The 115,343-nt window shown below is 37.6% G+C and carries 103 protein-coding genes, 1 pseudogene, 1 riboswitch and 1 other annotated feature (1 of these 106 running past the window's edge); of the genes and pseudogenes, 25 read left to right on the top strand and 79 right to left on the bottom strand.

Features of this window, described 5'->3' with window-relative positions:
- Nucleotides 1-26 carry the 3' end of an SRPBCC family protein gene (locus ACI6MV_RS06705; RefSeq protein WP_407269480.1) on the top strand. 427 nt of this gene lie to the left of the window's left edge, so the window shows 26 of its 453 coding nt (coding positions 428-453); its start codon lies off the left edge, out of view; the stop codon is at nucleotides 24-26.
- 160 nt (nucleotides 27-186) lie between these two features.
- On the opposite strand, the gene ACI6MV_RS06700 is transcribed toward ACI6MV_RS06705, so the two are convergent.
- The 3 genes from ACI6MV_RS06700 to ACI6MV_RS06690 form a co-directional block, all read right to left on the bottom strand.
- Nucleotides 187-558: a VOC family protein gene (locus ACI6MV_RS06700; RefSeq protein ID WP_407269479.1), complete on the bottom strand. Its 372-nt coding sequence runs from the start codon at nucleotides 556-558 to the stop codon at nucleotides 187-189.
- A gap of 313 nt (nucleotides 559-871) precedes the next feature.
- The gene (locus ACI6MV_RS06695; RefSeq protein WP_407269478.1) at nucleotides 872-1,738 is read right to left on the bottom strand and encodes a permease; all 867 of its coding nucleotides are present in this window, start codon (nucleotides 1,736-1,738) and stop codon (nucleotides 872-874) included.
- Nucleotides 1,739-1,815: 77 nt separating this feature from the next.
- Complete coding sequence (locus tag ACI6MV_RS06690) at nucleotides 1,816-2,139, bottom strand: ArsR/SmtB family transcription factor (protein WP_407269477.1); 324 nt, start codon at nucleotides 2,137-2,139, stop codon at nucleotides 1,816-1,818.
- A 156-nt stretch (nucleotides 2,140-2,295) separates the two neighbouring features.
- Here ACI6MV_RS06690 and ACI6MV_RS06685 point away from each other — a divergent pair, with 156 nt between their 5' ends.
- Entirely contained in the window at nucleotides 2,296-2,475 is a 180-nt protein-coding gene (locus tag ACI6MV_RS06685; RefSeq protein WP_407269476.1) for a small acid-soluble spore protein H, read from the top strand.
- Nucleotides 2,476-2,580: 105 nt separating this feature from the next.
- On the top strand, nucleotides 2,581-2,877 hold the full coding sequence (locus ACI6MV_RS06680; protein WP_407269475.1) for a HesB/YadR/YfhF family protein: 297 nt from the start codon (nucleotides 2,581-2,583) through the stop codon (nucleotides 2,875-2,877).
- Nucleotides 2,878-2,922: 45 nt separating this feature from the next.
- Here the strand turns inward: ACI6MV_RS06680 and ACI6MV_RS06675 are convergent, their stop codons facing one another.
- The 16 genes from ACI6MV_RS06675 to ACI6MV_RS06600 all read right to left on the bottom strand — a co-directional run bounded on the left by ACI6MV_RS06675 (nucleotide 2,923) and on the right by ACI6MV_RS06600 (nucleotide 18,611).
- Nucleotides 2,923-4,041: a pilus assembly protein TadG-related protein gene (locus tag ACI6MV_RS06675; RefSeq protein WP_407269474.1), complete on the bottom strand. Its 1,119-nt coding sequence runs from the start codon at nucleotides 4,039-4,041 to the stop codon at nucleotides 2,923-2,925.
- 124 nt (nucleotides 4,042-4,165) lie between these two features.
- Nucleotides 4,166-5,089, bottom strand: coding sequence for a type II secretion system F family protein (locus ACI6MV_RS06670; protein WP_407269473.1), 924 nt, complete (start codon nucleotides 5,087-5,089; stop codon nucleotides 4,166-4,168).
- Between the two features lie 4 nt (nucleotides 5,090-5,093).
- Nucleotides 5,094-6,059, bottom strand: coding sequence for a type II secretion system F family protein (locus ACI6MV_RS06665; RefSeq protein ID WP_407269472.1), 966 nt, complete (start codon nucleotides 6,057-6,059; stop codon nucleotides 5,094-5,096).
- The gene (locus ACI6MV_RS06660) at nucleotides 6,059-7,495 is read right to left on the bottom strand and encodes a TadA family conjugal transfer-associated ATPase (protein ID WP_407269471.1); all 1,437 of its coding nucleotides are present in this window, start codon (nucleotides 7,493-7,495) and stop codon (nucleotides 6,059-6,061) included. Before ACI6MV_RS06660 ends, ACI6MV_RS06665 begins: the two co-directional genes overlap by 1 nt.
- 6 nt (nucleotides 7,496-7,501) lie before the next feature.
- The gene (locus ACI6MV_RS06655; protein WP_407269470.1) at nucleotides 7,502-8,323 is read right to left on the bottom strand and encodes a CpaE/TadZ family protein; all 822 of its coding nucleotides are present in this window, start codon (nucleotides 8,321-8,323) and stop codon (nucleotides 7,502-7,504) included.
- A gap of 35 nt (nucleotides 8,324-8,358) precedes the next feature.
- Entirely contained in the window at nucleotides 8,359-9,051 is a 693-nt protein-coding gene (cpaB, locus tag ACI6MV_RS06650) for a Flp pilus assembly protein CpaB (protein WP_407269469.1), read from the bottom strand.
- Nucleotides 9,052-9,213: 162 nt separating this feature from the next.
- Nucleotides 9,214-9,576 (bottom strand): TadE/TadG family type IV pilus assembly protein, encoded by a 363-nt coding sequence (locus tag ACI6MV_RS06645; RefSeq protein WP_407269468.1) that lies wholly within the window; start codon nucleotides 9,574-9,576, stop codon nucleotides 9,214-9,216.
- Nucleotides 9,573-10,088 carry an A24 family peptidase gene (locus ACI6MV_RS06640; RefSeq protein WP_407269467.1) on the bottom strand — a complete coding sequence of 172 codons (516 nt, stop codon included), beginning with the start codon at nucleotides 10,086-10,088 and terminating at the stop codon, nucleotides 9,573-9,575. The genes ACI6MV_RS06645 and ACI6MV_RS06640 overlap by 4 nt, the downstream gene beginning before the upstream one ends.
- Nucleotides 10,089-10,161: 73 nt before the next feature.
- On the bottom strand, nucleotides 10,162-10,347 hold the full coding sequence (locus ACI6MV_RS06635; RefSeq protein ID WP_407269466.1) for a Flp family type IVb pilin: 186 nt from the start codon (nucleotides 10,345-10,347) through the stop codon (nucleotides 10,162-10,164).
- Nucleotides 10,348-10,362: 15 nt separating this feature from the next.
- Nucleotides 10,363-10,707: a DUF192 domain-containing protein gene (locus ACI6MV_RS06630; RefSeq protein WP_407269465.1), complete on the bottom strand. Its 345-nt coding sequence runs from the start codon at nucleotides 10,705-10,707 to the stop codon at nucleotides 10,363-10,365.
- Nucleotides 10,708-10,851: 144 nt separating this feature from the next.
- Nucleotides 10,852-10,940: riboswitch (cyclic di-GMP riboswitch) on the bottom strand.
- A 322-nt stretch (nucleotides 10,941-11,262) separates the two neighbouring features.
- On the bottom strand, nucleotides 11,263-12,627 hold the full coding sequence (locus ACI6MV_RS06625) for a sodium/glutamate symporter family protein (RefSeq protein WP_407269464.1): 1,365 nt from the start codon (nucleotides 12,625-12,627) through the stop codon (nucleotides 11,263-11,265).
- Nucleotides 12,620-13,837: a lysophospholipid acyltransferase family protein gene (locus tag ACI6MV_RS06620; RefSeq protein ID WP_407269463.1), complete on the bottom strand. Its 1,218-nt coding sequence runs from the start codon at nucleotides 13,835-13,837 to the stop codon at nucleotides 12,620-12,622. The genes ACI6MV_RS06625 and ACI6MV_RS06620 overlap by 8 nt, the downstream gene beginning before the upstream one ends.
- 414 nt (nucleotides 13,838-14,251) lie before the next feature.
- A complete protein-coding gene (locus tag ACI6MV_RS06615) occupies nucleotides 14,252-15,421 on the bottom strand; it encodes an aminotransferase (RefSeq protein WP_407269462.1) in 1,170 nt (389 codons plus the stop codon).
- Nucleotides 15,418-15,915 carry an Lrp/AsnC family transcriptional regulator gene (locus tag ACI6MV_RS06610; protein WP_407269461.1) on the bottom strand — a complete coding sequence of 166 codons (498 nt, stop codon included), beginning with the start codon at nucleotides 15,913-15,915 and terminating at the stop codon, nucleotides 15,418-15,420. Before ACI6MV_RS06610 ends, ACI6MV_RS06615 begins: the two co-directional genes overlap by 4 nt.
- Before the next feature lie 262 nt (nucleotides 15,916-16,177).
- A complete protein-coding gene (locus tag ACI6MV_RS06605; protein ID WP_407269460.1) occupies nucleotides 16,178-17,812 on the bottom strand; it encodes a hypothetical protein in 1,635 nt (544 codons plus the stop codon).
- Nucleotides 17,805-18,611, bottom strand: coding sequence for an ABC transporter ATP-binding protein (locus ACI6MV_RS06600; RefSeq protein ID WP_407269459.1), 807 nt, complete (start codon nucleotides 18,609-18,611; stop codon nucleotides 17,805-17,807). The genes ACI6MV_RS06605 and ACI6MV_RS06600 overlap by 8 nt, the downstream gene beginning before the upstream one ends.
- A 210-nt stretch (nucleotides 18,612-18,821) precedes the next feature.
- Between ACI6MV_RS06600 and ACI6MV_RS06595 the strand changes: the two genes are divergently transcribed.
- The 3 genes from ACI6MV_RS06595 to ACI6MV_RS06585 all read left to right on the top strand — a co-directional run bounded on the left by ACI6MV_RS06595 (nucleotide 18,822) and on the right by ACI6MV_RS06585 (nucleotide 20,809).
- Nucleotides 18,822-19,553, top strand: coding sequence for a class I SAM-dependent methyltransferase (locus ACI6MV_RS06595; RefSeq protein WP_407269487.1), 732 nt, complete (start codon nucleotides 18,822-18,824; stop codon nucleotides 19,551-19,553).
- 12 nt (nucleotides 19,554-19,565) lie between these two features.
- Complete coding sequence (locus ACI6MV_RS06590) at nucleotides 19,566-20,393, top strand: DUF2268 domain-containing putative Zn-dependent protease (RefSeq protein ID WP_407269458.1); 828 nt, start codon at nucleotides 19,566-19,568, stop codon at nucleotides 20,391-20,393.
- A 167-nt stretch (nucleotides 20,394-20,560) separates the two neighbouring features.
- The gene (locus ACI6MV_RS06585; protein WP_407269457.1) at nucleotides 20,561-20,809 is read left to right on the top strand and encodes a hypothetical protein; all 249 of its coding nucleotides are present in this window, start codon (nucleotides 20,561-20,563) and stop codon (nucleotides 20,807-20,809) included.
- A gap of 91 nt (nucleotides 20,810-20,900) precedes the next feature.
- On the opposite strand, the gene uraH is transcribed toward ACI6MV_RS06585, so the two are convergent.
- From uraH to ACI6MV_RS06570, 3 genes are all read right to left on the bottom strand, one after another.
- Entirely contained in the window at nucleotides 20,901-21,254 is a 354-nt protein-coding gene (gene uraH / locus ACI6MV_RS06580) for a hydroxyisourate hydrolase (protein WP_407269456.1), read from the bottom strand.
- Nucleotides 21,255-21,773 (bottom strand): 2-oxo-4-hydroxy-4-carboxy-5-ureidoimidazoline decarboxylase, encoded by a 519-nt coding sequence (gene uraD / locus ACI6MV_RS06575; protein WP_407269455.1) that lies wholly within the window; start codon nucleotides 21,771-21,773, stop codon nucleotides 21,255-21,257.
- 132 nt (nucleotides 21,774-21,905) lie between these two features.
- Entirely contained in the window at nucleotides 21,906-23,522 is a 1,617-nt protein-coding gene (locus tag ACI6MV_RS06570; protein ID WP_407269454.1) for a PucR family transcriptional regulator, read from the bottom strand.
- Between the two features lie 167 nt (nucleotides 23,523-23,689).
- Between ACI6MV_RS06570 and allC the strand changes: the two genes are divergently transcribed.
- Nucleotides 23,690-24,937 (top strand): allantoate deiminase, encoded by a 1,248-nt coding sequence (allC, locus tag ACI6MV_RS06565; protein ID WP_407269453.1) that lies wholly within the window; start codon nucleotides 23,690-23,692, stop codon nucleotides 24,935-24,937.
- A 78-nt stretch (nucleotides 24,938-25,015) separates the two neighbouring features.
- Entirely contained in the window at nucleotides 25,016-26,251 is a 1,236-nt protein-coding gene (locus ACI6MV_RS06560; protein ID WP_407269452.1) for a pyridoxal-phosphate-dependent aminotransferase family protein, read from the top strand.
- Nucleotides 26,252-26,294: 43 nt separating this feature from the next.
- Here the strand turns inward: ACI6MV_RS06560 and ACI6MV_RS06555 are convergent, their stop codons facing one another.
- From ACI6MV_RS06555 to ACI6MV_RS06515, 9 genes and pseudogenes are all read right to left on the bottom strand, one after another.
- Nucleotides 26,295-27,152, bottom strand: a complete 858-nt coding sequence (locus ACI6MV_RS06555) for a fumarylacetoacetate hydrolase family protein (RefSeq protein ID WP_407269451.1) — start codon at nucleotides 27,150-27,152, stop codon at nucleotides 26,295-26,297.
- Between the two features lie 324 nt (nucleotides 27,153-27,476).
- Entirely contained in the window at nucleotides 27,477-28,805 is a 1,329-nt protein-coding gene (ltrA, locus tag ACI6MV_RS06550) for a group II intron reverse transcriptase/maturase (protein ID WP_407269450.1), read from the bottom strand.
- Nucleotides 28,806-29,550: 745 nt separating this feature from the next.
- Entirely contained in the window at nucleotides 29,551-30,723 is a 1,173-nt protein-coding gene (locus ACI6MV_RS06545) for an amidase (RefSeq protein ID WP_407269449.1), read from the bottom strand.
- 109 nt (nucleotides 30,724-30,832) lie between these two features.
- Nucleotides 30,833-31,348 (bottom strand): (2Fe-2S)-binding protein, encoded by a 516-nt coding sequence (locus tag ACI6MV_RS06540; RefSeq protein WP_407269448.1) that lies wholly within the window; start codon nucleotides 31,346-31,348, stop codon nucleotides 30,833-30,835.
- Nucleotides 31,327-33,606 carry a xanthine dehydrogenase subunit D gene (pucD, locus tag ACI6MV_RS06535; RefSeq protein WP_407269447.1) on the bottom strand — a complete coding sequence of 760 codons (2,280 nt, stop codon included), beginning with the start codon at nucleotides 33,604-33,606 and terminating at the stop codon, nucleotides 31,327-31,329. The genes ACI6MV_RS06540 and pucD overlap by 22 nt, the downstream gene beginning before the upstream one ends.
- Before the next feature lie 18 nt (nucleotides 33,607-33,624).
- Nucleotides 33,625-34,524 carry an FAD binding domain-containing protein gene (locus tag ACI6MV_RS06530; protein WP_407269446.1) on the bottom strand — a complete coding sequence of 300 codons (900 nt, stop codon included), beginning with the start codon at nucleotides 34,522-34,524 and terminating at the stop codon, nucleotides 33,625-33,627.
- The gene (locus ACI6MV_RS06525) at nucleotides 34,500-35,126 is read right to left on the bottom strand and encodes an NTP transferase domain-containing protein (protein ID WP_407269445.1); all 627 of its coding nucleotides are present in this window, start codon (nucleotides 35,124-35,126) and stop codon (nucleotides 34,500-34,502) included. The genes ACI6MV_RS06530 and ACI6MV_RS06525 overlap by 25 nt, the downstream gene beginning before the upstream one ends.
- Nucleotides 35,123-36,154, bottom strand: coding sequence for an XdhC family protein (locus ACI6MV_RS06520; RefSeq protein WP_407269444.1), 1,032 nt, complete (start codon nucleotides 36,152-36,154; stop codon nucleotides 35,123-35,125). The genes ACI6MV_RS06525 and ACI6MV_RS06520 overlap by 4 nt, the downstream gene beginning before the upstream one ends.
- Nucleotides 36,155-36,408: 254 nt before the next feature.
- Nucleotides 36,409-38,347, bottom strand: a pseudogene (locus ACI6MV_RS06515) (fructose-specific PTS transporter subunit EIIC).
- A 270-nt stretch (nucleotides 38,348-38,617) separates the two neighbouring features.
- Between ACI6MV_RS06515 and ACI6MV_RS06510 the strand changes: the two are divergent.
- Entirely contained in the window at nucleotides 38,618-39,739 is a 1,122-nt protein-coding gene (locus ACI6MV_RS06510) for a mechanosensitive ion channel family protein (RefSeq protein WP_407269443.1), read from the top strand.
- 93 nt (nucleotides 39,740-39,832) lie between these two features.
- Entirely contained in the window at nucleotides 39,833-41,116 is a 1,284-nt protein-coding gene (locus ACI6MV_RS06505; RefSeq protein WP_407269442.1) for an MFS transporter, read from the top strand.
- A 672-nt stretch (nucleotides 41,117-41,788) separates the two neighbouring features.
- On the opposite strand, the gene ACI6MV_RS06500 is transcribed toward ACI6MV_RS06505, so the two are convergent.
- Both ACI6MV_RS06500 and ACI6MV_RS06495 read right to left on the bottom strand, forming a co-directional pair.
- Nucleotides 41,789-42,589, bottom strand: a complete 801-nt coding sequence (locus ACI6MV_RS06500) for an AAC(3) family N-acetyltransferase (protein ID WP_407269441.1) — start codon at nucleotides 42,587-42,589, stop codon at nucleotides 41,789-41,791.
- A 72-nt stretch (nucleotides 42,590-42,661) separates the two neighbouring features.
- A complete protein-coding gene (locus tag ACI6MV_RS06495) occupies nucleotides 42,662-43,828 on the bottom strand; it encodes a TraB/GumN family protein (protein WP_407269440.1) in 1,167 nt (388 codons plus the stop codon).
- A gap of 903 nt (nucleotides 43,829-44,731) precedes the next feature.
- Here ACI6MV_RS06495 and ACI6MV_RS06490 point away from each other — a divergent pair.
- The 3 genes from ACI6MV_RS06490 (at nucleotide 44,732) to ACI6MV_RS06480 (ending at nucleotide 48,217) form a co-directional block, all read left to right on the top strand.
- Nucleotides 44,732-45,157, top strand: a complete 426-nt coding sequence (locus tag ACI6MV_RS06490; RefSeq protein WP_407269439.1) for a DUF5392 family protein — start codon at nucleotides 44,732-44,734, stop codon at nucleotides 45,155-45,157.
- A gap of 663 nt (nucleotides 45,158-45,820) precedes the next feature.
- Nucleotides 45,821-47,158, top strand: a complete 1,338-nt coding sequence (locus ACI6MV_RS06485; protein WP_407269438.1) for a cytochrome ubiquinol oxidase subunit I — start codon at nucleotides 45,821-45,823, stop codon at nucleotides 47,156-47,158.
- Nucleotides 47,159-47,176: 18 nt separating this feature from the next.
- Nucleotides 47,177-48,217 (top strand): cytochrome d ubiquinol oxidase subunit II, encoded by a 1,041-nt coding sequence (locus ACI6MV_RS06480; protein ID WP_407269437.1) that lies wholly within the window; start codon nucleotides 47,177-47,179, stop codon nucleotides 48,215-48,217.
- Between the two features lie 255 nt (nucleotides 48,218-48,472).
- Here ACI6MV_RS06480 and cuyB read toward each other — a convergent pair whose 3' ends face one another.
- Together cuyB and ACI6MV_RS06470 are read right to left on the bottom strand one after the other, a co-directional pair.
- Complete coding sequence (cuyB, locus tag ACI6MV_RS06475) at nucleotides 48,473-49,231, bottom strand: cysteate racemase (protein ID WP_407269436.1); 759 nt, start codon at nucleotides 49,229-49,231, stop codon at nucleotides 48,473-48,475.
- 24 nt (nucleotides 49,232-49,255) lie between these two features.
- Nucleotides 49,256-50,485 (bottom strand): carboxylate--amine ligase, encoded by a 1,230-nt coding sequence (locus tag ACI6MV_RS06470; RefSeq protein ID WP_407269435.1) that lies wholly within the window; start codon nucleotides 50,483-50,485, stop codon nucleotides 49,256-49,258.
- Nucleotides 50,486-50,958: 473 nt separating this feature from the next.
- Between ACI6MV_RS06470 and ACI6MV_RS06465 the strand changes: the two genes are divergently transcribed.
- Nucleotides 50,959-56,079, top strand: a complete 5,121-nt coding sequence (locus ACI6MV_RS06465) for an InlB B-repeat-containing protein (protein WP_407269434.1) — start codon at nucleotides 50,959-50,961, stop codon at nucleotides 56,077-56,079.
- A 316-nt stretch (nucleotides 56,080-56,395) separates the two neighbouring features.
- Nucleotides 56,396-57,139, top strand: a complete 744-nt coding sequence (gene srtB, locus ACI6MV_RS06460; protein WP_407269433.1) for a class B sortase — start codon at nucleotides 56,396-56,398, stop codon at nucleotides 57,137-57,139.
- A 233-nt stretch (nucleotides 57,140-57,372) separates the two neighbouring features.
- On the opposite strand, the gene ACI6MV_RS06455 is transcribed toward srtB, so the two are convergent.
- From ACI6MV_RS06455 to ACI6MV_RS06440, 4 genes are all read right to left on the bottom strand, one after another.
- On the bottom strand, nucleotides 57,373-58,149 hold the full coding sequence (locus tag ACI6MV_RS06455) for a 3-hydroxybutyrate dehydrogenase (protein WP_407269486.1): 777 nt from the start codon (nucleotides 58,147-58,149) through the stop codon (nucleotides 57,373-57,375).
- A gap of 16 nt (nucleotides 58,150-58,165) precedes the next feature.
- Nucleotides 58,166-58,822: a 3-oxoacid CoA-transferase subunit B gene (locus ACI6MV_RS06450; RefSeq protein WP_407269432.1), complete on the bottom strand. Its 657-nt coding sequence runs from the start codon at nucleotides 58,820-58,822 to the stop codon at nucleotides 58,166-58,168.
- A 1-nt stretch (nucleotide 58,823) separates the two neighbouring features.
- Entirely contained in the window at nucleotides 58,824-59,480 is a 657-nt protein-coding gene (gene atoD, locus ACI6MV_RS06445; RefSeq protein WP_407269431.1) for an acetate CoA-transferase subunit alpha, read from the bottom strand.
- 241 nt (nucleotides 59,481-59,721) lie between these two features.
- Nucleotides 59,722-60,933, bottom strand: a complete 1,212-nt coding sequence (locus ACI6MV_RS06440; protein WP_407269430.1) for an NAD-dependent epimerase/dehydratase family protein — start codon at nucleotides 60,931-60,933, stop codon at nucleotides 59,722-59,724.
- A 377-nt stretch (nucleotides 60,934-61,310) separates the two neighbouring features.
- Between ACI6MV_RS06440 and ACI6MV_RS06435 the strand changes: the two genes are divergently transcribed.
- On the top strand, nucleotides 61,311-62,108 hold the full coding sequence (locus ACI6MV_RS06435; protein ID WP_407269429.1) for a CAP domain-containing protein: 798 nt from the start codon (nucleotides 61,311-61,313) through the stop codon (nucleotides 62,106-62,108).
- A gap of 25 nt (nucleotides 62,109-62,133) precedes the next feature.
- Complete coding sequence (locus ACI6MV_RS06430) at nucleotides 62,134-62,262, top strand: DUF4023 domain-containing protein (RefSeq protein WP_407269428.1); 129 nt, start codon at nucleotides 62,134-62,136, stop codon at nucleotides 62,260-62,262.
- A 98-nt stretch (nucleotides 62,263-62,360) separates the two neighbouring features.
- Here the strand turns inward: ACI6MV_RS06430 and ACI6MV_RS06425 are convergent, their stop codons facing one another.
- The 5 genes from ACI6MV_RS06425 to ACI6MV_RS06405 all read right to left on the bottom strand — a co-directional run bounded on the left by ACI6MV_RS06425 (nucleotide 62,361) and on the right by ACI6MV_RS06405 (nucleotide 67,637).
- Complete coding sequence (locus ACI6MV_RS06425) at nucleotides 62,361-63,131, bottom strand: MerR family transcriptional regulator (RefSeq protein WP_407269427.1); 771 nt, start codon at nucleotides 63,129-63,131, stop codon at nucleotides 62,361-62,363.
- Between the two features lie 132 nt (nucleotides 63,132-63,263).
- Nucleotides 63,264-64,229 carry a UV DNA damage repair endonuclease UvsE gene (gene uvsE / locus ACI6MV_RS06420; protein ID WP_407269426.1) on the bottom strand — a complete coding sequence of 322 codons (966 nt, stop codon included), beginning with the start codon at nucleotides 64,227-64,229 and terminating at the stop codon, nucleotides 63,264-63,266.
- Nucleotides 64,230-64,389: 160 nt separating this feature from the next.
- Nucleotides 64,390-64,821, bottom strand: coding sequence for a GNAT family N-acetyltransferase (locus ACI6MV_RS06415; protein ID WP_407269425.1), 432 nt, complete (start codon nucleotides 64,819-64,821; stop codon nucleotides 64,390-64,392).
- A gap of 95 nt (nucleotides 64,822-64,916) precedes the next feature.
- The gene (locus tag ACI6MV_RS06410) at nucleotides 64,917-66,416 is read right to left on the bottom strand and encodes a malate:quinone oxidoreductase (protein ID WP_407269424.1); all 1,500 of its coding nucleotides are present in this window, start codon (nucleotides 66,414-66,416) and stop codon (nucleotides 64,917-64,919) included.
- Nucleotides 66,417-66,671: 255 nt separating this feature from the next.
- The gene (locus tag ACI6MV_RS06405; RefSeq protein ID WP_407269423.1) at nucleotides 66,672-67,637 is read right to left on the bottom strand and encodes a Gfo/Idh/MocA family protein; all 966 of its coding nucleotides are present in this window, start codon (nucleotides 67,635-67,637) and stop codon (nucleotides 66,672-66,674) included.
- Nucleotides 67,638-68,016: 379 nt separating this feature from the next.
- Here ACI6MV_RS06405 and ACI6MV_RS06400 point away from each other — a divergent pair, with 379 nt between their 5' ends.
- From ACI6MV_RS06400 to ACI6MV_RS06390, 3 genes are all read left to right on the top strand, one after another.
- Complete coding sequence (locus tag ACI6MV_RS06400) at nucleotides 68,017-68,511, top strand: hypothetical protein (protein WP_407269422.1); 495 nt, start codon at nucleotides 68,017-68,019, stop codon at nucleotides 68,509-68,511.
- 578 nt (nucleotides 68,512-69,089) lie between these two features.
- Entirely contained in the window at nucleotides 69,090-69,836 is a 747-nt protein-coding gene (locus ACI6MV_RS06395) for a spr1630 family ClpXP-sensitive toxin (protein ID WP_407269421.1), read from the top strand.
- A gap of 25 nt (nucleotides 69,837-69,861) precedes the next feature.
- Nucleotides 69,862-71,070, top strand: coding sequence for a spr1629 family repressor/antitoxin (locus tag ACI6MV_RS06390; RefSeq protein ID WP_407269420.1), 1,209 nt, complete (start codon nucleotides 69,862-69,864; stop codon nucleotides 71,068-71,070).
- A gap of 372 nt (nucleotides 71,071-71,442) precedes the next feature.
- Here ACI6MV_RS06390 and ACI6MV_RS06385 read toward each other — a convergent pair whose 3' ends face one another.
- The 7 genes from ACI6MV_RS06385 to rlmH form a co-directional block, all read right to left on the bottom strand.
- Nucleotides 71,443-72,237: a YdcF family protein gene (locus tag ACI6MV_RS06385; RefSeq protein ID WP_407269419.1), complete on the bottom strand. Its 795-nt coding sequence runs from the start codon at nucleotides 72,235-72,237 to the stop codon at nucleotides 71,443-71,445.
- 79 nt (nucleotides 72,238-72,316) lie between these two features.
- Nucleotides 72,317-73,072 carry a PIG-L deacetylase family protein gene (locus tag ACI6MV_RS06380; RefSeq protein ID WP_407269418.1) on the bottom strand — a complete coding sequence of 252 codons (756 nt, stop codon included), beginning with the start codon at nucleotides 73,070-73,072 and terminating at the stop codon, nucleotides 72,317-72,319.
- 1 nt (nucleotide 73,073) lies between these two features.
- Nucleotides 73,074-74,432 carry an MFS transporter gene (locus tag ACI6MV_RS06375; protein ID WP_407269417.1) on the bottom strand — a complete coding sequence of 453 codons (1,359 nt, stop codon included), beginning with the start codon at nucleotides 74,430-74,432 and terminating at the stop codon, nucleotides 73,074-73,076.
- A 365-nt stretch (nucleotides 74,433-74,797) separates the two neighbouring features.
- A complete protein-coding gene (locus ACI6MV_RS06370) occupies nucleotides 74,798-74,986 on the bottom strand; it encodes a hypothetical protein (protein ID WP_407269416.1) in 189 nt (62 codons plus the stop codon).
- Between the two features lie 107 nt (nucleotides 74,987-75,093).
- A complete protein-coding gene (locus ACI6MV_RS06365; RefSeq protein ID WP_407269485.1) occupies nucleotides 75,094-75,540 on the bottom strand; it encodes a DUF2188 domain-containing protein in 447 nt (148 codons plus the stop codon).
- 373 nt (nucleotides 75,541-75,913) lie between these two features.
- On the bottom strand, nucleotides 75,914-76,429 hold the full coding sequence (locus ACI6MV_RS06360; protein WP_407269415.1) for a GNAT family N-acetyltransferase: 516 nt from the start codon (nucleotides 76,427-76,429) through the stop codon (nucleotides 75,914-75,916).
- A 444-nt stretch (nucleotides 76,430-76,873) separates the two neighbouring features.
- Nucleotides 76,874-77,353 carry a 23S rRNA (pseudouridine(1915)-N(3))-methyltransferase RlmH gene (gene rlmH / locus ACI6MV_RS06355; RefSeq protein ID WP_407269414.1) on the bottom strand — a complete coding sequence of 160 codons (480 nt, stop codon included), beginning with the start codon at nucleotides 77,351-77,353 and terminating at the stop codon, nucleotides 76,874-76,876.
- 141 nt (nucleotides 77,354-77,494) lie between these two features.
- Here rlmH and ACI6MV_RS06350 point away from each other — a divergent pair, with 141 nt between their 5' ends.
- From ACI6MV_RS06350 to mgrA, 3 genes are all read left to right on the top strand, one after another.
- Nucleotides 77,495-77,854, top strand: coding sequence for a Lin0512 family protein (locus ACI6MV_RS06350; protein WP_407269413.1), 360 nt, complete (start codon nucleotides 77,495-77,497; stop codon nucleotides 77,852-77,854).
- A gap of 117 nt (nucleotides 77,855-77,971) precedes the next feature.
- The gene (locus ACI6MV_RS06345; RefSeq protein WP_407269412.1) at nucleotides 77,972-78,325 is read left to right on the top strand and encodes a DoxX family protein; all 354 of its coding nucleotides are present in this window, start codon (nucleotides 77,972-77,974) and stop codon (nucleotides 78,323-78,325) included.
- 251 nt (nucleotides 78,326-78,576) lie between these two features.
- Nucleotides 78,577-79,572 carry an L-glyceraldehyde 3-phosphate reductase gene (mgrA, locus tag ACI6MV_RS06340; protein ID WP_407269411.1) on the top strand — a complete coding sequence of 332 codons (996 nt, stop codon included), beginning with the start codon at nucleotides 78,577-78,579 and terminating at the stop codon, nucleotides 79,570-79,572.
- 49 nt (nucleotides 79,573-79,621) lie between these two features.
- Here the strand turns inward: mgrA and manA are convergent, their stop codons facing one another.
- From manA to ACI6MV_RS06275, 13 genes are all read right to left on the bottom strand, one after another.
- Entirely contained in the window at nucleotides 79,622-80,578 is a 957-nt protein-coding gene (gene manA / locus ACI6MV_RS06335) for a mannose-6-phosphate isomerase, class I (protein WP_407269410.1), read from the bottom strand.
- A gap of 349 nt (nucleotides 80,579-80,927) precedes the next feature.
- Nucleotides 80,928-82,148 (bottom strand): S1C family serine protease, encoded by a 1,221-nt coding sequence (locus ACI6MV_RS06330; RefSeq protein WP_407269409.1) that lies wholly within the window; start codon nucleotides 82,146-82,148, stop codon nucleotides 80,928-80,930.
- A gap of 59 nt (nucleotides 82,149-82,207) precedes the next feature.
- Nucleotides 82,208-83,005 (bottom strand): MBL fold metallo-hydrolase, encoded by a 798-nt coding sequence (locus ACI6MV_RS06325; protein WP_407269408.1) that lies wholly within the window; start codon nucleotides 83,003-83,005, stop codon nucleotides 82,208-82,210.
- Nucleotides 83,006-83,019: 14 nt separating this feature from the next.
- Nucleotides 83,020-83,907, bottom strand: coding sequence for a two-component system regulatory protein YycI (locus tag ACI6MV_RS06320; protein WP_407269407.1), 888 nt, complete (start codon nucleotides 83,905-83,907; stop codon nucleotides 83,020-83,022).
- The gene (locus ACI6MV_RS06315; protein WP_407269406.1) at nucleotides 83,888-85,237 is read right to left on the bottom strand and encodes a YycH family regulatory protein; all 1,350 of its coding nucleotides are present in this window, start codon (nucleotides 85,235-85,237) and stop codon (nucleotides 83,888-83,890) included. The genes ACI6MV_RS06320 and ACI6MV_RS06315 overlap by 20 nt, the downstream gene beginning before the upstream one ends.
- Entirely contained in the window at nucleotides 85,234-87,057 is a 1,824-nt protein-coding gene (gene walK, locus ACI6MV_RS06310; protein WP_407269405.1) for a cell wall metabolism sensor histidine kinase WalK, read from the bottom strand. Before walK ends, ACI6MV_RS06315 begins: the two co-directional genes overlap by 4 nt.
- Before the next feature lie 6 nt (nucleotides 87,058-87,063).
- Entirely contained in the window at nucleotides 87,064-87,768 is a 705-nt protein-coding gene (gene yycF / locus ACI6MV_RS06305; protein WP_407269404.1) for a response regulator YycF, read from the bottom strand.
- A 174-nt stretch (nucleotides 87,769-87,942) separates the two neighbouring features.
- Nucleotides 87,943-89,442: a peptidoglycan DD-metalloendopeptidase family protein gene (locus ACI6MV_RS06300; RefSeq protein ID WP_407269403.1), complete on the bottom strand. Its 1,500-nt coding sequence runs from the start codon at nucleotides 89,440-89,442 to the stop codon at nucleotides 87,943-87,945.
- Between the two features lie 346 nt (nucleotides 89,443-89,788).
- On the bottom strand, nucleotides 89,789-91,075 hold the full coding sequence (locus ACI6MV_RS06295; RefSeq protein ID WP_407269402.1) for an adenylosuccinate synthase: 1,287 nt from the start codon (nucleotides 91,073-91,075) through the stop codon (nucleotides 89,789-89,791).
- Between the two features lie 278 nt (nucleotides 91,076-91,353).
- Nucleotides 91,354-92,733 (bottom strand): replicative DNA helicase, encoded by a 1,380-nt coding sequence (dnaB, locus tag ACI6MV_RS06290; RefSeq protein ID WP_407269401.1) that lies wholly within the window; start codon nucleotides 92,731-92,733, stop codon nucleotides 91,354-91,356.
- A 76-nt stretch (nucleotides 92,734-92,809) separates the two neighbouring features.
- Complete coding sequence (gene rplI / locus ACI6MV_RS06285; protein WP_407269400.1) at nucleotides 92,810-93,256, bottom strand: 50S ribosomal protein L9; 447 nt, start codon at nucleotides 93,254-93,256, stop codon at nucleotides 92,810-92,812.
- A complete protein-coding gene (locus tag ACI6MV_RS06280; RefSeq protein WP_407269399.1) occupies nucleotides 93,253-95,223 on the bottom strand; it encodes a DHH family phosphoesterase in 1,971 nt (656 codons plus the stop codon). Before ACI6MV_RS06280 ends, rplI begins: the two co-directional genes overlap by 4 nt.
- Nucleotides 95,224-95,264: 41 nt before the next feature.
- Entirely contained in the window at nucleotides 95,265-96,194 is a 930-nt protein-coding gene (locus ACI6MV_RS06275; protein WP_407269398.1) for a YybS family protein, read from the bottom strand.
- 375 nt (nucleotides 96,195-96,569) lie between these two features.
- Here ACI6MV_RS06275 and ACI6MV_RS06270 point away from each other — a divergent pair, with 375 nt between their 5' ends.
- Entirely contained in the window at nucleotides 96,570-97,373 is an 804-nt protein-coding gene (locus ACI6MV_RS06270; RefSeq protein ID WP_407269397.1) for an HAD family hydrolase, read from the top strand.
- Nucleotides 97,374-97,870: 497 nt separating this feature from the next.
- On the opposite strand, the gene serA is transcribed toward ACI6MV_RS06270, so the two are convergent.
- The 8 genes from serA to ACI6MV_RS06230 all read right to left on the bottom strand — a co-directional run bounded on the left by serA (nucleotide 97,871) and on the right by ACI6MV_RS06230 (nucleotide 104,834).
- Nucleotides 97,871-99,460, bottom strand: coding sequence for a phosphoglycerate dehydrogenase (gene serA / locus ACI6MV_RS06265; protein ID WP_407269396.1), 1,590 nt, complete (start codon nucleotides 99,458-99,460; stop codon nucleotides 97,871-97,873).
- A 190-nt stretch (nucleotides 99,461-99,650) separates the two neighbouring features.
- Nucleotides 99,651-99,901, bottom strand: a binding site (T-box leader).
- Between the two features lie 240 nt (nucleotides 99,902-100,141).
- Nucleotides 100,142-100,372, bottom strand: coding sequence for a 30S ribosomal protein S18 (rpsR, locus tag ACI6MV_RS06260; protein ID WP_407269395.1), 231 nt, complete (start codon nucleotides 100,370-100,372; stop codon nucleotides 100,142-100,144).
- A 21-nt stretch (nucleotides 100,373-100,393) separates the two neighbouring features.
- Nucleotides 100,394-100,891, bottom strand: coding sequence for a single-stranded DNA-binding protein (ssb, locus tag ACI6MV_RS06255; protein ID WP_407269394.1), 498 nt, complete (start codon nucleotides 100,889-100,891; stop codon nucleotides 100,394-100,396).
- Between the two features lie 12 nt (nucleotides 100,892-100,903).
- Complete coding sequence (gene rpsF / locus ACI6MV_RS06250) at nucleotides 100,904-101,194, bottom strand: 30S ribosomal protein S6 (protein WP_407269393.1); 291 nt, start codon at nucleotides 101,192-101,194, stop codon at nucleotides 100,904-100,906.
- 189 nt (nucleotides 101,195-101,383) lie between these two features.
- Nucleotides 101,384-102,484 carry a redox-regulated ATPase YchF gene (gene ychF, locus ACI6MV_RS06245; protein WP_407269392.1) on the bottom strand — a complete coding sequence of 367 codons (1,101 nt, stop codon included), beginning with the start codon at nucleotides 102,482-102,484 and terminating at the stop codon, nucleotides 101,384-101,386.
- 202 nt (nucleotides 102,485-102,686) lie between these two features.
- Entirely contained in the window at nucleotides 102,687-102,881 is a 195-nt protein-coding gene (locus ACI6MV_RS06240; RefSeq protein WP_407269391.1) for a DUF951 domain-containing protein, read from the bottom strand.
- A 4-nt stretch (nucleotides 102,882-102,885) separates the two neighbouring features.
- The gene (locus ACI6MV_RS06235; protein WP_407269390.1) at nucleotides 102,886-103,776 is read right to left on the bottom strand and encodes a mechanosensitive ion channel family protein; all 891 of its coding nucleotides are present in this window, start codon (nucleotides 103,774-103,776) and stop codon (nucleotides 102,886-102,888) included.
- 32 nt (nucleotides 103,777-103,808) lie between these two features.
- On the bottom strand, nucleotides 103,809-104,834 hold the full coding sequence (locus ACI6MV_RS06230) for a YkvI family membrane protein (protein WP_407269389.1): 1,026 nt from the start codon (nucleotides 104,832-104,834) through the stop codon (nucleotides 103,809-103,811).
- Nucleotides 104,835-105,036: 202 nt separating this feature from the next.
- Between ACI6MV_RS06230 and yyaC the strand changes: the two genes are divergently transcribed.
- Nucleotides 105,037-105,618: a spore protease YyaC gene (gene yyaC, locus ACI6MV_RS06225; RefSeq protein WP_407269388.1), complete on the top strand. Its 582-nt coding sequence runs from the start codon at nucleotides 105,037-105,039 to the stop codon at nucleotides 105,616-105,618.
- 530 nt (nucleotides 105,619-106,148) lie between these two features.
- Here yyaC and ACI6MV_RS06220 read toward each other — a convergent pair.
- The 7 genes from ACI6MV_RS06220 to mnmE all read right to left on the bottom strand — a co-directional run bounded on the left by ACI6MV_RS06220 (nucleotide 106,149) and on the right by mnmE (nucleotide 114,839).
- Nucleotides 106,149-106,853 (bottom strand): DUF554 domain-containing protein, encoded by a 705-nt coding sequence (locus ACI6MV_RS06220; protein ID WP_407269387.1) that lies wholly within the window; start codon nucleotides 106,851-106,853, stop codon nucleotides 106,149-106,151.
- A 314-nt stretch (nucleotides 106,854-107,167) separates the two neighbouring features.
- Nucleotides 107,168-108,007 carry a ParB/RepB/Spo0J family partition protein gene (locus tag ACI6MV_RS06215; RefSeq protein WP_407269386.1) on the bottom strand — a complete coding sequence of 280 codons (840 nt, stop codon included), beginning with the start codon at nucleotides 108,005-108,007 and terminating at the stop codon, nucleotides 107,168-107,170.
- The gene (locus tag ACI6MV_RS06210; protein ID WP_407269385.1) at nucleotides 107,988-108,761 is read right to left on the bottom strand and encodes a ParA family protein; all 774 of its coding nucleotides are present in this window, start codon (nucleotides 108,759-108,761) and stop codon (nucleotides 107,988-107,990) included. The genes ACI6MV_RS06215 and ACI6MV_RS06210 overlap by 20 nt, the downstream gene beginning before the upstream one ends.
- Before the next feature lie 216 nt (nucleotides 108,762-108,977).
- Complete coding sequence (gene noc / locus ACI6MV_RS06205; RefSeq protein WP_407269384.1) at nucleotides 108,978-109,835, bottom strand: nucleoid occlusion protein; 858 nt, start codon at nucleotides 109,833-109,835, stop codon at nucleotides 108,978-108,980.
- A gap of 939 nt (nucleotides 109,836-110,774) precedes the next feature.
- Entirely contained in the window at nucleotides 110,775-111,491 is a 717-nt protein-coding gene (gene rsmG, locus ACI6MV_RS06200) for a 16S rRNA (guanine(527)-N(7))-methyltransferase RsmG (protein WP_407269383.1), read from the bottom strand.
- 37 nt (nucleotides 111,492-111,528) lie between these two features.
- Complete coding sequence (mnmG, locus tag ACI6MV_RS06195; RefSeq protein WP_407269382.1) at nucleotides 111,529-113,418, bottom strand: tRNA uridine-5-carboxymethylaminomethyl(34) synthesis enzyme MnmG; 1,890 nt, start codon at nucleotides 113,416-113,418, stop codon at nucleotides 111,529-111,531.
- Nucleotides 113,419-113,462: 44 nt separating this feature from the next.
- Complete coding sequence (gene mnmE / locus ACI6MV_RS06190; RefSeq protein WP_407269381.1) at nucleotides 113,463-114,839, bottom strand: tRNA uridine-5-carboxymethylaminomethyl(34) synthesis GTPase MnmE; 1,377 nt, start codon at nucleotides 114,837-114,839, stop codon at nucleotides 113,463-113,465.
- Between the last annotated feature and the right edge of the window lie 504 nt (nucleotides 114,840-115,343).

Raw genomic sequence — 115,343 nt, 5'->3', positions numbered from 1 at the left:
TTAACCAAGAAGCGATGATGTTATGAGCGCTTTGAATGGATAATACCGAAACGGGTTTTGTTCCAGAATGTTATTAAAAGGGAAACAGAAGTAAATCTCTTTGGAATTTATCAATTTGATCAGTTACTTAACAGGGAAAAGGCGCATTTTAGCGCCTTTTCCTGATCGACATAGTTATTTTTTCACTTAACGGTGTTGATCGATTAATACTGGATTACCGTCTGGATCTAACATTGTAATATGTGCTGGTCCTTGTGTAGATTCATCGGCTTCCTCTATTAATGTTACTCCCTTTTTCTTTAAACCTTTTTGCAGTTCTCGAATATCCGTAAAATCGTCTACGTCTTCAGCATTGTGATCCCAGCCTGGATTAAACGTCAAGACGTTTTTCTCAAACATTCCTTGAAATAGACCAATCACTGACTGCTCATTCTTCATGATTAGCCAATTTTGATTAATATCTCCACCTAAAGTTTTAAATCCCAAGTTTTCGTAAAATGCTTTTGAACGATGAATATCTTTTACATTTAAGCTTACAGAAAATGCTCCTAGTTTCAACGTGTATCTCCTCCTTCAAGTCGTCTTCACTATATTGTTAATCCTTCATCCATGCTTGAAAATACAAGTATCACAAACCGTCTTCCAGTTTTGCGATATGTCAATCTCTTATTATAGAATACCATTAGACATACGTATTGAAAAAGGTAGTATTAGCTATAAAAGCTAATACTACCTTTCGTCTATTTCTTCGCCGCTTCTTTTTCTCCCTCTTTACAGCAGTCATCCTTCACTTCTTCAATCTTGATTTGGCAGCAGCTGTCATGTTTCGATTGTTTTTTCTTTAATAAGTTGAACATGGACGTCACCTCCTTTAGATAAGATAAAAGATAAATCCTGAAATTGTAGACATGGCGATAACGGAGACAACAAACATGATCACTAATTCTTTCTTGAATATTGATTTAAGCAAGATTACTTCTGGTAAGCTCGCCCCAGCAGAACTAATCATCATCGCCATTACTGGTCCAAGTGCCATACCTTTTAAAATTAATACTTGCGAGATTGGAATCATGCTCGATAATCTTATATACAAAGGCACACCGACGATCGCAGCAATTGGAATCAGCCACCAATGATCCGCACCGAACACAGTTGAAATCCATTCTGTCGGAACTAACCCGTGTATAATAGCCCCGATCGCTGCGCCAATAATTAAATACGGATAAACACTTTTCATTAAATCGATCGTTTCTCTTATAGCAAGTTTAAAGTTAAATTTGTGATTCTTTTCTTCGTAACCAGTCATCATCACGTTTTTTACCGCTTTTTCAAACCCTAAAGCATGCAGTGTGAAGCCGATGATGATCGATAAGACTGTTGTCACTACAATATAAATCGCAGTTACTTTCCATCCAAAAATCACACCCATAATTGTAAGGATCGTGGGATCCAAAACAGGTGATGCGAATAAAAATATCATGACAATGTCGAATGGCATTTTCTTTTTTAACATGTTTACAATAATCGGTATTGTCGAACACGAGCAAAACGGCGTAATGAATGCAAATATTATTGCGGCACCAGCTGCCCATATTTTATTGCTACCAGAGATGTGTTTTTCAATCTTCCCATAAGGTATATAGCCTTGTAACAAACTAATTACAAATGAAATTAGAACAAATAGTACGGTTAACTCCAATGCAATCCATAAAAAGTTTATTATCGTTTCTAACACCATGATTAATCACTCCCATCTAATTAATCAATTTCTTTTGATGTATTAATCAAAAAAAGTTGATGTAACACTTAAAAAAATTACTTTGTAGGACGGAAAAGACAGCACAACTCAGGCGAAAGGATCGCGTTTACTTCCTCTTCATGAAGCTGGTAATAGCTCCACGTTCCTCTTGTCTCTTTTGTTAACAAGTTGGCATTAAGTAAAATCTTCAGATGATAAGACAGCTTCGATTGTGGCATGTCGATGAGTGGTTCTAGATCACAAACACACATCTCGCCTTTTTCCGTTAAAATGTTCATAATCTGTAGTCGTTTTTTATCAGCTAAAGCTTTAAACTTTTTCTCGTATTCAGCAAATGTTTTTTCTAAAGATACATCATATATTTGAAATGTTTCACTCATCTCTGTTCACCCTTTACATCAAATTATTTTGATATACCAATCTTACCATATTTTTCATGCAAGTCAACACTTAATCAAAAAAAGTTGATGAATAGAAAACTCCATTGTATTTCATACTACAAAATGAAATTAATACGATAAGGATGGTGTATGCACTTGAATATCCAGCGCGCAAAGGAAATTGTAGAGTCACCGGTGATGATTAACGTTATGTATGAAGGCAATCCAATTTATATTCAACATGTCGACGAACAAGAAAATACAGCACGAATTTTTCCTGTAGATGAACCCGAACAAGAAAAGAGTGTTCCGTTAGATAGTTTAAAAGAGCACTAATCCATACGACACGAAGCTTTCCATTATGAAGGTTTCGTGTCATTCAAGTTTATTAATAGTCCTTCTTATTTAACTCTGCTATAGTTAAAGTAGGAGGGAATTGACATGGCAATTACAATTACTCAACCAGCAGCAAAGTGGTATATAGATGAAATGGATTTACAAGAAGGCGATTATGTTCGCTTTTTCGTCCGTTATGGTGGTAGTGGCGGCATTGTTTCTGGTTTCTCACTAGGGATTTCAAATGATGAACCATCTAACCCTGCAATGCAAGTAACAGAGCAAGGCGTTACTTTTTATGTGGAGAATTCTGACCTCTGGTATTTTGATGGAATGAATTTTCATATTAAGTATAAGCGTAAGTATGGTGAGATTGAATATGAGTTTGAGGAGAGCAAATAAAAGCCGCTTGGGTAAGCGGCTTTTGATTTTAAGGGTATAATTACTTTATTCCACCAGCTTTGATTCTGATGGCAGACTCGATAGATCTTCAGCTGAAGAAGTTATGTTAATATTTCCTGCAGAGATGTTGAGCCGTTGACCAATAACTCTACCTTTTACATTTAAATTTGACGTTGATATGTTTATAGTTCCGTTAGGTGCATACAATATCCCTTCAACTTCCACGTCTCCAGCATAGATATTTATATTTCCATTTGCGGAGTAGAACGCAACAGATGATCCTGTATTCGTTACTTTACTAGTGCTAAATGTAATATCTCCTGACGCAACAATAATTCCATTGCCCGTAAAGTTACTGGCATTAACATCGAGATTTCCATTTACATATATAGGAGCATCTATATTAAAATTAGGGCCAGTAAATCTTTGGTTTCCCTGATATACTGTCCCTGCAGCTTCCGCCTCAGTTTTTATTTGTTCCGAGAAATCTGGCATATCTACCCACGCTGCAGCACTTTCTTCTCTTTTACCAATATCGACACTGCCTGCGTAAATATTAATTTTAGAACCTTGCACTGTATCCGTAACTTTGACCTGCGAACCGCCTGTAGTTAACGTCTTAACAGCTTCCACTGATCCTGTTACATCTAACACAGAAGGGTAAATTTCTAATTTTGAATTAGAATGAACACTACCATGAATTTTTATCATGCTTGCACTAGAAAACAAACCTGTATCAGGATGGCCTGAAAAAAGTGCATAATCAAATGGACCACCTGGGCCTACTTTTGCCGCAACTGCACGTGCAGACACATTTGCATCTGTAAATCCTAACACTCTCGCAAAAGAGTACTCAACATTTTTAGTAGCTATAACTTCAATTTTGTTTGGATTATTATTTTCTGGGTTTATTTGTGCATTTTCTGCTCCATTTACTTGTGCGTAATGTGTTGCTGTATTTTTAGCATTCGTCTGATTTGGTAAATCTTGTACTCCTGCAAGTGCTGCGGCATCCGCAGCATTTTGCAATTTAGTTTTAGTGAACTGAACCATCCCAACATCTATCGCCAAAGCAGCAAAACCCATTAAGACAACCATAACTAGAGAAAAAAACACAAGCGTATTTCCATCTTCCTTTTTAAAAATTCTCCAAATTTTTTTCATTCATATCCCTCCCTTTAGACAGAAGATCCTCATTTTCGAGGAGCAATACTTCCCTATTAAGTATGATGCATGTCTATGAGGTCGATAACGGTAAGTAATCACACATGCGCAAAGCGCTTACTTTCTACATTTCTCCAAAGAACCCCATCAAGTTAATTAATACTGGACCTAACAAGACGATAAAAATACAAGGGAAAATAAATAGTATTAAAGGAAACAACATTTTGACAGGTGCCTTCATTGCTTGTTCTTCCGCACGCTGCTTTCTTCTTCCCCTCACCTCAACGGATTGGACTCGAAGTATTTGCACCATGCCAATTCCAAGTTGCTCAGCTTGCAGAATACTTCCAATTAGAGATTTGATATCATCTGTAAAAAGTCTGCTCCTTACGCCTGATAACGCCTCTTTTCTCGTTTTTCCTAATCTCATTTCTTCTAAGCAACGTTGAAATTCTTGGGACAATACCCCTTGCCTCTTTGCAACCACTTTACTCAGCGCGGAATCAAATCCTAACCCCGCCTCAATACTTACTGTTAATAAATCTAAAAAATCAGGAAGTTCTTTACTCGCTTGTTTTTGTCTAGCATTCGTTTTCTGATTCAAATACATCGTTGGTAGATATGCACCTACACCAAGCCCTATAAGCAAAAATAATATGATAATACCAATTGAAAACTTTAACATTGCTGCATATAACACCAACAGTACTGGCAACGATATTAAGAGTAAGTTTTGTACAACTCGAAACTCAATTGGGGTCATTCCAAATGGACTTCCTGCCTGTAGCAATTTGTACTCGAGTTTATCTTGCTTCTCTTTTGTTAATCTTTTTTTGAAATTACGTTGAAGTTGGTTCCAGATTGGTGCTATTACTCGTTTAGAAAAGGAAAGCTTTTCTTGTTCCATCTCTTTCCCTTTGCTCTCTTCTCCAGTATGTTGAAGTACTTTTGATATACGATTAGAGACAAGTTGTTTCTTTTCCTTACGCATCACTAGCATACCGAAGATAACTAATAAAATTGTAATGAAGTAACAAATTTGCAGCATTCGATCACACCTCAATTGTTGTTATCTTACGAATGAGTAAAAATCCAATAGTAGTTGATATACTACCAATAACGATTAAGACAATGCCAATTATATTTGTAAATAACGTACCTATATAGTCTGGCTGAATCATAAATAAGAAAACTCCTAAAAACACGGGTAATAGTCCCACAACCGTTCCAGATATTCTCCCCTGCGCTGTTAGTGTTTTTATTTGCCCATGAATTTTGATGCGTTCACGTATGGTATCTACAATCTTCTCTAAAACAGTAGCAAGATTACCACCGACTTGCCTTTGAATGACAATTGCTTGGATCATAATGTCAAGATCATCACTAGGCATACGATCTTTTAAATTATTTAAAGCTTCTTCTACTGAAGTACCATACTGCATTTCCCGCAGTACTGTATTGATTTCCTCTTTCATCGGTTCCTGCGCTTCACCCATATAAGACTTTAATGCTTGCGGAAAACTAAAACCTGCTCTTAATCCTCCGATAACAGACGAAAGCATCTCTGGTAATCCATTATTAAATGCTTTGAGTCGTTGTTTTTGTTTTATGATTAGCACGTGTTTCGGCAATATGAATCCTGCTATTGCTCCTACTGGCAAGATAAATATGCTGTCAACGATCAAGTATAATAGACCTGCTGTTAAGGCTGTTGAAATCCATTGAAACATAATGTATTCTTCTGGTTTCAGTGGTACACCTGCGCGATTGATTAATGTTTGGATTTTTGCATTTCTATCTTTTGTAAGGAACTTTTTCCTTACTTTCTGTTTTGTATAACTCAAATCAAACGTTAGTTTCTTCCTAGGAGTTTTTTTATCTTCTTGTTCTACTTGTTGGAATAAATAACGGTTAATTCTTTTCTCTAAGACCTTTTCGTTTTTAGTGAAAGCTTTTAAAATTACCCAATAAAACAATAAAGAGGAGAGAAAAACCATGATTATGAGAAAAAAATCCATTAGTTCCACTCCTCTTCACTTATAAAAACAGTAGCCGGAATAGAAAATCCAGCATTTTCAAGACGGTCATAAAATTTGGGTCTTACTCCTGTTGGGATTAGCCTTCCATTAATTGTCCCATTCTCATTAATACCTTTTTGCTCATAGGTGAAGATGTCTTGCAGGACAATAATATCTCCTTCTAAGCCTTGTACTTCAGTCACTTTCGTAATTCGGCGTGAGCCATCCTTTAATCGAGATTGTTGGATAATCACATCGATTGCACCAGCAATTTGTTCTCGGATTGCTTTTACTGGCAAATCTACCCCTGCAAGTAATACCATTGTTTCTAAACGAGAGATCATATCACGCGGACTATTGGAGTGCCCGGTAGCTAGTGATCCATCGTGCCCGGTATTCATGGCTTGTAGCATATCGAGCGCTTCCGCTCCACGCACCTCACCTATAACGACTCGATCTGGTCGCATCCGTAAAGAGTTACGTACTAAATCGCGAATCGTGATGCTACCTTTACCTTCAATATTAGGAGGTCTGGATTCTAATGAAACAATATGTTCCTGGCCTAGCTGAAGCTCTGCAGCGTCTTCAATCGTGACAATCCGCTCATCATTGGGAATGAAATTAGACAATACATTAAGTGTCGTTGTTTTACCCGAACCAGTTCCTCCACTAATGAACATATTTAGTCTAGCTTTGACACACGCATCCAAAAAGGTAGCCATTTCTGCAGTCAATGTACCGAATCTAATTAAATCATCAATAACAAAAGGATCTTTTTCAAACTTCCGTATTGTGATGGTCGGTCCGTTCAATGCAAGCGGAGGAATAATCGCATTTACACGTGAACCGTCTGGCAATCGGGCGTCCACCATTGGACTGCTTTCATCAATTCTTCTTCCAATTGGAGCAACAATTTTCTCAATCACGTTCATAACGTGTTCATTGTCGCGAAAAGTAATATCCGTAAGTACTAACTTTCCTTTTCGCTCACAATATACCTGATTAGGTCCATTTACCATTACCTCAGATACATCCTCATCCATTAAAAGCGGATTTATTGGACCAAAGCCTGTTAGATCATTTATTAAATCATCGACTACTTGTTTACGGTCAATATTGCCACGAAATGATTCATCTTCTTTAATAATTTCCATTGCCATATCGTCAATCTTAGGAAGTATCGAATTTATATCCTCATCAGCTTTCATTTCTTGCAAAATCTGCTTGTGGATTAAATTTTTTAATTCGGCCTGTTTCTTATTTTCTTTTTTAGGCTTGATGACTTTTTGACTTGTCGACGGCGTAGGATTTTCTTGTTTTTTTGTTTTTTCAGTATTAGGAGGTGAAGGATCTACTTTTTCGTTTGGTTTTATGTCTTCAGAAATTCGTTGTTTTTTAGGTGCATGTTTTTCTTGCAGTTTATCTAGAAGACTCATAACGATTTACTCCTTTCTTTTTTTGCCAAACCATTTTTTGTTTTTTGAACTCTTATCCTTTTTTGTATGCGCGGTATTGGATGTCATATTTTCTGCCATCTTAAATAACACCTTTGACAAATTGGATTTTGTCTGACTAATAGTAAAAGGGATCCCTAGATTTAACGATTGAGATGTAATCTTGAAATTATTCGGAATCTGAATCGCGGTTACTTCATTGAACATGCCGGGTACTTCCTCCGCCTTAATCAAACTTTCCATATCAAAACGGTTGATTACTAGCTGCACCTTTTCTCTTATCCCGAGTTTTTCGTAAGTCTCTAACAATAGTCTAGTGTTCTTTAATGAAGTCATTTCTAATGTCGTAATAGCCAATATCTGGTCAGCTTGCTCGATAATATCAACGGCATGACCATTTATTTCCGTACCGGTGTCAATAATTACAAAATCAAATTGGTTACGTAACATTTCTATCACTCGAACGAGTGCTTCGTTTGTTATTAGTTCAGCAAACTCTGGTCTGTCCGGAGCAGCTAATACGTTAACTCCTGAGGAATGGGTAGACAGGAAATTGTTTAGAGAATAATCATCCATTCCTTCAATCTCCTCAACCACATCCTTTATCGTAAAGGTAGGTTGTAAATCCATTGCTAAACTAATATCGCCGAACTGAAAATCACCGTCTAGCAAACAAACATTTAGGTTTTTCTTCGTTAATGCCACAGAGAGGTTAACAGAAATTAGTGTTCTGCCAACCCCTCCTTTTGCACTGCAAACCGCAATAACTTTTCCCTTTTGCTCTAGCTCGGTAGTATCGTCCCTTGCCATGATGGTCTCTCCTTCTACGTTTACCTATTAGATCATCATTGTTCTGATGGATTATCTGAATTAATTCTTGAATGTAGCGTTAAATGAAGCGTACCTTCTAATGTAGCTTTTATTAAAGTATTTGCATCACTTGGTGTTAATTCAAAAGTAATCGTATTATAATCAATTTGGTCAGCTACGGTAGTCGATTCGACCATTTTCTTACCTACCGCCAACACATGAACATTGGATAATATTATTTCCGAAATCACCGTTGAATCTTGGCCTTCTTTAAACAAATCACCTTTTGTTAAATTCACATCTACGTAATCATTGGGCTCGATTAGATTTGCTACTGACTGAATGTCACTTACGGAAATCGAAACAGCTCGGAAACCTTCTTTTACCTTCCGTGATAAAAATAAATTTTCTTCTTGTGCATCAGTTAGGTGATGAGAAAGGATGATTTCCTCAGATTCAATTGTCCCTGTAGCAAATTTCCCTTCGACTTCTGCAATGCTAGACACTGCTTGCGGCAGCACATTTTCATCGACCACTTGTTTTTCCTCAAGCATGTCAGCAGAAATCAGTTGGTTTTCAGTAATCGGTTGCTTTGCAACAATCACCTTTACTGTACTTTGTTGTGCAACTTGTTCTGTTTGAGGGGGCTGTTGTGTATTATTAAAAAATAAAAAAGTAGTAATGATTGCCATTATGATTGCTAATAAAAATAAAAATTTGGAACGCATGCTTTCCACCTACTCTGTTAGTCTTATCGTATATGTCCGTTAAGCTCGGCGTCAGAATCTTGCTAGAAAATACCTTGTTTAAATCCTATATAAAGTATTAGTAGTAATAGTTTCGGGGAATAAGAAGCTTCCGTTTTCCCTCCGGTTATTGCTTAAATTCTCTCACTCTATTCTTACCGTAGAAGTAGATGAAAGTGTTATAGAATTTGATGGGAATAACTTATCAAACGGAATTAGTGGTTCTATTTCAGATTGAATCTTTACAGTTACTGAATCACCTGAAGATGTTATGTCTGGTTGTATACTTACTCTTGAGTTATTTGCTTGTTGGTTAGCAAATTGTTCTAATTCGGATACGTTTCTACCTAGCGTCGCTTCACGTGCAGTTTGTTGTGTAATATATTGCAGCGTGGAATGCGTGTATATAATTTTACCTACATCTACTATGCCTATTATTAATAAAAGTAAGAGAGGGATAACGAGCGCTGTTTCAACAATAGATTGACCTTTTTCATCACGGATCATAGCCAGAACACACCTTTTAGAAAGAACGCCATTACCGCACCTGCTGCAATTGCTACACCATAGGGATATGTGGTTTGCAAACCTTCTTTCTGGAGCAATGGAATTTTCAAACCATATCTGATTCCACATAAGGAGTAAAACATTTGTTTAAAACGTCGTGTAACTCCCTTGCGGAACAACAAAACTAGAACACCAATCACACACCCAATTACAGCCATGTAAAACCCTGTGTACAATACAAACGATGTCCCTTTTATTGCGCCAACTAACGCCAGCAGCTTAACGTCACCCGCGCCCATGCCACCCATCAGATATGGAATCAAAAGTAGAGCTAAACCACTTATAAACCCTAGTAAACTAATAAGAAGACCGTTCCAACCTAGAAAGATCATATTTATTAGAAGAGCTATGAGTATTGCTGGAAAAATCACTTTATTATATATTTTCCTACTTTGCAAGTCAGTAATTACACAGATTAATAGAACTGTGAATAACAATAGATTTAGCAACATATACTCACTCTCCCTGTTACAAAAAGTTTAAAAACAGCTCTACTATTTAAGTAAAGCTGCCTTTTTAAAAATATTATGAACTTACACCAGATACATCTGTAAGTGAGTCTGTTACATCTTTAAACATTGCTGTTATTTGTTTGCCGAATAAGGTAATAATTGCAACCACACCAACAGCAATAACACCCAACACGATCGCATACTCAGTCATACCTTGTCCATCTTCTTCAATAAACAATCCTTTTAATTTGTTCAACATTTAGAATCTCTCCCTTTATAATATAAAATTTAAATTATGACCAACTCTAGTTAATGATTTCTTTGCTGCTCCTGCTGGTAATTCAATTACAGAAACCGCATCTGCATAACGTTTTCCGACTTTCCCTGGTTCCAAAGCCTCGTCGATAGCAACGACTATGTTGTTTTTGTTCACGTACAAAATATCAATGGAGTAATTCATGAAGTAAGTATGGACGGATTGGCAGGGTTTAATGTGTAATCCTGTTCCTAGACTAAGCTGATCTGTAAACATTAGCCCCTTCAGTCGTTTGAAGAAGGAATAGGCTTGTCCAATTTGCTCAGCGATTACCTGATCATTACTCAGGTTAACTAACTTCAATGCTTCACCTCCGATTAATAAAAATAACCCCGCCTTTACCGAAAGCGGGGTTATTACTGTAGTTAATCAACAATTTAAGAGTTAGCATTACATTTTCATGTAATCTCTAAAACTATCCAAGTTGATTAAACTACTCCCTGTTCTTTCGGTAACTGGCTGGCACCGTGTATTTCTACACGTAAGCCCCTATAGCTTTGCGTCTCTGGCTTTCACCAGGTTTGCCTTTATCGAGATGCAGGAAATATAAAATTTTCCGACTAAATCTCTTAAACTTATACTAAAGCAGACATCCACATTTTAAAATAGGTCAAAAGTCGTGTAATTTCGACAATTCATGATAATTTTTATAGTAAATTTATACATTTTTAACGTTAAACATATATTTTATAATACATTTTACCTAGAATATATAGTATGAACTATTTCACGACACAACTTACATAGTCATAATTAACCATGTCGGTATTTGATTTGATTTAATGTTTTCAGTATTTTTCTAATTTATTTACCGTATTGAACATCTTAGAAATAAACACTTAATGCTCCCTCTGATTATCATTTTTGTTTCTTCACCCTAAAATGCATAATCGTCATTAGCATAAACAAGTAGGCGACTAGCGCAAAAAAAGTATACACATAAAGTATCGGTTTCTGTTCCACGTATCCAACGATCGGTATATTTAATATAAGCAATAATGGAATCCCGAACATAATCGCTGTTGCACTACCCATTACCATATTCTCGGTTGCATTCGATTTGAATTTTGGGTCTACTGCTTTGACTAATGCCATTCCGGTCGAAATCGTTCCGGTGAGCATACCGTAGAATCCTAGAACATTAGGTATCTTATCCTGTGGAAACAGCCGCGGACAAAGCCATACCGTAAAGAAAATAGTTGCCGCTCCCCCAACCGTTGTCAGCAGCAGAACAACGAAAGCGTACTCCCTTAAGGCATAAATCGAAATAGCCGAGATAGATGCTGCGATCATATAGTCAAACGAAAAACCAGAGATCCGTTGCAATAAATAGTTGTTAGGTTTGTGCTCCAAGTGCACACCTTTATCCCTTAAGCGGTTTAATATCCAGCGGAACAATATGGCATATAAGCTACCAATGATAAAGTGAAAACCCATTAATAGCTGTGAAAAAGTCTCTCCGTACGTCCCAAGTGGAGTTAATACATTTCCTAATCCTACAATCGTTAAATAGGTCACTAAATAAATTACACCGATAAGTGCCATTTGAAAGGATAGCTTGTCCATTGCATCACTTAATGGTATTTCATCTGGTTCTAATTCTTCGATTACTTTATCATGATGCGCTGCATTGCTTGTGGAATTGGACGTATAACGTTTGTTTTTCGTTAAAATATTCATAAGTATAATACCAATAACCGTTGCCCATATAAATCCAATTCCAGCAATCGTTAAACCGAGATTTCCTCCACCAGTTAAGCCAAGCTGTTCCCACTGCGTTCCAATGGAATAGGCTTGCCCAGGTCCTTGACCAAATCCTAACGGCAATAACAGACCAACACCCGGAAAAATATCAGGATAGATCGTCATCATCAGAATTAGTAAAATGCCAAACCCTAGCACACCTTGTACTAAATAGGTGGAAACAATGAACATGCCGGCATTTAACATGCCTGGTTTTTTCTCCACATTACGTTCCTTAAGAGATAATGCAATAAACCCAATTGCCATCAGATGGTAAACTAAATCACCCAACCTGTCTAAATCAAAGCTAATCCAGCCAATCACTTCTGGACCAACAATTAAACCCATAAATCCAGCAATCATTGACGTTGGTATGATAAATCTTTGTAAAGCAGGAATTCTTGCTTTTAATACAGCTGCTACAGCGATAAATAATGACAACCACGTAAAATCAATAATAAACTCCCATGAATTACTCAACTTTTTCCCTCACCTTCTTGTTCTCTGACAATCCTAACAGTTGAATTGTTTTCAACCATTTGTATGCAGAAGTTTCAGGTCGATAAAAGATGGCACGATACATTTTGTTGTGATAATAAAAGTCCAATTTATGATGAAGTTGAACATTTAAACCTTCGATATGTTCAAGTTCGAAGCTATGATTTCCTCCCTTATCTGCTTGAAAACTCATGTTATCATCTACCACCGATAGCGTTCCTGAAGACACGAATTGGAAAGGCTGCCGCTCCTCTGAAACATACAATTTCACATGATCCTTCATTGCGCCCTGCCAACTTTGACTTAAGTTTCCACTATCTATCGTCTTTTCCATATAGGATAGTTGCCACTGATGCCAATCTCTTGGCGTTGCAAAAGTAACCGGCTTTTCTACTTGTTCAAACGTTCCATAAGGGGTGTAACGAACTTTATAAGCACAGCTTTGACAATCTACCAAATCTTGATTAGAACGCATTTCCCCTATTTCCTTACAGTGTGGACAAATAAATAGTAATCGTTCGATGTGCTCAGCAAGTGCTTTACCCTGATAAGCATAACCTTTATCATGCTGCCATTTCACTTCATCATGACCGAGTGCTAATGCTAGCTTTTCATCAATCGATTTTGGTGTTTCGTTAGCTAGTTCTTCTTCATCCCATACCTTTGTTAACGAGATTGATATTTTACCTTTACGATGATAGTCTGCCCACCTTGGATGACTAAGGTAACCACCGCTTATAGTTGCGACAACTACCGGAATTTTCAACGATTTAACAAGCTTTGCCGTCGTGTAAATGATTGGTTCTGTACTACCATCCCAGTTACGATTTCCTTCAGGGAAAATCGCAATAGCTCGCTTATTCTTCTTCGCTTTCATGATTGCCCGAATCGTACTCGCATCATTTTTGAATTTCGTTTTTGGGATGGCGCCCGCATAGTTTAATACACGCTTTAAAAGCGGATGCCTAAATAAGGAATCACTAGCTACAAAACAAATTGGATCTTTTACATAACAGTTAAGCAAGAACATATCCCAATTCGTAACATGGTTCGACAAGATGATATAAGGAGGTTTCATGGTTAACGTGTCATTTTTTTCAACCACAATTTCTGAACGACTTTCCAAAAAAGTTCGAATCGGTGTCAAAATAAGCTTCAGCGCAAACCTACTTGGCTTTTTCTCTATACTCATCGACTCACTCTCCTGTAAGGGTTAGTTTCTACAAATTCTACTATAATTCTACCTTATTATTAACCTAGATTGCTAGGTTAAAAGCACCTGATGGCAGGATATGAAAAGCTCAGGGCGCTCGTTTATGCGTTGTGGTGCAATTAGCTGCTTGTTTGGTGCAATTATCACGCAGTCTGGTGCAATCAACCTCCCGAACGGTGCAATTATCCTGATGTGTGGTGCAATCCCCCAAATACCCCAAAATCAATTGGTCCGATCGATCCCCGGTAACCTCCACGCCGCGTCCAGACGAAGCTAGACAGACCTCCACCGATAAGCTTAGGACCACGAGGCGGAGCTAAAGCTATACTCCTCTGCTTAATTTATACATATAAAAGGAGTTATAAGACCACAAACATGGCCTTATAACTCCTTTTATAATTGTTCAACAAATCGTTTGATCCGTTTCATTGCTTCATCTAGCTGTTTTAATGACGCAGCATAAGAACAACGAACATATCCTTCACCTGTTTCACCAAAAACATTACCTGGCACAACTGCGACTCTTTCTTGGTACAATAATTGCTCGGCAAATTGTTCGGATGATAAACCTGTACTAGCAATCGAAGGGAAAACATAGAATGCTCCTCCAGGTAAATCACACGATAGTCCAGCTTTCTTTAGTCCGTCCACGACAAAGTTACGACGTTGGCGATAACTCTGCTTCATATCACTGACACTTTTCCCACCATTTTTTAACGCTTCTATTGCTCCATGCTGTGCCATCGTTGGTGCACACATCATCGTATATTGATGGATTTTTGTCATTGCCTCAATGATTGACTTTGGCCCTGTGGTATAACCTAATCGCCAGCCCGTCATTGCAAAGGCTTTTGAGAAACCTGAAATTAATATTGTGCGCTCCATCATACCTTTGATGGTTGGAACGCTCGTATATGTGTCATCGTATGTTAACTCTGCATAAATCTCATCTGATAAAACGAGTAAGTCATGCTTTTCAATAACTTCTCCAATTTGGTCCAGGTCACTTTTTGATAAATAAGTACCTGTTGGATTGTTTGGATTACATAGCATAACTGCCTTCGTACGTGGTGTAATTGCCTTTTGTAATTGTTCAGGCTGTAATTTAAAAGCAGTTTCTGGTGTTGTATTTATAATAACCGGTTTTCCACCAGCTAGACGTACTGCCGGTGCGTAAGAAACAAATCCTGGCTCAACAACGATGATCTCATCACCAGGATTAACAATCGCTCGTAGCGCTAAATCAATCGCTTGACTAGCTCCTACAGTAACTAAGACTTGTGTTTTCGGATCATAGTCTACGTGATGATTCACATGCAAGTATTTACTAATTTCCTCACGAAGTTCCAACAAACCAGCATTAGCTGTATATGCAGTTAATCCTCGCTCTAAGGAATGATAGCTTGCTTCGATCACATTCCACGGTGTAACGAAATCAGGCTCCCCTACTCCTAGAGAGATGACATTTTCCATTTGTGATGCCAAATCAAAAAACTTTCTTATCCCTGATGGCTGCAAATCTTCCACTGTCTTTGAAAGGTATGACGTTTGCTGACTTTTCATGGTGACACCAAGATTCTTTTATCCTCATCGTCATCATCTTCAAAGATAATGCCATCATGCTTATATTTTTTCAAAACAAAATGGGTTGTAGTAGAAATAACCGCATCTAATGTAGATAATTTATCTGATACAAAACGACTAATTTCCATCATCGTTGTACCTTCAATCGAAACAGATAAATCATAAGCACCTGACATTAAATAAACTGCTTTAACTTCCGGGAATCGATATATTCTTTCAGCAACCTTATCAAAACCGACACCTCTTGCCGGGGTAACCTTTACATCAATCATCGCAGTAACACCTTCATACTTGAGTACCTTTGACCAATCTACAAGTGCCGAGTATCCAAGGATGGCATTTTCATCTTCTAGCTTTTTAATCATATGCTTCGTATCTTCTACACTTATATCCATCATTATCGCAATTTGTTCTGCTTCCATTCTACCGTTTTTTTCAAGTAATTGTAATAACTCTAATTCTTTTTCCTCCACCAAAATCACTCACTTTGTATTAGACTAAATATTTTAACAATTTATCCTATGTTACTACACTACACGTAAAATGAAAATATGTTTATTCACTACCAGTCAGTTTACGTCAATTTTTATATAAATATGAAAAATCACCATCTAAAAAACGTTATCAAACCAAATACACATATAGTTGGGTTAATGCTCCCCCAAACCATATGTGTATTTGAATTGCTGTGTAAAATAACTATGAAATTGACACTTTTAACTAAATTATCTAACTCTAGTAACTCTTATTACGTGATGAGAAAGCCTTCTTCCATATAAAAACATTAACGACCAAAAGTACTACCATATAAATATACGTACCAAACGGAATGATTGTACTTATATAATGCACGATCGCAAATCCACCCATGATAAACATGAGCATAAAAATCTTCCCCGTCTCACTTTGCTGGATCGCATCAAATGATTGCGTGAATGGCAAGGTTGTTTGGTTTAACACTTTAAAGCATATAACTGTATAGATGCACGAAACGATTAGTACGATAATTAAATCTTCCCAAATCCGAAATGAAAAAATACTAACAAAGATAATACTCAAAATAACGTATATGGGAAGGAAAAGCTTTACTAAGAATGCTTTTAATGTCCCGCTATAAATAACGGACGTATCCTTAATTGGCGTGACTCGATAAATCCATGCACCTTTATATGTGCCTGAATATTTCAACATCAGGATCGCTGTTGGGATCATAATGATGCAAAAATAAATCACTAAAAATAGGCTATTGCTATCTCGAAGCTCTGCAAATGTACTCATATAAAGCTGATTAAACAAAAATACAAATGGAATCACTAGGGCAAACCCCAATGAAGGATACACTTTCAGCTTAAAATCTCTTTCTTTTTTCATCAATAGACTAGCAAACCGAAAGAACGTTCTTTCTTCTTGTGTACGACAAAGTAACTTCGCCCATAATCTTCCTATCCTTGATTCTTTTTTCTTACCCTTCTCGGTATGGCTCATTAACTTTTGCAGATTACGCTCAAATGTCGGAATCAAACGGATGTAAATGATAATCGATATAAACGGGACAATCACTGCGAGTATCGAAAAGATAATCGAATACGTACTCACATTGCCATTGACTAATTCAAATACCGAACCATACCAAATCGGTGGAATAAACGCATGCCACCAATAATATTGAAAATTAACAGTAAGATCGACGATTTCAAATGATCTTGCTAATACTTGATAACCAATTAACATACCAACAGATAACAAGATTTGCACATAATTAATAATATCCTTTAACCGTTCTCCGTCAAAAAAACGTAAAATCGTTATGTAGATTAAAGCAGTAACCACTAAAATAAACATTCCGACCAACCATAATTCTATGAAAAAAACAAGAAAAAATACGAATCCATGTCTGATTAAACCTGCAATTAACGGTATTGCTGTCAGTGCACCGGTTAGCAGCGTCATATAGATGCAAATATGTAAGGTTTTTGCTGCATTAATCGTTCGTTTACTGACTGGCTTCGTACTCAGGATTGTTTTATCTCTCACATCTAACAACACCGAAGAAAAATCTGAGATCATCGACGTCATCACGATAAACATGATAACACCAAAGGTAATACTCATTTGATAGATATAATTGTCACCCATCACGATAAAGATAACTAAAAACAAACCAAATAAAGCATAAATACCTAATGATTTTAAAAACTGATTGCCTTCTTTTTTCTTGGCATTCGGTTGATTAAAAATAGTCGGTACTCTACGACTATCCATCGTTAATTTTACTTGTAGAATCCTCCGCATCACAGGATAATCGATGCCGAGCTTTAGGAATAGCCCTTTAAATAAATCGAGAAACATTAACGATTTAAAGTTAGTCATCGGTATCATCCTCTTGCACAGCTGCAACAAAACGTTCGGCAATTTCTTGGTGTTCATCAAACCCTGTTAGCTGATTAAAGATTTCTTCCAACGTACCTTCCTTATTTTGCTGTCGCAACTCATCAAAAGTTCCATCGGCAACAATATTGCCATCCGCTAAAAGAATAATCCGATTACTAATCTTCTCTACAACATCCATGATATGGGAGGAGTAAAAGATTGTTTTTCCTTGTGCCGCAAGTTGAGCTAAAATTTCCTTTACGATCATCACGCTGTTTGCATCTAATCCACTTAACGGCTCATCTAAAAAAAGAAGATCAGGGTCATGCAACAAACTCGAAATAATTAATACCTTTTGCTTCATCCCTTTAGAAAATGAAGAAATACGAGTATGAAGCACGTCTTGTAACTCAAATAACTCCATTAATCTTCTAGATTTGCGCTCTACCTGCGCGGGGCTCATGCCGTATAGCTCACCAACGAATGTTAAATATTCAGATGCAGTTAGGTTATCATATACCTCTGCGTTTTCAGGGACATAGCCGATTCTTCTTTTGTAGCTACCATCACTGGTTTTTATATCTTCACCAAATATTTCTACTTGCCCATGATAGCCTTCCACAAGCCCGAGCATAATTTTAACTGTCGTACTTTTCCCAGCACCATTCGGGCCGATATAGCCGATAATTTGACCACGGTAGACATCGAGGTCAATCGCTTTTAAAATCATTTTGGCACCATAGTTCTTCGTTAACGCGTGAAGTGAAAGTACTTTATTCTCGTTTTCCGTAATGGTCATCACCTTCTATTTTATGTCTTATCTGATTCAATTTCATAATTATCATCCACATATTGTTTGGAGACAGTTTAATATGATGTGAATAGCTAAAATTCATTATTATGAAATTGACTAATCTACTAATATACTAACACACCCCATTTGTTAAATAATAGGTGATTCTTTTCAAAACTTATAACTACTATTCCCAACTCAAGTGTGCATGCATAAATTATCAGTAAAATCGATAAGGAGTCCTTTTATATGAATTTCACTTATACCGACTTTCTTGCTTCCTTTGGTATCGGAGGCGCACATCCTGGAAGTCTCGAGTTAACAAAAGATTTATTAAGGAATGAAGATATTAATGCGGCATCTAAAATACTCGACATCGGCTGCGGCACTGGCCAGACGATTGAGTATATTGCCAGCCATTACAATTGTGCTACAACTGGAATTGACCGTCATGCAGGAATGATTACGAAAGCCCAAAAAAGAATAGCTAAACAGAAATCAAAAGCTAAGTTAGTTGTTGGAGAAGCAGAATCTCTTCCTTTTCCTGATCAATCGTTTGATTATGTATTGTCTGAGTCGGTTACAGCATTTACAAATATTCCAGAAGCATTACAAGAATATCATAGAGTACTAGCTTCTTCCGGCAAATTAATCATGATTGAAATTACAAAGCAATCACCACTGGATGATGAACAAATAAACGAGCTCACTAGTTTTTATGGATTTACGCAAGTGTGGGAGGAGCAAGAATGGGTGCAGCAGCTTACTGAAGCTGGCTTTTCTAATGTCCGTGTAACAAATCCCACTATTAACCAAACGCATTCCGCCGAATATGCTTTGGACGAAAGTATTGATGAAACAACATTTCACTGGTTAATGCAGCATCAGCAACTTACAGAAAAGTATCATGACCAAACAGGTGCCCGCATTTACTATTGTCAAAAGTAAGGAGGTAATTTTTTGAGTGTACTTGCTACGAATGAATGGCTGAAGGATTATATTAAAAGTAAGAAAAATACCCGCAAAGAAGACTTTCAAATACAGCAGGATTTTTTATGCAAGAGTTTAACTTCTTACTTTCAGGATGCAACCGCCTATGACATTCATCTTCATTTGTTAAATCACGGCATGTTCGCACCTTCACGATCAGATAAAGAAGTAATTAAAGCATTTTTCACCCAAAATTATTGGAACAAAACAACCAAACTTATATCTTATTTAAGAAAAAAGTGGGATGGTCCAGATGTACCTATCATGATATTCCCATCAGATCATCAAAACACGTATCTGCAAATGGAGCTACATGGAGTAAATGGCTTAAGCTACCTAGATAAGTGTATTTTATTTTTACCTAAAGAGACTGACAATCTACGTTTGAAAGCACTCGTCACGCACGAGTACAATCACGTATGCAGACTACAAGCACTCGAAAAATCGGAATCCGAGCTAAACCTGCTGGACGGTATTGTTTTAGAAGGGCTAGCAGAATATGCTGTTCTAGATCTTGTAGGTGAAAAGTACCTCGGTAAATGGACGTCATTATATGATACTGAGCTAGCGAAAAAGTATTGGGAGAAATGGTTGTCCTCTAACCTTTCTCTTAAAAAATCTGACGAACGGCATGAACTTTTCATGTATGGCAAAGGTAATATACCTAAATGGCTCGGATACAATGCCGGTTTTCATCTAGTTTCCTCCTATACGGAGAAACATGAAACGTCGATGAATGAACTTTTAGCTCTATCTTCCGAAGTCATACTAGAAGGTTCTCTATTCTCAGACAACTGAGTCAATTTCATAATTACCTTATACAGCTAGCTAAAAATCAGTATTATGAGATTGATTAAACTAACTACCGATAAATATGTGCACATGCCTTAGCACAGTTTTCCCATACGAATCGTAATTCGTGACATATGATAGTTAATGAGCACATTGGAAAGGAGACTTTCGTTATGTCACATTATGCAGAGGTATGTAATCGGTGTAAGGGCCGTCCGGTAGCAATTCGCACACGTGATGGACAGGTGCATCGAGGAATCGTCGATCGAGTAAATAACTCACATGTTTTTTTAAGACCATTACCATCCCGTAACCTAGGCGGTTACAGCTATGGATTTTGGGGACCTAGACCTGGTTTTGGATGGGGCGTTGCTCTAGGAACGATCCTTGGTGTTTCTTTACTTCCGTTGTTTTTCTGGTAAAAAAGTACTACCAGTTTATCAATCTTGAACCAAAGTAAATTCACTCTCTACAGAAAGAGGTTATCCAGCTTATGATAACCTCTTTCCTCTTTTAACTTCCTCGATACACTTGATATCCCCAAGGCGAAACTAGTAACGGAACGTGATAATGTCCCCTCACCTGACTTACACCAAATCGGACCGGCACTTTGTCCAAAAAGACCGGTTCAGCTAATGGTACTTTTTTCGCCTTAAAATAAGCTCCAACGTGAAAGACAAGCTCATATTCACCTATCTCCAATTCATCACCTGTCAGTAGCGGTTCATCCAATCTACCATCACTATTCGTTTTTTTCGTTTTAATATGGTTTCTTTGTGAACCTTCCAATCTATAAAGTTCGATTGTTGTATTTGCCGCTGGCTGACCATGCGTTACATCTAGGATATGTGTGGTTAATCCCGCCATTCAAACACCCCTAACGTCATCTTCTGCTATTTTCGCTTGTAAACGAAACAGTGCGATTTTGTAGATTTCTGATAAAGCTGTTTCGAATTCTTCTTCCTCTGTATGATTGACTCGTTTCTTCATCGCATCGTGTATGTCATGTTTGTTTTTCCCTTTTACTGCAAAAATGAATGGGAAGCCGAATTTTTCCATATATGCTTTATTCAACGATTGAAAGCTATTGTATTCTTCCACCGTTAGATTTTGCAAACCTGCACCTTGTTGTTCTTTCGTAGAATCATCGCTCATCTCGATTTTCTCACCTAAATTGGGGTGAGCTCTAATTAATTCTAATTGTTCTTCAAATGGTGCATTATTTACAATTTCCACCATCCGTTGGTGAAGTGCCTGCAATGAAGAAAAGGTGCGAAAAGCTACTGCCTTTTTCGCCACCCACGGTGAATGCTCAAAAACATCTCCCAGTTCATGTACAAATTGATCCTTATCCAATTGATTTAAATCGTCCATGCTTAGCACCATATATCTGCTCCTATCTGTTTATGTGCCGATCGTACATCCTATTCATTAATAGTAAGTAACCAACAGACCTATGTCATTATCAATCATCACCAATTTTTCAATCAGAAAATAAGCATAATACCTAAAACAACTCTATAGCTTTAATAGTGTTTTTATCCTTAAAGCTAGTCGAATTTGCAAGGTTGTTTCCGGATCATTTATCGGACCACCTAGTACTTCCTCACATTTTTCTAACCGATAAACTACCGTGTTTCGATGTACAAAAAGTCTTTTAGCCGTCTCAGAAATCTGACAATGTGATTCTAAGTAGACAAATAACGTATTTAGCAATGTTTGTTCATCATCCCGTTGTGCACCAGCAAGCTGTTTTAATACGTGATAATAAAATTCCGTTAAATCATCCTTTGGAACCGCACGTAATAATTCCACAACATCCTTTGTGCGATAACTTTGTATAAAGCCTGCTCTGCCAGACATTTCCCCGGCATATAACGCGTCCTGCGCTTCTTTAAAAGCATTTTTCACTTGTAAAAAGGTGCGTGTAAAATTGCTAATCCCAAACGAAATTACCCGCTTATAGCGTTCCGTTACCTTTATTTGAAGCTGTTCTAGCTGCTTGACTACCGATTTTGATGTTAACTGTGTCGCATCTTCCACTTCAAAAAGTAAGACAAACAACTCTCCTCGTGTAAACAAGTGACAGCGCTCCGTTACACCTGCCAGCTCTTCCTCCAAATATTCAAAAATGCTATCGTATTCTCTCTGATTTTGTGTAAAGGTTCCGGCAGATGCATTGACTTCCAGCTTACCAATCGCACAGAGGTACTTTTGTTCATAAGCTAAATTGAATTCCTTTGCTCGATTTATAATTTCTTCTTGAGATGAAAATGCACCTTCCGTCACATTAAAAAAGAACTCGTTTCTTATTCTTCTCGAATATTGTTGTAACGCAATTTCTTTCATTAATTCAAAAGAAATAACGTTCGTCGCCTGTTCGATCGTTAACATGGCTGCATGATCTTCTGCATGAATTTCACCAAAGACTACCAAATAACCTGCTGTCTTTTCATATGTGTACACAGAATAAACAGAATAGGTTTCTTTATCAGGTAACGTCGAGAATGTAAAATAAGAAGTTTCTGGCGTGAAAACAGCAGAGTCTTTACGATACAATCCCTTAACAATGTCCCTATATCTTTTATCTTTATGGGAAAATGCAATTGGCTTTACATGCTTATCAAGTAATACGACTGGATAACGAATCATCTCTGATAAATTTCTCAGCAATTTTTCGATGCCACTACCGCTGATAATATGCTGTGAAAATTGCTTGTGCGTATCTATCGCAAAGCGTAATTCATTGGTACGTTTGTCTAAAATATGACTCAAAGCTTGATTAACGATATCTCCTAAGGAACTATGAATCGGAAGCTCGATAATCGGAAAGTTCCTAGCATTAGCTACATCAATCACAGATTTTGGAATTTGTTTTAAAAAACGTTGTGTTTTAATTCCAAGCGCTGCACATCCATGTTCCGCCATCAGTTCTATTAATGTATGTAGCTGACCTGGATCATCTTTTAAATGATATGCAGTCGTAACTAACAATTCATTTGGCTTTAAATAATCGATAATATCCGGGGCGTCCATCATATTTACATGAAGCACCTCTTTTTGTAGCCCTTCCGCTCCAGCAATTACCATTGAACCCTCCAACGCCGGTATCTTCAACACTTCGATAAGTTTCATGTTATATCCGCCCCTATTAAATTGCTTTACTTGTATTTTAACAAATATTTAGATTATTTGGTTAAGAAGCACAAAAAATCCTTTTATTTCGTACACTTTTACCAATGAACAACATCAAAGCCCTTGATAAACTGAATATATCAAATAGTGGATAGGAGGCGCGCTTCATGGGAATTCGAACATCTATTTCACATCAACAAACGGAAAATGTAGAAACATTAGTGAAATGGCTTGCTTCCTTTGGACAATCCGAATCTGGTGGGGTTAACCGTTTATTATATAATTCATCATGGACCTGCGCACAGCATGCCTTAAAGCAAAAAATGAATACGATGGGATTTTCCTCCTACTTTGATAGTGTTGGTAATCTCTTCGGGAGATTAGAAGGAAGTGACCCTGCAACAAAGAAAATCGTAACTGGCTCCCATATTGACACTGTTATTGAAGGTGGGGTTTATGATGGTGTGTACGGTATTATTGCCAGCTTACTAGCAGTGAAACACTTATATAAAACATATGGGCAGCCAAAGAAAACCATTGAGGTCGTTTCCTTATGTGAGGAAGAGGGAAGCCGTTTTCCACTTACCTTTTGGGGATCTGGCAGCATTACTGGTCGGTATAGTCTTGATGATATAACAACGATAAAAGACACGGACAATGTTTCATTTATAGATGCGATGACGGATGCAGGATTTAATCCCGCAAACTACCATTCTCCTAGACGAGATGACATTGGTTACTTTATTGAATTGCACGTGGAACAAGGTGTTGTACTAGAACGAAATCAAAAATCACTCGGGATGGTCAGTCACATTGTTGGTCAAAGACGATTCAATGTTTGTGTGACTGGGGAAAGTAATCACGCCGGAACTACGCCAATGTCCTATCGTAAAGATGCGATGACTGCCGCCGCTAAATTAATCTCTTATATCGCAGAGCAAGCGTCTCAATTTGATCCGAATTTAGTCGCGACTGTTGGCAAACTTAACGCGAAGCCTAACGTACCAAATGTGATTGCCGGGGAGGTTGATTTCACCCTAGATGTTAGACATTACAACCAGGAAATGGTGGATCAATTTTGCGAGAAACTGTTCACGCATTTTCAAGCAATTGCCAAACATACCGATACAGCTATTTCTGTTTCAAAATGGATGGACGCATCTCCTGTTGCCATGAATACGGAGCTTACAGAAATGATGAAGACAGCAGCAGAACATTTAGGAATCTCTTATCAAGAAATGATTAGTGGAGCAGGGCATGACGCACAAGTATTTGGCGCTTATTGTCCGACAGCTTTACTGTTTGTACCTAGTGTGAATGGAATTAGCCACTCACCAAAGGAGTTTACTAGTAATGAAGATTTACAAAATGGGGTAGACGTTCTTGCAGCATTTTTATATGAATTAGCCTACTAAATGAGTCAATTAGCTCAGGCAGCTATTTGCATCTTTCCGTTATGAGGAAATTGACTATAGTATGAGGGGGAAGAACACGTGAGCTATAAGGAATTAAACACGCCACTTCGGACAATTATGACAGCAGGACCTGTGGAAGTTGACCCGCGCGTGCTTCGAGCGATGAGCACACCAATTGTCGGTCAATTTGATCCTGCATTTACGACGATTATGAATGAAGTAATGGAAATGTTACGAGAAGTTTTTCAAACAAAAAACCAGTGGGCCTTCCCAGTAGATGGCACATCTAGATCAGGTATCGAAGCATTACTTTGTAGCATTATTGAACCTGGCGACAAAGTATTAGTACCCATTTTCGGACGATTCGGCCACTTGTTAACCGAGATTTGTGAGCGCTATGGTGCTGAAGTTCACATCATGGAAACAACATGGGGCGAGGTTTTTGATCAAAACGATGTAATTGATGAAATAAAGCGAGTAAAACCAAAAATCACCGCCATTGTTCATGGTGAAACGTCGACTGGTTGCATGCAGCCGCTTGATCAGATTGGAAAAGCATGTAGAGAAGAAGATGTTTTTCTTGTCGTTGATGCCGTCGCATCCATAGGTGGAACACCAGTAAAAGTAGATGAATGGTATATTGATGGACTTGTAGGAGGTACGCAAAAATGCCTATCTGTTCCTTCAGGAATGTCCCCGATTACTTATAACCATCGATTAGAAAAATTAATAAATGCAAGAAAAAAAGTAGAGCGTGGAATCTCGACAGAAGCAGACCGAAAAAACGAAGAAGCGATGAGTCATCCAACCATCAAAAGTAATTATTTTGACATCAGTATGCTACAAGATTATTGGGGACCGCGACGATTAAACCACCATACCGAAGCTACTTCGATGCTTTATGCATTACGAGAAGGACTTCGTATTGTATTAGAAGAAGGATTAGAGGAGCGATTCGCGAGACATAAATTAAACGAACACGCCTTAATTTCCGGCTTGGAAGCAATGGGATTAGAACTTTACGGAAACAGACAATGTAAGCTTCCAACGGTTACCTGTGTCACTGTACCTGAAGGCATCGACCCTGAGCCGGTAAGGAGCATGCTATTAAGTCAATTCGGCATTGAAATCGCCAGCTCGTTCGGACCACTTCACGGTAAAATATGGCGAATAGGCTCGATGGGCTATAGCTGTCGCAAAGAAAATATTCTTTTCGTACTTGGCGCATTAGAAGCAGTACTCACACGCCATGGCGCTAAATTGCACACGGGTAAAGCACTGCAAGCAGCGTTAGACGTGTATATATCTGATTAAATGGTAAAAGGTGTTTGTGCCTTAAGGAGCAAGCACCTTTACTCTATTCTACCTTATTTTTTAAAGACAGCATTCCAGAAACACTGCATCCGACTTGATCGCCATTTTTTATAGAAACCGATCCCGGTGTTCCTGTCAAAATAATATCACCAGGCATCAATGTCATTGATTGAGAAAAGAACGAGACGATGAACCACGGCGAATACATCATATTCGAAACAAAATTAGAATGAATAACATTACCGTTATGTATCGTTTCAACTTGCAACGATTGTAAATCGGAGCACTCATCGAGAGTAATAAATTCTGGTCCAATACTACAAAATGTATCGAAACTTTTCGAGCGCTGCAAGTACCTCGGATTGGCAGCATGAATGTCCTTGGCAGTTACATCAATAGCCGTAGTCAACCCAGCAACATATGCCGGCGCTTGTTGTTCACTAACATCTTTGCACGTCTTTCCAATTATTATGGCCAGTTCCCCTTCTGCCGTTACATGATTAGAAACAGAAGGAAGCATAATCGTATCATTGTTTCCAATCAAACTAGTCAATGGTTTCATGAATGTAACCGGATCTTCTTCCGGCGCCTTCCCAGATAACTCCATAACCGTTTCCATGTAATTCATCCCAACACCTAAAATCTTTCCCGGTTGTAAGGATGCAGCCGTATAGCTTATAGCTGCTATTTCAAGCGAAGGATACGAGTATAGCTTTTCCTTACTCGTTTGGTTATACCAATCACCTAACTTTTGCAGCTGGTTATCTATGAAAAGCTTATTTAACATAATAGGAAAATTACGATTTTCGGTTTTATTAATCGTTTCAACTAAAGTAACGCTATCACCTAACTTAATGGCTAGCTGTTCTTTTTCATCTATTATTACTGTCAATAATCTCATGTTTATCTCCTTAGCATGCGACTCAACCTTGATAGCTGTCGGTTAAAAAATAGAGCAGTATCTAAAGGCTGTTCTTGCGCAATTTATCCTAATATGCGTCTTAGTGCAAAGCTGATCACTGATCTTACATGTGCACGCTCCGTCCCTACACTTTGCTTTCCGCGGGGGGCTAGTGAGCCTCCTCGCGCCTTCGCGCTCCGGGGTCTCACTTACGCCGCTAGTCCCGGTCGAGTAAGCGGGTAAATGCCGGTTTAGTGGCATTTACCTCACTCCTCACAGAACCGTGCGAGCGGAATTACCGCACACGGCTCTTCCTACCATCGTTCACAGAATATAGTTCAAACTTTTCTTTAATTCATAGATGTTCTTTTTTATCTTAGGTTCTGGCAAAGGATACTTTCTAAGGAATAAATTGAATTTGTCCCAAGTAAACGATTTCCTTTGGCTTCTTCGGTTCATCCACTTAAATAGTAACTTTTGAACATGGTAAAGAAAGCTCTTTACTACCATTAGATTGTCCGTGATACAATAATAATTGTAATAGCCATTAAGTGATCTCTTTAACCTATCCATAATATCTTTGATATCCTTGGTTCGGTTAGCTTTGAGCCACTCTTTCTGTTGCTTAAGCTTGGCGTTCACTTTCTTACGACTGCTTTTCCGTTTAACACGGAACTTGCCATGTTTACTTTTGCCACAGTAATGAGTGAAGCCTAAAAAATCGAATGTGTCAGGTTTGCCTCTTCCAGCACGTTTTCCATCTTCTTCCGCAAATCTTCCAAAGGTAATGATTTTCGTTTTACTCTCTGCGATTTCCAGGTCGAATTTCTGCAACCGTTTGATAAGAGACGAGTAAAAGCCTTCGGCATCACTTTTGTACTGAAAGCAACATACAAAGTCATCCGCATATCGAACCATGTAAGCTTGTCCTCGACACTGTTTTCTCACCACTTTCTCGAACCATAGGTCTAGCACATAGTGTAAGTACACATTGGCTAGCACGGGTGAAATGACTCCCCCTTGGGGAGTTCCTCTATCCGAATCAAAGTATTTCCCTTCCTCCATATAACCACCTTTCAGAAATCTAGCGATGATTATTAGGAGGTTTGGGTCATTGATACGATGTTTAAGGAATTCCATCATCCAGTCATGATTTACATTGTCAAAGAAACCTTTTATGTCAACATCAACAATATGATTGGTGTATCGCTTTTCGATGTACACATTCAGAATCTTTAGTGCATCATGACAGTTTCTATTCGGTCGGAATCCAAAGGAACTGTCAAGAAAATCCTGCTCATAGATAGCGTTCAGTATTTTGGTCAAGCCACGTTGGACAACTTTATCCTCGTGGTCCGGTATACCTAGTGGTCGTTTCTTCGTTGTACCAGGCTTGTTGATGTAAGTGCGTTTAACAGGTACAGGTCGATATGCCTTTTTCTTAAGAGATTCAACAAGGCTTTTGATGTTATCGTCCAACTCCATACCATAAACTTCTTTCGTGACCCCTTTGATGCCCGTTGCTTTACCACTTGGTAGTTCGTGATGACATTGTTTCAAGTTATCCTCATTAAGTAGATGTGCCAGAGAAGTGAAAACCATGTCGTGATTTGTTTTCGCTAATTCTGCTATCCTTGTTAGTTGCGTTTCCATTACATATCCACCTCTGTGTATGGTTAATGTTTCCCTTTCAAGGGCAATGACAGGTAGCGCATGCCTTCCCTCCATCAGCGTTACCCGACTTCATTGGTACTATGCCGCTATCCGACTGCCTTTAGGCATTTGACAGCCCTCACTTTATTATCGCTTGTTCGTCATTACTCTAACTTTATTGCAGTTAGAGACCCAAAGGCTCTCCCGAGTTGCCGTAACATATCAATGTGTAACGTGCCGAGGTCATCGACTCCGAGGAAGTTATTATTCTCTCGCCTTTACCGAAAATAATAATGTTGCCTTCTGTGCTCCTGAGAACATCGGCCTTCCTATCTAGCACTTCTTTTCGAAGCTCAATCCCTTCAACCGCTTGGCTTACGGCCCATTACCTAGCTGTCTACGCTTAAAGGCAGCGTGTTACCACCTGCCCTCCAAGACTCGCTACGAGTGAATGGCTAGTTCTTGCTCGACGGGAATCCCACCCGCTATATGTTACGACCTAGGCTCGGTCGCTCCAGGAGTCAAAGTGTAGGGACTACGCTTCATTAAAGGTGTTTAACAGAAAACCACCCTAAGCTGTGGAAAAATACGCCACTCCAGCGGGAAAGGAACAGTCTGAAGACCCCGCAGTGAGCGCTCTTTGCGAGGGAGGAGGAGTAGAGCTTTCCCCGCGGAAAGGGCGTATTTTTCCACAGCGCCGGATTAGCAATCACTACTACGACGCATTTCACTTCAAATCTGAAGTTTAAGAATCAACAAACTTAACAAAATCCTCAGCGAATTTTAGTAATGATAAATCCTGGTTTCGATTAGCAATCAACGATATACCCAGCGGAAGCCCGTCAATTTCTGTTAACGGAAGTGTAACTTGAGGTAATCCTGCCAATCCTGCCACACACGTTAACTGCATCGTTTTCTTACGGCGTTCATCTAATTGATCACTAGGCATATCTCGTAATGGAGCACCTGCAGGGGCAGTTGGGATTACTAGCACACCTGTCTCTCCCAGCACCTGAACAATTTCTTTTATAATTTCCTGTCTAAAATCAAGCTGCTCATCATGCGCCTGCTGACTGATTTTCTCAGCAGCAATAAACCGTTCTTTAATCCCCGGACCAAACGTTGGTTTAACATCACTAACCCATTCTCCATGCGTTTGCCAAATTTCATATCCTTGTATAATGCGAAAAGCTTCTGCCCATTCAAACAGGCCATTTTGTGCTAACGTAACCGACTGTGTATTGTCACAAAACGATTGCAGGTTGGATATAACACTTTTCAAAGCACTACTCTCTTTGTCATTGAGCAGGCTCCAGGCATCCTCTGGGAAAATAATGTGATCACATGGCTTGCCTGTATCTTTTATAAGCACCTTACCTACCTTGTGCAACATTCCAATATCCTTTGTCATCCATCCGACTGTGTCAAAGCTTTGCGCAAGTGGAATAACACCACTAATCGCAACTGCACCATGAGTCGGTCGGAAACCATAAAGTCCGCAATAGGATGATGGTATTCTCACTGAACCACCTGTATCCGTTCCTAGAGTAAAATCTACATCACCAGCCGCAACAGCAACTGCTGAACCACTTGAAGAGCCTCCAGGGATATGGTTTGGTGCCTTTGGATTAACCGGCGTTCCGTAATGATAGTTTTCTCCGTTTAAACTATACATCAGTTCATCCGTGTGTGTTGTACCAGATAAGGTAGCCCCCGCCTCTAACAACTGTTCAATAACAGGAGCGTTTTCTCTAGATTTATCGTGGGTCCTTAGCCAATCAGGATTTCCTGCACTACTTGCATAATCTTTTATGGAAAAAACATCTTTAACTGAGAATGTTAGCTTATCTAAACTGCCTCTTCCGGTCGGTTGTAGCTTAATTTGTTTGTTTACATAAGCGTGAAATTCATCCCTCATCTGTTCCACCCTCGCTTTTCAATAACGTCTACTTATTATAGGTTACAATAATTTATTAAAACAACAAAGAACGGATAAAGTATCCGTTCAAATATTTATCCATTTTACTTTATGTGTTTAATTCTACAGCCGCTCTTTTCACCGCTCGAATAATTCCACCATAACCCGTACAGCGACATAGATTACCTGAAAGCGCATCTTGAATTTCGGAGTCTGAAGGTGAAGAATTTTGATCAAGTAGCGATTTCGTCGCCATTACCATTCCAGGCGTACAGTATCCACATTGAAACCCACCTTCTTCAAGAAAAGCCCGTTGTATGATATGCAGCTTTTGTTCCTGTTTAGTCAATCCCTCTATGGTAGTGATCGAAGCCCCATCTGCTTGATAAGCTAACACAAGACACGCATTCACTAGTTGGTCATTCAGGTGTACGGAACAAGCTCCACAACGTCCAATCCCACAGGCTATCTTTGTGCCGGTTAAATCTAATTCTTGTCTTAAAAGATCAACAAGGCGCATCGTCGGAGCAACCGTAAGTTCTACATACTCTCCATTGATCGTCATGGATACTTTGATTTGTTTACTCGATTTTTCATCTAAAGTTATTGGTTTACTTTGCTCCATTGTTTTTCACCTCTTCGGCTTACAGCTTGTAGTATTTCTTCTGATGTTACTGGCAACTGATTTACCCAATGTCCGGTCGCATCGTGAATCGCCTTTACGATTGCTGGCGCAACACCGACCGATCCAATTTCCCCAACACCTCTCGGGCCGTAAACATCGCCTTCTGCTAGCTGTTCAATTGCTTGCACATCAAGATTAATAGGCACATCGGTAATATTCGGAATTAAATAGGAATCTAAATTTTCGGTTAGATATCTTCCATCCTTCATGATCGCATCTTCCATCAAGGTAAAACCTAATGCCATAACGCCACCACCTTCAATTTGACCTTTATAGCCTAATTCGTTTACAACAGGACCAGCTGAAACAACTTGATCTAATCCGATTACTTTCACTTTTCCTGTTAGCAAATCAACTTCTACTTGAGCGAGTATGCCTGCAAAAGCATATAAAAAGTGTCCTCCATCTACGGTATCTGGTGTTGTCGGAAAATCAAAAGAAGTTGAAACGACAATTGGCTCTTGCATTCCTTCTTCTGCCAGCGCTTGATAAGTTATCACTAGCTCCGGACTTGCTTGCTGCCAAATGCCACCTTCACCCATTACTAAGTTCTCGGCTGGTTTCCCTGTAGCTTGGGCTGCCAAACCAAGCATTTGCTGTTGAAAATTATGCTTCATCTTCTGTACCGCAAGCCAGACCATACTTGTGCCACGCGATGCGGTTGTTGATCCTGTGTGCGGAACGAGAGCAGTATCACCAATTACTATCGAAAGATCCTTTGCGCCACATCCAAATTCTTCTGTAACGATCGCTTGGATTACCGCAAGAATACCTTGACCTATTTCCTCAAAGCCAAAAGCAATTTCTATTTTTCCATCTTTCGTAAATGATAGCCGACCACCTGCAGGATCCAAACGTCCGTAGCCAAGTCCCCCACCGTGCATCGTAATCGCTATCCCCGATCCTCGTTTTTTCCATTTATCTGGATTTCCATCGGTAATATTCTCGTTTGCAGAGCGTGCAATTGCTTCTAAAACATAAGATGCACCATCCGTTTCTGCTATTCTGTGGCCCATCGGACCAAGGTCAGTAGCATGACGTATGTTACGCCGACGCAACTCCACTGGATCGATAGCAAGCTTTTCCGCTAGTCGATCGATTTGGCTTTCAAGGGCAAATGTAATTTGATTGCCACCAAATCCTCTAAATTCACCACTAACACCATTATTGGTAAACACCGATACACCATCAATCGTGACATGCGGAATCATATATGGTCCTGTTGCATGTTCGACTGCAAAATCCAAAATCGCTGGTCCCAGTGTTGAATATGCACCTGTATCCGCAACAATCTCTACTTTGTGTGCGACTAATTTCCCTTGTGCATTTACACCCGTTTTCATCTTAATTTGCATCGGATGGCGCTTAATTCCTGCAATGACGGATTCCTTTCTTGTGTTATGAATTTTAACCGGTACCCCGGTTGCAAGTGCGAGTAAAGCGCCATATGGTTGAATATTTAATTCGTCTTTCCCCCCAAAAGAGCCCCCAATTGGACTGGAAACGATTCGAATACTTTCTTCTGGAATAGCAAGAATGCGCGCTAGCTGAAAGCGATCCTTATATCCGTGTTGTGTCCCTACGTAAACAGTGATGCCGCCATTAGCTTCGGGAACGATAACGCCACCCTCTGTCTCCATATATGCGTGCATCTGTCGCGGAACATGATACGTTTCCTCTACTACCGCTGCACATGTAGAAAAGCCATCATTAACATCTCCAATTTCGTAACCAGCACGGTGAAGGACATTTCCATCTGGATACAGTAAAGGTGCTTCCAGTTCTAGTGCCTTAACGGGATCATCGACGATTGGCAGTGCTTCATATTCCACTCTTATAAGCTGCAAAGCCTGTTCAGCAACTTCCAGCGAATCTGCAGCCACCGCTGCTATTGCATCACCAACATAGCGAACTTTATCTTCACAAAATACCGGTTGATCCGGCATAATTAATCCAAAACCGTTAATTCCCGGAACATCTCTATATGTCACTACAGCTTTAACACCAGAAAGTTTCAAAGCCTCTTCCGTATTAATACTAATAATTTTCGCATGCGGATAAGAACTACGCAGTATTTTTCCACATAGCATTTGCGGAAAAGATAAGTCCGTTAAGTATTTGAGCTTGCCCGTTACCTTTACTTCTCCATCTGGCCTAACTCGAGCACGTTTTTTATAGTTATTTAGCTTAGAATCCACTTCTACCTCTCCTTCCACTTAGGATGTTACTAACCTCTCTAATTCGGATACAACTATATTAATAGCGACCTGTATTCTATAACTTGCCGATGCAAAAGGATCCGCTTCTGGGTGATATTCCTCTACTATTTTTTCTGCTATTTCTTCCAAATGATTTTCAGTCAAATGACTTCCTATTAGTAGCTGCTCACAGCCAATCAAACGTTGTGGCTTTTGTGTCCCGCCTCCAACAACTAGTCGAAGCTCTTCTATCGTGTCATTGGCATTCCACCAGCCAAAACCAGAGATTGTAACAAGAGAAGGAATAAAAGCCTCCCGTCTTCCTACCTTTTTATAAAAACGTATCACTTTCGAGGTAATTGGTTGGGATGGTAAATGAATCGAAGTAAGAATAGAGGAAGAAAAATCAAATGCATCGGTCGTAATCAGGTCGTTTAGGTTCCCAACTTCAATACGCTGTCCATCATACCAAGACACCTCTGCATCTAATGCTAGTAATGCCGGTATAGAATCGCCAATGCCGTAAACAAGATTACCACCGATTGTACCTCTGTTACGAACTGCTGGTGCAGCAATGACACTGATCGCCTCAATTAGCAAACTAGCTTCTTGGGCTAGTAGCGGGTTGGTAAGACATGTTCCCAGCGTCGTTAAAGAACCAATTGAAATACTTTCCCTACCATTTATGAAACTTGGCTGGATTCCTTTCAGGTGATCGATAGACTCCAAGCTAATTAGATAGTTTGGTAAAGGGGTACCTTGTTCTCGATTTAATTGCAACAATGTTCCACCGGATATATAGCCAGCTTCCTCACCATACTGTTGTTTTATTTGCCATGCTTCTTGCAATGTTTTAGGAATCCACAGATTTGAGGCAGTATTTATAGGTTGATTTAATTGTTTTGTGTCATGATCCATGCGTAATCTTCCTTTGTATCGATATCATAAAAACCTCTCCAATCGTGATAGTCAATTGTAGTTCCCTGTTTTTTAGGGTATTGTAATAATAATTTTCGAGCACCGATATCTCCTTCTAGCTTCATTAATTGCGAAAACATCGATTCAGAAAATAAGATTGGTGGCCGCATGTTCCCATTTAAGCTTGAGGCGATATAATCTATTCTGTCATGTATCTCATAGTGTGTAATTAATCTATTTAACATTTCACTTTGAATCAACGGTTGATCAGCGAGAATCACTACTACCGCGCGTGCCTGTAACTCGATAGCCTTCTTTAACCCACACCTCAAGGAATGTGCCTGCCCTTGGTCAGCATTCTCGCAACTTACCGGTAACCATTTCTTTTTTTCTTGTGCTGAAAAAAATGACGGGTTAAGCCATCCTAATGAATTCTCAGGCTTCGTCACTACGACAACTGTATCTATTCGTGATTGTACAGCCTTCTCTAGTGACTTACTTCCAATCGTTGAATCATTCCAAGCTAGCATCAATTTGTTTTGTCCCATCCTGCTACTTTTACCTGCCGCAAGGAAAATACCGATGATCGGCCTTTTCGTCATGACACCTCCGCCTGTTTTATCACGGTTTGCTTGGATACCTGAATAAGTTGAGCGACAATGCTAATTGCAATTTCTTCTGGACCTTGTGCATCAATTGACAAACCTACAGGTGTCGTAATCGCTCCTGGAATTTCCTCTTGCTTGCAACCGAGTAGTCGAGCTGTCCTTCTTTTCGATCCTAAGACGCCCAGATAACGCAGATCATGTTCGAGTAATTGATCCAAAAGTTGTTTATCTTTCATAAAATTATGCGTTAATATAACCACATAATCTTTATCAGTTAGATGGACATTTTCAAGTAGTTGCTCTGGAAAACCGACAATCAACTTAGATGCATGAGGAAAATTTACTGTTTGACATAAAGCTGGACGCCAATCTAAAACTGTTACATCAAATCCAGATTTAGCAGCGAATTCTACTAAGGGAATCGAATCCTTGCCTGCGCCAAACACAAACAACCGTTGTTTTGGCTCAATATGATGAACATAAACATCCGTCAACAACTCTTTACTGTAACCTTTTCCATTACCTAGGGATCGTAAGCTTTGTACATTTGTCGGTTCCGTACCCTCCATGCAAGAAAATATTTCTTTGGTTTCCGTTATAAATGAATAATTTGGACGGGTACCATCTGTTGCAAGTTGTTTAACCATCGTTACGGCTTTTCCCTCATCAAGGAATTCCTTTACTAGCCGTAAATGCTGATGTAACAGTTGATCAACAGGTTCAAGCAGTACTTCTATTACACCATTACACCCAGAACCTTCTCCCCATGACAGTTCATCTATACTTCGCATATCGTAACAAATAGTTTCTGTTTTCTTACCAGCGCCATTCTCTATTCGAACAGCCAAATCCTCCTCTAAGCACCCGGCACTAAGTAATCCTTTAGCAGTACCGTCTGGGTTCCAGACCATCATTGCACCCTCTTTTTTATATGCCGAACCTTCCACACGAATAATTGTCGCCAACACTCCACCTGCAGGAGAAGAACAAATATGATCAAGAATTTTATGCATATCTTCCATCTCTTTATCCTCCTTAAAAGTGTTTTCATACTCATAAAATGTATTTTAATAATTCTAATTATTATAAAAATAGTTAATCTTTAGCTTAATGGAATAAACGTTATTTTTCCACACTCGTGTAAGGTAATCTGACGAACATCCTCAATGGATTGTGAAATGAGCAATTTGATAATTTACTTTAGCAACAATATCTTTAGTCGAATGAATAAAAAACAAAGCCCCTTTCGATTAGAAATAGGCTTTGTTAAATCCATCTATTCAATTTGTTCAAGTAACTGATAGGCTTCTTCTTTTGTATTCACAGATAGTAATTTGTTTCTATATTCATCATCCATTAGTTTCCGTGAGAGCATTTGTAAAATTTTTAAATGTGCATTTCCTTTACTTTCTTCAGGTACAGCAATCATAAAGATTAATTTGGCATCTGTTCCATCAAGACTAGACCAATCTACACCGTTTTTCTTAATGCCAAACACAACTCTCGGTTTCGTTACTGCATTTGATTTGCCGTGAGGAATCGCAATATTCATACCGATACCTGTTGTACTTTCTTGTTCACGATTCAGAATTGCTTGTTTAAACTGTTCCTTTGAACTTAGTACACCATTTCGATCCAATTTATTAACCATTTCATCGATTATTTCATCTCGAGTTGCACCACTTAGGTCTGTATCAATTAAATCGAGACTTGTGATGTCTGTTAATTTATTCACCTCTACTTCAGGTGTACTTTCTTCCTTATTAACTTCTTCCTTTGTAGGTTCGTCTTGCTTTTCATCCATTTCAACCGATTCAATGTCTGGATCAACATCCTTCTTCAGCAAGTTAATCATTAGTGCCGTAACTAACGCACCCACTATAATTGCCACAAAGAACATGATTACATTATCAACAGCACCGAGAAACCCTACAATCGGTCCCCCATGCGCTACTCTGTCACCTACACCACTCAGCATTGCAATTACAGAACCAGTCATAGAGCCAACCATGATGCTCGGGATGACACGTAATGGATCCTGTGCGGCAAATGGTATCGCACCTTCTGTAATACCAAAGAAGCCCATCGTTATCGATGCTTTACCCGCTTCTCTTTGTGCTCCTTCAAACTTTCTTCTAAACATCAGCGTTGCTAGTCCAAGTCCGATTGGCGGAACACCAATAGCAACAGCAATTGGTCCCATAATTTCATAATTTCCTTCACCGATCATCGCTGCACCAAATAGGAAAGCAACCTTTGTTAACTGGACCACCCATATCAAAGGCAATCATCGCACCTAAAATTATCGCCAATAAAAATGAACTCGTACCTTGCATGCCTGCTAACCAGTTCGTTAACGATTCAAATATTTGAGCTACCGGCGCACCGATTAACGTTACAAATAATAACCCGACGATTAATGAAGCAAATACCGGAATAATGATGATTGGCATAATCGGTTGCATCATTTTTGGAACTTTTATTTTCTTGATCCAAAGTGCTACATAACCAGCTAGAAATCCTGCGATAATCCCGCCTAAGAAACCTGCTCCTGCAGCACTATCATAAAAGCTACCATTAACAGCTATGTAACCACCAATCATACCTGGTGCAAGACCTGGCCTGTCGGCGATACTATAGGCGATAAAACCAGCTAATATTGGCACCATAAACGAGAAGGATGCAGCTCCAATGTTTTCAATCGTCTTCCAAAAGGAGTCTTCTGGTACTGCAATTCCACCTGCTCCAGGTTTGCCACCAATAGTTAATGCAATTGCAATTAACAAACCACCGACTACAATGAAAGGAATCATATAAGATACACCATTCATTAAATGACGATAGATCGGGTTTTGTTTGTCCTTGTTTGCTGATTCTGTAACTCCTGCTTGACCATTTGTTTTGTGAATAGAAGCTTGATCTGACATTACCTTATTGATTAAATCTTCAGGGTTTCTGATACCTTCCTGCACACCGACTGCGACGAGTTTTTTTCCAATGAAGCGATCTTTGTTCACCGTTTTATCTGCTGCAATGATGATTCCATCAGCTTCGGCAATATCTTGCTCACTAAATTCATTTTCAACACCAATAGATCCTTGTGTTTCCACTTTCATCTCGACACCTAATTTGTCAGCAGCTTTTTGTAAATTTTCTGCTGCCATATACGTGTGTGCAATACCATTAGGACATGATGTAATGGCTAAAATTTTCAACGTTTTGCCTCCTTTACAAATAAAATTTGTAAAATATCGTGTAATTGAGGATTGTATTTCCCTACAATTATAATTAACAAACCTTTGAACTATAGCTTTTCCTAGTCTTTTTAGAAAATGCACTTTTTACATTCATGTTTAGCTGCTAAATACTAAGAAGTAATAAAATGTCATATAGATAAACAGAGTACAACAGTTCATGAAGCTATACCTAATTTGTTCAGTCCGATACTAATCCATGCTATTATAGAAAAAGGTGATCATATGTTAATGACAATTTTTTCGTATAGTCCTGAAAAACTCTGGACAATAGTTAACAATCATGTTGATTGGTTAAACCTTTCAATATTTTTTCTTGTTATATTTGCCATTTTTCTATTCCGTTGGCTCCTGCTTTTCTATATAGGTAAGCTTAAACAAAATAATCGGCCTTTTGCATTACAATATGATAATGCGATACGGCATGTCCTAAATTGGATTACAACTTATAGTATCTTACTATTTATTTTGTTTTATTTTTCTAAGTCGGAGTGGATGTTTAAGAAACTCACATCGCTTGGCACTGAAAATATTTCGATATTTGTTCTCATCATAGCGATACTAATTATTTCTATGGCGAGCAGGGCATCAAAAACTTTTACCAAATTCCTACTTCCTAAAGTGTACCAGCGTTACCAGTTAGATAAAGGTATTCAGTTCACATTTAATCGTATTTTCCATTATAGTATTATGGTCATCGCGGTAATTGTTAGTTTAACTACTGTTGGAATTGACCTTAGTGCATTAACGGTATTTGCTGGAGTTGTTGGGGTCGGAATTGGTTTTGGGATGCAAAATATTGCCTCGAATTTTATTTCAGGTATTATTTTGTTATTTGAACGGCCAATTAAAGTAGGTGACCGTGTCATTATTGACGATGTAATTGGTGACGTAGAGAAAATCAATATGCGCGCTACTGTTATAAAAACACTCGATAATGAACATATTATTGTTCCCAATTCTTACTTTTTAGAAGAAAAAGTAGTAAACAGATCATACAGTGACCCAACACTACGACTTGTGATTCCTGTTGGTGTAGCATATGGAACGGATGTAGACAAAGTTAGAACACTATTATTGCAAGTGGCTGGTGAAGAAAGAATTGAAAGTTCAATTATAATATCCGATCCAGAACCTTTTGTTAATTTTGTTGGCTTTGGAAGCTCTTCATTAGATTTTGAACTGTTTGTGTGGATTTCTAATCCTAACCAAGTGATTGTGACGAAGAGTAATCTTAACTTCCGAATCAATAAAATCTTAGCAGAGCATAAAATTGAAATCCCATTTCCTCAGCGGGACTTACATATTAGAAGTGTAGATCAAACGATAATCGATCAAAGAAATCTTAAATAAATGTAAATGTAATTTAAAATTTTGTAAACATCCTCTCCTATGAACTATTTTCTTGTACAATCAAGTAGATAGATTATAAGGGAGGTTTCTTTGATGAAGCGTTTCACAAAACAAGAGAATAGCTGGGTTTTCTATGATTGGGCAAACTCCGCCTATTCAATTATTATCACAACAGCTGTTTTCCCAATATTTTATAAAGCAGCAGCCAGTAATGCTGGCGTGGAAAACGCAGATGCCACGGCATATCTAGGATATACAATCGCAATCGCAACATTTATATTAGCGATGCTAGGACCTATATTAGGTACTATTGCTGATTATCAAGGCTATAAGAAACGTTTTTTTCTCGTTTTCCTTGCTCTCGGCTTATCCGCTACGGCTATGTTAGCCTTTATACCTGGAGATAGCTGGCTATTATTATTAATTTGTTATACGTGCGCAGTTATTGGTTCTACTGGTGCGAGTATTTTTTATGATGCTTTCCTTGTAGATGTCACTGAAGAAGAAAGAATGAATCGTGTATCTGCACGCGGGTTTGGTTTAGGTTACATTGGTAGTACCATACCATTTATTATTAGTATCGCAATTATTGTGTTAGCTCAATTTGAAGTGATACCTATTTCTTCTGATCTTGCTAGTCGGATTGCATTTATCATAACTGTACTATGGTGGGGTGGCTTTGCGATTCCACTGATAAAAAATGTGAAACAGATTCATTATGTTGATAGAGAGCGTAACCCCATCATTAACAGCTTTAAAAGATTGGCAAAAACATTGAAAGAAATCAAAAAATACCGAGGTTTGGCAATATTTCTATTAGCCTACTTCTTTTATATTGACGGTGTTGGTACGGTTATTTCGATGTCGACTGCTTACGGTACCGATTTAGGAATTGCCTCTACCGACCTGCTTATTGTCTTATTCGTTACCCAGCTAGTTGCTGCTCCATTTACGATTATATACGGTAAGTTAGCAGAACGGTTTACCGCTAAGATTATGCTTTATGCCGGCATAGCCGTTTATATGATCGTCTGTATATATGCTTATTTCTTAGAAACAGTTGCTGATTTTTGGATTTTGGCGATGCTTGTTGCAACATCTCAAGGTGGCATCCAAGCACTTAGCCGCTCCTATTATGCAAAGTTAGTACCTAAGAAAAACGCGAATGAATTCTTTGGCTTTTATGGTATTTTTAATAAATTTGCATCGATCTTAGGACCATTGTTAGTGGGGGTAACTGCACAAGTTACTGGAAATACAGGTAGTGGTGTTTTAAGCCTTGTAGTTCTATTTATCATAGGCGGGATTATTCTCAAATTTGTTCCAGAACCGACAGAAACAAATCCACCTGCAATTGAAACACCGCATACTATATAACTTAAGAAAAGCGCGGGGCGCCGTTTACCAACGTACAGACTGGGACTCGAAACAATAACGGGTTATATTCATTGTAGCTTTCCTTAGTGCGATCACTTGTCCCATCGAGGACATTTGGACTGAACCGCAGGACCAGAAAGGCTTCGGAAGCATCAACATCGCACGAAGAAAATTGCTTTATATTTTTGAGGAGATAAAGAAAACATGCCCCTCATATGGGTATGTCGAAGTTGGAAGGCAAGTCCGCTTTTAGTCGACCTTCGACAAAACTTGAACCGATGTTGACTAATCGGCAACCATAGTCCTTATTTTGTGAATTAACTGCTATTCTGTTTGATTTCATGCAAATAAGTGACCTAATCGTCGCATAGAAAAACAGATAGGCTTTTTATTAATTAAGAAAAGCGAAAATCATCTGCTTAAAAACGTAGCGACTGGGACGGATCGACTGAGATAAACGAATCATGCCCCTACATAGGGGTATGTCGACGTTGGACGACAAGTCCGCTTTTAGTCGGCCTTAAAACTTGAATCGATGATGACCTATCGTAAGGCAATTCGTGAAGTCGACTAGTTTCTGGCGCTCGGAGCTAGGCACTTCGAGTTTTTATACTTATCTTCTCTAACAACAGGGTTGAAGTACCGTTTACTTCAACCCTTCTAAATAGATATCTATTTACGTTTTAGCCATTCTCTCGCATAATCTACAACTAATCGTTGGTCAATCAACTTACATGTTGCTAAGCCAATCATCGAAGCTTTAAAAGGGTTCGTTTGTTCAAATTCTCTTCCCAGCGTATTAAAACAGTCCGAATCATAGATAATCTCCTCGTACTTTTTCCATACCCTCCTACCGTGTTCAAACATTGCCGTGCCTTTTTCCACCTTTTCTCTATCCAGGATTGCATGCTCCGCATAGTGTAATGACGTGTTACTATCATGGTTGACGCCTAATAATAAAATGCGACCGTTTAACTGGTAAATTTTTGCTAGCGGAGTTTTTTCTCCAAACCCTTCTTCTAAAGGTTGTTCAGACACAATATAGTTACTATGCTTACCCCACGCAGCAAAGGAATATATTGGATGCGTACTTCTCACTACACCAGGAAAAGTGCGGAATGCTTCAATGATCTTGCCCATTCCTCTTGTCGGTGTAACTTGTGGATCATAGGCCGGCATTTCATCTCGGATAGTATCCCACCACTCCCTTGGTACAGGAGGGTTTTCCCACTGTGAGGGATCGGAGTTGTCAGCCGTTTGTGTTGGCATAACGATCGTGCCGCTTTCTCCTACAACATCCATCAATGCTTGAATGATAGCAACCGGTCCGCCACATACCCAGCCAAAAGCACTTAATGAAGCATGTACAATTACAACCATGCCTTCTTCCACACCTAACTGATTAAAAGATTCCCGTAAACTGCTTCTCGTATTTGGTCTTTCCATTTTTTCAATCGCACCATTCTCAGTCATCATAACCCTCCATGCTAGTAGTATATTTTGATAAAAAAACACTCACAAATTGCCGTGAGTGTTTTTCTCCACTTATAGGACACCAATAAATGTTTTAATTACATCTGTTCCTCCAATAATTGTCCCTATGCTGCTTCCGAGGTTCGCTAATACAACAATTAATAAAATACGAGATACTTTATTATTCCAGAAGCCTTTTACACTATATACGTCTTCACCTAGATTCTCAAAATCCGCTACATTTGGTTTACGCACTAGCGCTTGAACAAGGCCAGCGAACCATCCGGCTGCTATTAAAGGATTTAAACTAGTAATCGGTGCTGCGACAAACGCTGTAAGAATTGCAAGTGGATGTCCAAAGGCGATCGCTGTTCCTATCGCGGAAAATGAGCCATTCCATAATACCCATTTAATCATTTGGTCAATACCCTCATCAGGTTTCGCAATAAAAGTGTAAATGATAATCGATATTATGAGAATTGGAATTGCCCAACCAATCATTTTTGGTATCTTTGATTTCGGCGGTATCGTTCTTAACCGTTTTAAATCGTGATCATTGTGGATCTCTTTTGTTATCCCTGGCACGTGAGCGGCACCTAGAACTGCAACCACTTTATTTCCGGGTGCTTTTTTAATTTTTTGTGCTAAATATTGATCTCGTTCATCGATTAATGGTGTTTTTAATTTTGGAAAACTATTTGTAAATTCCTGAAGCATTGCATCAATCATATCTTGTGATTTTAGTTTTTCTAACTCTTCTTCAGAAACACTTTCCTTACTGAATATGCTAAGTGTGATCTGCATAAGCAACTGTAATTTTCCCTTAAAGCCTACATTATTCCATATTCTTGCAAAGGTGATCTGAATATTTCTATCTGCCAAGACTAATTTGGCATCCACTTCTTTTGCTGATTCAATTCCTTGTATCATTTCTTGCCCTGCTTGAATACCCAATTGTTTTGCCATTCGTTTTTGAAAGGAAGATATAGCAAGATTCATTAAAAGCAATGTAGCCTTTTTTTCTTTAATAACTTGGAAGATATCCATATCTTTCCAGTTATTACCTTCCATTATTGACTTGTATCTTTGCTCGTCCAATTCTATACAGACAGAATCAGGTTTTTCTGCTTCAATAACTTCTTTTACAAGGTCCGCACTTTGTTTAGATACGTGTGCAGTACCGATCAGTATTACTTCCTTTTCACCTAGAAATATTCTAGTGATATTATCCTGCGACATAAATTACCTTCCTTTATAAGGATGACTTCTCTATCATTGTTCTAAATTTAGAATATAATTTATTATACTATAATCAGTGTATTTCTCCTATATCCATAACACAATCTTAATTTAATCATTTTCAACTATGCTTTTTTCTAAAAGATTGTTGTTTTGCGGAAAACAGCTAGAATGCGACGTAGCGTGTTGGACAGCCGCTGTAAAAAATATGCTTTGCCACGGGACGGTGGTGAGTTGCTAACGGCCACCACTGCAGTTATCTGTGAACAATATAGGCAATAATAGAATTGTGTGGCCATCAGCGCGCTTATTTGAATAAAATCCTTTCTGTAGTATGCTATTTTTAGTAAATAAGGTCTGTGGTGGCCACCAAATCATCAAAACTGGTATTTTACGTGAAACAAGGTCTCCTGTGGCCGCTAAAAGTTTTTAAGATTCTCGTTCTAAAATCCTGTCAGGCTTCCAGCATTCCCAGCGGAAATCACGAGCACTACGTCGGATTTCACTTAAACAATGTAATAAAAACAACAAAGTTTACGACGTGAGCCTTCAACTAAAATTTATTGCTATCCACAACAGCAGTTTAAGAATATTACCCAATCGACTGAATTAGTTGACATAATTTTATCAAATACGTATATTGTTATATAAAGTAATATCCTTTAAAGGGAGTAGCTTTAACAGCAAAGTCGTCAATACGGAGTGTTTACTCTCGGCTTTGTTGGCAACGAATGTTGTTAGCAAGACCTTACCTTGTGGTAGGTCTATGAGTTTAATTTTTCAGGACCTACATCAAATATGTAGGTCCTTTTACGTGCATTGTACAAGGCTTACCCAAATTAAGAGATATAATGAACTCAAGTGGAAGGTGATAAAATGGATAATCATTTTATTCTAAACAAGATGCCGAAAAATTTTCAAAAGGAAATGAGTAAAATTCAAGAACTAGTAGCTCCCGTCGCAAAAAAGCGATCTAGATATATGTTTATGGCATTCCCATTACTATTTATTTCTTTGTTTAATTTGTTCACCTTGTTGTTATTTTCAACCTGGAATCAGGATACGATAATTATGGCAATTGTTTATGGTTTTTTCGGTGCTATCGGATTAGCTCTGTCTAAGGAAAGTAAATATCAAAACAAACAAATCAAACAAATTTCAAATAATTATATGACTAAAAGGGTTGGGAACAGTACGTATCTTTCTGAATACCGAAAACAGGAATATATAGCATTAATTAATGAACACCCGCTTCTCGCAATTAATAACTTCATTAAGTTTCTAAGTGAAGAAGAAAATTCGGTACAACATCAAGACATCTTCAAGTAAGCTGTAAACTTTAAACAAGCTTTGATTCCAATCAAGGCTTGTTTTTTTGACTTTTAAAGGCTCTATTCATAAAATTTAATGCTTATTCCATCATTGAAATAAATTTGTCGTAGTGCTCGTGATTTCCGCTCCTGGCAGCCGTCTTTCCGCTAACGTGCTAACCGGATGCGCGGCCACCAGTGCGCTTATTTCTGTTGAAGTTCTAGTTTCAATGATTTGACGGCCACCACAGCACTTATTTACCAATAACAGCTTCTGAAACAACAAATTCACACAAATAAGCGCACAGGTGGCCGCGCAATTCTAATAATGGCTCTTTTGTCACAGATAAGTGCTGTGGTGACCGATAAAGCAACACTATCCTGTAGCACCTGCTTCCACTGGTATAATCCAATCTAAATAAAAAACAGCCTCATAGTTTAAAAAAATGTTCCACTCCAACACTCCCCGCGTGAAGGGCATATTTTGCCATAGCAACTGTTTAGTACTAATTGGAGTCTTAGTATATTGCGCAAAACGACAATCTCCCAGAAAACAGCCATTTTAAAAGGGCCGTTCCTTTCTTCAAACTTTTTCCTGTACTTGCTTATTTCATTACATAATTAACCACTATCTTGTAGAAAATAGCAAATACGTGAAATTGTTGAAGGGACGGAATTAAAGATGGACGACATACTTATTGCACGCTCTCTATTCGGAACCACGATGGGTTTTCATATCATCTTCGCTACCATCGGAGTCGGATTACCATTGATGATGATTATTGCCGAATTACTTTATCAAAAGACAAAGGATATTGATTACCTTGTGATGGCGAAACGGTGGACAAAGACATTTGCAATCTTACTTGGTGTTGGTATTCCAACCGGAACAATTGCAGGGGTGCAAATTTCCTTACTTTGGCCAGGTTTTATGCAGGTGGTCGGACGTGTTATGCCACTTCCCTTTCAAATTGAAATCTATGCATTTTTCTTAGAGGCTCTGTTTATGTCCATCTATGTATATGCAGCTGAAAGACTCTCTCCTTGGCTCCGTATACTTAGTCTTTTTCTGGTTGCGCTTGGGGCATTAGCATCTGCCATGTTAATTACCAATGTACATGCTTTCCAAGGTACACCTGACGGGTTTCGCTTTGAAAATGGAGAAATCGTAGACATTGATCCATGGGCCGCTTTCTTTAATCCGAGCTTCTTAGTAACGTCAGCACATGTTGCCTTATCTGCTTACGTTGTCGGTGCCTTTATCGTTGCATCTGTTTCTGCTTTTAAAATGTTAAAAAGTGAACATGGATCTAGGATCTACTTATTTCATCAGAAAGCTCTGATGATTAGTTTAGTAGCAGGTGGCATCTTTTCATTCTTAACTGCCATTAACGGTCATGAGTCTGCACAATATTTACATGAATACCAACCCGAAAAACTAGCTGCAGCAGAAGGCTTATTTGAAACACAAACACACGCCCCATTAGCTATTGGTGGGTTTACGGATCGCGAATCACAAGTAGTCAAATGGGGAATAGAAATTCCTTGGGCGTTAAGCTTTCTGGCAGGAAACAGCTTCGATACAGAAGTTGTCGGATTAAATGATTTTCCAGAAGAATTGTGGCCACCTTTATTTACGCACACCTTGTTTAATGCCATGGTTGCGATTGGCTCTCTACTGATCTTAATTGCACTTGCTGGTATTGCATGGAAGCTTCTAAAGAAGAAACGATTCCCAAAATTCTTCCTCTGGACTTTAATTGCATCAGGGCCATTATCGATTGCTGCCATTGAATGTGGTTGGATTTTTGCTTGTACCGGTCGTCAACCATGGGTAATTTATCATATTTTAAAAACCGACGATGCAGCTACAACTGCAGATAATATTGGGATTTTGTTCATTTTGTTTATCGGCGTATACATTATTTTAGCGATATCGGTTGTATTTGTACTGTTATACTACTTTAGAAAAAATCCAGCTATTTCTGACATAGAAAAGGCAGAGGCAATTAATACATAATATGGAGGAGGTTCGAACATGACAGATGCACTTCTGGCAGTTACTGTACTTTGGGGGTTTGTGTTTATTTATGCTGTTATGGCCACGATGGACTTTGGCGCAGGATTTTGGTCAATGGTTTATATTAATCGTACAAAAACTAGGGCAACAGATATTGCAAATCGTTATTTATCACCAACATGGGAAGTTACGAATACGTTTATCGTTGCACTAGTCGTTGCTATTTATAGCTTATTCCCAAAAGCAACCTATACACTTGGAACCATTCTACTGGTACCCGGCAGCATTATATTACTTTTGCTTGCACTTCGAAGTGCCTTTTTAGTATTTTCAAACGTTGCGACAGAATATAAAAAGCCTTTAACTTATATATCTGGCATTGCCGGAATCATTATTCCAGGTATACTGATTAGTGTTCTACCAATTACACACGGAAACTATATTGATTATTCTAACGGAGAAGCACACCTTCATTTAGTAAAGCTGCTAACTAGTCCAAATGAATATGCTTTTATCGGGTTTGGAATTAGTAGTACCTTATTTTTATCTTCTCTACTACTCGCTGACTATTCTAAAGTATCTCATGAAATGGATGCCTATCGCGTCTATCTTCGTGATGCTAGGATTTTAGGCCCTATTTCACTGATCATGGCATTTCTAATTATGCTTACTTTAAGAAATGAGGCGGCGTGGTTATATGATGGCATGATGGATGACTTGTATCTTTTACTCATTTCCATCGCTTTCTTTATTATCGGAGGGCTCGGTTTATTTCTACCGTCCTTTTTTGAAAAAGGCGTATCTGGGATGCCAAGACTTGCTGTTGTTGCAGTAACAGTGCAATATCTAATCGCAAGCTATGTATATGGAAAAGCGCATTTACCGTACATCCTTTATCCAGAAGTGACCATTCATGCCGCTTTCACGGACCCTAGTTCATTTCGGGCTGTTTTTACGACTTACATTATTGGATTCGCCATCCTTTTCCCTGGTTTTATTTATTTTTGGAGTTTGTTTATGCACGATAAAAAGTATTTGCGACAACAACAAACTAAATGAACCATAAAATCAGGTACTTATAGAGGTTGTTCAAAAAGTCCCAATTAATCACAATGATTACTCAAGTAGCCTATCGACGTCGAATATTGGAATCAGCTGAAAAATCCGGTCCTCTTTTTATAGCTTTATCCAATCTTCTCGGTGCTAAAAACGGAACTTTTTGAACACGCACTTATATATTTTTTAGATGAGCTTGATAATTTACTTATTAAAAAAACCTCCAAGAATGGGGGTTTTTTCGGTTTAACTATTTCCTTATTCTTTGCTACCAGCAACTCTTACTAACCTATTACGCTCATCTGCATGTAACTTTTTAACCTGTTTCCCCGATAATAAGATTGATTTCTCCGCAAGCACTGCTTGAGCATCAACAATTGGAAATGGGTGATCAACAACACCACAATCAATCAAAGAAAGTTCTGTACAACCAAGGATCACCGTGTCACAGCCTAAATCAAGCATGCTTTTTAGAACGTCCAAATACAGACTATAATCAATTTCTGTCCCTTGCTTTGCTTGATCAAAAATAAGACGGTTTACATCATCTTGAATGTTATCCGTTGGAAGTACAGGCTCTAAATCAACTTTTTCTAACTCCTTTTGATATAGGTTTGCTTTTAGTGTCCCTGGGGTTCCTAAAATACCAACCTTTTTCACATCGGGAGAGTAATCGATAATATATTTCGCCGTTTCACTTATCATATTAATAATTGGTACAGCCGAGTTTCGTTGCAATTCTTCGTAAAAGTAATGCGCCGTATTACATGGAATCACAATGAAAGATGCTTTGGCATCCGACAGCTTTTTTACGTCTTCTATTAAGTATGGTAAAGGGTTCGGCATGGAATTATCCATAATATAATCCGTACGATCCGGTATTGTCGTATGATTAAACAAAAGGAATTCTGGATGTTCTTGATCCCGTTCTGCTACTGTACGGTCGACAATGTTTTCATAGAAACTAACTGTCGCTTTCGGCCCTAAACCACCAATTATACCAAAGAATTCCTTCATAAAATTCACAGCCTTTCGTACCCTTTAAAGTGGGGGATATTTCTTAAATTTGCGAAAGAAATTAAACGTTGATACAAGCACATAAAACAACCGCTTGATTCGATTATCAACAGCAAAATAATACATTGGATTTTTTACTTGCTTTGCTTTATATAAAGCTTTTACTTTATCTTTTAAAGATTGTTGTTTGGTATATTTTAAAATCAGCCTTTTTGGAACGACTGTATATAAGACTTCATTTTCTGCCATCGAAAACTCCATCTTTTCATTTTCAATATAATCTTTTACATAATACTCTGTTGTATTATGCCCTTCTGCCGTCACATAATAATTACTGCGACCAAGACGAGGATTCAATTCGAAAAATTTATACTTGCCATCACGTTCATCATACTTTAAGTCAAAGTTAGAATAACCTACATATCCAACATGCTCTACAATCCGTTTCGCTTGTTCTACGGCTTCATCGTTTCGGAATGTACGAATAACTACTGGATTTCCAATACCTCCAGGCGTGTGATCTTCAAGTAATGTTTGTCCAAATGAAGCCAGTTTTGTTTCACCATTTTGCGCCGTATAAAGCGTCAAAATGTGCATTGCCGTATCATCACCAGGAACAAATTCCTGGATAATTAAATCATCTTTATATTGCCCTTCTCTTACAATAGAAATTATCTTTTCAAATTCTTGCCTATCCTCTGCAATAAATACCTTTTTCTTGCCTGCAAATTTAACTAATTGATAAGAACTGCTATTGGCGGGCTTAATAACAACTGGAAAATCAAAAGGAAGCTCCAAATTCTCGGCAGACTCCCCACCAAAAGATAGGAACTTCGGATAATCAACATTTAGCTCCTCACACAACTCATAAAACTTTGATTTATTCGTTACTCTGTTCAATACCTCACTCGTTGAATAAGGAATAACCCATTCTTCATCTAATTGATCTCTAATACCTGCGATTTTATGGACATGCCAATCAGCACTTCCGATTAGTATTTTTGGTATATCTGGATATGCTTGTCTTATTGTTTCCAAGCATTCTAATAATGATTTATTTTCCGCCATATTAGGCTCTATGATAGGTTTTAATATAACCGAATCCTTAACTGGACCAATTAACTGACGACTAATATTAATTGATTTTGCACCATATTGTTCGTGAAAAGCACGCGCTGTGCTGTATACACCAATATTTGCTCCTAGGATTACTGGTATAAATGACTGGCTTGCTAGTGTATTGTCTTGTTCCATATTTTATCTCCCTAACGAATGGTATCATATCTTATTATTGTATACTGTTTGAGCGAATAATACATCTTTTTTATATAAAATGATCGTCACATGTGACTATGTTGGCATTAACTTTTATCTATCTGTTCATTGTATTTATTAATACTTATGATGTCAAAAAGTGCAACAACATTTATATAAGAAATAACCCCATTAAATAAATGAAATGGCATTAAAAAACATTTTGATTTTTTTGAAAAATAAACTATAATTAGACTATTAATGTCACTTATTGTAGTCGAAACTTGTAGAACTACGCTGGTTTAAGTAGAATTTTGCTCTGAAAAATTTGGGGGTCTGCCATTTTATATAAATTTTAACTAACCTTAATATTCTACTGTAATGCTAATTTAAATTTTATTGTGATTTGATGACACCGTTTACTTAAATTGGTTAGCTATCTTCATGTAATTATCATAAGGGGAGGGAAATAAATGAGTATATTTGGTAGAAAGTCATTATATATAATGACTATTTTTGTGTTAATTTTAAATTTGGTAATACCACATCTTTCATTTGCAGCAAGTCCGGAAGACACTAAAATTGTTAACGTTAATAATAACAATTTAAATTTTGATACACCTACAATCTCAACAGAAGATGGAAAAAGGGTCTTATATTATCAAAACATCATTACTAAAGAAGAAATTATTGTTGATGCTAAAATAACTATTGAGGCAGAAAATAATGCAAATCTAGAAGATGCAGACCAGAGCTTTCCAACTAACACCGGAGATCCAGAATTAAATTTTGAGAATAAAGAAAAAAACAAGCGTTTTAATCCTAAGATTAGAACTAGAAATGGTGAGGGTCATGTTAAATTTATAGTTGAGTTCATTAATCATTCTACAAATTATCCGGTCTATTTGAAAAACTTTTACTTAACCGCGATTGACATAGATGGATCGAAAGATAATTATAAAGAATTTATAGAAATTAGCGCTTATGAATCTTACACAGTAGGTACTAATTCGGGTTTATCTGTAGAGTCAAATGAAGAAAATGGTCGGACCCGCTTCACAGGTATAAACGATACGCTTCCAAATGTTCAATTTGAAGATTCTGCTGCAGTAGTTGCAAATTATACAGCCCCAGTTACTAGCTTAGACATTTTGGCGGGTAATAATAATACAACGTCAAATGCAAGGGAATTTTCCATAAATTTTGGTGAAGAAGGAATCTTTAAGTCCGCTAAGGATCCCGTTTTAAATCCAGAAGCACCAGATATAAAAGTAAGTATTGAAGATGGAGGAGACGGTATAATATCAAATCCAGACGATGATATTGAATCGGTTCACATTTCAGGATCAACAGATAATGTATCTCCTGGTCAAAGAGTAGTTATTACAATAACTGACACTAATGAAAATAATGTTGATGGTAAAACAACGGATTATATAACAGAAGTCCAGGACAATGGAACTTATTCAATCGATGTAGACTTATCAGACTTTGCAAATCGCACTATAACTGTTACAGCAAGTGTTACAAATTCCTTTGGAAACCCAAAAACAGCTGAAGCTAATACAACAAAAAACATCACACATACCGTTACGTTTGATAGTAATGGAGGAAGTTCAGTAAATACGGAAACTGTTGCCTATGAGTCAACGGTAGACGAACCAGCAGATCCTACAAAAGAAGGACATGCCTTCCAAAACTGGTATAGTGATGAAGCACTCAACACAGTTTTTGATTTTAACTCACAAATTAAAGAAGACATTACACTTTACGCCAAGTGGTCTATAAATTCTTATAAAGTTACATTTAAAGATCATAATGGAGACACCTTGAAGACAGAGGACGTTGATTATAATAAGAAGGCAACTGCTCCTGCTGAACCGACACAAGAAGGGTATACGTTCACAGGTTGGGATAGCACCTTTGATAACGTGACATCTGATTTAACTGTTAATGCAGTATACAGTATTAACAAATATACCGTTAGCTTTGACAGCAATGACGGTACAGATATTGGCAATCAAACGGTCGCATATAATTCAACTGCAAACGAACCAGCACCTCCAACTAAAGTTGGATATACATTCGATGGCTGGTACAGCGATGAAGCCTTAACAAGCGCATTTGACTTTTCATCCCAGATTCAGGCTGATACCACCTTGTATGCTAAGTGGAATATAAATACTTTTACCGTTACGTTTAACGATTTTGACTCGACCATTTTAAAGAAAGAAGAAGTCGAATACAATCAAGCTGCAACTGCTCCTACAATTCCGACTCGCGAAGGGTATACGTTCACTGAATGGGATAAAGCATTTAATAATATCCTTTCTAACTTAGACGTATATGCAAAATATAGTATAAACGAGTACACCGTTACTTTTGATAGCAATGGAGGGACAGAAATAGACAGTAAAAAGGTAACTTATGACACTACTGTGAGCGAACCCACTGAGCCAACGAGGACTGGTTACACTTTTGAAGGTTGGCACAGTGATGCAGAGCTAGAAACCGCCTATGCCTTTGACACAAAGATCAAAGACGATACTACGTTATATGCTAAATGGACAATCAATACTTTTGAAGTTACTTTTAAAGATTATGATGGAGACACCTTGACTACAGACACGGTTGATTATGGTAGTAGTGCAACAGCTCCATCAAACCCAACTCGAACTGGATACACGTTTAATGGTTGGGACAAAGATTTTGATAGGATCACATCAGCGTTAACTGTAACGGCACAATATACGATTAATCAATACACGATTACTTTTGATAGCAATCAAGGTACGGACATAGCTAGTCAAACGGTTGATTTTAATACAACTGCAACTAAACCAGCAGAATCACCAACAAGGGATGGATATACATTCCAAGGTTGGCACAGTGATTCAGCTTTAACGACCGTCTATGATTTCGAGACACCAATTACGGATAATGTCACGTTATATGCGCTGTGGAATGCGATTCCTTCAGTTGACGATATCTTGAAAACTGGAGAAGAAGACACAGTCATTACCTTTACGGCAACCGATTTTACAGATCAATTTTCTGACAATGACCAAGCTGGCACATTAAATCAAATCAACATTATTAATCTACCAGAAAACGGCACCCTTAAAATCGGGGATACAGTGTTATTAGCAAATGCAAAGATAAAGGCTAATCAAATAGAACATCTTAAGTTTATTCCGAATGAAAACTGGAATGGAACTACATCTTTTAACTATACTAGTTCAGATGGAATCGATTTTGCAAAAACTCCTGCAGCGGTGAAAATAACTATTACACCCGTTAATGACGCACCAGTTGCTGTAAATCTATCAAAATCAACATTAGAACAAGTACCTGTTGACATTACACTTGAGGCTACTGATGTTGATTCAGATCAAGCAGGCTTTGAATATAGTATTAAAGATCAACCTATTCACGGAACATTAACTAACGAGGGGAATACCGTTACTTATCAGTCAACTGGAGCATATACAGAATCCGATACTTTTACTTACACTGTAAAGGATGCTGATGGAAAAGAAAGTGAACCAGCAACTGTTACTGTTTCTCTTGCGATGAAGCCTGTCGATGGATGGGTTGGACAACGCAGTAAAGGGGAACAAACGCCAGAAGTAATTGTTGCACCAGGTAAGCCACTTAAATTGTCTGCGATTAGTACTACAGGCGTTGAAAAAGTAAAAGCTGACATTGATGGCGAGCTAGTCGAGCTTCAATTATCGAATGCAGATACTTTTACAGCTGACGGTTTCAAGATTTGGGAAAATGTAACTTACTATCTTTCTGATGATATGCAAGCTGGCACTTATACAGCAGTTTTCAAGACTTATAGCTTAGCAGATCAAGAGCTTCAGACGGAACAGCCAATCGTAATCGCAGAAGACAATAATTTCCACGTTGTTACGGAAATTGATGTAAAAGGTACTGTAGTTGACCAGGAAAATGGTAATCCAATAGAAGGTGCCACTGTAACGTTGTTTGATCCAACCGAATCGGTTGAAGTAGCACAAACAACAACCGCTGCTGATGGAACCTACAAATTCGAAAATATTAAAACAACGCAATACGCAATCGTGATTAAGAAAAACGAGTATGGTACGAAAACACGAGAATTCGAAGCACTACCTAAAGACACATCACAAACCGAAATTGTAATGGATTTTGAGTTAATCAAATTTAATATTGAACTATCGGCTAATCCGAGTTCAATAGTAGGTGATGGTAAGTCTACGACACAATTAATTGCAAAATTAACAGATAAAGATGGCAAGCCTTTATCTAATGTTACAGTCGATTTTTCTGCACCACGTGGCTCATTTGTTGGTCAAACAAGTGTTCAAACAAATGAACAAGGGATTGCTACTGTAACGTATAAATCCGAGAAAATACAAGGTATTCTTTCACAGCTTATTGATGTTACTGCAACAGTAGATGATAAATTGAACAAGTTATATGCATCAGAACAGGTCATGATTACGTTCTTACCTGGAAGAGTTTCAGGTATTGTGACTAGTAATTATGACAATGATAATGATGGGAAACCTGATCCAATTGAAGGTGCAATTGTTAAGATTACAAAAGACTTCGATGAAGACGGAGTTATAGATTTTTCTGCTGAAGCTATTACAGGTCCAGACGGGAAATATTCCTTTGCAATTCCTCGCGGAGACACATCTTATAGCATTGCTATAACGAAAACTGTACAAGTAGGGAATGAATCAAAACAAGTTACTTTCAAGCAAACGGTAGATGTTGATGCTGTTACTGGAACAGGTGATGAAATCTTTGATTCACGTAAAACCATTTCCGGTATTATCGGAAGTAAAAACACAGATGGTACAGAATCATTTAATTTACCAGGAGATCCTAGTAAGTTACGTGTTTATCTTAAAGATGCTTCTGGAAATTATATGAACAATGGAAATGGATACCCAGTTGATGAAAATGGGGTATTCAATATTGAAGGATTTAACACTGGTGATTATGCGTTAGAGTTAAGGTATGAGATTAGATCAGGCGAAGAAATCGTAATCAATACCTTAGCGGATGGCTCACTACCCATCGTAACAATAAATGAAGACGGTCAGTTAACGATTATTGAAAACTTAATCGACCCATATGGAACAATCACAAATAAAGATACTGGTGAAGTTGTTGAAGGCGTTCATGTAGAACTGTATTACGCAGATACGAAACGCAATAGAGACAATGGCATAACACCAGACACTTTGGTAGAACTTCCAGAATTAGTGAACTTTGCACCAAACAATAATGCAAACCCACAAAACAGTGATCAATACGGAAAATATGCCTATATGGTCTTTCCAACAACCGATTATTATCTTGTGGCAACAGCACCTGGATATAAAGAGTATGTTAGCCCAACCATTTCCGTAGAATATGATATCGTAAGACACGACATTCAGTTGGAACCTATTAAAAACAATGATGTACCTAATCCAAAAACTGGAGATCAATCATTTAATTACATGCCATATTTGCAATTACTTTTAGTAATCCTTATTATTGCATTGGTAATTGTGGAAATAAAAGCACGTAAGGTTAAAAGAAGAGGGTAAGAACAAAAGCGCAGAGCGCCGGTTAGCGACGTACGGACTGGACTGAACCGTAGGACCAGAGTATGCTTCGAAGCTTTACCTCGCACGAAGAAAATTGTTCTATATTTTCGAGGAGATAAAGGAAACACGGTGAACGAAGTGAATCGATGTTGACTTATCGTACGAAGGTGAGGGAAGTCTCGCTAGTCGCTGGCGCTCGGAGCTGGCCGTGGCTAATGCTTAATGTTATCCACATTTAGTATATTTTATAATTTCCTATGTAGCTATTTCAAGAGGGGAGTGTTCTCCCCTCATTTTTTTCTTTAGAGGTGATAAAATGAGAAAATATGTAATTGTACTGTTATTATGTATAACTTTAGGTATAACCGGCTATGATCTCTATGGAAATTGGCAAGAGAAAAAACTAAATGAAGAAATTCATGATATCTATGAAGATGCGCGGATGGAAGATGAGATAAGGGAATCTACTATTACTGCGCCTACTGAAACTGAAGATACGAATGACAATAAGGATAAATTCAAAGAATTACTACGTATAAATGATGACATTATTGGTTGGATTACGATCCCCAATACCACGATTGATTATCCAGTAGTTCAAGGAACAGATAATGATTTCTATCTGAAACATAACGTTAGAAAGCAAGAAAATAAAGCAGGATCGATTTTTTTAGATTTTCGTAACAAAACGAACGAACTTAGTAAAAACACAATTATATATGGCCATTATATGAAAAACAAGACGATGTTTTATGATTTAGTTAAGTATAAAGATCAACAATTTTATAATGACAATCGTATTATTCATTTTTCCACACTGCAGGAGGATATGGAGTGGGAGATTTTTTCAGTTTATGAGACAGACATCAGTTTTAATTATATTAAGGAATCATTTGCTAGTAGAGATGAATTCGCTCGTTTTCTAGATACGATTAACAACAAATCGATGTATCCTAATGATACAACGGTTAGCATTGATCATAATATTCTTACCTTATCCACTTGTAGCTATATTTTTGATAATGCTAGGCTTGTCGTTCATGCGAAGAGGATATCGTAAAATATTTATACCACTCGTATGTGCTTCCGTCGCCAGATTAAGATAAGGCTAGTGCCTGTTGTTCTGTTAATCCACCGATTATTCCATATGCTTATGAAATTGACTCCATTTCATAAGTATTTTTTGTTTTAATGGTGTGTCTACATTCTTTCATACTTAAAACTTAAATGTCGTGTATTTCTGTTATTTATATCAAGCCAAAAAAGCCTTAGTAAATGTGGATAAACTTCAATTCACTGTGCAGTATATCCTCCGTCCAGCACAACTGCTTGGCCGGTAACTCCTTTAGCCTTTTCACTTGCTAGGAATAAAGTATAATCAGCAATTTCTTGGACATCTAGAAGTCTTCGTTGCGGAATTAATGGATAAAGCACTTGTTCTTTCACTTTTTCTACTGATACGTTTCGTGTTTTGGCTAACTCTTCGAATTGTCCACGTACAAGTGGCGTATCAACGTAACCCGGGCAGATTGCATTTACTGTAATATCATAGTCTGCAACCTCTAGTGCAGCTACTTTCGTTAAACCAATCACACCATGTTTGGCACTATTATAGGCTGCTTTGCCTGCGAAGCCAACTAAGCCATTAATAGACGCCATATTTACGATTCGACCCCATCCTTGTTTTTTCATAATCGGTAAGCAATGCTTGATCGCAATAAAAGGGGCAATTTGCATTACTTTTATCATTAACTCAAATTTAGCCGTTGGAAATTGTTCGATTGGTGATACATGCTGTAAACCTGCGTTATTTAACAAAATATCCAGTCTCCCGTATTGCTTAACTGTTTCATTTATAGCAAATTTTATGTCTGCCTCTTTTGTCACATCGACTTTAATGCCCAAGCAATCATAGTCACCATTACGAAGTTCATTAGTCACTTGCTGAAGTTTTTCTTCGTCCATATCCGTGAAAACAACACGTGCTCCATTTTTTAAAAATTCAACTCCAATCTGATATCCAATCCCACTTGCTGCTCCTGTTATGAATACTACTTTCCCTTGCACGATTTTTCCTCCTCATGTATTATTGTGGTGCAAATTTAGATCCAACCTTAAACGTAGCTTCTGTTTTTTCAATTACCATACCCAGCTCTACACCTTCTTGAAGATCCTCCAATATTAGACCTTCCTCACTTACACGAAATACAGCGAGTTCAGTTACGATTAAGTCTACTACCCCTTTTCCTGTCAGCGGCAACTGGCATAAATCAACAATTTTGGAGGCTCCACTTTTCGTGCAGTGTTCCATTGCGATAATTACCTTCTTGGCACCTGTTACAAGATCCATCGCGCCGCCCATTCCCGCAATCATTTTTCCTGGTATCATCCAGCTAGCTAGGTTTCCGTAAGTATCTACTTCTAAAGCCCCAAGAACTGTAACATCAATATGACCGCCTCGGATTAACTGAAATGAAAAGTTACTATCGAAAAACGCAGCACCTGGAATGATCCCTGTCGGCTGTCCTCCAGCGTTTACTAATTCAGGATCGATTTCTTTCTGTAATGGTCCCAATCCAGTAAACCCATTTTCAGATTGGAGTATGACCTTGATGCCTTCTCGTAAGTAATTAGGAACTAATGTAGGAATTCCTATTCCCAGATTAATCACATCACCATCATTCATTTCTTTTGCTACACGTTTGGCAATCGTCTCTTTTAGGTTAGTTTTTGATTGATTCACCTTAATCACCACCTTTGACTACTATTTTATCGATAAGAATTCCTGTAGTGACGACATGATCTGGATCAATTTCTCCAATCTCAACAACTTCTTCTACTTCTGCAATCACCAATTCTGCCGCTAGTGCCATTATTGGGTTAAAATTGCGAGCAGATTTATGGTAAACTAAGTTCCCAGCTCTATCTGCTTTCTTCGCTTTTAAAAGAGCAACATTGGCACGGAATGGTTTTTCTAATAAATATTCTTTTCCATCAACAACGATCTTTTGTTTCCCTTCTTCAACTACAGTTCCAACACCTGTGGGAGTGAGTATTCCACCTAATCCTGACCCTCCTGCACGCACTCGTTCTGCTAATGTCCCCTGAGGAACAAGTTCAACTTCTATTTCACCAGCTATCATTTGTCTCCCTGTCTCTCGGTTGGTTCCTATATGGGAGGTGATTACTTTGCCAACACGTTTATTTACAATTAATGGACCGACACCCGTTTCTGCAGTTGCTGTGTCACTAGCAATCAACGTTATATTTTTGGTATTAGATTTAATTAAAGCATCTACCAACGTACCAGGTGTTCCTACACCCATGAAACCACCAATCATTACTGTCATTCCATCTTTGAAAAATGGTAATAATTCTTCTGTTGTAATAACTTTACTCATATTTAAAACCTCCCAATAACTCACCAGTACTCTTGTTGACGCTCTAATTTTTTTGCAAAGTTTACATACAAAAGGTTGGCTAGACCATCTCCAATCTCAAATATGGATGGTAATTATAAAATTGACTTTATTATAAACATACGCAGTTACTAACCAGTTACAAATATGAAATAGCAAAAAACCTCAGATTCAAACGAACCTGAGGTTTTTCCCTATATGTATCATATAAATTTTCAGTTAGTTACTTAATCAATTCACCATTCCCTAAATCTGGTACCCCTGGATGTTGTTCTTTTGTCCAAATACTCTTTGCAGGGATTTTTGAATAATCTGCACGGTCTGCATATTTCTTAGCAATCTCTGTTACTTCTTCCAACAAACCTTTTTTTAAAGTTGTAGGATTTAGACCTTTGGACAAGAATAAATCATTCTTAACATGAAGGTCATTTTCAGGAGCCTCTTTACGTGGATTCGATACGTAAGCAATCTCACCACCAGATAGTTCGCTAACAAGCTTGGCCAAATCATTAACACGGTGCGTTTCTGTCATTTGATTGAATATCATAACTCTTTCTTCAAGCGCAGGTGGGTTTTCAATCGCCAACTGTATACAACGCACGGTATCTTGAATGTGGATAAACGCACGTGTCTGTCCGCCTGTTCCATGTACAGTAATTGGGTAGCCAACAGCAGCTTGCATTAAGAACCGATTTAATACTGTGCCATAGTCCCCATCATAATCAAAGCGGTTAATGAGTCTTTCATCCATGTTGGTTTCTTTGGTATTCGTACCCCAAACAATTCCTTGATGAAGATCGGTAATTCTTATACTATCGTTCTTATTGTAATAATGGAAAAGTAATTGGTCTTGCGTCTTTGTCATGTGATATACGGAGCCCGGATTTGTTGGATAAAGTATTTGTTGTTGGACTTTTTCTCCTGATTCTGTCTGTACTTCAATATCCAGATACCCTTCAGGAATTTTCATCCCAGCAGTTCCATAACCGTAAACACCCATTGTTCCTAAATGAACGAGGTGAATATCAAGGCCAGACTCGACGATTGCACATAGTACATTGTGGGTAGCATTTAAGTTATTATTAACAGTATATCGCTTATGCTTAGGAGATTTCATTGAATAAGGAGCTGAACGTTGCTCAGCAAAGTGTACAATAGCATCAGGTTTTTCAGATTGAATCAGTTCTACTAATTCCTCATAATCTTCTGCAATATCAATATTTGCAAAGTTTATCTTTTTTCCTGACACTTCTTCCCACACTTTTAGTCTGGTGCCCATTGGTTGTATAGGAGTTAACGATTCCGCTTCTAACTCATTGTCAATATTTCGTCGAGATAAGTTATCAATGATGACTACATCGTGACCCAGATTAGAAAGATGTAGGCTTGTTGGCCAACCACAAAATCCATCTCCTCCTAAAACAAGAATCTTCATTGGTGACTTTAAATCGCTATTTTCTATGAACAATTGTAACACCCTTTATATATATTTATTTTATTCTTAAAATTTCAAAATAATGATTTCATATGTATTAGCCTTAAGTTGACTCTCAACATGCCACTTACTCCTAGTATAACTTTTATTATAGCATATGAACAATAACTGTTTTTACACCATTTATGTAAAGACTAATTTTACAAAAAATTATTAAACACGCTATATTTTCATACCTTTAATCAGTCTCATGATCACCTTCTGTCACCATAAAAATTACTATACATCAAATAACTTCGCTTTTTGTTTTAAATTACCATATTTAATTTCTGAAAAACAAGAAAAGCTAAAAAGAAAAACAAAAGGTGGTTTTTTACATGAAAAAGCTTTGGATTATTGCAATAAGCATAATTGCTTTAACACTGACAGCCTGCAACAATAATGACCAAGCAATGGACAACAATATGAATGACAATAACGACACTGTTTCCAGCCTAAGGACAGATACCGATAGTGAGAATTATCCACATACGCAGCCGATTAAGACCCAAGAAGCTAGATATGAATTTAGAACGATTATCGGTAAAAACCAACAGGGGCAACAGGGACAAAATTCACAACAGGGCAACATGCAATATAATCAAGGTGCACAACAAGCACCTAGTGGACAAGCGAACAATAATCCACAACAACAGCAACAACAAACAGAGACACAAAATAACCAGGGTGCACAACCGCAAGCAGAAAAGCAGCCAGCACAAACTGAGACACAACAAAACAACAAAGGTAATCAGAATATGAGTGCCTTTGTATCAGAAGTTATTAAGTTAACGAATGCGGAAAGACAGAAACAAGGGCTATCTCCATTACAGGGCTATCCTGATCTAAATAATGTAGCAGATGCTAAAGCAAAAGACATGAATGCAAAAGAATATTTTTCACACACTAGTCCAACCTATGGTTCACCATTTGATATGATGCGGGATTTCGGAATCACATATACATCCGCAGCTGAGAACATTGCTCAAGGTCAACCTACACCTGAAGAAGTTGTAAACGCTTGGATGAATAGTGAAGGTCACCGTGCTAACATTTTAGACGGCAACTTTACACATATCGGTGTTGGATATGAGAAGTCTGGTCATCAGTGGGTACAGATGTTTATTAAGAAGTAACCTAAACAGCAAAAGGAGAAATATTATGGATACACATGAATATGTACAGAAATTACAGGAAAACCAAGAAAAAGCTAAACGTAACAAAAAGCGCCAAGGTAAAGGACATCCTAATCAACAATTGCCTAGTAAGCAGCATAGCGATAACGGTTAATTATATTATGTGCGGAGACCAAATAACTGTCTTGGTCTCCGCACATTTAACGAGTAACACACTCATATAAATACGGTATCCTCATCTTGCACGTTGTTCTAATTTTTTTTATCCAATTCTGTATAAATTAAAATCGCATCCCGTAAGAATGCCGCCATACCTGGTCGCTGTTTGTCATAATATGCGGTAAACCGCTCATCATCAACATACATTTGAGCCAATCCTGCATGTGCTTCTTTAGAATATTTGTCCCAGGAAAAACTTAACCATTGTCGATGCAAATCAGCTGTCTTTTGTGCTATCTCACTTGCAGGATCCCCTGTTTCGATTGCTGTGCCAAGTGTTAGCATTATTTCATTTTCGAGCCGGGTGAATTCCTCATATTCAACTTGAGTCATATTTTTCATTTTATTGTTAGATCTATTAACAGTTTCATCACCATATTTCGCCCGAATTTCTTCGCCAAACTTCTGTTCATTTTCCTCAATTTTCTTTTTCTTAAAGCCTGCAAACTTTTCTTCATTTTGCATAATAATACTCCTTTCCTTTGACGCAATTGTCTTGTTCACATTGGCAATTAACAGGTTTAATTGTTCTTTTTTCTCAAGAAGCTTCTCACGGTGTTTTCTCAGTGCCGCTGCCTCATCAAAAGTAGGTGCTGTTACGATTTCATTGATCTCTTCCAATTTTATGCCTAACTCTTTATAAAATAGGATGTGCTGCAATCGGTCCACCTCTTTTTGACCATAGATTCGATATCCTGATGAATTGATTCTTGCCGGCTTAAGAATTCCAATTTCATCATAATATCTCAACGTTCTTCTACTTATACCCGCGATCTCTGCTAGCTTCTGCACTGTATATTCCATGATGCCACCTCCTGATATAGTAATCGTACACATTCACGTCGCGTTAATGTCAATAGGGAATATTTGATCTATTATACGATAAGAAGGAGAGTTAGCATGTTCAGCTGACTCTCCTTCCATCAATTCCTGCTATTATTTTAAGTGAAAAGAAGATCCATTAATAACTTCAATGTCGTCCCTATTTTTCACTTCTTCCATTAGTTTCACTAGTGCCTCGTCTTTCTTCTTTGCTTCAATCATGCAATCGATTTGAGGCACACTACCTTTAATCTCTTTTAAAAAATCGAAAAACATATTTATATCAATATGATCTGCATGATGCCGAATCGCTTGTTTACTTTTTGGGCTTGAAATATGCATTTTTATCGGTAGTGGAGAATGGCTCCATGTTTGCACTACACGATCCCAATTTTCTTCCCAATTAGCATTGTTGTGATGAACAAGGTGATGATGGTAATCAAATACGAGTGGAATACCTAATTTTTCGCATAAGAAAAGCGTATCCTCTAGGGTAAAAGATGTATCATCGTTTTCAAGTATGATTGTTTTTTGTATCGCTCTTGGAACAACCATCCAGTTATCGATAAAACGTTCTAGTGATTTTTCTGTCTCCTTGTAATTTCCACCCACATGCATGACACATCGATGTGTCGGGTCTATTCCCATACCTTTTAATAGTAAGTAGTGCATTTTTAACGTCATGATCGAATTTTTTAAAACATCTGTTTTAGGCGAATTAATTAAAACGAAATGATCGGGATGAAAACCAACTCTTATGTTATGACGCTTAACAAAATCGCCAATTTCACTCAACGCTTCACGTAAAGGTTTCATATAATCCCAATCAAGTAATTCCTGATGATTCGCCAGCGGAATCAAGCGAGAAGTTAACCGATAAAAATACACCTCAGAAGCTACATTATGCTTTAGAATTCTTAATGTATTATGTAGATTTGATAATGAAATCCGCTCCAATTTACGGAGTGCTGCTTCTCTGTCTGTAATCTTCTGAAACCTGTCATATGTCAATGTCTGTGAAGGAGAAGCATTTGTTAACTCCATGCTCATGGCAACATAGCCGAGACGTACAATTGTCATTTTTTCCTCCCATTTTGCACTTTTTTTTAGTTTATCCTGTATGAGTTTGGTTATTCCCATAAATAAAACCGCACTACTAATAGTGCAGTTAACGTGTACGTTGATTCATGTTCATTTTATAGTAACCACAGTCAGAAAGTCAGGATGAAAACTACACCTCTCACACTATGCTGTTCTTCTCCGGATACTTCTTCCGTCGCCGAATCATCATATCTTCTACTTTAAAACCGTATTGCTCATATAACCCATGCGCATCTTTTGTTGCCAGTCCTATGGAGGTGTGGATAATATCAGGATGTTCCATGATACATTGCATCAACCATTTACCAAGGCCTTCGCCTCGGTACGTGTCTTTAATAATCACGTCTAACAGCCACGTAAAAGCAACTTTATCGGTAATCACTCGAGCAAAGCCTACCAGTTCTTGTTCCTTAACAATACCGAAGCACAATGAGTTTTTCACTGTTTCTTCTACTATGTATTTGGGACGGTCTTTTGCCCAGTACGTGTCTTTTAATAAATCATAAACTTGATTTACGTCTATTTTCTGGTTATCGGTTGTCAAAAGGAAATTTGCTTTTGTCCATTCCATCTGATTTTCTCCCTTACAAATAATACTCTATAAACTAGAGCAAGAACCTTTAATCTAAATTAGATTAAAGGTTCTTTGATTTACACATTTCTCTATTATGAACTAACCTGCTCTTTTTCACTTAAACCTAGTGTATCTGCAGTTGATTGTTGAATTTCCTGCAAAAGCTCTGGGTTATCCATGAGTGATTTCCCATACGAAGGAATCATTTCTTTGATTTTTGGTTCCCACTCGTCAATACGGTCTGGGAAGCATTTTGCAATAACTTCAAGCATAACGTGAACAGCGGTTGATGCACCAGGAGAAGCACCGAGTAAAGCTGCGATAGAGCCATCAGCAGAAGTAACCACTTCCGTACCAAATTGTAGTGTTCCTTTGCCGCCTTCTACCGTATCTTTAATCACTTGTACACGTTGTCCTGCGACTACTAAATCCCATTCCTCACTCTTAGCGTTTGGGATAAACTCGCGTAACTCTTCCATGCGCTTTTCTTTCGATAACATGACTTGCTGAATCAGATATTTAGTCAGGGACATATTTTTCGCACCTGCCGCCAACATCGTAAAAAGATTGTTTGGTTTGACAGAAGTGATTAGATCAAATAAAGATCCTGTTTTTAAAAATTTTGGTGAGAAGCCAGCAAACGGTCCAAATAGCAGCGATTTTTCATTATCGATAAAACGAGTATCCAAATGCGGAACAGACATTGGCGGAGCCCCAACCTTGGCTTTACCGTATACTTTTCCATGATGCTGCGCTACAACCTCAGGATTGTTGCAGACCATAAATAATCCACTGACCGGGAATCCTCCAATCTGTTTTGATTCAGGAATACCGGTTTTCTGCAGTAAATGGATGCTTCCTCCTCCGCCTCCGATAAAGACGAATTTTGCACGATGACGTTCAACGTTACCGCTATCATTTTGTACTTTTAATTCCCAAGATCCGTCACTCGTTTGCTTCATATTTTTTACGGTATGTTTATATCTGATATCGACGTTTTCATTCTTTAAGTGATCAAACAACTTTCGTGTTAGCGCACCAAAATTAACGTCAGTTCCAGAATCGATCTTCGTTGCTGCTATCGGTTCTTCGGATGTACGACCTTCCGTGACCAGCGGAATCCATTCTTTCAGTTTTTCAAGGTCATCTGAATATTCCATCCCCTGAAACAATGGGTTATTTGATAACGCTTCAAAACGTTTCTTTAAAAACGTTACATTTTGCTCCCCTTGCACTAAGCTCATATGAGGTATTGGCATGATAAAATCTTGCGGATTACTAATAAGCTTTCTATTTACAAGAAAAGACCAAAACTGTTTTGAAACTTGAAACTGTTCATTCACTTTTATTGCTTTACTGCAATCTATAGATCCATCAGGTTTTTCGGATGTATAGTTAAGCTCGCACAGTGCCGAATGCCCTGTACCAGCATTGTTCCATTCGTTAGAACTTTCTTCTCCTGCTTTGCCGAGCTTCTCAAATACTTTGATGTCCATGGATGGCGCTAGTTCTTTCAATAAAGATCCCAAAGTGACGCTCATAACTCCGGCACCAATTAGGATTACGTCTGTTTTGTTCAGTTCATTACTCATTATAACCTTCCTTATCCCCTAATTTTTGCAAAAAAAGATTAGGCACTCCTACTCAGGTGTCAGTTCGTTAAGGTGCCACCTTGGAACATACCTTTTATATCTCTATTATAAGCCTATCATAATTCTATTATAATTATTTTAAAAATAAAACAGCTACTATTATTTGATAATTATAAACTATTTATTGTCAGTAAAAAAGTAAGAAGTCCTTCCAATGCCTTAGAAACAAAGGATAAACAATCAGTTGGGCAGCTTTTAGTGTCTATCGTTTTCATAATACACGCCAAATTGTTCTCGGCAATCATCCATTATTTCGATTATTTCAAGACTATCTTTATGTTGTACTTCTTCACTTTCTAATTTTCCTAGCCTAATATCTGCTGCAACTTTATCAAATTGATACGTATAACTGTGGTCTGTTTTGAAAACAGACTTTTTGCCATCGGCATTTATCAATGCTTTGTTGCCAAAAAAGAAATTAGGTATCTTGATTTTCCCCTTACTTCCTACTATGTTAGCATTTATACTTCTATATTTTGAAATCGAGGTTGATAAATTGCTTACGGAACCATTTTTATTGGTAAGTTTAATTTGATCATCACCATCAACACCGAATTTATTTAATTTAGTTTTGGCATTAATCTTAGTTGGTTTTCCTAACAACATATGACTATATGTAATCGGGTAAACTCCTAGGTCTAGTAGAGCGCCTCCTCCATATTCAGGCCTATTTAGCCTTTTATTACGTGGAAACCAAATACAAAAACTCGCCTCTAATTCTAAAACATCGCCTATATTCCCAGAACTCACATAATCCTTAATAAATTTAGCTAATGGATTGAATTTCGTCCACATTGCTTCACCTACATACAAATTGTTTTTGTTCGCGTATGCTAATAGCTCCCTTAACTCTTTTGCATTCACAGTAATCGACTTTTCAATCAACACAGGTTTTTGACACTTTAATGCTGTCATCGCATTTTCAAAATGTACGGTATGCGGTGTTGCAATGTACACACCTTCTACCCCTTGTTGTTGCACAGCATCTTCCATACTTTCAAATGCTAAACAATTATATTTCTTAGCAAAATCATCTGCATTTTCTTTTCGATTAGACCACACGGAAACTATTTTATGATTATTTGTAGCAAGTATTTGACTAGCAGTTTTTCTTGCTATCCCACCACTTCCTATATATGCCCATCCGAATCGCTTATCCACTATAGAGTTCCTCCTTGATTGGACCTTGCTTATATACCCCTTGGTCTACATCGAAGCTACTTCAACTTACGATCGCTATATGGAAACGTTAGGAAGTCTAGGCTTAATTCTAGCATTTTTTGTGGCTATAAAACGTTAGTGGGGGCTCGGATTTTATTTTATTTCAAAGATTGGTGTGTGTTAACGAAAATTAAATAACTGAGTCTTTTATATAATGTCAATATAATGACCCCTGATCTAAAGAGGTCATTTTCAACTTATAAATTACATCCTGATTTAAGCTGCCAGTCTTACTACGTTTGTATACCAGGGTATACTCATCAATTAGGAAAAGTAACGCTATACTGTTCATAGCTTGATAAACAAGAGGAGGAATAGTGTGAAAAAAATGCTAGGAATTACGTTTTTTGTATGTATCCTATTCACAATAGTAGGTTGTTCTTCTCAAGGACAAAATGATAATGCTTTTGAGGAAGCAGTTATACAAGAAAGAATTGAAGCAGGCGTTGATGGGGTCAACATTATTGACCTTGTGGAAAATGAAAATGATGGCGTAGCTTTTTACACCACATATAAAGGGAGTGAAGATAACGTGACATCTCCTAGTCTAGCTTACTTTGAAAAAATCGACAATAAGTGGGAACGTGGAATGGGAACTACTTGTGAAAAGGAATGGCAAGTTTTGGGTACGACCAATGCGTTATATTGTGGGGCTGTGCCAGATGGATTTGACCATATTATTGTAAATGGAGAAGAAGCATCGGTGTTTGAAATTCATGAAAAATTGAGTTCATGGTACCTAATTACAGACGGCCCTGAGTATGCAATCAAAGCAGTAGCTGAAAATGGGTATGAGCAGTATATAAAAGATTAGATTTCGATTTTGTTAATATGCAGTTGTTTAAAAATCCCTTCGTAATTTCGAAGGGATTTTTAAACGATATGTCATAAACCCAAATATCTTTTGAATCATGATTCTTATAGCGACATGGATTTTCTTTTTTATCAAAGACTCCAAAAAATATTTCTAATTACTTTACACCCACTGCTGTTTTTACACATTGAGTGCAAGATAGATGTTCTGTATATCATACAATTTGAACAATTTTCATCAACACATATTTTCGTCCAAACCTCTCTACTGAAATAAGTACGCGCGGCAAACACGCGATCCCATAAGCTAATTACAATTTAATATACTGTAAATTTGTATAGTTGTTAATATTGATTAAGAAAAACTGGTGATTTTCTTAAAATAATGAATTGAAAAACACAAATAAATTTAACCTCTCAATCATTATTAGGAAATGAAATTATATTATTTTTAAAAGCAATACTATAAATCAATAGACATTTATCATTAAAACTTTAAAAAAAAACAAAAAAATCATATATTTCCCACTCTATTTAATGTAAAATGATACCAAGAAAAGTTTGTTAGGAGTGGTAGATATGGAAAAATATAAATTTAATCCGAATGATAGTGAAATGATTGTTAACGCAATCGTAGAAGGTTATCGAGATTACATCGAGCATCGTAAAGATCGTCATGAGAAAATGACAATTAGTTCTGCTTTCGCGTGGACTAAAGGTAATTTCATTGAGAGTAAGATTGCGGAAATCAGCCCTGAATTAAATCTATCTTATAAAAGGTCAAAGGCTGGACTAACATGGGATTACTTACAATTCATTCATGGTGAAACCAAGAAGCTTTTCCTTATTAAAAATGCTGCATATTTTAATGAAAATTGCTTTTCACAGGCAGTATTACCTAATAATATAAACAAAGGACATACAAGAACATATCTCCATGAGCTTTCTAAAATAAATCAAAGTCTTGATTTTCTATCTCCTACTTCAATCCAACACTCTAGTGAACCAAGTGAGCAACTTTCCCTATTTGTTACGGAAGAACAAATTAAAGACGAGATTGAACTATTTCAATCAGATTATGATGAATTCCATATCCTCACTTACAAAATTGATGATGCATATCAGATTTCGGAAATTATGCATTATTTGCCTAACCCAGCCAACAATATAGCATATAGAATTGAAAATCTTTCGGAGTACATCTCTAATTCAGAGCTAACAGATGAAGAACGAGAAGTGATTGCACCAGAACAAGATCATGGTATAATTGACCCTGCAGCTTTCGACATAGGAATCTTCGAAGATAAGGATAAAGAAACTAATTAGACCTTCATAGATAAGGGGGAGCGTTATGTTTATTGGTGAAAATTTAACTAATCTTCGTATCCTACATGGATATTCACGCAAACAGCTCTCTGAAATGCTACATGTAACAGAACAAGCAGTTTGGCAATATGAGAATAATTACACGACACCCAAAATGCAAATTGTAAATGATTTAAAATCCATCTTCAATGTGAAGAGTAAATATTTTTATAAACAGGATGTACTAAAGCGCTACTTTGAAAATGAAAATATACCCTTTATGAACATTGCCTATCGTTCTAAGGTAATGAATGTCATTTCTAAAACACAAGCAGAAGCAAAGCATGTTGAATATTTAGATAGTTTTGTTAACTATTTAACAGCTAACTTAACACTTCCAACACAAAAAATAATTCAATTAAGAGATGAAGTTATAAACTATTTAAATAACGCTAACGATGATAGAAAAATACAAATAAATACCGTGGCCAAACTTGCACGAGAAAGCTTAGGTCTTAATAATTACACAAATGACAATTTAATGTTCTTATTAGAAAAAAGTGGTATCTTTATTTTTGAAAAAGCCATTGGTGATGAAATTGATGCTTATAGTTTATGGACTAAAAAAGACCGTCCGTTTATTATATTAGGCAATATGAAGCGTTCAGCTGTACGCCGAAATTTCGATCTAGCGCATGAACTCGGGCATTTGTTATTTCACTTTAAAGTTGAATTTACAAATTTGAATCGCACAGAACACAAAAACATAGAGAATGAAGCTAATCTGTTTGCTGGTGCGTTCCTATTACCTGATGAGTCATTTCTAGAAGATTTGAAAACTGTTGCTTCTGTAACCAATCCTGACGCATATATTGATATAAAAAAGAAATGGAAAACATCATTGCAAGTTCTCGGCTATCGAGCAGCAAATTTAGGTATATTAGATGCAAAAAAACATCGAAATTACTATGCCGCTCTTCATCGAAAAGCTTATTTGAAAAGTGAGCCATTAGATGAAATTCTACAAATACAAAAGCCACAAAAAATTAAATCAATGATTGATCTAGTTGCTAAAAGGGAAATCATAGATATTTATGAGATGATCGAAAAGGATTGGAAAGTAGAAATTCCATTTTTCCACAGAATAACTGGCATAGATGTGAATTTCTTTAATAACTATGTTAGATACGAGGATAATTTTGATTTAGTAAACTTTACAGACATATCTTCAGGTAGTATTGATCAAATTAATTAAAGATACATGTTCTATAAAGGTTGTGCGCAATTGCTCACAGCCTTTTAAATTATAATACAGTTAAACTAATTTCTTAATTCCTACCCCAAGTAATTATTGCTTTCAAATTATTATTCTTAATAAATTTCTCATCCGAACAGTTTTTTGCTACTTGATACTCAAAGGCCCTATACTTCCTCCTTTAAAACTCTGTTTCCATTATAATAATTAATGGAAAACGGTAGCAAAAAAACAGTGATAGTCAAATCGTGAAAACATCTATGTATAAAAAAATTAGTGCGAGCCACCTCGTGCTGACTCTTGTACACACTTGGCATCAATGAAGTTATAATCTAAATCATGCTCACATGAATTGAAAAAGCCGATAAGTTCCTATATTTCCTGATACTTATTCACTAAATCAGGAGTTAAGCCCAACCATTCTGTCAAAATGATATAACGTTCTCTTTCTGAAAGTGGAAACAGCATGTACCAGGTGGTTGGTGCTGATAATGTCTTCACGTTAATTCCATTCTGTTCTGCATACATAGACGCGCGCATCTGGTGATAGTTGTTCGTTACGGATAGGATCTGCTCCGAAAAGTTTTCTGCTTGGATGATTTCTTTAGAAAAGATAAAGTTTTCTTTTGTGCTTTGTGCACGGTCCTCTTGATAAATACGTTCTGCTCCGATTCCTACTTTAACAAGGTATTGATGCATTACTTCCGCTTCGGTGTACTCCCCACGTCCCTTACCTGTGACGATTACCTTTGATTCAGGATGCTCTTTTAAATACGTTGCTGCTGTGTCCAACCTTGGTTTCAACAAATCACCTGGTTGATCGCCATCAACATCTGTTCCCAGAACCACTACTGTCAAATTCTCATCCTCAGAAAAATCAGATTGGGCTGCTACCACTCCCGCAGTAATAAGTCCTACGTCGATCAAGGCATATGCAATTAAAATCCCTACGATCAAACTTCTACATTTTTTCCATAGCGGAGAAATTCCTGTTTTGTCTGAACGACTTTTGAATACATTCCAGAAAATAGTGATAAAAAGAGTGATAACACCAACGATTAACAGATGCCATAAATGGTCTCGGATTCCTAGGATTCCAAAAACAATAAAGAGCAATGCGACGACAGATAGCACAACACGTAACACGACTAAGCTAATCTTTTTCATATGTATCCCCTCATCTATTATTCCCAGTTTGCTAGACTCCAAGAGCTAAGTGGGTGGCACTTCGAAAATGCATCACTCTCTACTGAATATCTTTTGCTTCTGGAAAACAATGCAAATGCAGTGGTTGCAGCATTTTCACCCCTTCTCCTATTTTCTTTTCATCCTGTGATAACTGGGTGCCGCGTAAGGTGAAATACTTACGATACAGGGCAAGTAGTTGCTCGTTCATTTGTGTTTTATGCAGAGCCATTGCCTCAAATTTAACATCAAAAAATTCAGTAACGTCTACGATTGCGTTAGGTGCTTCTGTAAAATAAAATCCTACTGCACGGAGCTGGCAAGGATCCGTTTTTGTGCCCTCTGGATAATCTTTTAGTGCACAGCTAATGGCCGCTTGGGCACTAGCCTGTCCTGTTACGATATGATCATAGTGAGATTCATAGGCAAGCCAAGGATCCGGACAAAAAACGGTGTCATATTGTTCACGACGAATGACCTCTCCAATCCCGCTCGCTAAAGTCGGAATGTCATTAAGGCTACCATCCTTATAACCTAACCAGAAGAACTTTTCTGCCCCCAGTAACCGGCCGGCTGCCTCTGCTTCTCGTTTACGCTCGAACGCCAATTGGTCCGGTGTATGAGATGTGCCTGTGTTCCCCAGCCTACCGTCTGTAATGGTAAGGTAATGAATCTCGCAACCTGCTTGAGCTAGTTTCGCAATGATAGCCCCCATTCCTATCTCATTATCATCCGGGTGGGGTTGGATGCATAATACTTTCTTACATTCCTCCACAGAAGGTACTTTAAGTAAAGCGGTGATATCGATGTTCTCCATGTTAGATGCTCCTTTCTAATTCTACATGTTCGTATTTTTCTAATAAGCCAGACTTAATTTGTTGTCTTTCCTCTTCCGTTATTTTATAAAAGTAGAGCGGGATCATCGTGATCAGAAAAGCAATAGCCGGAACCAAATACATCATCGCGCTGAATCCAGCCGTAGTCGTTGCTGTTACCGTCTGGCCTTCCGTATAATTCATCAGAATCAGGCCAATACCGAGGATACCCTTTGCAACGGTACTACTCAATTTGGTTAAAAATGTATTGGTGGAGAAGACTAATCCTTCGCCACGGAAGCCGAGCTTGTATTCGGAATAATCGATTGCATCAATAAGCATCGACACAGTCACAATCGATGTAATCCCAGTGAAAGCAAAACTTAAACCAAGAAATATGAGGCCAAACAAAATATTTTCACCACCAACAAAAAATGGGATAGCACTAAATATACTTCCGAACAAGCAGGTGGCAATGAACAACTTTCGCTTATCGAACTTTTCCATTAACTTTGGGGATAACGCCATCCCAAGGATCATACCAACAATCAAGCTAATACCTACGTTCGTAAGTTGACTCGAATCTCCCCATACATAGACCACGAAATACATTTGTGCACTTTGACGAATGCCATTGACGAGATTCACAATTAAAAGTGCAACCATTAACCACATCAGTGGCTTGTTCTTTGTGATGGTCTGGAAATTTTTGCGCATCGGAATGACTACCTTATCAGGAAGGATTCTCTCTCGTAACGTGAGTCCAGTAGTCATCATCATTAGTGCAGCGATAGAGGCGATGATCACTGCAGTTATCGTGAAGGCAGAGGATAAACGTTCTCCACCAAAAGCATTGATGACCATAATACTACCTACTGTGGCAAGTGCGGTTCCTACTGTTCCTCCGATTTTACCTAGCATGACCATTTTATTTTTTTCATTCGAATATTTAGAAACAACAGAAGAGATCGCCCAAATAGGAATATCGCATAGCGTATAGGCCATGCCCCAAAGTATGTAACACCCTGCAACCAACACAATCATCGCTGTACTGCTAAGGTTAAAATTGATAAAACATAAAATGGTGGTGGCAGCCAACACGATCGGACCAAAAATAAGATACGGCCTAAACTTCCCCCACCTTGTTCGTGTTTTATCCGCAATCATCCCCATTAGCGGGTCATTCACTGCATCCCACAAGCTGGCTACTACTACAATGATAGTAGCGATGGCTGGCGATATGCCAAGAAGATCCGTAAAGAAGAACATGATATACATGGCCATAAAATTGTAAAGGATATTTTGTCCAAGTAGCCCACCAGTGTAAGCATACTTCTCCCTCGCTCTAAGTGCATCGTTCATTTCCATTCCCCTTTTCTGTACATGGGGACGGTTCTGTTGTATTATTTAATGAAAATCACCAGATTCGTCCTCTTGTTTTACTACCGTATCATGTATATATGACTTACACTTCACACCTCTTCTAAGTTGGCAATTCTAAGGTTGGAACTATTCTAGGTTTCTACAAATTCTGATAAATTTTATTTTCTTCTCATTTTAGCATTATATGTATGCGTTTACAATAGGTCTATGATAATGGTTAGGATAGGTTCAGAAGGATCTGGGGTCTTAAATTTACTCTTATTTTTTTATAAATAAAAGTCCTCACAAACGTTGGTAAACAGCGTTTGTGAGGTTTACTAATTTATAACTATTATAGCTGGATTTTATTTTATCGTTTTCAACGAGCTTTCCCATTCCTCTTGCTCTGTTTCTATTAATAATTCTTTCGCTTTGGATAATTCTTTTTCAAACTGGGACTCTATATTTGTAACTTTCCCCCGCAAAGTAACAGCATGTTGATCATTGGGGTTTTGTGCCAGTAAAGCAGGGGGGTAGTCCCATCTTGTGGACAACTGTCCATTTGGTGATGTGACCCCTGCAACTCACATTTTTCATGTCCAATCCGCCTCCATAATCTATGCGGATATGAATGGCTGGATAAGGTAATTATGAACTGACTCTAATATGAGATTTTTTCTTGTATTGTTCCGTCTTTTTTATGAATAATTAAGTTGGTTTTTTTATTTTTTGCAATGTAACGAGCCCGACTGACTGCATCTCGCTTGTTTGCAAACACTTCCGAAGGCTGTTTTGCATTTTCCACCTGTACAGCCCAACCGTTTTCATGTGCAACAACATGCTCATTGTTTTGAATAAGCTCCGGGCGAGCACTATTATGACTGTCATGAGACTTGAGATCCGCGTCGCTCTCTTGAATAATCTTATTTTTCTCTTTTTCACTTGCGTTTTCATACCATTCTTTTGCTTGACTTATCGCGATGGGAATTGCTCTATTTTCATCATAACCTTCCTCAACCATCGCATTAGCGATATCGATTGCTTTCTTCTTAATAGGGGGTTGCAAGTTTTTCAAAGAGTCTGGGAAATCTTGTGTATCCCAAGGCATATTAACACCTCCGATGATAGGATAGTACTCATTTTCCCGTTGCATTGCAGAATAAACCATTGGAACGACAGCGTTTATGATGTGAAGTGATTCATCCAAATACGCTTTACATACAATGCCCTCAATCTTTCCCCCAAAAAAAACAAACGTAACGCTATCCAACTCTTAAAGTGGCAGTGCGAATAAATTTATATTAATTGGTCGCATTATTAAGTCTTATTGTCATTGGAAAAGCAGGGGTCAGTGACACATCTCGTGGACAATTGTCTATTTGGTGGGTTAGACCCTGGTACTTCAAAGGTAACACCAATTAGTGCCCAAATCGTGGGGTCACTCATATTAGATTATCAATTGTTATTACTTTGTATTATGTTCATTTTGTTCTCTCTACAGCATACAGAAAAAATTCCATATCTATATTCCTAAAACTCTTAGTATCTTTATCAATAATATTCATACCGTTTCGAACAGCAACTTTTTGAGAGGCTATATTTGTGTCCCTAATAATAGAAAAAACCTTATTTGCATTAAGAACTGAGAAAGCGTATTCCTTGCAGGCAATTGCCGCTTCTGTTGCGTAACCTTTATGCCAATACGCTTTTTGAAACAAAAATCCTATTTCCAAAATTTCTTCTTCTCTCCAGTCTTGCATTGTCAGGCCACATTGACCAATCATTTCGTTTGTTTCTTTTAATACAACAGCCCAAAGTCCAAAACCATACTCTTCATATCTTTTAAGATGTCTGTTAAGCCAATTTTGTGCTTCTTCTAAGTTGAATGCACTTTCATAAGCAGCACGCATTACTTCCTCATCACACAATATTCTGCACAATGCATCATAATCGGACTGCACCATTTCTCTTATTATAAGACGTTTTGTTTCTTTCAAAAATCTCCCAGCTTTCTATTATATCGATAGGCTGTTAGCAAATACACACAACCTTTTGCTAAATATAAGGGTAGACCTATTAGGTGTACCGATACGCTCAGTATTGCGGACAAATTGAGCTAGTAGCTGCGTAATGAAGATCTACGCCCCTTGTTATGCCATAAACAGTGAAAATACAATTGACTGACACCATTGCCTTCACTTTTTTCCGTGTTGAAAACAATCGCAGGTATGTCTTAAATAATTCCAAATAGGCACACCTGCTAAGTACTATAACACCGACAATCCGATTCTAAGCATCTGCTGTGGCTCTATCTCTCTTTTAAAATTCCTTTTACTTTTAGTGGCTCTCAACTACGATAGCCGCGATATTCACTTCTAGGTTGTAGTGTTTTGTCTTATGATTTTTACCATCTTTTGCAGTTGTCAAGTAAAACTTGACCCCTACTTATGATACGGTTCCCCCCGATTAATCCGAAACGCCCGATACACCTGCTCCAACAAAACTAACCTCATCAACTGATGTGGAAATGTCATTTTAGAAAACGACAACGCATAATCACTACGCCCACTCACTTCATCACTCAACCCTAACGACCCACCGATCACCAATGCAATTTTACTTTTACCATGTAACGCTAATTGATCCAGCTTTTGCGCGAACTTTTCTGAAGTTAACATTTCCCCGTTTATTTCCAGGGAAATAACGTAGGTGTCTGGGGAAATTTTTGAGAGGATTCTTGCTCCTTCCTTGCGCTTGACCTCCACCATGTCTGCTTCACTCAGGTTTTCAGGTGCTTTTTCATCAGCTACTTCAATTAGATCAATCGTTGCATATGCTCCAAGCCGCTTCGTGTATTCTTGTATGCCTTGTTTTAAGTATTTTTCTTTCAGCTTTCCTACAGAAATAATTGAAATTTTCATGGGTATTTCCCTTCTGTAATTATGTCTATCTTAAGTTTACCAAATATAACACGATTACTTCATTGATTTACGCTTAGTTTTCACCTACTGTTATTAGGGAATCAGTTTTATTGTACAAACTATGTATTAGGAGGTTATATAATGGAACGAATTATTTTTGTTGAAACTGGAATGGGCATTGATGTGCATGGTCAGAACGTGACGAAGGCAGCAGTACGCGCAGTGCAGAATGCGATTCATTCAAATTCAATGCCAGGAATTGAAAACTATTTGCCTGACAAATCATTAGATAACATGTATGTGAATGTGAAATTAGCTGTGCCATTGGATAAAGAAAAATTGGATCAAGAGCAGGTTAAAGCGGAAATACCTTATGGTACGGTTACGGTTGAAGTGATCGATGGCGGTATGGCTACATCGAGCGGGATTATTCTTGAAGACAAAGAGGATAAAAACGATCTAATGTATATTGTGATTGCTTCTGTTGAAGTAGGTTACTAAATTTAAATATTGTTTTAAGCATATCTTAATTCGCCTCCTGGGGATGTTAAAAAATTGGTCTAGGCTGTCCAATTGTTAGCATACGTATAATACAAACACCTTAGGAGGCTGATTGTATTGAAAAGTATATCAACGATGCGTATACTTCGCTATCTTACCGGTTATGTGTTCATCATATCTGGACTAATGAAGTTTTTATCAGATTTTAATGCGGCGTTTACATCTATGGGAATACCTTCTGCAGAGCTTATCGTACTAATCGTTGCTGTCACGGAAATTGTTTGCGGTGGGATGATTGTTTTAGATTACTATGTAAAACAAGCAACTATACCTTTACTTGTCATTATTATCGCTGCTCTTTTGTTAAATAAAGTACCTGAATTACATCAAGGGCTCTTCGTTTTCTTATTTAAAGCAAGATTAGATATCGTTATGTTATTCATTTTATTACTACTAGGGAGAAAGTATTAACTAAGAAAAGCACAGAGCGCCGCCTGAGAAACGTAGCGACTGGAGCGAATCGACTGAGATAAAGGAATCATGATGAGCTCGCGAATCAATGATGACTTATCGTAAGGCGATTCGTGAAGTCGCCTAGTTTCTGGCGCTCGGAGCTAGACATCCTCAATTAATAATCATTTAAATAAAGGATAATTCCTGGTATCCATCGAAGTATAAACAAGAACAATTAAATCTTACATAAATTCAGGAGGTATCATGCTATGAGTTACGTACCTAGTGAAACCAGATATGAAACTATTCCTTATAATCGTTGTGGGCATTCAGGTGTTAAGCTGCCTGCTATATCACTCGGACTTTGGAACAACTTTGGCGGTGAAGACAGTTTTGAAAACCAAAGAAATATGTTAAAACGCGCTTTTGATTTAGGAATCACCCATTTTGACCTTGCGAACAACTATGGTCCTCCACCTGGATCTGCGGAAGAAAACTTTGGTCATATATTAAAGAAAGATTTTCAAGGCTACCGTGATGAGATGATTATTTCAACGAAGGCAGGCTATACGATGTGGCCTGGTCCATATGGCGATTGGGGTTCAAAGAAATATTTAGTGTCCAGTCTGGATCAAAGTTTAAATCGGATGGGATTAGATTATGTAGATATTTTTTATCATCACCGTCCAGATCCAGAAACGCCGTTAGAAGAGACAATGGCTGCGCTTGATTTAATCGTACGACAAGGCAAAGCACTATATGTAGGTATTTCTAATTATGGTGCGGAAGATACCGAGAAGGCAATTAAGATCTTAAAACATCAAGGGACACCATTCATTATTCATCAAGCACGTTATTCTATGCTTGATCGTTGGGTGGAAGATGGCCTTACGGATGTACTTGAGCGTGAGGGTGCTGGCTGCATTGCATTTGTTCCACTTGCACAAGGCTTGCTTACAAACAAATATCTAAATGGTATTCCAAAAGATTCTCGTGCAGCAAAGCAATATATCAAATCATTAAGTGAAAACGATATCTCACCTGAAAAGATTAGTAAGGTGCAAAAGTTGAATGAAGTTGCTAATGAACGTGGCCAGTCCTTGGCACAAATGGCACTTGTCTGGGTACTTCAGGAAAAATCAGTAGTTTCCGCACTAATTGGGGCAAGTAAGGTCCAACAAATCGAGGAAAATATAAAGGCATTTGATCATGCTACATTTACTGAAAAAGAGCTACAAACTATTAATAACATTCTAAAAGGATAATTAATAACCCTCAGCAACGTATTCCTGCTGAGGGTTATCTTTTTTTATTTTAAGTATGCGATGCAATAAACGTAGCATTTCCAGATAACGTATAGCTGTCGATTGTAGTAGGAAGGATAAAGTGGTCTCCTTTTTCTATCGAATACGTATCCTCACCAACTTTTAGTTCCGCACTTCCATCAAGGACACTGACTTGCAAGAATTTATTGTCCAGCTTTTGTACCGCTTGTCCGCTTAACTCACAATGGTAAACAGTAAAATATGTTTCTTTTACTAGTCTCTTCACAATCAAATCATCTACGTAAGTTACCTGCTCATCAATGTCTACCGCTTGATGTGGCACAGTCGTTACGGCAATCGATGATTCTAAATGTAATTCACGTGTGTTTCCATTATCATCTGTACGATCGTAATCATACACGCGGTAGGTAATATCTGAGCTCTGCTGTGTTTCTAAAATCACAATTCCTTTACCAATCGCATGAATCGTACCACTTGGAACATAAACAAAATCACCAGCTTGTACGTTTACTTTTCGTAGTAAACTATCCCATTTACCTTCATCCACCATCTTTTGTAATTCTTCTCTAGAATTTGCATGATGACCAAAGATAATTTCGGCATCTTCATCGGCGCTGACCACATACCAGCATTCGGTTTTTCCGTAAGGTTGCCCCTCTACTTCACGAGCGTATGTATCATCCGGATGGACTTGAACAGAAAGATCTTTATCTGCATCTAGAATTTTTACTAACAGCGGATACTCTTCATCAGATGCCGCATCTCTACCAAACAGTTCACCGTGTTCGTTCCAAGCATCAATTAACGTCTTCCCTTTTAATGGACCATTTTTAATTTCGCTTGGACCATTAGGATGCGCTGAAATCACCCACGCTTCTCCAGTATGTGTATACGGAATATCGTATCCAAATTCAGTATGTAGTTTTTGGCCACCCCAGATTCTTTCCTGAAATACAGGTTGTAAAAATATCGGCTCCTTGTACACGGATCGTCTCCTCCTCAACTTGATTCGCTTTTATTTATTATAAATATTGTATCTGTCCTATTTAACTTATGTCAAAAAACTGCTCATTTATCCACATACTTATACCCATATTGATAAAAATCACTATTATTCACAGGTTATCCCGTAATATGAACAAGTTATCCCCGGTTTCCATCCACATATCCACAATCCATTGTCGTTATTTGTTGCAAGAATACACGTTCGCCACCACATATAGATAGTTATCCTCATATTTATCCACAGGTTGTGCATAATTTTATGATGTTTACCCTCTTTAGGCGGGCTTCATAAAAAAGGTTGGACTTTCCCTTGTCCAACCCACTTAATCCTAATACTCCTGTGCCGCCAACGTAATTGTCGTTTCACGTTTTTCTCCGTCACGGTAGTATGTGACCGACATCTCGTCTCCTGGCTGCTTTTCTTGATAGAGATGCTTTCGCAAGCTAATAATGTCGATCATAGGCACGCCATCTAGATGTGTAATCACATCAAATTCTTGTAATCCTGCACGATCGGCAGGGGACATTGGTTCAATGCTTCGTAAGTAAATACCACTTTCTACAGTTTTAGGTAATAGCAAGGTTCGTTGCCACTCCACTGTAGGTAGTTCATCAATCGAATAGGACTCCACACCTAAATATGCACGAGTTACCTTATGATATTGTTCCAATTGTTCGATGATCGGGATCGCATCATTAATCGGAATTGCAAACCCTATTCCTTCAACAGCCGACTGTGCGATTTTCATTGAATTAATACCGATTAATTGCCCATCCATATTAATTAATGCTCCACCACTATTGCCAGGATTGATAGCTGCGTCTGTCTGAATAACTTCGGCTTGCCAGTCTGCTCTACCATCCATATCAAAATCCTGTGGTATCGCACGTTGTTTTCCACTAATGATCCCTTGGGTAACCGAACCTGATAAGTACAATCCCAAAGGGCTACCGATTGCAATCGCTGGTTCGCCCACTTTCACATTATTGGAGTTTCCAATATCAATAACGTGTTGCACTTGTGCACTGTCCATTTCCAGCACTGCTAAATCTGTGAATAAGTCACTGCCAAGTAGTTCTGCTTGGACATGAGTACCATTAGACAGAACCACTTCCACCTCATCCGCGCCTGAAATGACATGGTGATTCGTAACAACGTAGGCTGTCCCATCTGTTCGCTTATAAATAACGCCTGAGCCTGTACCCGCTTGGCTAGTCTCGTGCTCCAGCCAATAATTAGATTGTGACTGAATATTGACTACACCAACAACGGACGGAGCGACATTACCTACGATATCGGTTATTTGACTTGATACATTGACACTTAGATTCTGAATCGCATTATTATTGCTATATTCCCTGTTGTTCCAGTCATTATTGTCCGTTGTGCTGATAGGTTCTGAAGCATCCTCCTGCAAGAAATTCGCTTCTCTAAAAGTAGGAAACAACACCAATACCAATATGCCCCCAATTATAGTACCCATGAACAAATTCAATAGACCTGAGCGTTTCTTACGATGTTTTCGATAATGCGCATCATAATATCCCATGGAAATCTAACCCATCCTTTCATCGCGGCAAGGACGTGAGAAATACGTAAATGGCGGATTTAACCCACTTCATATAATGGCGTCGGTGCATGAGGGTCTGTATCATGGAGCTCTACTTTTTCGCCAATGGCAAATCCGCTCTCATTTAAGTAGTTTGCAACTGACATCCTCGCCAAATCTTTCATATTGTTATCTTTGCTTAAGTGGGCTAAATAAATACGCTTTGTTTGATTTCCAATGATTTCACCTAATGCTATTGCACAGTCTTCATTTGATACGTGACCAGAGTCTCCTAATATTCTTCGTTTTACACTCCAAGGATAACGACCCATGCGAAGCATTGATACATCATGATTTGATTCAAATATATAGGCATCTGCGTTCTCAACCGTTTTTTTAATCCGTTCTGACACATACCCAAGGTCTGTTACTAATGCCACTTTTTTACCTTCGTGATGAAAGGTGTAAAACATTGGTTCAGCTGCATCATGGGATACACCAAACGATTGGACATCAAGATCGTTAAAAGTTTTTACTTCATCCATATTAAAAGTGAATTTTTGATCAAGCTCTAGCTTCCCAATACTAGTCCCCATCGCCTTCCACGTCTTTTCATTGGCATAGATCGGTAATTTATATTTTCTTGCTAAAATACCTAATCCCTTTATATGGTCACTATGCTCATGGGTTACTAAAATTTTCGATATATTTTTGGCATCAAGCTGTGCTTCTGAAAATAGCCGTTCTAACTCTTTCCCGCTTAATCCTGCATCAACTAATATTCGTTCTTTTTCTGTTTCTATATAAAATGCGTTCCCGGAACTACCTGAAGCTAGTACGCTAAAACGTAAACTCATGTTTCTCCACTCCATTAATCTGATTCCATAATTGTCGTTAGTCTATTTATTGTTTTACTTAAAAGGCTACTTGGTTCTTGTTTTTCTTCCATCACTTGTAAAAACTCATCAATTGTTTCACTTATGAACACATTATCCGTCTTCGGATAAGAGTGACCTTCAATTGCATTAACAATATAATTTTTTTGTCCATTAACGGTAATTTTCCACGCAGGGGCAAACACTTGTACACCATCATAAAGTGGAATAACCGTGTGATAACCAATTCGATAATCCGTGATTTCATCTTCTTCAATTAAAGAATTAGAACGATATAAGTACGTTACTGCATCAAACGCGTTAATAAGGTCATATTGATCTTCTTCATCTTCTTCCTTCGTTAACATGGTTTGCACGTACTGAACCATTTCTCCTTCTTCATTTAAGAAGATAAGCAAGATACCACCGCTATTATAGTAAATCGGCTTGTCATCACTCTTTTGAAAATAAATTAACGTATTAGATGCATCATTTTTTCCCCAATATACATATTGATCACTATATAGCACATAGTTTGGAAGAATATCCGATGGATTGTCTTGATTATATGCAAGCGGTTCTTTAAACAAGGATACAATCAAATTGTTGTTCACTATTTCTGTTTCTTGGTTTGTAAAACTACTGACCATTGCCTTTTCTTCTTCTGTAAACTGTTTCCTTGAAGCATATAAGTATGATGCTTGGGTTGTTTCAGTAGGGATATCTTCAACGCCTTTGATATTTGTTTTTACAATTTCCTCCACAGTTGATTCCGGTAAATAAGGTATATCTGGTTCCCTACTAACTAAAAACTGCTGTATTAAAAAAATATCAAGAATAAGGAAACAAAGGATAAAAAGTGTTTTAATCTGCCCCCACTGCATTACCTTCGCCTCCTTCTACAGGAATCTCTTCAAATGTTAATTCACTCCAGCCTAGGCCATCTTTCACAAACCATGCTGGTATTAGGGTGAAAACATATTGTGCGCCTTGTTGCTCCTCAATTCTATACCCAATCTTAATATCTCTTATAACTTGAGATGAAAATTGTCGATTACGGTTAATCTCATTTATCACTTGTTCTCCAGACGGCATCGTTACTTGCTGTCCATATAAAGGTGGACCTTGTAACTGGATCAAAGGACGATAGTACTGTGAAACATTTTGACTACTCATGCTCACAGTTATCGTGGATAACTGATCATTTTCTAAGACAGGATATCCTCCATAGACTAGTCGATATCTAACTGTATTCGTCAAAAGATTAAGATCGTATAAAATATACTCATCCTCTTTTTCGGTTGTCCAACCATCGTGATTATTAATAAACGCCAACGTATTAGTGATCAGATCTCTCCCAGTGACGCGTTCACCTTCTGTTTGTATTGGATCAGTAAACTCCATATAGTAATTTTTTGAGACGAACATTTTCCTTTGTCCATCGGTTAGTAGCTCTCCAGGACCAAAGATATCTTCATTGTTACTGCGAACTGCAGATGGATTAGTGAATAATTCATTTCTTAATGGATTCGTTGCAATCTGTTTAGCTTGAAATGGATGCCGTTCCAAAGTAATCGATTCCCTAGGCACATAGATGGGAATATCATTAAAACCATTAAAAGCTAGATAATCAATTAATTGATTATTGGAATTATAGTACTTTATAATCTGATCTCTTTCTTCTGGAAAGTTCTGTATATTAGCTATAATATTGCTTTGACTTTGGGTATTAACAAACTGAATTTGTTCCTCTGATTGATCTTCATCTAGAATAATGTACATTCGATCAAACTGTTTACCTGGGATTGTAATATCTTCGTTTGTCGAAAATATATCTTGAATAACATCTGTAGGAAGCGCCGTAGGAAATACTATTTCAACATATTGATTTGACTGCTCGGGACCTATCTTGTCTACTTCATTCATGCTTCTAAAATCATATATTGACGAACTCTGTAACTCTTTATATAGAGAATCTTCTATTTGATTATCTTTAAGCCCTTGATGATTTCCATTTATGTGATATATCATCTGTGAAGGTTCAATAATGCTTTTCTTCGTCTCTTGAATACCACCGATTTTAGCTTCGATTGTATTATCATCACTATCTTCTAGACTTGCATTTGGCTGATAATTCCATATACCTAAGGTCAGTGTCAGGCTAAGTGTAATTAAGAAAACTAAAACAATTGATTTTAACGTTTCTATTTTCATGCTTTATCCCTCCGCTTTTTATTCATAAGCGGTAACGTAAAGAAAATAGTAGTTCCTTTACCTTCCTTACTATCTGCCCAAATCTGTCCGTGGTGAGCGTCAACAATTTCTTTAGCAATGGCTAATCCCAAACCAGTTCCACCTAAATTTCTAGACCTTGCTTTATCTGCTCGGTAAAAACGATCAAATATCTTGTCCAGCTTTTCTCTGGCAATCCCCATGCCTTCATCAGAAATACTAACCACAAGCTTATGCTTATCCTTAATAACTTTAATTGATATCTTTCCACCTTCTGGAGAATACTTGATTGCATTAGAAAGAATATTATCAACGACTTGCGTAATTTTATCTTTATCTAATCGTATAAATACATTTTCATTTGGCAATTGACGTACAAAGCTAATGTGTTCTGTCTTGTTTATTTCAAAACGATCGATTAAGTGGTGTAAATAAGGAACCATATTTACTCTTTCTTTATATAGCATATGGTCTTTATTTTCCATTTTAGATAACTGTAATAGATCATTTACAAGCCGAATCATTCGTTCTGTTTCGTTTTGCGTTACTTCCATAAATCTTGGAGCGATCTCCTCATCTTTCCAAGCACCATCTGTTAATGCTTCTAAATAACTCCGCATCGTCGTTAATGGCGTTCTTAATTCATGTGATACATTAGATACAAATTCACGTCTCTCTTTTTCTACCTGTTCTTGTTCCGTAACATCACTAATAACCGTGATGAATCCTGTGATCATTTCATTTTCGTCTTGAACGATAGAGAAGTTTGCTTTTACTAAGAAAAATTGCTCTTCATCACTAAAATCAATGATTACAGAACCTGTTTCCTGGATCTCAATAAGATCAACGACTTTATTATCTATTTGCAACACTTCTATTAATTGCTTCCCTTTAATTTCTTCGAAGCTCTTACCAATCAAATTGGTAGCTGGTTTATTCATCAAAGTAATTGCACCGGTTTCATCTGTAGCTATAACACCATCAGACATGTTAGATAATACAGAACTAAGCTTTCTCCGCTCACCTTCTGTTGTCAGATGCGCTTGTTTAATCTTGTCATTCATTTCATTAAAGGTAGTGGCCAACTGCCCAATTTCATCATAGCCGTATACATTAACCTTTTGTGAAAAATCTCCAGTTGACATAATTTTTGCCTGTTTACGCATCTCTGTAATTGGCTTTGTAATTGTTCTGGCAACTAAAATACCAACAATAACGGATACAGCTATAGCTAATAACGTACCATTTAGGAATATTTTAGTTATACTTTTTACTTGTGTATAAATTTCTTCCATTGAAGCTTTTACCCGAACGACACCAACTACTTCATCCTCATTGTAAAGTGGGATGATTCGAACGAGCATACGCTTTTGTGTATATCGATCTAAATAGGTCTTAGGCTTCGGTTCGTATCCGAAAGTTATCGCTCTTGTTACGTCAATATCTTCAATGACACGTCTTCCTAATTGACTATCATCATTATTTGCCCCGATTATACGAGATTGCTTATCAATGACTTGAAGCTCTGTATAAAGATCACTGTCATATAAATCTAATATCTTTTCTACTTCATCCTCTAAGGTTGGATCTTCCTCACTTCGCTCTTTTTTAAAGGTATCATTTAAATAGTAAGTAAGATCTTCTAGACGGTCCTCAAGGCTGGTATTAAAGTTTTCTACTAGGCTTTCTTCTAACTCTTGCACAAAATAATATCCTATTACTTGTATAGCTAGAAGAAGTAGTAAAATTAGAATAACAATGAACTTTAATGTGATCGACTGAAAAAATCCTACCTTTTTCATGTAGCTCTACTCCTGATCAGGATTTCGCAAGTAATATCCAACACCTCTCCTTGTTACGATCCAAAGTGGGTTGCTTGGGTTGTCCTCAATCTTTTCCCGCAACCTTCTCACGGTTACATCTACAGTCCGAACATCTCCATAATAGTCATAGCCCCAAACCGTTTCTAATAGGTGCTCTCTAGTCATGACTTGGCCAATATGACGGCCTAAGTAGTGAATTAATTCAAACTCACGATGTGTTAATTCAATTTCCTTTCCATTCCTAGTAACGGTATAGGCATCTGGGTGGACAGTTAGATTTCCAATTGTAATGTCTCTTGTTTCTTTTTCTTGATCATTAGTGGGCTGGTTTAATCTTCTTAGATTAGCTTTTACGCGAGCAATCACTTCACGATTACTAAACGGTTTGGTTACGTAATCATCAGCACCAAGCTCAAGACCTAGCACTTTATCTATTTCTGAATCCTTTGCAGTTAACATGATAATCGGCATATTATGCTTTTTTCTTATTTCTTTACAAACTTCATTACCATCCTTATTCGGTAGCATAATGTCTAACAAGAGCAGATCTGGATTTTCTTGTTCTGTGATGCGAATCGCTTCATCTCCGTCATAGGCGCATACTACCTGATAACCTTCTTTTTCTAAATTGAATTTTAAAATGTCCGCAATCGGTTTTTCATCATCTACTACGAGTATCTTTTGACTCATAACCTCACATCCTTTTCTTTCTCTTGCTGCCTTCATTTTACCTTAATTTTTACAACTTGTCTCTATAGCCATATTACCTGTTACAGGATCTAACCGATAACTTAAATAAAAACCCCTTGCCAGCGTTTGATGACAAGAGGTTTTTATAATTTAAATCCTGGGTATTAACATATATTAGAATAGATTTTGTGGACTTGTAATAAGTGAACCATTTTTATACACTTCAAGGTGTAAATGAATGCCAGTAGAATTCCCTGTTGTACCCATTATTCCAATTGTTTTACCGCGCACCACTGTTTGACCAACACTAACGTTTATTGATGACAGATGGGCATAAACTGATTTATATCCGTTTTTATGGTTAATAACGACTTTATTACCATAGCTACCTTGCCAACCAGCAAATTCAACTACACCATTATCAATTGCCATAATCGAACGATTACTTACACCTGCGATGTCAAGTGCTTTATGATACGATCCCCAGCGACTTCCTACATAACTAGTAATTCTTCCACCTACCGTTGGCCATTTGAACTCACCTGTTCCACGTGAGGGAACCACCTTCGTACCTTTAACGATGATTTCTTTAACAGGCTCTTTCGTCACGTTTTGTTCAATGATCTCTTGAGAGATTACAGATCCATTTTCTTTTTCAATAGCATAGTGAACTTCTTTCGTTCCTTCTTGCCCTTTTTGTCTAACGGTTGTATCCCCTTTATATAACTCGTCAGAGGTAACAACTTCTTTTTCATAAGCAATTTGTTCTTCGACTAGTTTTTCTTCTTTAACAAATACATCAAGAAATGGCTGGTAATCTGTTACGTTTATTTCTTGACCAATTTGTAAAATAGAATCTTCTTTAAGTGAAGGATTTATTTTTAATAATTCATCCATAGTAAGGTTATACTTTGAAGCGATAGCTCCTAACACTTCACCTTTTTCAACCTTATGTAACTGATCTTGTAAAGTTCCTTTTTCTAATAGTCTTCTACCTTGCTTTTCTGTTAAAACTTGATCTGCAGAAATTTTTTCACTAGAATATGAAACTTCTTCTGATAGAGTTACGTCTAATACTTTAGATTCACCTAATTTTAATTCTGTTTCAGGTTCAGGAATTACTTCATCCGAAAATGCTTGATACTGTTGTGATGCATCTTTAATCTTATTTAGTGTTTCAAGATCCACGTATTTAGACTCGAAATAAGTGACAACCGCTTCAGCAGTCTCTTTGTCTTTGAAGTTTCCAACAACTTTATCTGCGATCTTTAATTGATATGCATCTACCTTTATCGATATTTCTTCATCTAGCTGATTTAATACTTGCTCATTTTTAGCCGAGGCTTCAAACACCATCTCAGGTACATAGGAGATTTCTTCACCGACTGTAAAGGCTAAGTCTTTATTTTGCTCCTGTTGAGCGCTTACTCGTTTATCTACATAAGCTTGAATAACTTCTTTACTATCAACTTGGCCAACGTGTTCACCGTCAACGTATACATGGAAAATGGTTGATAACCCATCATCATTTGCAAAAGCTATGTTAAACGTTAAACCTACACCAATAAAAGTAGTAATTGCTGTTTTTTTCAATAGACTGTATGGTTTATGGTAGGCTTGCTGTGGGTATAAGTTATTAAGTTGGTTCTCTTTACCTTTTTTGTTGTTCCACATAATCCGTTCCTCCTAAATGCAAAAACCCCTAAAATAATTCTTTTATGATTCTTACCGTTTAGTTTTTCCCTTTACTAATCTATCATATGAATGGTAGATAATGAAACCGTTATTTCAACAATGTAATATAATTGTATAATAACTTCCAATATTAACCTGTAATAATACAGACTTTATTCTATTTTTGTGTAAAAGGTATTATTAATGGAAGTTTTTTTATAGATATTTTTCAGATATATTACATGATTCTACTATCTAATTGTCGAAGTATCATGTATTCACTCGGAAAACAGACAAAAAAACAGGTAGGATTGTAGCACCCTACCTGTTTTATAACAAGGTCAATTTAACTATAAACACCTCTGACAACATTCGTTTGCTTGCGATCAGGACCAACAGAGAAGATTGATAATGGTATTTCTGTTAGTTGTGAGATTCTTTCTATATAATGACGTGCATTTTCTGGCAGTTCGTGCAGGTTACTAACACCTGTAATATCTTCCGTCCAACCAGGCATCTCTTCATATATTGGTTCACAATCCGCTAACACTTTTAAGCTTGCCGGAAATTCATTCATAAGTTCGCCTTTGTATCGATAAGCGGTACAAATCTTTAATGTTTCAATACCAGTAAGTACGTCAATTGAATTCAAAGATAAATCAGTAATACCACTAACACGTTTTGCATGACGAACAACGACGCTATCGAACCATCCGACTCTTCTTGGTCTTCCAGTTGTTGTACCATACTCGCGGCCTACTTCTCTTATTTGTGTGCCGATTTCATTGTCCAGCTCTGTAGGGAAAGGACCGTCTCCAACTCTTGTCGTATATGCTTTAGACACACCGACAACGTGATTGATCTTAGAAGGACCAACACCAGATCCAATAGTAACGCCACCAGCAATTGGATTAGAAGAAGTAACAAATGGATATGTCCCCTGATCAATATCAAGCATAACACCTTGTGCTCCTTCGAATAAGACACGGCGTCCTTGATCGAGAGCATCATTTAATACAACAGAGGTATCACAAACATATTTTGCTACTTGTTGTCCATATTCGTAATACTCTTCCAATATGTCTGCTACTTCGATTCGATCCGTTTCATATACTTTCTCAAATAAGCGGTTTTTATCTTGTAGATTTAGTTCCAGTTTTTCTTTAAATGCTTCTTTATCTAATAGATCAGCAATTCGGATACCCACACGTGCAGCCTTATCCATATAAGCCGGGCCAATACCTTTTTTGGTAGTACCTATCTTATTGACACCTTTTTCTTCTTCTTGAAGTGCATCCAGTTTTAGATGGTAAGGTAAGATAACATGTGCACGATTACTTATTCTTAGATTGTCGGTACTTACACCTTTATCATGCAAATACTTGAGTTCTTCCACTAATGCCTTTGGATCAATAACCATGCCATTTCCTAAGATACATGTTTTATCATTAAAAAAGATCCCTGATGGAATCAAGTGTAATTTATACGTAACATTATCAAATTTAATCGTATGTCCAGCATTATTCCCGCCTTGGTAACGAGCAACAACTTCTGCGTTTTGTGAAAGAAAATCAGTTATTTTACCTTTTCCTTCGTCTCCCCACTGGGTTCCGACTACTACTACTGAGGACATATGGGCACCTCCGCCAAATTATATTTATTGTTTGTTATTCCATTGCACCAAAGCTAGTTTATCAATCGTATAACAGACTGTCAATGTTAATGACGAACATTTTCTAACTAATTAGATAACTACGTTCGTTTATATTCCGTTATATTACTGATGATTGTTCCTTTTCTTGTCAAATTGGCTGCATATCCTATATATTCATAGCGTTCCACTGTAAAATATTTTTATCCAAAAAAAGAAGCCTTAGTTACTAGGCTCTCTCTTGAAAATAGGTTACTAGATTATACACCCGCACCTACTGGCGTTGGTGGGATGTCACTTTCTTGATACCTGTGCTCCAAATTTACGAACTTATTATATTCTTTTACAAAGGCTAGCTCTACTGTACCAACAGGACCATTACGCTGCTTAGAAATAATGATTTCTATGATATTCTGTTTCTCTGATTCTTTATCATAATAATCGTCACGGTACAAGAAACCTACAATGTCCGCATCCTGCTCAATACTTCCAGATTCACGTAAGTCGGACATCATCGGACGTTTATCCTGACGTGTCTCCACACCACGAGAAAGCTGTGATAGTGCAATAAGTGGTACATTTAACTCTCTAGCCAGTGCTTTTAGAGACCGGGAAATTTCCGATACTTCTTGTTGACGGTTTTCTTTTGAATTAGCACTACCTTGAATTAACTGTAGGTAGTCAATTAAAATCATGCCTAAGCCATGTTCTTGTTTTAATCTACGGCATTTAGAACGAATATCACTCACCCGTATACCAGGCGCATCATCAATGTAAATACCTGCATGGGACAAACTTCCCATTGCCATCGTCAGCTTACCCCAGTCTTCCGCATCGAGTTTACCAGTCCGGAGTCGCTGTGCATCAATATTTCCTTCTGCACATAACATACGTGATACGAGTTGTTCTGCACCCATCTCCAAACTAAAGATAGCAACATTCTCATTTGCATGAATCGCAACATTTTGTGCAATATTTAATGCAAATGCCGTTTTACCTACTGATGGACGAGCAGCAATAATAATTAAATCATTTCGCTGAAATCCTGACGTTATTTTGTCAAGATCTCTATAACCCGTCGCTATACCGGTAGTTTCTCCATTTTGATGGTGCAGTTGTTCAATACTATCATATACATCTATTAAAACATCTTTAATATTTTGGAAGGCTTTCGCATTTTTACGTTGAGAAACTTCCAATATGCTTTTTTCGGCATCATTTAGTAAATCATTCACAGCATCTTCTTTAGAAAAACTATCCGTAACAATATCTGTTGCTGTTCGTATTAGTCGACGAAGTAGGGCCTTTTCTTCAACAATCTTACAATAGTACTCCATATTTGCTGCAGTAGGTACCGAGTTAGCAAGGTCACTAAGGTAAGAAACTCCCCCAATATCGTCTAACTGTTTTAAATTTGATAGTGCTGTAGTAACAGTTACTAGATCGATCGGCTCACCTTTGTCGGAGAGGCCTGTCATGACTGCAAATATACGTTGATGACTAGCACGATAAAAATCATCTGATAATAATAATTCTGCTGCGCGTGATAGCGATTCTGGCTCTAAAAATACAGCACCTAGTACCGCCTGCTCCGCTTCTATATTATGTGGTGGCGTGCGATCATTCCACTCTTCACTCATATAGAACCCTCCTCCTTTCCATGATGGTACGATGATAGATCATACCATTGCCGTTTATCCCAAGTAACTTTGTTGATCATTCCTCTGTCACGTGCACTTTAATGGTACCTGTAACTTCAGGATGAATTTTAACTGGTACATCTGTATAACCTAATGCTCTTATAGGGTTGTCCAATTCAATTTTACGTTTATCAATGTTAATTTTGTAAGATTTCTTAAGCTGTTCAGCAATTTGTTTACTTGTAATTGATCCGAATAAACGTCCGCCTTCACCAGATTTAGCTTTTAATTCTACGGGTAGCTTTGCTAATTTTTCTTTCAACTTTTCAGCTTCTTCAACTTCTTGATGCACAAGCTGCTTTTCTTTATTTTTTTTTGCATCTAATGCTTTTAAGTTTCCTGATGTAGCTTCTTCAGCTAGATTATTTTTTAATAGATAGTTACGCGCATAACCATCAGAGACATTTTTCACTTCACCTTTTTTACCTTTACCTTTAACATCTTGTGTAAATATTACCTTCATTCGGAATCTCCTCCTTCAAAGTATTCATCTATTATTTCTTTTAGTTGGTGATTAGCTTCATCAATCGTTGTATCTTCTAACTGTGTAGCTGCATTTGTTAGGTGACCGCCGCCATTCATCTTTTCCATAATAATCTGTACATTGATATCACCTAAGGATCTAGCACTAATTCCTATGCGGCCATCCTTACGTTCAGAAATGACAAATGATGCAACAATACCACTCATCGTTAACAGCGTATCTGCGGCTTGAGCAATAATGACTGGATTAAAGCTCTGCCCAGGTTCCCCTTTCGATATCGCTATCCCTTGACGATACAATTGCGTACTTTCAATCAGATGGCTCCGTCTAACGTATATATCTAAATCTTCTTTCATAAACTTCTGTACTAATACTGTATCTGCGCCACGAGATCGTAAATAGGATGCTGCATCAAAGGTTCTTGATCCCGTTCGCAATGTAAAGCTTTTTGTATCGACAATAATACCTGCTAGCAAGGCTGTTGACTCTAACATAGATAGCTTAAGTTTTTTCGGTTGATATTCAAGTAACTCGGTAACTAATTCAGCTGTCGACGATGCATAAGGTTCCATATAGACAAGTATCGCATTTTTGATAAACTCTTCACCTCTACGGTGGTGATCAATCACAACGATTCTGTCTGTCTTATTAAGAAGCTTCTCCTCCATAACTAGTGAGGGCTTGTGCGTATCGACAACAACGATTAACGTGTTTTTTGTAACAATATCGAGTGCATAGTCCCGCTCGATAAAGCTTGACCACAATCCTTCATGTTCTTGTATTTCTTCAACCAATCGTTGCACACCTGTATCAATATCCTCAGAATCAATAACAATGTGCCCATCGACACCGTTTGCCTCTGCGACCTTTAATATACCAATTGCGGCCCCTAGAGAGTCCATGTCAGGTGCTTTATGACCCATGATCAGAACTTGATCACTATCATTAACAAGCTCTTTTAAGGCGTGAGAGATAACTCTAGCCCGAACCCGCGTCCGTTTTTCCATCGGATTTGTTTTCCCGCCGTAAAAACGTACCTTTCCTGATTCATCCTTGATGACAACTTGATCTCCACCGCGCCCGAGTGCTAAATCGACGCTAGACTGTGCAAGCTCACCCAATGTGGGCAGGGACTGTCCTCCCAAGCCAATACCTATGCTCAGCGTAAGTGGGACATTTTTATCAGAAATTAACTCGCGTACTTCATCTAAGATTTCAAATTTTGATTTCTCTAATTGTGTAAGAATTTGCTGATTAAATATCGCTAAAAAACGTTCCTGTGAAATTCGCTTTAAATAAATACCGAAATCGGTAGACCATTCATTTAATATCGTCGTTACTCTCGAATTGATTGTACTTTTTGCCGTATCATCCATTGCTTGCGTAATTTCTTCATAATTATCTAAAAAGATAATGCCTAACACTGTTTGTTCATTGTGATATAAATTTTGAATTTCCGTCTGTTTTGTTCGATCAAATAAATACAATAACCGCTCTTCTCGTTTAATTGAGGTTTGAAAATCATAACCATCTAATGATAACCAAGCCTCATTTTTCCCATCTTTTATAGTAGAAATTAAATCGCTTGATAATGCTTCAATTGATTTTCCGACAAATGTTTCGTCAGCAAATTGGTTCATATATGGATTGGTCCATTCAATTCCATAATCCTCTCCATATAACACGATTCCAATCGGCATCTCTAATAATGCCTCTTCACCAACCTTTTTTACTCGGTGAGATAATGTCGAGATATATTCTTCTGTTTCATTTAACAAATGTTTCTCGGATTTAATACTATTATATAATGACGCAAATAAAAGCAAGGTCATGATTAACCCGAGTATCCATTGAAAATACCAAAGTAACCCTAATAACACAAAGGACAGCGTATAAATGACCCATATATGATTACTTAAAGTTGGTTTTTTAAAAAATTCCGGCATGCTAGTCAGCTCCTATATCGATAAATCTGAGCCCGTTAGTTCTATTTAATCAGCCCTCTTATGGAAAAACCTAAATCAATTATACCTAAGATTCTTAACAGGTACAGTCCAATATGCGGAATTAATAGCAGTGCAATAATAACAATAACTGTTACTGCCTTAGGTAGTTTTTTTACATAGGAATAATACAATACAAATGAAATACCTTGTAATACTATTAATATGCCCGCTAAATTCAGGACGTTAACTGTAGCAACGTACCAAACACCTGATGGGTCTTGTTGAAAAAAACTTACAATCATCGCAAATAGATAAATCCATATTAATGCTGTCGGCAGTTTGAAATCTCTAAATTTCGGAAATCTAAAATCAGTCTTATTTATCCGGTTAACGATTTTATAGCTAATCCATTGAGCAATAAATGCCATTATTATACCCATTAATACAATCATGGTAGGTAACAGGTCAATCATAAAACTCGTTAGTTGTTGGATTAATTCCAAGTCGGCTTCTGTCACTTGCATATTGAATTGTTCTATCATCGACTCAGTGGTTTCTATATACAAATCCATCATTTGATTTAACTCATCAACAAAATTCACTTGTAGGAGCCACTGTGATATTAACAATGTGAATATAATTCCAACGACAAAGCCTAATGTTCCTCTAGCCCATGTTTCATATGGTGTTAACTTTTGATTCATAGCACTACCAATGATAATTCCTCCAAGACCTGACAAGATCGTCAATGGTATTGATACAATAGAAACAAGTATTGTTAATATAACGGCTAGTATCCCCATCATTAAGGACGGCTTCCAACCGTGACGATATGCATAAATGACAAACGGTACAGGGATGGCAAACATACTGATCGAACCGAGCAACGGAACATAAATGGTGATGAATAACAGAACGATATAGATAGCAGTCAGTATTGCTCCTTCTGTAATTTGTCTAGAGTTCTTCATGATATGGACACCTCAGCTTGATTTCATTTCCTTATAATAATGGCAGCTTGGGTAGCGGATATTTCTGCTACGTTTATTAAATTATACGCTACATTCCCTTTGTTAGAAAGAGCACAGCTTGCGTGCGCTGTGCTCTTCTTGTCTATATGTTTTTTCTTTATTTATAAAGGGTACTACATGATTATAAACGATTCTTTAGTATATTTACAAATTAAACTATTTTCCAGTCCCATCTATATCGATTTAGTACCTTAATCTAGTTGTATTATCTATCTACTATATTATAATAAAGAGGTGAGGTCTTCGTATCTAATCTATTATTTGTCTTCAATCTACTAAAAATGTTACGCTTCCATTAAAGGAGGATATTCAAACATGATCAAAGCTGTATTCTTCGATTTAGATGATACCCTATTATGGGACGAGAAAAGTGTCCAAGCTGCCTTTTCAACAACGTGTAAATTAGCACAGGAACGCTATCAAGTTGATCCCGCGAAATTAGAGTCTGCTGTTCGAGAGCAGGCAAGGGAACTTTATTCATCATACTCATTTTATCCATTTACCCAACAAATTGGCATCAATCCATTTGAAGGACTTTGGGGAGATTTTTTAGATGATGATGATGATAATTTTCGTGAAATGAGTGAGGTTGTTCCAACTTACCGAAAAGATGCATGGACAAATGGCTTACAGGCAGTTGGTATTGATGATGAAGACTTTGGTCAAGAACTTGCAGAGCGTTTTCCACAAGAGCGTCGAAAACATCCTTTTCTATACGAGGAATCTTTTCACGTATTAGAGCAACTCGTTGATCAGTACAAGCTATTACTCCTGACGAACGGTTCACCAAGTTTACAAAAAACAAAACTGGCATTGACACCTGAGCTTGATCCTTATTTTGAACACATTGTAATATCTGGTGCTTTCGGAATAGGCAAGCCTGATAAATCAATCTTTGAGCATGCCTTAAAATTAGTTTCGCTATCTCCCGATGAAGTATTGATGGTAGGTGATAACCTAATGACTGATATATTAGGAGCATCACGTGCAGGCATCAAATCGGTTTGGGTTAACAAAAATAATAAACCGCAGAGTGAAGTAGAACCAACTTATGAAATTCAACATTTAGAAGAAATATATCCGATACTCGAGCGCCTGAATCAGGAGCAATCAGTATAAAGAAAGGACACCATTTAAGGTTATTATAACCTGTATATGGTGTCCTTTTTCACACTATTTTTAGCTCTTCTCGTAAGTTGCTTTTTAAACTTTATAATTGAAATAAAATCCGGCGTAGTGCTCGTGATTTCAGCTGAGAATGCTGGAAGCCTGACAGGATTTTTAGAACGAGAATCTTAAAAACTTTTAGCGGCCACAGGAGACCTTATTTCACGTAAAATACCAGTTTTAATGATTTGGCGGCCACCACAGACCTTATTTACTATAAATAGCAAACTATATCAAGGGTTTTATTCAAATAAGCGCGCTGATGGCCGCACAATTCTAATATTGCCTATATTGTCACAGATAAGTGCAGTGGTGGCCGTTAGCGACTCACCACCGCCCCGTGGCAAGCGTATTTTTTACAGCGGCTGTCCAACACGCTACGTCGCATTCTAGCTATTTTACTCAATACAACAACCTTTTAGAAATTGCCTTTATTACTACACACTTGCCTATAGATCAATCGCAGTTACCGCATTGATATCGACTAGTTCTGTTAATTGCTGCAAACCTGCTTCTTCCACATGACGATCAACCGTTAACATCATGATTGCATCGCCACCAACATCTGAACGACCAACCTGCATGGTTGCGATATTTATATCTTGCTCAGCTAATAAACTACCAACTCGGCCAATAACACCTGGCTGGTCTTTATGGCTTACAAAGATTAAATGTCCTTCCGGTACGACATCGACGCTATATTGATCAACCTTTACAATACGTGGGCCAAGTCCATTTAACAACGTGCCTGCTACTCTTCTAACACCATTCTTCGTTTGAACAGTCACTGTTAGTAAGTTCGTAAAGCCTTTTGTTTTGCTCGTCTTATGCTCCTTGATTGTAATACCTTTCTTTTCTGCTAAAAAGGCTGCATTTACTTCATTAACATGATCTCCTAAATGGCGTTTCAGCAGTCCTTTTACTGTGTTTCTTGATAACGGTGATACTTCTAAATCTGCGAGTTCTCCTGAATAATATATGTTAATTTCTTCTATTGCTGCTTTCGTTAGATATGAAAGAAATGCGCCCATCTTCTCAGCTAAATGGAAGTATGGTTCAATTTTCTTCATGACTTCTTTAGGAACAGAAGATAAATTAACAGGGTTTCTGGCGATTCCTCCACCAGTTAAGAAGTTGACTACATCCTGGCTCACATCAATAGCAACGCTTTCCTGTGCTTCTACAGTACTTGCACCAAGGTGTGGTGTTGCTATTACTTCTGTTAACTCTAACAATTTATGATCTGTAATTGGCTCTTCTTCGAATACGTCCAACCCTGCACCAGCCACTTTTCCAGAAACAATTGCATCAAATAGTGCATCTTCATCAATAATACCGCCTCGTGCACAGTTAACAATGCGGACGCCATCCTTCATTTTTGCAAATGCATCACGATTAATTATGTGATGCGTTTCTTTTAATAGCGGCGTATGGACCGTGATAAAATCGGCTTGCTGCAATACTTCATCCAACGTACCGTATCCAATCCCCATTTCATCCGCTTTTTCTTCTGTCAAAAATGGGTCATAAGCAACTACATTCATACGTTGTCCTTTTGCCCTCGATGCAACTTCCGCACCAATTCGACCTAGACCTACTATACCAAGTGTTTTATTTTTTAATTCAACACCTACATACTTTTTGCGATCCCAACGCTGATTCTTTAATGCATAATAGGCTTGAGGTATATTACGAGCAAGAGACATAATCATAGCCATCGTATGCTCTGCAGCTGAATTTGTATTTCCATCAGGTGCATTGACCACGATAACACCATGCTCTGTAGCTGCATCTAAATCGATATTATCAACACCTACACCAGCACGACCAATAATCTTCAGATTGCTCGCCTTTTCAATAATGTCACGTGTTACTTTCGTTTGGCTTCGAACTAAGAGTGCATCGTATTCTCCAATAATTGCTTTTAGCTCATCAGGTTTAAGACCCGTATTTATCGTTACTTCCACTTCTTTTGCTTCCTGCAATGGTTGAATTCCTTCTTCACTTAACGGATCACTAATTAATACCTTAAACGTCATCTAATTCGTCCCCCTTATAAATTTTGTGTTTTGTCCTATGGGACAGCCATTTATACTTGCTAGCCCAGTTTATTTTTAGATCCACAAATGTCAAATTTAATATTGATCAGCGTACTCCTTTCACTTCAACTTTGCTTAACTTCTGAAAAAAAGGTAAATAAAAAAACTTCCCACCCTCTACTCTAAAATAGTAAGGGGCGAAAAGTTTGGACTTAACGCGGTACCACCCTTTAGTCACTGTCATCTAAACGTAAATAATCAATTCCGTATGATGTACAGTCTTCATTGGGCATGCGTAACGTTCATGTGACGAGTAAACCTACTATCTTTTCAGTCTACTTACTCCGAAGTGCTATTCATTGCCCGAAACACTGGTTTGCAGCAACCACCAGCTCTCTTAGGTTCCTCTTGCAATAAATTTATCTTCATCTTCATATTTATTATAATTTTTTGAATTTTTATTTATCATAGCAGATTATAATTGTTTGTCAACATATATAACAAACAATTTATTATGAAAGCGGTTATTATGTTAAAAATACTTACTTATTGCAAATAGATGTCTTTAGTACTGATGCAGCCTATCCTCCCGCTCTTGCTTCTTGCAATTTTAATGACCCAATATAAAATTAAAAACCCTGTTTATAATCTCCGCAGAGACCAAAACAGGGTTTCATTTTATTACTCAGTTACGTAAGGCAATAAAGCCATTGTACGAGCACGTTTGATTGCTCTTGTTAATTTACGTTGGTATTTAGCAGAAGTACCAGTTACACGGCGAGGAAGAATTTTCCCACGCTCTGAAACGAAACGTCTTAGTAAATCAACGTCTTTATAATCGATGTGTGTAATACCGTTCGCTGTGAAAAAACACACTTTACGACGCTTTGCGCGTCCACGACGAGGTGCCATAATAATACCCTCCTTTTTTATTTAGAATGGTAAATCATCATCTGATATATCAATTGGTTCTCCGTTATCTTTAAACGGATCATCATCATTCTGTCTAGAATAATTATTGTTGTTATTATTATTGTTGTTATTATTATTACTTTGTTGATTTTGATTGGTCTGGTATCCAGAAGAGCCTTGTCCTCCACCTTGGGAAGATCCTTTTGACTCAAGAAACTGAACGGAATCGGCCACAACTTCAGTCATAAATACCCGTTGTCCCTCTTGATTATCAAAGCTACGTGTTTGAATTCGTCCATCAACACCGACTAAGCTACCTTTACTCATAAAGTTCGCTAAGTTTTCTGCTGGGCGTCTCCAAATTACACAGTTAATAAAGTCAGCTTCTCTGTTACCTTGTTGATTAGAAAATGGTCGGTTAACAGCTAATGTAAAATTAGCCACCGCTACCCCATTTGGTGTATAACGTAAGTCTGGATCCTTCGTTAATCTGCCGACAAGTACGACTCGATTTAACATCAGAAACTCCCCTTATTCTTCGTCTTCGCGAATTGCAATGTGACGAATAATATCGTCAGAGAATTTCGCTTGGCGGTCAAATTCATTAATGGCTTTGTCATCGCCTGTAAATTTAATTACTACATAATAACCATCACGGTAGTCATTGATTTCATAAGCAAGGCGTTTCTTGCCTTTTTCATCAACTTTCACGATTTCCGCACCGTTATCAGTAAGATAAGCATTAAAACGCTCAACTAGCGCTGTTTTTGCCTCTTCTTCGATGTTTGGGCGGATGATGTACATAATTTCATAATTTCTCATCCGTTTGCACCTCCTTTTGGTCTTGGCGGCTCCTTAAATAGATAAGGAACAAGGAGTAATCTATGTTTATTACTCACAATGAAATATTATAGCAAATATACATGTATAGCGCAAGCACTACTTAAAAGCTAGATAGAAACCTCTTTTTTAATATATTGCCTTGTCGTACAGTTAAGATTCAAGATCTACTTACACATTAAAACGAAAATGCATAACATCGCCGTCTTTCACAAAGTATTCTTTTCCTTCTAAGCGTACTTTTCCTTTTTCTTTTGCTGCAGTCATAGCACCTGCATCTACCAAATCATCATAAGCAACTGTTTCTGCACGAATAAAGCCTTTTTCAAAGTCCGTATGAATTATTCCGGCAGCTTGTGGTGCTTTAATTCCTTTTATAAAGGTCCACGCACGTACTTCCTGCTCACCTGCAGTAAAGTAAGTAGCTAAACCTAATAAATGATAGGAAGCTTTGATTAACTTATCTAACCCAGACTCTTCTATGCCTAGTTCTTCTAAGAACATTTTCTTCTCTTCACCATCAAGCTCAGCGATTTCCGATTCTACCTTGGCACTTATAACAATTACTTCTGTATTTTCATTTGCAGCATGTGCTTGTACTTTCTTTACATTGGGGTTCTCGTCCGCATCCAATAATTCATCTTCCCCCACGTTTGCAACGTAAAGGACCGGTTTACTCGTTAACAGATGGAATCCTTTTACTAACTTCCATTGATCTTCAGTAAACTCGACTGCACGTGCCGGCTTTTCTTCTTCAAAACCATCTCGCAGAATGGTAAGCACTTCAAGCTCTGCCATCGCCTGTTTATCTTTCTGTCTTGCCATCTTTTCTACACGTTGAATTCTTTTTGTCACACTCTCTAAGTCTGCTAAGATTAGCTCTAGGTTAATTGTTTCAATATCAGAAATGGGATCAACTTTTCCTGACACGTGTGTGATATTGTCATCTTCAAAACAACGTACAACCTGACAAATTGCATCTACTTGTCTGATATGAGATAGAAACTGATTACCAAGCCCTTCACCTTTACTTGCTCCTTTAACAATTCCTGCAATATCGGTAAATTCAAATGCCGTTGGTATTGTTTTCTTCGGTTTAACTAATTCAGTTAACTTTTCTAAACGGTAGTCTGGTACCTCTACAATACCGACGTTCGGGTCTATTGTACAAAACGGGTAGTTTGCCGATTCTGCACCTGCTTGGGTAATCGCATTAAATAAAGTTGATTTCCCAACGTTAGGTAATCCGACAATTCCTGCTGTTAATGCCATAGAAATTTCCACTCCTTAAGAATCACGCTCATCTGAACGATTCAGTCATTATTCAATTATAGATACAGTTAGTCCAAATGACAAGCAATCACATTGAAAAACAAGGGTCGCTTATCCCCTTGTTTTTAGTATCTTTTATCAACTTAACAAGTATAGATCTAACAAACATAGCTTTGCATGTGTGAATGTTTCACGTGGAACATCATTCTGCTTTGTCTAAGATTTTCTTAATTTTCTTCTCAAATTGCTTGCGTGGAATTAACACACTATGTCCACAGCCTTCACACTTAATTCGTATATCCATTCCCATACGAATAATCTTCCAACGATTTTCGCCACAAGGATGTTGCTTTTTCATTTGTACAACATCATTGATTTCAAAATGCTTTTCCACCATCTGCTTACACACCTTTTCCATCAGTTTCCGCATTTGCTTTATCTCTAGTATACATTACCATTCGTGGTAGTGGTATATCGATTCCTTCTTGATCTAACTTTGCTTTAATATCCTTACGAAGGATTCTAGCCATTCTCCAGTGCTCCATCGGATGAACTTCTGCTGTCACACGTAGCACGATATGAGAGGCATCTAACATTTGCACTCCTAATATTTCAGGAGCTGCTACTAATTCAGTATATTGGTTCGGCATCTCTTGTAGTAAATCATTAATAATAGGCTCTACCTGTGCAACATCAACTTCATATGGAATATTTATATCAACTACTGCAATGCTGTTATGCATGGAATAATTAGTCACTTGTGTAATGTTGCCATTGGGAATAATGTTTACTTCACCTGTCCAGCTAAGTATTTTGGTTGTTCGTAAACCAATCTCTTCTACCGTTCCTTCTACAGAAGCCGTCCGGATAAAATCGCCCACAGAGAATTGATCTTCAAATATAATAAAAAATCCTGTGACGACATCTTTCACAAGGTTCTGGGTACCAAAACCGATTGCCAATCCTGCTACACCCGCACCAGCTAATAGCGCTCCTATAGGGATGTGAACTGTATCTAATACCATCATAAAAGCTGTGAAATAGACGACATAACTCAACGTGTTTTGCACTAATTTTTTTAACGTGTTTTCTCTTCTTTCTGTAATTTTAAACGGCCCACGATCACGCTTGCGAAATACTCGATCGACGAGCTTTGTTCCGACACGTACTGCGATACTAGCAACCACGATAATTAATATTATTTTCAGTATAATTTCGCCAACATCAAACCACAACTCAGGTCCTGTAATTTTTTCCACTATTTCTTGCCATTGTTGTTCCACTAATTCCACGCGTTGACCTCCTGCATCTGCGAAGTACTCTATCATTTCTGCTCCATTTTATATCTATTAATGATAGGATACAATATAATTGCAGATAATACATACAAATTTAGTATACCGTAAAGTGGATATAGATACTCTATTAGCGTGGAAAAACCAATTTTCGTCAATGGAACCATAATCAAAAGTATGACAGCAGATAATACCCACAAGGGAGCAGTAAACATATTCCTTACTCTTGTAACGATTCCCATTGTTCCAGACACTGCAGTGGTGAATATAGCTAACCAAAGCATAACAGATACAAATAAAAACATCACATAAGGATAATGTCTTAAAATCGCAAAAAGTGGAATCTCATATAATAACACTTGGTCAGAAATTTGAATTAAACTGCTATTATAAATATATGAAATACTTCCTAAGATTACGCCGCTACCAATACTCGCAATCCACAACTCCCCTTTTCCTTTTGTTTGATTTCCGACTGCTCCTAGTACAGCAATAAGCGGTAAAATGTTCAATGCTGTAAACGGAAATGCTGCCACCCAATTCCTTTGTTTAGATAAATCCGGTATAAACGACAGGTTTTCTTGAAAGGAAAATATCAGTAAAGTCGATAACAATCCAACAATCAAAAGGGGTAAAATTAAGCTATTTAATGACAATACCCCATTGATATCCCATACAAAAGTGAGAATAAGCGGAATTACGATAACAACGATCCCTAACCAAAATGGAAAGTGAAATGCTTCCAAAGTTGCTCCACTTCCAGCTAACATAATGACCGTCGTTGAGAATAAATAAATCATAATCATTCCGTCATATATATAACTTAACTTAGGTCCAATAATAATCCGAAGCACCGGTAAATAATGCGATGACTTATACTCATGACTTATTTGTAAAATGACATAGCAGGATAAAGAAAACAGAATTGCAAAAAGCAGAATGGCTAGTCCACTTTCATTGCCGAAAAACTGCCACAGTTCTCTCCCTGATGCATAACCTGCTCCGATCGTTGTACCAATTATTAAGAACATCCATTTAAACCCTGATTTCCACATGTGCTTTCCTCCAGTTTCTTTTTTTCTATAAAAGTCAATTTTATAATCACCTTTAAAAACCCAGCCTTTTGCAACGATATATAATACCTGTCCACCTAATACAAATCTCTATCGTTGAAAACACCTTTATGAAATTATTTGGATGTATAAACCTTAATTTTTTTCCGTATACTAATACAATTATGTAAGTGGAGGGTAAGCTATGAATCTAATAAACAGAAAACCTAAAAAAAGTATAAATAGATTTGATTATTATGACCCTTCGTTTGCAAATAAAATGGCCAATGTGATTTCCCCTTGGTTACCATCTTTACAACAACCTATTATTGTCATATGTATTGGTACTGACCGTTCCACAGGTGATTCACTTGGACCACTAACAGGATCATTGGTGGGCGACCTACATGAGATAACTTTATACGGAACATTAGAAGAACCTATTCATGCAGTCAATCTACTAGATAAACTTCATGAAATTAATAATGAATATCAGCAACCGTTTATCATCGCAGTAGATGCTTGTCTTGGAGGCACTAATTCCATTGGTACGATAATGACTGAAAAAGGACCGCTAAAGCCTGGTGCTGCTTTAAACAAGCAATTACCTGCAGTTGGTGACATTCATATATCAGCGGTAGTAAATCGTGTCGGACATATGGATTATACTGTGCTACAAAACACACGTCTGCACATAGTAATGGAAATGGCAAAAAAAATCGCACAAGTTATTCAATTATTAGATACTTACATTTACAACAATAAAATAAAAAGAAGTGACACATAAGCACTTCTTTTTACTTTGATACATAGTATTGAGTTTAGAATAGATTATCCACAAGCAAACTACCCGCTTTGGAAATACACTTCGCATTCCGCAGGGGACTATTGAGCCTCCCCACGCCGTGCGCCTGCGAAGCTTCATTTACGCCGTTTCTTAATGCCTACCGGAATAAAACTGTCCTTGTCTGACACCGACTGTATGACCCTTACTAGGCCTAAGGAGTCGAAGTTCATTCCTCACTTGCTAACGGGGATGCTTTTTATTAGTGTGATTCGAGCTCCGGGAAGTGAACCCAGTGGGACTAGCGTCCAGTCAGAAACGTACTATGCTTCTGAGCTAGTGAAGCCACGACCGTTAAATAATAACGTTTTAAACTAACGAAATGCACTGTCTAGAGTGGGAATCACAAACCGTATGTTGGATTATATTTCAAATATGAAGTAAAAGAAAAGAAACTTTAACAAAAGAGCTTTAATAAAAATAGTGCGCGGCACCTTCTTACCGAGGGATGCCGCGCACTTTCATTGCATATTTTATGCAATTATTTGATATACATATATAATGATAGCAACTGTTATTAATGACGGCAAAAGATTGGCTACACGTATACTAGTTAACTTCAATATATTTAAACCAATAGCAACGATTAATAATCCACCGGTTGCAGTCATTTCAACAATAAATACATCCATGAAAGATTCCGGTATCCAAGCAACTATTTGAGTAGCTAACAATGCAATAGTCCCTTGGTATAACACTACAGGTACTACTGAAAAAATCACGCCAAATCCAAGTGTGGTTGTTAAGACTAAAGAAGTAAAACCATCTAGAATTGATTTTGTTACTAGCACTTCATGATCGCCAGTCAACCCACTGTCCAATGCCCCAATGATTGCCATGGCACCTATTGCAAAAATTAATGTAGAAGTTATAAACCCTTGCGAGATATTTCCTTGTTTTTCCGTTGAAAACTTTTTATCCAACCATGCACCAAGGCTATTAAGACGATCTTCTAATCTCAACATTTCCCCTATAATAGCACCAGACAACAGGCTTAATAACACAATAACAATGTTATTTGTTCCAAAAGCCATTTGAAAACCTATTAATAGTACAGCTAGCCCGATCCCATGCATAATCGTATCTTTATATCTTTCTGGTATTTTAGTAAAGAACAAACCTAGTATAGTACCTAAAATAATACATGCACCATTAATTAGTGTACCTAATAAAGCCATACATACATCCCCATTACTATGTAATTGTTTCACGTGGAACATTGAACCATAAATAAAAACGACTGCCACATAATCATACTATTATTGCATTATCGACTCAATAATTAAACGCATTAGTTATAATAAAGCGCATGTGTCTGTTTACAAACGTGCAAAAGAATTATTTAGTTGGTGGCGCTTGTGCTAATTAATCCAGGATTTTTCACGCAATTCATCTAAAAAAGACCTAACTAAGAGGAATTATCCTGTTAATTAGGTCTTTTACTGATTCATCACTACTCATAACAGTGTTCTAAGGTAAATATGAAACTGATTTATTTCTCAAAGAAATCTAAGATACGATTCAAATCTTCTTCTGAGAAAAATTCTATTTCTATCTTACCTTTCTTCTTGCCTTTATTAATCGTAACACTTGTGCCTAGATGTTCTCGCAAACGACTTTCTCGTTCTAACAAAAATATATCTTTTTTTACGGTCTTTTTCTTCTCTTTTACTTTATTTTCATTTATTAGTGTAATCAGCTGCTCCACTTGTCTTACATTAAGTGATTCATTTCTAATCTTATTTACCAATGGAATCAGCTTTTCTTTATCCTTTAATCCAAGTAACGCTCTCCCTTGCCCCATCGATAGCTCACCATTATTAATAAGTGCGCTGATGTGATCTGGCAGCGATAATAATCTCACGAGGTTTGCAATATGTGATCTACTTTTACCTAATCGTTGAGATAATTGCTCCTGCGTTAAATGTAGTTCTGTCATTAAATTTGAATAAGCATTCGCTTCTTCAATAGGAGTTAAATCCTCCCTTTGAAGATTCTCCAATAATGCCAATTCCATCATTTTTTCATCTGTTAATTCTTTTACAATCACTGGAACGGTTGTGAGCCCAGCTTCCTTTGCAGCACGATATCTTCTCTCACCGACTACAATTTCAAAGCCTTTAATGCTCTTTCTCGCGACCAAAGGCTGTAGAATACCATATTCTTTAATCGATTCTTTTAATTCATCAATAGCTTCAGCTTGAAATGTCTTCCTTGGCTGATAAGGATTTGGTCTTAGCTCATTAATAGAGAGCTCTTGAACTAAATCATCAGCTTTTTCTTCTAATTCAGGAAAAAAAGCATTAATACCTTTACCTAACCCTCTCGCCATTCGCGATCACTTCCTTTGCTAAATCTAAATAAACTTCCGCGCCACGAGATTTCGGATCGTAAAGAATAATAGGCTTTCCATGACTCGGCGCCTCTCCAAGTCTAATATTTCTTGGAATTACCGACTGGTATACCTTATCTTGAAAATACTTCTTCACTTCATCAATGACTTGAATACCCAGATTTGTTCTAGCATCAAACATTGTTAATGCTACACCTTCAATTTCTAATTGCTTATTTAAATGTTTTTGCACTAAACGAATTGTATTTAGTAACTGGCTTAACCCTTCTAGTGCATAATACTCACATTGCACCGGAATTAATACACTGTCAGCAGCAGTTAAGGAATTGATCGTTAACAACCCTAGCGATGGTGGACAATCGATTAGTATATAATCATAGTTATCACGAACTACTTCCAAAGCCTTTTTCAATCGAACTTCTCTTGAAATTGTCGGAACTAATTCAATTTCAGCACCCGCAAGCTGAATTGTCGCAGGTATAACATCTAAATTTTCAACAGAGGTTGGTACACAAACCTTATCAGCTCTTACATCTTCAACAAGAACATTATAAATACATTGATTCATGTCAGCTTTATTAATACCCACTCCACTTGTAGCATTTCCTTGTGGGTCTATGTCAACAAGTAACACTTTGTGGTTCAAGTATGCAAGACATGCACTTAAATTAACTGCTGATGTAGTTTTTCCTACTCCGCCTTTTTGATTTGCAACGGCGATTACTTTACCCATGGTGTCACCTACCTAACATCGTTCTTATCTAATATAATATCACTTTTTTATTTTATTACATGGATTGTTATCAAATTGTAAACAAGAAATTAGATTCACATTACGTAAGACTAGTAAACGATCACCAATTTGTAGATAACAACAATATTATTAATCCATGCATACTATAGTGCAAAAAATACCCATCTTACTATGTCAAGATGGGAAATTTATCGGTTATGATTTTTTCTTAGGAATTTTTATCGTAATTTGATAATAATCATCATAATCCTGTTCATCGGTTTCTAAATCGATACCAGTATCTGTCACCATGTTCAACGATTGTCTAATCGTATTCATAGCGATACGCATATCTTTATTTATTCCCTTTAATTTCGGTTTCTTCTTTTGTTGTTTCTCAGCGAAAAGCTTTGCAATTCGCTCTTCGGTTTGTTTAACATTTAGTTGTTTATTAATAATTTCTTCTAAAATCGCCACTTGCTTCTCTGGATCTTTTATAACAATGAGAGCACGAGCATGTCGTTCCGTAATTTTCTTTTCCAATAATGCATGTTGTACCTGTTCAGGAAGTTTTAACAAACGCATTTTATTTGCGACTGTTGATTGGCTTTTGCCTAATCGTTGGGCAAGTGCTTCTTGTGTTATACCATGAATTTCTAACAAACGCGCATATGCCATCGCTTCTTCAATAACAGTTAATTCTTCTCGTTGTAAATTCTCAATTAGTGCGATTGAAGCCGTCTGTGACTCTGACATATCCCTGATGATTGCAGAAATGTTTTCCCAGCCTAGCGACTGAACTGCTCTCCACCTACGCTCACCAGCAATAATTTCATACTTTCCTTCTACATTATCAAACTTCCGAACAATTATAGGTTGTATAATCCCGTGCGTATGTATTGTTCGAGCCAATTCTTCTATTTTTTCTTCATTGAAAATAGATCGTGGCTGATAACGATTGGGCTCAATGTTCACAACTGGTATTTGTATAACCTCATCAGGTTGATATTCCTCTACCGATTCTGAATTTGCTTGTTCACCTAAGCCAAAAATACGGTTAAACGGATGTAGCATTAACAGACACCACCTTTTACGATCATAGATAATGCTATGTTTACTGAAAAACAATTGTTTCACGTGAAACATAGACCTAAAAACTACTATTCCGATGACAAATTAATCACAATCGATTGATTCTGTCTATTATTCTATCATACATTGAAAAGAATGAGTATTTTTTTTGATGCTCCCAACAGCAAAGAAATATAAATTTTATCATACTATTTCGTTAGAATTCTAATGAATTGGCTCTTTTCGTACAGTTTATTGCTAATAGAATTTCATAATTGAAGTAAACTCCGTCGTAGTGCATATGTGTTCACTGAACTTACATGTGCACCGCTCCGTCCATACACTTTGCTTTCCGCGGGGGGCTAGTGAACCTCCTCGAACTCATGTTTTCGGGGTCTCACTTACGCCACTAGTCCCGCAGGACAAATGTTTTCGGTGGGACGAGTAATCGCAGTCCCAAGGAAAGCTACGACAGCGATACATCGCACGAAGAAAATTGGGTTTTATTTTCGAGGAGTCAAAGTGTATGGACTACGCTTCATAAAAGGTGTGTAACAGTACCCTAAGCTGTGGAAAAATACGCCACTCCAGCGGGAAAGGAACAGTCTGAAGACCCCGCAGAGAGCGCTCTTTGCGATCGAGGAGGAGTAGAGCGTTCCCCGCGGAAAGGGCGTATTTTTCCACAGCGCCTGTTTAACACTACGACAGAGTTTAGGATAATATTCGCAACAGAAATCGAACACTTGTTTTTATTTTATCAACAGAAAATACTATTGTCTTCCAAAATGATCAAGAAATTTTAATAATACCTTTATAAAACCTTTCATAACTGTTCCTGAGATTGGCACTAAAGCAGTATTGTAAATTGATTTATCTGTAAGAAAAATAGATATGGTAAAAAAACAAAAACAGTGCAACTCGCAAAGCTGCACTGTTTTTGTTTTATATTATTGGGGTCTTATTTGGTACACCTGGTTTTCTTGGATATTTATTTGGTGTTTTTCTTTTTTTGTCTATAATTGCAATGTTTCTTTCTCCATTATGATCAGGAAGCTCAAAGGTATGCAAATCCGATAATTCTCCACCCAATAACTGTATAGCAGCATTTGCATCTGTGAGTTCTTCTTGAAGCTTGGGACCTTTCATTGCAATAAATGATCCACCAGTCTTAGTTAATGGTAAACATAGCTCACTTAATACGGACATTCTTGCTACTGCTCGTGCCATCACAACATCAAATGACCCTCTAAACTTAGCATTTTTTCCAAATTGTTCGGCACGATCATGGTAAAATGCAACATTGTCTAAATTAAGCTGACTTGCAAGTTGATTTAAAAATGTAATGCGTTTTTGTAATGAATCAACAATAGTTACTTTTAAGTGCGGAAAACAAATCTTGATCGGGATACTAGGAAAACCTGCTCCTGCACCAACATCACATATTTGAACTTCTTTCGTAAAATCATAGTAAAAGGCCGCCGTAATCGAATCAAAAAAATGCTTGGCATACACTTCCTCTTTCTCCGTGATTGCCGTAAGATTCATTTTTTCGTTCCATTCTACTAGTATTTCATAATACTTGTTAAATTGATCTAATTGTTCGTCAGATAATTGTATTCCACGATCGGAAAGCTGTTGCTGGAAACTAGATACATCCATGGCCAAAATCCTTCCATTAAGTTAATGCGTGTTCTAATTACTCATTGGAAACACGTGCGATGTTACCTTGTTCGATATAAACTAATAAAATGGATACATCAGCTGGGTTCACTCCCGAGATTCGTGAAGCTTGACCGACAGATAAAGGACGAACCGTTTTAAGTTTTTCTCTTGCTTCTGTTGCAATTCCACCGATATCATTATAATCAATATCTTCAGGTATCTTTTTATTCTCCATCTTTTTCATGCGGTCAACTTGTTGATTAGATTTATCGATGTACCCTTGATATTTGATTTGGATTTCTACTTGTTCTTTAACTTCACCGGATAGTTCGATTTCTGAAGCAGAAATCTTTTCGATTAACTCGTAATTGATCTCTGGTCTTTTTAATAAATCAAATGCTTTAATAGCTTCTTTGAGTAACGTACCACCAGTTTCATTAATTAATTGCTGGACCTCCTCCGTTGGTTTAATCATAACGGAAGCTAAGCGTTGTTTTTCTTCCTCAATCAACCCTTTTTTAGTTAAAAACTGTTGATATCGATCTTCTGTTATCATCCCTAGTTGATATCCTATTTCGGTCAGGCGTAAATCTGCATTATCGTGACGAAGCAGTAAACGATATTCTGCTCTAGAAGTTAACAATCGATATGGTTCATTTGTACCTTTGGTAACTAGATCATCGATGAGTACACCAATGTACGCTTGGGAACGATCAAGGATTACTGATTCTTTACCAAGTGCTTTTGATGCAGCATTAATGCCTGCCATAATTCCTTGACCTGCAGCTTCTTCATAACCTGACGTCCCATTAATTTGCCCAGCAGTGAATAATCTTGGTGTATTTTTCACCTCTAACGTTGGCCATAACTGCGTTGGTACTACAGAATCATATTCAATTGCATAACCAGAACGCATAATCTCTACATTTTCTAAGCCAGCGATAGAACGAAGAATATCCCTTTGCACAAACTCTGGTAACGATGTTGATAAACCTTGCACGTAAACTTCCTCTGTATTTCGACCTTCTGGCTCTAAAAATATTTGGTGACGAGGCTTATCATGAAAACGAACGACCTTATCTTCAATAGAAGGACAATATCTTGGTCCGGTTCCTTTGATCATTCCTGAATACATTGCTGATAGGCCTAAGTTTTCATTAATAATTTCATGTGTAAACTCATTCGTATACGTTAACCAACATGGAATTTGGTCTGGAAGTGCTTTTTTCGTTTCATAAGAAAAATGCTGCGGGTTGTCATCGCCTGGCTGAATTTCCGTTTTTGAATAATCAATCGACTGACTTAGTACCCGGGGTGGTGTTCCGGTTTTAAAGCGAACCAATTGGAATCCAATCTCTTCTAAGTGCTCTGATAGCTTTACTGAAGCTCGTTGGTTATTCGGACCACTCTCATATGATAAATCACCAATAATCACGCGAGCTCTCATAAATGTTCCCGTCGTAATAATAACCGCATCAGCGCGATAGGCAGCTTTTGTTTCTGTAATTACTCCCCTACATTCTCCGTCTTCAATGATTAGGCGTTCTACCATTGCTTGACGCATCGTTAGGTTTTCTTGGTTTTCAAGCAGGTTTTTCATTTCTGTTATATATAAAGGTTTATCCGCTTGTGCACGTAATGCACGCACAGCAGGACCTTTACCTGTGTTAAGCATGCGCATTTGAATATAGGTTTTGTCGATTACCTTTCCCATGACTCCACCTAACGCATCTACCTCTCTAACTACTACACCTTTAGCAGGTCCGCCAACAGATGGATTACAAGGCATGAATGCTACCATATCTAAATTCAGTGTTAACATTAATGTATTGGCACCTCGGCGTGCTGAAGCAACTGCCGCTTCACACCCTGCATGACCAGCCCCAATAACAATTACGTCGTAATGACCAGCTTCATAAGTCATGAGCTATCTCTCCTTCGTTCACTTAAGTGACTTTCTTCTATCATTTACTTTCCTAAGCAAAATTGCGAGAACAATTGATCAATTAGACTTTCATGAACCGTATCGCCAACAATTTCACCTAATAGCTGCCATGTTCTCGTAACATCTATTTGTACGAGATCTATCGGCATTCCCGCTTCAATTGCATCGATAGCATCGGTTAATGCTTGCTTCGCTTGCTTCAGTAATTGAATATGCCTTACATTTGAAATATAAGTTAGATCACCAGCATCAATCTCTCCTTCAAAAAAGGTATCCGCTATAGCTAATTCTAACTCATCAATACCTTTATCCTCAATTAATGCCGTCGTAATGATTGTGTGCTCTGGTGCAAGCTCGTGTAATTGGTTCAAATCAATCCGTTGTTTTAAATCTGTTTTATTAACAATCACGATAACTTCTAAATCTTCTACCGCTTTTAATAATTTTTTATCTTCTTCCGATATCTCTTCACCATAATTTAGTACTAGTAAGATGAGATCTGACTCTTTTAGTACTTGCCGCGATCTTTCTACACCAATTTTCTCTACAATATCTTCTGTATCTCTTATACCCGCCGTATCAACTAATCGAAGTGGTACACCACGCACATTTACATACTCTTCAATCACATCTCTTGTGGTACCAGGTATATCCGTTACAATCGCTTTATTTTCATGGACTAATGCATTCAACAGTGACGATTTCCCTACATTCGGTCTACCTATTATAGCTGTTGCTAGACCTTCTCTTAATATTTTACCCTGTTTTGCCATTTGCAGTAACCGGTCAATTTCTTGAAAAACCACTTGTGACTTTTCAATTAATAGTGCATTAGTCATTTCCTCTACATCATCATACTCTGGATAATCAATATTTACTTCTACATGTGCGACAGTTTCAATTAATGTTTGCCTTAGCTGCTGAATTAATTTCGATAATCGACCATCCATTTGCTTTAAAGCAACACCCATCGCTTTATCTGTTTTTGCACGTATTAAATCCATAACTGCTTCCGCTTGGGATAAATCAATTCGCCCATTTAAAAATGCTCTTTTCGTAAATTCACCAGGTTCTGCAAGCCTAGCCCCATTTACAAGCACAAGCTCTAACAAACGGTTAACAGACGCGAGACCACCGTGGCAATTAATTTCAACAACATCTTCACGTGTAAATGTCCTAGGCGCTCGCATAACAGTAACCATTACTTCTTCCACTAATTCATTTGTACTTGGATCTACAATCTTTCCATAATGAATCGTATGCGAAGTAACTTCTAGTAGATTTTTGCCTTGGAATATCTTCTGAGCAATATCCAACGCATCTACCCCGCTTAACCGTACAATTGCAATCGCCCCTTCTCCAATTGGAGTCGATATGGCAGCTATCGTCTCTGATTCCATTTGTTCACCTCCACATTTCCTACTATCTATTATTGAACAATTTTATTATTAGGTTATCCACATTAAAATTAATCAGTCACTAACTTATTAGATTATCACATCACTATCCATTTTGGAAAGTTTTCCACATCAAAACAAAAACATTTTATAATTTATCAACATGTGGATAAATAAATTATAAAACGAATAGTTATAAACAAATTTTTTTATCCACAGATAATATGTCAAAGTTAGTCATATATTGTCTTTGATCTTTTTAACATTTTTCATAAAAAAGCGCAGAGCGCCGGTTAGCGGCGTACGGACTTGACTGAACCGCAGGAGATAAAGGAAACATGCACCTGCATAAGGCGTATGTCGACGTTGGACCTTTTAGTCGACCTTCCATAAAACCTGAATTGATGTTGACTTATCGTGTCATGAGGTGAGGGAAGTCTCGCTAGTCGCTGGCGCTCGAAGCAGGCCGTGGCTAAATAACTAAGTAAGATATCCATAACTGTTTTT

The sequence above is a fragment of the Radiobacillus sp. PE A8.2 genome, from assembly GCF_045635475.1.
GTDB lineage: Bacteria > Bacillota > Bacilli > Bacillales > Amphibacillaceae > JBJGXI01.
This window is presented reverse-complemented; position numbering and strand designations above follow the sequence as displayed.

Excerpts from the sequence above, each read along its gene's own strand:
- ACI6MV_RS06320 (WP_407269407.1), bottom strand. The coding sequence starts at position 83,907 with ATGCAGTGGGGGCAGATTAAAACACTTTTTATCCTTTGTTTCCTTATT.
- walK (WP_407269405.1), bottom strand. The coding sequence starts at position 87,057 with ATGAAAAAGGTAGGATTTTTTCAGTCGATCACATTAAAGTTCATTGTT.
- ACI6MV_RS06440 (WP_407269430.1), bottom strand. The coding sequence starts at position 60,933 with ATGAAGATTCTTGTTTTAGGAGGAGATGGATTTTGTGGTTGGCCAACA.
- cuyB (WP_407269436.1), bottom strand. The coding sequence starts at position 49,231 with ATGAAGGAATTCTTTGGTATAATTGGTGGTTTAGGGCCGAAAGCGACA.
- ACI6MV_RS06530 (WP_407269446.1), bottom strand. The coding sequence starts at position 34,524 with ATGGATCATGACACAAAACAATTAAATCAACCTATAAATACTGCCTCA.
- uraD (WP_407269455.1), bottom strand. The coding sequence starts at position 21,773 with ATGGTGCTAAGCATGGACGATTTAAATCAATTGGATAAGGATCAATTT.
- ACI6MV_RS06540 (WP_407269448.1), bottom strand. The coding sequence starts at position 31,348 with ATGGAGCAAAGTAAACCAATAACTTTAGATGAAAAATCGAGTAAACAA.
- ACI6MV_RS06570 (WP_407269454.1), bottom strand. The coding sequence starts at position 23,522 with ATGAAACTTATCGAAGTGTTGAAGATACCGGCGTTGGAGGGTTCAATG.
- dnaB (WP_407269401.1), bottom strand. The coding sequence starts at position 92,733 with ATGAGTGAAGAGTGGAATGATCGCACGCCACCACATAATATAGAAGCG.
- ACI6MV_RS06505 (WP_407269442.1), top strand. The coding sequence starts at position 39,833 with ATGAAGCGTTTCACAAAACAAGAGAATAGCTGGGTTTTCTATGATTGG.
- ACI6MV_RS06465 (WP_407269434.1), top strand. The coding sequence starts at position 50,959 with ATGAGTATATTTGGTAGAAAGTCATTATATATAATGACTATTTTTGTG.
- ACI6MV_RS06690 (WP_407269477.1), bottom strand. The coding sequence starts at position 2,139 with ATGAGTGAAACATTTCAAATATATGATGTATCTTTAGAAAAAACATTT.
- ACI6MV_RS06470 (WP_407269435.1), bottom strand. The coding sequence starts at position 50,485 with ATGGAACAAGACAATACACTAGCAAGCCAGTCATTTATACCAGTAATC.
- ACI6MV_RS06240 (WP_407269391.1), bottom strand. The coding sequence starts at position 102,881 with ATGGTGGAAAAGCATTTTGAAATCAATGATGTTGTACAAATGAAAAAG.
- ACI6MV_RS06375 (WP_407269417.1), bottom strand. The coding sequence starts at position 74,432 with ATGAACGATGCACTTAGAGCGAGGGAGAAGTATGCTTACACTGGTGGG.
- ACI6MV_RS06395 (WP_407269421.1), top strand. The coding sequence starts at position 69,090 with ATGGAAAAATATAAATTTAATCCGAATGATAGTGAAATGATTGTTAAC.
- mgrA (WP_407269411.1), top strand. The coding sequence starts at position 78,577 with ATGAGTTACGTACCTAGTGAAACCAGATATGAAACTATTCCTTATAAT.
- ACI6MV_RS06510 (WP_407269443.1), top strand. The coding sequence starts at position 38,618 with ATGACAATTTTTTCGTATAGTCCTGAAAAACTCTGGACAATAGTTAAC.
- ACI6MV_RS06300 (WP_407269403.1), bottom strand. The coding sequence starts at position 89,442 with ATGTGGAACAACAAAAAAGGTAAAGAGAACCAACTTAATAACTTATAC.
- ACI6MV_RS06675 (WP_407269474.1), bottom strand. The coding sequence starts at position 4,041 with ATGAAAAAAATTTGGAGAATTTTTAAAAAGGAAGATGGAAATACGCTT.
- rpsF (WP_407269393.1), bottom strand. The coding sequence starts at position 101,194 with ATGAGAAATTATGAAATTATGTACATCATCCGCCCAAACATCGAAGAA.
- ACI6MV_RS06295 (WP_407269402.1), bottom strand. The coding sequence starts at position 91,075 with ATGTCCTCAGTAGTAGTAGTCGGAACCCAGTGGGGAGACGAAGGAAAA.
- ACI6MV_RS06680 (WP_407269475.1), top strand. The coding sequence starts at position 2,581 with ATGGCAATTACAATTACTCAACCAGCAGCAAAGTGGTATATAGATGAA.
- ACI6MV_RS06230 (WP_407269389.1), bottom strand. The coding sequence starts at position 104,834 with ATGTGGAAATCAGGGTTTAAATGGATGTTCTTAATAATTGGTACAACG.
- ACI6MV_RS06480 (WP_407269437.1), top strand. The coding sequence starts at position 47,177 with ATGACAGATGCACTTCTGGCAGTTACTGTACTTTGGGGGTTTGTGTTT.
- ACI6MV_RS06390 (WP_407269420.1), top strand. The coding sequence starts at position 69,862 with ATGTTTATTGGTGAAAATTTAACTAATCTTCGTATCCTACATGGATAT.
- atoD (WP_407269431.1), bottom strand. The coding sequence starts at position 59,480 with ATGAGTAAAGTTATTACAACAGAAGAATTATTACCATTTTTCAAAGAT.
- ACI6MV_RS06350 (WP_407269413.1), top strand. The coding sequence starts at position 77,495 with ATGGAACGAATTATTTTTGTTGAAACTGGAATGGGCATTGATGTGCAT.
- rlmH (WP_407269414.1), bottom strand. The coding sequence starts at position 77,353 with ATGAAAATTTCAATTATTTCTGTAGGAAAGCTGAAAGAAAAATACTTA.
- ACI6MV_RS06660 (WP_407269471.1), bottom strand. The coding sequence starts at position 7,495 with ATGAGTCTTCTAGATAAACTGCAAGAAAAACATGCACCTAAAAAACAA.
- ACI6MV_RS06365 (WP_407269485.1), bottom strand. The coding sequence starts at position 75,540 with ATGCCTTGGGATACACAAGATTTCCCAGACTCTTTGAAAAACTTGCAA.
- ACI6MV_RS06410 (WP_407269424.1), bottom strand. The coding sequence starts at position 66,416 with ATGAGTAATGAACTGAACAAAACAGACGTAATCCTAATTGGTGCCGGA.
- ACI6MV_RS06695 (WP_407269478.1), bottom strand. The coding sequence starts at position 1,738 with ATGGTGTTAGAAACGATAATAAACTTTTTATGGATTGCATTGGAGTTA.
- ACI6MV_RS06490 (WP_407269439.1), top strand. The coding sequence starts at position 44,732 with ATGCCGAAAAATTTTCAAAAGGAAATGAGTAAAATTCAAGAACTAGTA.
- ACI6MV_RS06380 (WP_407269418.1), bottom strand. The coding sequence starts at position 73,072 with ATGGAGAACATCGATATCACCGCTTTACTTAAAGTACCTTCTGTGGAG.
- yycF (WP_407269404.1), bottom strand. The coding sequence starts at position 87,768 with ATGAGTCAAAAGATACTCGTAGTAGATGATGAAAAACCGATTGCGGAC.
- ACI6MV_RS06525 (WP_407269445.1), bottom strand. The coding sequence starts at position 35,126 with ATGACGAAAAGGCCGATCATCGGTATTTTCCTTGCGGCAGGTAAAAGT.
- ACI6MV_RS06600 (WP_407269459.1), bottom strand. The coding sequence starts at position 18,611 with ATGACCATTACGGAAAACGAGAATAAAGTACTTTCACTTCACGCGTTA.
- ACI6MV_RS06330 (WP_407269409.1), bottom strand. The coding sequence starts at position 82,148 with ATGGGATATTATGATGCGCATTATCGAAAACATCGTAAGAAACGCTCA.
- ACI6MV_RS06270 (WP_407269397.1), top strand. The coding sequence starts at position 96,570 with ATGATCAAAGCTGTATTCTTCGATTTAGATGATACCCTATTATGGGAC.
- ACI6MV_RS06520 (WP_407269444.1), bottom strand. The coding sequence starts at position 36,154 with ATGGAAGATATGCATAAAATTCTTGATCATATTTGTTCTTCTCCTGCA.
- uvsE (WP_407269426.1), bottom strand. The coding sequence starts at position 64,229 with ATGACAATTGTACGTCTCGGCTATGTTGCCATGAGCATGGAGTTAACA.
- ACI6MV_RS06315 (WP_407269406.1), bottom strand. The coding sequence starts at position 85,237 with ATGAAAATAGAAACGTTAAAATCAATTGTTTTAGTTTTCTTAATTACA.
- ltrA (WP_407269450.1), bottom strand. The coding sequence starts at position 28,805 with ATGGAAACGCAACTAACAAGGATAGCAGAATTAGCGAAAACAAATCAC.
- ACI6MV_RS06635 (WP_407269466.1), bottom strand. The coding sequence starts at position 10,347 with ATGTTGAACAAATTAAAAGGATTGTTTATTGAAGAAGATGGACAAGGT.
- ACI6MV_RS06645 (WP_407269468.1), bottom strand. The coding sequence starts at position 9,576 with ATGATCCGTGATGAAAAAGGTCAATCTATTGTTGAAACAGCGCTCGTT.
- ACI6MV_RS06485 (WP_407269438.1), top strand. The coding sequence starts at position 45,821 with ATGGACGACATACTTATTGCACGCTCTCTATTCGGAACCACGATGGGT.
- ACI6MV_RS06640 (WP_407269467.1), bottom strand. The coding sequence starts at position 10,088 with ATGTTGCTAAATCTATTGTTATTCACAGTTCTATTAATCTGTGTAATT.
- ACI6MV_RS06620 (WP_407269463.1), bottom strand. The coding sequence starts at position 13,837 with ATGAGTATAGAGAAAAAGCCAAGTAGGTTTGCGCTGAAGCTTATTTTG.
- ACI6MV_RS06495 (WP_407269440.1), bottom strand. The coding sequence starts at position 43,828 with ATGTCGCAGGATAATATCACTAGAATATTTCTAGGTGAAAAGGAAGTA.
- ssb (WP_407269394.1), bottom strand. The coding sequence starts at position 100,891 with ATGTTAAATCGAGTCGTACTTGTCGGCAGATTAACGAAGGATCCAGAC.
- rplI (WP_407269400.1), bottom strand. The coding sequence starts at position 93,256 with ATGAAGGTAATATTTACACAAGATGTTAAAGGTAAAGGTAAAAAAGGT.
- ACI6MV_RS06555 (WP_407269451.1), bottom strand. The coding sequence starts at position 27,152 with ATGAGATTATTGACAGTAATAATAGATGAAAAAGAACAGCTAGCCATT.
- allC (WP_407269453.1), top strand. The coding sequence starts at position 23,690 with ATGGGAATTCGAACATCTATTTCACATCAACAAACGGAAAATGTAGAA.
- srtB (WP_407269433.1), top strand. The coding sequence starts at position 56,396 with ATGAGAAAATATGTAATTGTACTGTTATTATGTATAACTTTAGGTATA.
- ychF (WP_407269392.1), bottom strand. The coding sequence starts at position 102,484 with ATGGCATTAACAGCAGGAATTGTCGGATTACCTAACGTTGGGAAATCA.
- ACI6MV_RS06545 (WP_407269449.1), bottom strand. The coding sequence starts at position 30,723 with ATGAGGGATGAATTTCACGCTTATGTAAACAAACAAATTAAGCTACAA.
- yyaC (WP_407269388.1), top strand. The coding sequence starts at position 105,037 with ATGAATCTAATAAACAGAAAACCTAAAAAAAGTATAAATAGATTTGAT.
- ACI6MV_RS06605 (WP_407269460.1), bottom strand. The coding sequence starts at position 17,812 with ATGACTAACTTTAAATCGTTAATGTTTCTCGATTTATTTAAAGGGCTA.
- ACI6MV_RS06655 (WP_407269470.1), bottom strand. The coding sequence starts at position 8,323 with ATGGCAAGGGACGATACTACCGAGCTAGAGCAAAAGGGAAAAGTTATT.
- serA (WP_407269396.1), bottom strand. The coding sequence starts at position 99,460 with ATGACGTTTAAGGTATTAATTAGTGATCCGTTAAGTGAAGAAGGAATT.
- ACI6MV_RS06280 (WP_407269399.1), bottom strand. The coding sequence starts at position 95,223 with ATGCCGGAATTTTTTAAAAAACCAACTTTAAGTAATCATATATGGGTC.
- ACI6MV_RS06385 (WP_407269419.1), bottom strand. The coding sequence starts at position 72,237 with ATGAAAAAGATTAGCTTAGTCGTGTTACGTGTTGTGCTATCTGTCGTC.
- rsmG (WP_407269383.1), bottom strand. The coding sequence starts at position 111,491 with ATGGATGTATCTAGTTTCCAGCAACAGCTTTCCGATCGTGGAATACAA.
- rpsR (WP_407269395.1), bottom strand. The coding sequence starts at position 100,372 with ATGGCACCTCGTCGTGGACGCGCAAAGCGTCGTAAAGTGTGTTTTTTC.
- ACI6MV_RS06430 (WP_407269428.1), top strand. The coding sequence starts at position 62,134 with ATGGATACACATGAATATGTACAGAAATTACAGGAAAACCAAGAAAAA.
- ACI6MV_RS06210 (WP_407269385.1), bottom strand. The coding sequence starts at position 108,761 with ATGGGTAAAGTAATCGCCGTTGCAAATCAAAAAGGCGGAGTAGGAAAA.
- ACI6MV_RS06215 (WP_407269386.1), bottom strand. The coding sequence starts at position 108,007 with ATGGCGAGAGGGTTAGGTAAAGGTATTAATGCTTTTTTTCCTGAATTA.
- ACI6MV_RS06425 (WP_407269427.1), bottom strand. The coding sequence starts at position 63,131 with ATGGAATATACAGTGCAGAAGCTAGCAGAGATCGCGGGTATAAGTAGA.
- mnmE (WP_407269381.1), bottom strand. The coding sequence starts at position 114,839 with ATGGAATCAGAGACGATAGCTGCCATATCGACTCCAATTGGAGAAGGG.
- noc (WP_407269384.1), bottom strand. The coding sequence starts at position 109,835 with ATGCTACATCCGTTTAACCGTATTTTTGGCTTAGGTGAACAAGCAAAT.
- ACI6MV_RS06670 (WP_407269473.1), bottom strand. The coding sequence starts at position 5,089 with ATGCTGCAAATTTGTTACTTCATTACAATTTTATTAGTTATCTTCGGT.
- ACI6MV_RS06275 (WP_407269398.1), bottom strand. The coding sequence starts at position 96,194 with ATGAAGAACTCTAGACAAATTACAGAAGGAGCAATACTGACTGCTATC.
- uraH (WP_407269456.1), bottom strand. The coding sequence starts at position 21,254 with ATGGCGGGATTAACCACACATATCCTAGATGTAACGCATGGTCAGCCA.
- cpaB (WP_407269469.1), bottom strand. The coding sequence starts at position 9,051 with ATGCGTTCCAAATTTTTATTTTTATTAGCAATCATAATGGCAATCATT.
- ACI6MV_RS06615 (WP_407269462.1), bottom strand. The coding sequence starts at position 15,421 with ATGAAAAGTCAGCAAACGTCATACCTTTCAAAGACAGTGGAAGATTTG.
- ACI6MV_RS06500 (WP_407269441.1), bottom strand. The coding sequence starts at position 42,589 with ATGACTGAGAATGGTGCGATTGAAAAAATGGAAAGACCAAATACGAGA.
- ACI6MV_RS06665 (WP_407269472.1), bottom strand. The coding sequence starts at position 6,059 with ATGGATTTTTTTCTCATAATCATGGTTTTTCTCTCCTCTTTATTGTTT.
- ACI6MV_RS06220 (WP_407269387.1), bottom strand. The coding sequence starts at position 106,853 with ATGGCTTTATTAGGTACACTAATTAATGGTGCATGTATTATTTTAGGT.
- mnmG (WP_407269382.1), bottom strand. The coding sequence starts at position 113,418 with ATGACTTATGAAGCTGGTCATTACGACGTAATTGTTATTGGGGCTGGT.
- ACI6MV_RS06415 (WP_407269425.1), bottom strand. The coding sequence starts at position 64,821 with ATGGAATGGACAAAAGCAAATTTCCTTTTGACAACCGATAACCAGAAA.
- ACI6MV_RS06325 (WP_407269408.1), bottom strand. The coding sequence starts at position 83,005 with ATGAGTTTACGTTTTAGCGTACTAGCTTCAGGTAGTTCCGGGAACGCA.
- ACI6MV_RS06435 (WP_407269429.1), top strand. The coding sequence starts at position 61,311 with ATGAAAAAGCTTTGGATTATTGCAATAAGCATAATTGCTTTAACACTG.
- ACI6MV_RS06585 (WP_407269457.1), top strand. The coding sequence starts at position 20,561 with ATGTCACATTATGCAGAGGTATGTAATCGGTGTAAGGGCCGTCCGGTA.